101 protein-coding genes and 2 tRNA genes (2 of these 103 cut by a window edge) are annotated in these 115343 nt (G+C 32.8%); 25 read left to right on the forward strand and 78 right to left on the reverse strand.

What is annotated here, in order from left to right; all coding sequences use genetic code 11:
- The 6 genes in view from ACN0WI_RS03025 to ACN0WI_RS03050 are tightly spaced (at most 18 nt apart) and all read right to left on the reverse strand, a layout consistent with a single transcriptional unit that may run on beyond the window.
- Window positions 1-1017: the 5' portion of a hemolysin family protein gene (locus tag ACN0WI_RS03025; protein ID WP_417885144.1), read on the reverse strand. 273 nt of this gene lie to the left of the window's left edge; 1017 of the gene's 1290 nt are visible here — the first part of the coding sequence; it begins with the start codon at window positions 1015-1017; the stop codon falls past the left edge of the window.
- Window positions 1018-1215, reverse strand: coding sequence for a hypothetical protein (locus tag ACN0WI_RS03030; RefSeq protein ID WP_417885145.1), 198 nt, complete (start codon window positions 1213-1215; stop codon window positions 1018-1020).
- Window positions 1208-1777, reverse strand: coding sequence for an LPS export ABC transporter periplasmic protein LptC (lptC, locus tag ACN0WI_RS03035; protein ID WP_417885146.1), 570 nt, complete (start codon window positions 1775-1777; stop codon window positions 1208-1210). Before lptC ends, ACN0WI_RS03030 begins: the two co-directional genes overlap by 8 nt.
- 1 nt (window position 1778) lies before the next feature.
- The gene (locus ACN0WI_RS03040) at window positions 1779-3143 is read right to left on the reverse strand and encodes a hypothetical protein (protein WP_417885147.1); all 1365 of its coding nucleotides are present in this window, start codon (window positions 3141-3143) and stop codon (window positions 1779-1781) included.
- Between the two features lie 18 nt (window positions 3144-3161).
- Window positions 3162-4400, reverse strand: a complete 1239-nt coding sequence (locus ACN0WI_RS03045; protein ID WP_417885149.1) for a hypothetical protein — start codon at window positions 4398-4400, stop codon at window positions 3162-3164.
- Window positions 4397-5128 (reverse strand): type III pantothenate kinase, encoded by a 732-nt coding sequence (locus ACN0WI_RS03050; RefSeq protein WP_417885150.1) that lies wholly within the window; start codon window positions 5126-5128, stop codon window positions 4397-4399. Before ACN0WI_RS03050 ends, ACN0WI_RS03045 begins: the two co-directional genes overlap by 4 nt.
- A gap of 122 nt (window positions 5129-5250) precedes the next feature.
- Here ACN0WI_RS03050 and ACN0WI_RS03055 point away from each other — a divergent pair.
- Window positions 5251-5323 (forward strand) — tRNA-Phe (locus ACN0WI_RS03055).
- A gap of 503 nt (window positions 5324-5826) precedes the next feature.
- On the opposite strand, the gene ACN0WI_RS03060 is transcribed toward ACN0WI_RS03055, so the two are convergent.
- A tRNA-Leu gene (locus ACN0WI_RS03060) sits at window positions 5827-5908 on the reverse strand.
- Window positions 5909-6034: 126 nt separating this feature from the next.
- On the opposite strand from ACN0WI_RS03060, the gene ACN0WI_RS03065 reads away from it, so the two are divergent.
- Window positions 6035-7423, forward strand: coding sequence for a dipeptidase (locus ACN0WI_RS03065; RefSeq protein ID WP_417885151.1), 1389 nt, complete (start codon window positions 6035-6037; stop codon window positions 7421-7423).
- Between the two features lie 86 nt (window positions 7424-7509).
- Here ACN0WI_RS03065 and ACN0WI_RS03070 read toward each other — a convergent pair whose 3' ends face one another.
- The 9 genes from ACN0WI_RS03070 to ruvC are packed head-to-tail and all read right to left on the reverse strand — an operon-like array spanning window position 7510 to window position 15005.
- Window positions 7510-8079 carry a PhnA domain-containing protein gene (locus tag ACN0WI_RS03070; RefSeq protein WP_417885152.1) on the reverse strand — a complete coding sequence of 190 codons (570 nt, stop codon included), beginning with the start codon at window positions 8077-8079 and terminating at the stop codon, window positions 7510-7512.
- 49 nt (window positions 8080-8128) lie between these two features.
- Window positions 8129-9088: a peptidoglycan DD-metalloendopeptidase family protein gene (locus ACN0WI_RS03075; RefSeq protein ID WP_417885153.1), complete on the reverse strand. Its 960-nt coding sequence runs from the start codon at window positions 9086-9088 to the stop codon at window positions 8129-8131.
- Between the two features lie 23 nt (window positions 9089-9111).
- Entirely contained in the window at window positions 9112-10116 is a 1005-nt protein-coding gene (locus tag ACN0WI_RS03080; protein ID WP_417885154.1) for a metal-dependent hydrolase, read from the reverse strand.
- Between the two features lie 19 nt (window positions 10117-10135).
- The gene (locus ACN0WI_RS03085) at window positions 10136-11914 is read right to left on the reverse strand and encodes a MutS-related protein (protein WP_417885155.1); all 1779 of its coding nucleotides are present in this window, start codon (window positions 11912-11914) and stop codon (window positions 10136-10138) included.
- A complete protein-coding gene (locus ACN0WI_RS03090; protein ID WP_417885156.1) occupies window positions 11914-12273 on the reverse strand; it encodes an MmcQ/YjbR family DNA-binding protein in 360 nt (119 codons plus the stop codon). Before ACN0WI_RS03090 ends, ACN0WI_RS03085 begins: the two co-directional genes overlap by 1 nt.
- Window positions 12274-12279: 6 nt before the next feature.
- A complete protein-coding gene (locus ACN0WI_RS03095; RefSeq protein WP_417885157.1) occupies window positions 12280-12906 on the reverse strand; it encodes a DUF4230 domain-containing protein in 627 nt (208 codons plus the stop codon).
- Window positions 12907-12909: 3 nt separating this feature from the next.
- Window positions 12910-13260 carry a DUF4260 domain-containing protein gene (locus ACN0WI_RS03100; RefSeq protein ID WP_417885158.1) on the reverse strand — a complete coding sequence of 117 codons (351 nt, stop codon included), beginning with the start codon at window positions 13258-13260 and terminating at the stop codon, window positions 12910-12912.
- Window positions 13261-13296: 36 nt separating this feature from the next.
- A complete protein-coding gene (gene hemW, locus ACN0WI_RS03105; protein WP_417885159.1) occupies window positions 13297-14424 on the reverse strand; it encodes a radical SAM family heme chaperone HemW in 1128 nt (375 codons plus the stop codon).
- 29 nt (window positions 14425-14453) lie between these two features.
- Window positions 14454-15005: a crossover junction endodeoxyribonuclease RuvC gene (gene ruvC, locus ACN0WI_RS03110; protein ID WP_417885160.1), complete on the reverse strand. Its 552-nt coding sequence runs from the start codon at window positions 15003-15005 to the stop codon at window positions 14454-14456.
- Window positions 15006-15092: 87 nt separating this feature from the next.
- On the opposite strand from ruvC, the gene ACN0WI_RS03115 reads away from it, so the two are divergent.
- Window positions 15093-16220 carry a glycosyltransferase gene (locus tag ACN0WI_RS03115; RefSeq protein WP_417885161.1) on the forward strand — a complete coding sequence of 376 codons (1128 nt, stop codon included), beginning with the start codon at window positions 15093-15095 and terminating at the stop codon, window positions 16218-16220.
- 121 nt (window positions 16221-16341) lie between these two features.
- On the forward strand, window positions 16342-16623 hold the full coding sequence (locus ACN0WI_RS03120; RefSeq protein ID WP_417885162.1) for a YciI-like protein: 282 nt from the start codon (window positions 16342-16344) through the stop codon (window positions 16621-16623).
- Between the two features lie 4 nt (window positions 16624-16627).
- Here ACN0WI_RS03120 and ACN0WI_RS03125 read toward each other — a convergent pair whose 3' ends face one another.
- From ACN0WI_RS03125 to ACN0WI_RS03180, 12 genes are all read right to left on the reverse strand, one after another.
- Window positions 16628-17104, reverse strand: a complete 477-nt coding sequence (locus ACN0WI_RS03125) for a hypothetical protein (RefSeq protein WP_417885163.1) — start codon at window positions 17102-17104, stop codon at window positions 16628-16630.
- Window positions 17105-17263: 159 nt separating this feature from the next.
- The gene (gene lpdA / locus ACN0WI_RS03130; RefSeq protein WP_417885164.1) at window positions 17264-18679 is read right to left on the reverse strand and encodes a dihydrolipoyl dehydrogenase; all 1416 of its coding nucleotides are present in this window, start codon (window positions 18677-18679) and stop codon (window positions 17264-17266) included.
- An 11-nt stretch (window positions 18680-18690) separates the two neighbouring features.
- Window positions 18691-20094: a 2-oxo acid dehydrogenase subunit E2 gene (locus tag ACN0WI_RS03135; RefSeq protein ID WP_417885165.1), complete on the reverse strand. Its 1404-nt coding sequence runs from the start codon at window positions 20092-20094 to the stop codon at window positions 18691-18693.
- A gap of 19 nt (window positions 20095-20113) precedes the next feature.
- Window positions 20114-22777: a pyruvate dehydrogenase (acetyl-transferring), homodimeric type gene (gene aceE / locus ACN0WI_RS03140; RefSeq protein WP_417885166.1), complete on the reverse strand. Its 2664-nt coding sequence runs from the start codon at window positions 22775-22777 to the stop codon at window positions 20114-20116.
- A gap of 246 nt (window positions 22778-23023) precedes the next feature.
- On the reverse strand, window positions 23024-24256 hold the full coding sequence (clpX, locus tag ACN0WI_RS03145; RefSeq protein ID WP_417885167.1) for an ATP-dependent Clp protease ATP-binding subunit ClpX: 1233 nt from the start codon (window positions 24254-24256) through the stop codon (window positions 23024-23026).
- A gap of 69 nt (window positions 24257-24325) precedes the next feature.
- Window positions 24326-24997, reverse strand: coding sequence for an ATP-dependent Clp endopeptidase proteolytic subunit ClpP (gene clpP / locus ACN0WI_RS03150; protein WP_417885168.1), 672 nt, complete (start codon window positions 24995-24997; stop codon window positions 24326-24328).
- Between the two features lie 200 nt (window positions 24998-25197).
- On the reverse strand, window positions 25198-26520 hold the full coding sequence (gene tig / locus ACN0WI_RS03155) for a trigger factor (RefSeq protein ID WP_417885169.1): 1323 nt from the start codon (window positions 26518-26520) through the stop codon (window positions 25198-25200).
- Window positions 26521-26607: 87 nt separating this feature from the next.
- The gene (locus tag ACN0WI_RS03160) at window positions 26608-26949 is read right to left on the reverse strand and encodes a phage holin family protein (RefSeq protein ID WP_417885170.1); all 342 of its coding nucleotides are present in this window, start codon (window positions 26947-26949) and stop codon (window positions 26608-26610) included.
- Window positions 26950-27032: 83 nt separating this feature from the next.
- The gene (locus ACN0WI_RS03165; protein ID WP_417885501.1) at window positions 27033-28610 is read right to left on the reverse strand and encodes a G-D-S-L family lipolytic protein; all 1578 of its coding nucleotides are present in this window, start codon (window positions 28608-28610) and stop codon (window positions 27033-27035) included.
- Window positions 28611-28624: 14 nt separating this feature from the next.
- The gene (locus ACN0WI_RS03170) at window positions 28625-29878 is read right to left on the reverse strand and encodes an OmpP1/FadL family transporter (protein WP_417885502.1); all 1254 of its coding nucleotides are present in this window, start codon (window positions 29876-29878) and stop codon (window positions 28625-28627) included.
- A 122-nt stretch (window positions 29879-30000) separates the two neighbouring features.
- On the reverse strand, window positions 30001-30765 hold the full coding sequence (locus tag ACN0WI_RS03175) for an alpha/beta fold hydrolase (protein ID WP_417885171.1): 765 nt from the start codon (window positions 30763-30765) through the stop codon (window positions 30001-30003).
- Window positions 30766-30789: 24 nt separating this feature from the next.
- A complete protein-coding gene (locus tag ACN0WI_RS03180) occupies window positions 30790-31506 on the reverse strand; it encodes a pyridoxine 5'-phosphate synthase (RefSeq protein ID WP_417885172.1) in 717 nt (238 codons plus the stop codon).
- A 91-nt stretch (window positions 31507-31597) separates the two neighbouring features.
- Between ACN0WI_RS03180 and ACN0WI_RS03185 the strand changes: the two genes are divergently transcribed.
- From ACN0WI_RS03185 to murI, 8 genes are all read left to right on the forward strand, one after another.
- Window positions 31598-32254, forward strand: a complete 657-nt coding sequence (locus ACN0WI_RS03185; RefSeq protein WP_417885173.1) for a CBS domain-containing protein — start codon at window positions 31598-31600, stop codon at window positions 32252-32254.
- A gap of 1 nt (window position 32255) precedes the next feature.
- Window positions 32256-33140, forward strand: a complete 885-nt coding sequence (locus tag ACN0WI_RS03190; RefSeq protein ID WP_417885174.1) for an NAD kinase — start codon at window positions 32256-32258, stop codon at window positions 33138-33140.
- Window positions 33141-33237: 97 nt separating this feature from the next.
- Complete coding sequence (locus ACN0WI_RS03195; protein ID WP_417885175.1) at window positions 33238-33942, forward strand: DUF6089 family protein; 705 nt, start codon at window positions 33238-33240, stop codon at window positions 33940-33942.
- Window positions 33943-33944: 2 nt separating this feature from the next.
- Entirely contained in the window at window positions 33945-34685 is a 741-nt protein-coding gene (locus ACN0WI_RS03200; protein WP_417885176.1) for an isoprenyl transferase, read from the forward strand.
- Window positions 34686-34692: 7 nt separating this feature from the next.
- Window positions 34693-37332: an outer membrane protein assembly factor BamA gene (bamA, locus tag ACN0WI_RS03205; RefSeq protein ID WP_417885177.1), complete on the forward strand. Its 2640-nt coding sequence runs from the start codon at window positions 34693-34695 to the stop codon at window positions 37330-37332.
- A gap of 99 nt (window positions 37333-37431) precedes the next feature.
- Window positions 37432-38154, forward strand: coding sequence for an OmpH family outer membrane protein (locus ACN0WI_RS03210; protein ID WP_417885178.1), 723 nt, complete (start codon window positions 37432-37434; stop codon window positions 38152-38154).
- A 49-nt stretch (window positions 38155-38203) separates the two neighbouring features.
- Complete coding sequence (locus ACN0WI_RS03215) at window positions 38204-38716, forward strand: OmpH family outer membrane protein (protein WP_417885179.1); 513 nt, start codon at window positions 38204-38206, stop codon at window positions 38714-38716.
- Between the two features lie 75 nt (window positions 38717-38791).
- The gene (murI, locus tag ACN0WI_RS03220; RefSeq protein WP_417885180.1) at window positions 38792-39580 is read left to right on the forward strand and encodes a glutamate racemase; all 789 of its coding nucleotides are present in this window, start codon (window positions 38792-38794) and stop codon (window positions 39578-39580) included.
- Here the strand turns inward: murI and ACN0WI_RS03225 are convergent.
- Entirely contained in the window at window positions 39577-40593 is a 1017-nt protein-coding gene (locus ACN0WI_RS03225) for a type IX secretion system membrane protein PorP/SprF (protein ID WP_417885181.1), read from the reverse strand. The two genes, murI and ACN0WI_RS03225, sit on opposite strands and share 4 nt — an antisense overlap.
- Window positions 40594-40695: 102 nt before the next feature.
- Here ACN0WI_RS03225 and ACN0WI_RS03230 point away from each other — a divergent pair, with 102 nt between their 5' ends.
- On the forward strand, window positions 40696-41634 hold the full coding sequence (locus ACN0WI_RS03230; RefSeq protein WP_417885182.1) for a NifU family protein: 939 nt from the start codon (window positions 40696-40698) through the stop codon (window positions 41632-41634).
- Window positions 41635-41717: 83 nt separating this feature from the next.
- Here the strand turns inward: ACN0WI_RS03230 and ACN0WI_RS03235 are convergent, their stop codons facing one another.
- Window positions 41718-43982: an anion permease gene (locus ACN0WI_RS03235; RefSeq protein WP_417885503.1), complete on the reverse strand. Its 2265-nt coding sequence runs from the start codon at window positions 43980-43982 to the stop codon at window positions 41718-41720.
- Window positions 43983-44198: 216 nt separating this feature from the next.
- Between ACN0WI_RS03235 and ACN0WI_RS03240 the strand changes: the two genes are divergently transcribed.
- Entirely contained in the window at window positions 44199-46238 is a 2040-nt protein-coding gene (locus tag ACN0WI_RS03240) for a thioredoxin domain-containing protein (protein ID WP_417885183.1), read from the forward strand.
- 72 nt (window positions 46239-46310) lie between these two features.
- Window positions 46311-47201 carry a mechanosensitive ion channel family protein gene (locus ACN0WI_RS03245; protein WP_417885184.1) on the forward strand — a complete coding sequence of 297 codons (891 nt, stop codon included), beginning with the start codon at window positions 46311-46313 and terminating at the stop codon, window positions 47199-47201.
- 11 nt (window positions 47202-47212) lie between these two features.
- Here the strand turns inward: ACN0WI_RS03245 and tsaB are convergent, their stop codons facing one another.
- The 18 genes from tsaB to ACN0WI_RS03335 form a co-directional block, all read right to left on the reverse strand.
- Window positions 47213-47878 carry a tRNA (adenosine(37)-N6)-threonylcarbamoyltransferase complex dimerization subunit type 1 TsaB gene (tsaB, locus tag ACN0WI_RS03250; protein WP_417885185.1) on the reverse strand — a complete coding sequence of 222 codons (666 nt, stop codon included), beginning with the start codon at window positions 47876-47878 and terminating at the stop codon, window positions 47213-47215.
- Between the two features lie 16 nt (window positions 47879-47894).
- A complete protein-coding gene (locus ACN0WI_RS03255) occupies window positions 47895-49163 on the reverse strand; it encodes an efflux RND transporter periplasmic adaptor subunit (protein WP_417885186.1) in 1269 nt (422 codons plus the stop codon).
- Window positions 49164-49166: 3 nt separating this feature from the next.
- Window positions 49167-50612 carry a TolC family protein gene (locus ACN0WI_RS03260; RefSeq protein WP_417885187.1) on the reverse strand — a complete coding sequence of 482 codons (1446 nt, stop codon included), beginning with the start codon at window positions 50610-50612 and terminating at the stop codon, window positions 49167-49169.
- Between the two features lie 172 nt (window positions 50613-50784).
- Window positions 50785-51015: a hypothetical protein gene (locus ACN0WI_RS03265; protein WP_417885188.1), complete on the reverse strand. Its 231-nt coding sequence runs from the start codon at window positions 51013-51015 to the stop codon at window positions 50785-50787.
- 11 nt (window positions 51016-51026) lie between these two features.
- Entirely contained in the window at window positions 51027-51560 is a 534-nt protein-coding gene (locus tag ACN0WI_RS03270; RefSeq protein ID WP_417885189.1) for a DUF420 domain-containing protein, read from the reverse strand.
- Window positions 51557-52297 (reverse strand): SCO family protein, encoded by a 741-nt coding sequence (locus ACN0WI_RS03275; RefSeq protein WP_417885190.1) that lies wholly within the window; start codon window positions 52295-52297, stop codon window positions 51557-51559. The genes ACN0WI_RS03270 and ACN0WI_RS03275 overlap by 4 nt, the downstream gene beginning before the upstream one ends.
- Window positions 52294-52941 (reverse strand): hypothetical protein, encoded by a 648-nt coding sequence (locus ACN0WI_RS03280; RefSeq protein ID WP_417885191.1) that lies wholly within the window; start codon window positions 52939-52941, stop codon window positions 52294-52296. The genes ACN0WI_RS03275 and ACN0WI_RS03280 overlap by 4 nt, the downstream gene beginning before the upstream one ends.
- Window positions 52942-53020: 79 nt before the next feature.
- Window positions 53021-53392: a cytochrome C oxidase subunit IV family protein gene (locus tag ACN0WI_RS03285; protein ID WP_417885192.1), complete on the reverse strand. Its 372-nt coding sequence runs from the start codon at window positions 53390-53392 to the stop codon at window positions 53021-53023.
- Window positions 53393-53412: 20 nt separating this feature from the next.
- Complete coding sequence (locus ACN0WI_RS03290; RefSeq protein ID WP_417885193.1) at window positions 53413-54393, reverse strand: cytochrome c oxidase subunit 3; 981 nt, start codon at window positions 54391-54393, stop codon at window positions 53413-53415.
- Between the two features lie 49 nt (window positions 54394-54442).
- Window positions 54443-55024: a cytochrome c oxidase subunit 3 gene (locus ACN0WI_RS03295; protein WP_417885194.1), complete on the reverse strand. Its 582-nt coding sequence runs from the start codon at window positions 55022-55024 to the stop codon at window positions 54443-54445.
- On the reverse strand, window positions 55015-55917 hold the full coding sequence (gene cyoE, locus ACN0WI_RS03300) for a heme o synthase (RefSeq protein ID WP_417885195.1): 903 nt from the start codon (window positions 55915-55917) through the stop codon (window positions 55015-55017). Before cyoE ends, ACN0WI_RS03295 begins: the two co-directional genes overlap by 10 nt.
- Before the next feature lie 91 nt (window positions 55918-56008).
- On the reverse strand, window positions 56009-58126 hold the full coding sequence (locus ACN0WI_RS03305) for a gliding motility protein RemB (protein ID WP_417885196.1): 2118 nt from the start codon (window positions 58124-58126) through the stop codon (window positions 56009-56011).
- A 105-nt stretch (window positions 58127-58231) separates the two neighbouring features.
- Window positions 58232-58954 (reverse strand): energy transducer TonB, encoded by a 723-nt coding sequence (locus ACN0WI_RS03310; protein WP_417885197.1) that lies wholly within the window; start codon window positions 58952-58954, stop codon window positions 58232-58234.
- 60 nt (window positions 58955-59014) lie between these two features.
- Window positions 59015-59398, reverse strand: a complete 384-nt coding sequence (locus ACN0WI_RS03315) for a VanZ family protein (RefSeq protein WP_417885198.1) — start codon at window positions 59396-59398, stop codon at window positions 59015-59017.
- A complete protein-coding gene (gene gcvH / locus ACN0WI_RS03320; RefSeq protein ID WP_417885199.1) occupies window positions 59391-59771 on the reverse strand; it encodes a glycine cleavage system protein GcvH in 381 nt (126 codons plus the stop codon). The genes ACN0WI_RS03315 and gcvH overlap by 8 nt, the downstream gene beginning before the upstream one ends.
- A 61-nt stretch (window positions 59772-59832) precedes the next feature.
- Window positions 59833-66978, reverse strand: coding sequence for a cell surface protein SprA (gene sprA / locus ACN0WI_RS03325; RefSeq protein ID WP_417885200.1), 7146 nt, complete (start codon window positions 66976-66978; stop codon window positions 59833-59835).
- A 19-nt stretch (window positions 66979-66997) separates the two neighbouring features.
- A complete protein-coding gene (ruvA, locus tag ACN0WI_RS03330) occupies window positions 66998-67582 on the reverse strand; it encodes a Holliday junction branch migration protein RuvA (protein WP_417885201.1) in 585 nt (194 codons plus the stop codon).
- Between the two features lie 92 nt (window positions 67583-67674).
- A complete protein-coding gene (locus ACN0WI_RS03335; protein WP_417885202.1) occupies window positions 67675-69954 on the reverse strand; it encodes an NADP-dependent malic enzyme in 2280 nt (759 codons plus the stop codon).
- A 229-nt stretch (window positions 69955-70183) separates the two neighbouring features.
- Between ACN0WI_RS03335 and ACN0WI_RS03340 the strand changes: the two genes are divergently transcribed.
- The 6 genes from ACN0WI_RS03340 to ACN0WI_RS03365 all read left to right on the forward strand — a co-directional run bounded on the left by ACN0WI_RS03340 (window position 70184) and on the right by ACN0WI_RS03365 (window position 74742).
- The gene (locus ACN0WI_RS03340; protein WP_417885203.1) at window positions 70184-71284 is read left to right on the forward strand and encodes a LytR/AlgR family response regulator transcription factor; all 1101 of its coding nucleotides are present in this window, start codon (window positions 70184-70186) and stop codon (window positions 71282-71284) included.
- Between the two features lie 283 nt (window positions 71285-71567).
- Entirely contained in the window at window positions 71568-72437 is an 870-nt protein-coding gene (locus tag ACN0WI_RS03345; protein WP_417885204.1) for a hypothetical protein, read from the forward strand.
- Window positions 72438-72471: 34 nt separating this feature from the next.
- Complete coding sequence (locus ACN0WI_RS03350) at window positions 72472-72840, forward strand: hypothetical protein (protein ID WP_417885205.1); 369 nt, start codon at window positions 72472-72474, stop codon at window positions 72838-72840.
- A gap of 3 nt (window positions 72841-72843) precedes the next feature.
- Window positions 72844-73296 (forward strand): OB-fold protein, encoded by a 453-nt coding sequence (locus ACN0WI_RS03355; protein ID WP_417885206.1) that lies wholly within the window; start codon window positions 72844-72846, stop codon window positions 73294-73296.
- Entirely contained in the window at window positions 73286-73843 is a 558-nt protein-coding gene (locus tag ACN0WI_RS03360) for a YceI family protein (protein ID WP_417885207.1), read from the forward strand. Before ACN0WI_RS03355 ends, ACN0WI_RS03360 begins: the two co-directional genes overlap by 11 nt.
- Window positions 73844-73857: 14 nt before the next feature.
- The gene (locus ACN0WI_RS03365; protein ID WP_417885208.1) at window positions 73858-74742 is read left to right on the forward strand and encodes a DUF5777 family beta-barrel protein; all 885 of its coding nucleotides are present in this window, start codon (window positions 73858-73860) and stop codon (window positions 74740-74742) included.
- Window positions 74743-74796: 54 nt separating this feature from the next.
- Here the strand turns inward: ACN0WI_RS03365 and queG are convergent, their stop codons facing one another.
- From queG to ACN0WI_RS03420, 11 genes are all read right to left on the reverse strand, one after another.
- Complete coding sequence (gene queG / locus ACN0WI_RS03370) at window positions 74797-75726, reverse strand: tRNA epoxyqueuosine(34) reductase QueG (RefSeq protein ID WP_417885209.1); 930 nt, start codon at window positions 75724-75726, stop codon at window positions 74797-74799.
- Window positions 75726-77048 carry a cytochrome P450 gene (locus ACN0WI_RS03375; RefSeq protein ID WP_417885210.1) on the reverse strand — a complete coding sequence of 441 codons (1323 nt, stop codon included), beginning with the start codon at window positions 77046-77048 and terminating at the stop codon, window positions 75726-75728. Before ACN0WI_RS03375 ends, queG begins: the two co-directional genes overlap by 1 nt.
- A 41-nt stretch (window positions 77049-77089) precedes the next feature.
- Window positions 77090-78112, reverse strand: coding sequence for a Holliday junction branch migration DNA helicase RuvB (gene ruvB / locus ACN0WI_RS03380; RefSeq protein ID WP_417885211.1), 1023 nt, complete (start codon window positions 78110-78112; stop codon window positions 77090-77092).
- Window positions 78113-78215: 103 nt separating this feature from the next.
- A complete protein-coding gene (locus ACN0WI_RS03385) occupies window positions 78216-80033 on the reverse strand; it encodes a cytochrome c oxidase subunit I (RefSeq protein WP_417885212.1) in 1818 nt (605 codons plus the stop codon).
- 42 nt (window positions 80034-80075) lie between these two features.
- Window positions 80076-81110 (reverse strand): cytochrome c oxidase subunit II, encoded by a 1035-nt coding sequence (locus ACN0WI_RS03390; RefSeq protein ID WP_417885213.1) that lies wholly within the window; start codon window positions 81108-81110, stop codon window positions 80076-80078.
- 36 nt (window positions 81111-81146) lie between these two features.
- Window positions 81147-82532 carry a quinol:cytochrome C oxidoreductase gene (locus ACN0WI_RS03395; RefSeq protein ID WP_417885214.1) on the reverse strand — a complete coding sequence of 462 codons (1386 nt, stop codon included), beginning with the start codon at window positions 82530-82532 and terminating at the stop codon, window positions 81147-81149.
- A 33-nt stretch (window positions 82533-82565) separates the two neighbouring features.
- Window positions 82566-83258, reverse strand: coding sequence for a c-type cytochrome (locus ACN0WI_RS03400; RefSeq protein WP_417885215.1), 693 nt, complete (start codon window positions 83256-83258; stop codon window positions 82566-82568).
- Between the two features lie 5 nt (window positions 83259-83263).
- Window positions 83264-83791, reverse strand: a complete 528-nt coding sequence (locus ACN0WI_RS03405; RefSeq protein ID WP_417885216.1) for a DUF3341 domain-containing protein — start codon at window positions 83789-83791, stop codon at window positions 83264-83266.
- Window position 83792: 1 nt separating this feature from the next.
- Window positions 83793-85613 carry an NrfD/PsrC family molybdoenzyme membrane anchor subunit gene (gene nrfD / locus ACN0WI_RS03410; protein ID WP_417885217.1) on the reverse strand — a complete coding sequence of 607 codons (1821 nt, stop codon included), beginning with the start codon at window positions 85611-85613 and terminating at the stop codon, window positions 83793-83795.
- Window positions 85614-85645: 32 nt separating this feature from the next.
- A complete protein-coding gene (locus tag ACN0WI_RS03415) occupies window positions 85646-88714 on the reverse strand; it encodes a TAT-variant-translocated molybdopterin oxidoreductase (RefSeq protein WP_417885218.1) in 3069 nt (1022 codons plus the stop codon).
- 43 nt (window positions 88715-88757) lie between these two features.
- Complete coding sequence (locus ACN0WI_RS03420) at window positions 88758-90110, reverse strand: c-type cytochrome (protein ID WP_417885219.1); 1353 nt, start codon at window positions 90108-90110, stop codon at window positions 88758-88760.
- Window positions 90111-90325: 215 nt separating this feature from the next.
- On the opposite strand from ACN0WI_RS03420, the gene ACN0WI_RS03425 reads away from it, so the two are divergent.
- Window positions 90326-90715 carry an SPOR domain-containing protein gene (locus tag ACN0WI_RS03425; protein ID WP_417885220.1) on the forward strand — a complete coding sequence of 130 codons (390 nt, stop codon included), beginning with the start codon at window positions 90326-90328 and terminating at the stop codon, window positions 90713-90715.
- A 528-nt stretch (window positions 90716-91243) separates the two neighbouring features.
- Here ACN0WI_RS03425 and infB read toward each other — a convergent pair.
- From infB to rimP, 3 genes are read right to left on the reverse strand one after another with little or no spacing between them, the layout of a single operon-like run.
- Complete coding sequence (infB, locus tag ACN0WI_RS03430; RefSeq protein ID WP_417885221.1) at window positions 91244-94096, reverse strand: translation initiation factor IF-2; 2853 nt, start codon at window positions 94094-94096, stop codon at window positions 91244-91246.
- 53 nt (window positions 94097-94149) lie between these two features.
- Entirely contained in the window at window positions 94150-95382 is a 1233-nt protein-coding gene (gene nusA / locus ACN0WI_RS03435; protein ID WP_417885222.1) for a transcription termination factor NusA, read from the reverse strand.
- 13 nt (window positions 95383-95395) lie between these two features.
- On the reverse strand, window positions 95396-95860 hold the full coding sequence (gene rimP / locus ACN0WI_RS03440) for a ribosome assembly cofactor RimP (RefSeq protein WP_417885504.1): 465 nt from the start codon (window positions 95858-95860) through the stop codon (window positions 95396-95398).
- Between the two features lie 152 nt (window positions 95861-96012).
- Here rimP and ACN0WI_RS03445 point away from each other — a divergent pair, with 152 nt between their 5' ends.
- Window positions 96013-96843, forward strand: a complete 831-nt coding sequence (locus ACN0WI_RS03445; RefSeq protein ID WP_417885223.1) for a universal stress protein — start codon at window positions 96013-96015, stop codon at window positions 96841-96843.
- Here the strand turns inward: ACN0WI_RS03445 and ACN0WI_RS03450 are convergent.
- Window positions 96840-98339, reverse strand: a complete 1500-nt coding sequence (locus tag ACN0WI_RS03450) for a hypothetical protein (RefSeq protein ID WP_417885224.1) — start codon at window positions 98337-98339, stop codon at window positions 96840-96842. The genes ACN0WI_RS03445 and ACN0WI_RS03450 overlap by 4 nt on opposite strands.
- A gap of 182 nt (window positions 98340-98521) precedes the next feature.
- Here ACN0WI_RS03450 and ACN0WI_RS03455 point away from each other — a divergent pair, with 182 nt between their 5' ends.
- Window positions 98522-98749, forward strand: a complete 228-nt coding sequence (locus ACN0WI_RS03455; protein WP_417885225.1) for a hypothetical protein — start codon at window positions 98522-98524, stop codon at window positions 98747-98749.
- Between the two features lie 3 nt (window positions 98750-98752).
- On the forward strand, window positions 98753-99379 hold the full coding sequence (locus ACN0WI_RS03460) for a metallophosphatase domain-containing protein (protein WP_417885226.1): 627 nt from the start codon (window positions 98753-98755) through the stop codon (window positions 99377-99379).
- Window position 99380: 1 nt separating this feature from the next.
- Here the strand turns inward: ACN0WI_RS03460 and ACN0WI_RS03465 are convergent, their stop codons facing one another.
- The 15 genes from ACN0WI_RS03465 to ACN0WI_RS03535 all read right to left on the reverse strand — a co-directional run.
- On the reverse strand, window positions 99381-100790 hold the full coding sequence (locus ACN0WI_RS03465; RefSeq protein ID WP_417885227.1) for a capsule assembly Wzi family protein: 1410 nt from the start codon (window positions 100788-100790) through the stop codon (window positions 99381-99383).
- Window positions 100787-103168, reverse strand: coding sequence for a GumC family protein (locus ACN0WI_RS03470; protein WP_417885228.1), 2382 nt, complete (start codon window positions 103166-103168; stop codon window positions 100787-100789). The genes ACN0WI_RS03465 and ACN0WI_RS03470 overlap by 4 nt, the downstream gene beginning before the upstream one ends.
- Window positions 103169-103172: 4 nt before the next feature.
- The gene (locus ACN0WI_RS03475; RefSeq protein WP_417885229.1) at window positions 103173-103874 is read right to left on the reverse strand and encodes a polysaccharide biosynthesis/export family protein; all 702 of its coding nucleotides are present in this window, start codon (window positions 103872-103874) and stop codon (window positions 103173-103175) included.
- Between the two features lie 151 nt (window positions 103875-104025).
- Window positions 104026-105369 (reverse strand): undecaprenyl-phosphate glucose phosphotransferase, encoded by a 1344-nt coding sequence (locus ACN0WI_RS03480; protein WP_417885230.1) that lies wholly within the window; start codon window positions 105367-105369, stop codon window positions 104026-104028.
- 57 nt (window positions 105370-105426) lie between these two features.
- The gene (locus ACN0WI_RS03485) at window positions 105427-106197 is read right to left on the reverse strand and encodes a WecB/TagA/CpsF family glycosyltransferase (protein ID WP_417885232.1); all 771 of its coding nucleotides are present in this window, start codon (window positions 106195-106197) and stop codon (window positions 105427-105429) included.
- Window positions 106170-107270: a glycosyltransferase family 4 protein gene (locus ACN0WI_RS03490; RefSeq protein ID WP_417885233.1), complete on the reverse strand. Its 1101-nt coding sequence runs from the start codon at window positions 107268-107270 to the stop codon at window positions 106170-106172. Before ACN0WI_RS03490 ends, ACN0WI_RS03485 begins: the two co-directional genes overlap by 28 nt.
- The gene (locus ACN0WI_RS03495; protein WP_417885234.1) at window positions 107267-107620 is read right to left on the reverse strand and encodes a serine O-acetyltransferase; all 354 of its coding nucleotides are present in this window, start codon (window positions 107618-107620) and stop codon (window positions 107267-107269) included. The genes ACN0WI_RS03490 and ACN0WI_RS03495 overlap by 4 nt, the downstream gene beginning before the upstream one ends.
- 137 nt (window positions 107621-107757) lie before the next feature.
- Window positions 107758-108669 carry a sugar transferase gene (locus ACN0WI_RS03500; protein ID WP_417885235.1) on the reverse strand — a complete coding sequence of 304 codons (912 nt, stop codon included), beginning with the start codon at window positions 108667-108669 and terminating at the stop codon, window positions 107758-107760.
- A 74-nt stretch (window positions 108670-108743) separates the two neighbouring features.
- Window positions 108744-109901, reverse strand: a complete 1158-nt coding sequence (locus tag ACN0WI_RS03505) for a glycosyltransferase (RefSeq protein WP_417885236.1) — start codon at window positions 109899-109901, stop codon at window positions 108744-108746.
- A gap of 11 nt (window positions 109902-109912) precedes the next feature.
- Window positions 109913-110545 (reverse strand): acyltransferase, encoded by a 633-nt coding sequence (locus tag ACN0WI_RS03510; protein WP_417885237.1) that lies wholly within the window; start codon window positions 110543-110545, stop codon window positions 109913-109915.
- A gap of 85 nt (window positions 110546-110630) precedes the next feature.
- On the reverse strand, window positions 110631-111668 hold the full coding sequence (locus ACN0WI_RS03515; protein WP_417885238.1) for a glycosyltransferase: 1038 nt from the start codon (window positions 111666-111668) through the stop codon (window positions 110631-110633).
- Entirely contained in the window at window positions 111665-112882 is a 1218-nt protein-coding gene (locus ACN0WI_RS03520; RefSeq protein WP_417885239.1) for an O-antigen ligase family protein, read from the reverse strand. The genes ACN0WI_RS03515 and ACN0WI_RS03520 overlap by 4 nt, the downstream gene beginning before the upstream one ends.
- A 47-nt stretch (window positions 112883-112929) precedes the next feature.
- Window positions 112930-113490: an acyltransferase gene (locus ACN0WI_RS03525; protein ID WP_417885240.1), complete on the reverse strand. Its 561-nt coding sequence runs from the start codon at window positions 113488-113490 to the stop codon at window positions 112930-112932.
- Between the two features lie 18 nt (window positions 113491-113508).
- Window positions 113509-114156 carry an acyltransferase gene (locus ACN0WI_RS03530; protein WP_417885241.1) on the reverse strand — a complete coding sequence of 216 codons (648 nt, stop codon included), beginning with the start codon at window positions 114154-114156 and terminating at the stop codon, window positions 113509-113511.
- 1 nt (window position 114157) lies between these two features.
- Window positions 114158-115343, reverse strand: the 3' portion of a protein-coding gene (locus ACN0WI_RS03535; RefSeq protein ID WP_417885242.1) for a hypothetical protein. Its footprint extends 350 nt past the window's final position; 1186 of the gene's 1536 nt are visible here — the last part of the coding sequence; the start codon falls outside the window, past its right edge; it ends in the stop codon at window positions 114158-114160.

A 115343-nucleotide genomic window follows, 5' to 3' on the forward strand; every position in this document is an offset into this window, starting at 1 on the left:
TTCATCTTCTATTTCACCGAAAAGCTCTTCAACAATATCCTCTATCGTCATCATCCCACTTGTTCCTCCATATTCATCAATTACCACTGCAATACTTTTTCTTTTTTTGGTTAAGGTCTTTAAAACATCTTTTACCCACATTGTTTCGGGAACAAAAACAACAGGTAATAACATTGATTTTATAGAGTCTGGACGTTTAAATAATTCAAACGAGTGTACATAGCCAATAATATTATCTATCGAATCGTTATAAATTAATAATTTAGAAAGCCCGGTTTCTGTAAAAGTTTCGATTAATGCGGCTGGATCTTCATTTTGATCGACTGCAATAATTTCAGTACGCGGAATCATTACTTCCCGAGCTTTTATATCTGAAAACTGAAGTGCGTTTTGAAAAATTTGAATTTCGGTATCAACTGATTCATCTTCTTCAACAATTTCCATCTGCTCGCTTATAAAATTACCCAATTCAATTTTACTAAAGGCCAATTGCACTTCATCTCCATCGGTTTTAAAAAAACGTTTCAAAATGATATCTGAAATCCAGATAACAAAAGAAGAAATAAAACTAAACAGTAAATAAAAAGCATAAGCAGGTATTGCGAAAAATTTCAACATCAAATTTGCATAAATTTGAAAGAAAACTTTTGGTAAAAACTCAGCCGTTAATAAAATAAGTAAAGTCGATAAAACGGTTTGAGAGAAAAGACTTAAATCGGTAATTAAATAACTGAAAAATGGATTATTAAGAGGTTGCATACTATGAAACCAATCCATAATAATATCTCCCATAAAAAAACCATAAACCACCAAAGCTATATTATTCCCCACCAACATGGCAGCTATAAATTTAGAGGGCTTTTTGGTTAATTTCTTTAAAACATTGGCTAAAAAATCGTTTTGCCTTTTTTCGATTTCTATATAAATCTTGTTGGAAGAGACATAAGCAATCTCCATCCCAGAAAAAAAGGCTGAAAGTATGAGTGAACAGATAATAATAATGATTTCTGGACTCATTTACTTACCCGATTTTCGTTGTTCAATTTTTTTACGGAAACGTCTTTTAAAAAAATACATGAAAATAGCCAAAGCGGCCATAAATAAAAAAAGATAGGCTCTAGGCCGTTGAGTTGACCATACAGCAAAGGTTTCGTAAATAAAAACTACAGCTATTATTAGGTAAGCATATTCAAAATATCTAAAATATTTACTCATTTTTGGACTCCTTTATGATTTGAATTCCGTTATTAGAACGCGCATTGAAATTATCAAAATTTTGGTTAGAATCAAAACCTAAACTTTTAGCAAAAGATCCATCTGGAAATTTTATCTCATTTGGATGATCGGTAAAAACCCAATTTTGATTTTGATCCCAATATAGTTGTTCTGCTTCTAAAAGCGTACTATCGCTTGTAGTTATTACAACATTTCCTTGTAAGTCTATAAGCCCAGTTTCGTCGTATACAATTCCATAATCTGCAATAACAGTGCTTTTCTCGTTATGTTCATCAAAAAAAGCAACATTTACTCCTTCAGGAAATTCCCTATATGGAAAATCTTTATTCTGGTAATTAAGCATTTTATCACTTTTCAAAGTGGCTACTACACGACCAGAATCAGTATACTTTAAGTTTATCCCTTCTGCTATGCCTGCGGGTTCATCAGCAGCATTTCGAGAAGCTTTAATTTCTTCTAAATTTCCTTCACATGAAAAAAGCATTGCTACACCAAACAATGTAGCAATGCTTTTAGTTATTTTTCGGTATGTGGTGTTCATATTATAATTGGGGAATACGAACAGTCTCACCGATCCAACATCCAACACTAATAGCTTCTCCTGCTTTTTTTCCTTCTTGGAAAACATCAGCTTTTTGTGGAGCTCTACCATTATATGCGGCTACTGTTTTCCTAGCGTGTGTAGATAAAGATGGATCTACACGACCTGCTCTTGCAGCATAATCTGCAGCTAACCAATATACAGCTCTTTTCTCAAATGCAGTTGAACCACAGTTATTAGCACTTTTTGCATACATTTCAGCTATTTTTAAATAAGCTCTACCCATAGATGGTTTTGCTTTAAGCGCTTTTCTATAAAAACTACGTGCTTGAGAGAAGCTTCCTTTATTCTGATAATTAGATGCTATTCTGTAATAAATTTTAGCTTTTTCAGCTGGCTCTTTTTCTAATTGAGCTGCTTCATTATAATATTCCAATGCTTTAGCATTATTTCCATCAGCTTCAGATAACTGACCTAATGAATATGCTGATGCTGCAGATGGTTCTAATTTATGTAACGCCTCAGACACTTTTATGAAAAGTGGATCTTCAGTACAATCTTTACCAGAAAGTCTAGCATTTACATTTTTCAACCAACTTACATCCTCTTTTCTAGCGTCAAATTCTTTAGAATAGATAGGAATTAAGTTTTCACAATCTGCTCTTACACCTAATTTTGTATTAACTGCATTTTTAACAGCATTAAAGTTATTTAAGCGTTGTTCTGCAATTTTAATGGTTCTCTTTTCTTTAGAAGATAACTCTTCGCCTTTTTCTTGCTTTTCTAAAAGTGAGTTTAAAAGATTAGCTTCATTAATTTCTTCCTCTTCAATTTTAGACATTACGCGATCGTAAATATTGAAAACGTCTTGTAAATCTCGATCACCGGCATCTTGCATATTTACCATTAAATCAAAATAAGCATACAATCCTTTAGGACTAGTAAAGTTCTTTTTATCTTCTGTATATGCCTTATCAAAAGCTTCCCATTTTTCTTCAGTAGTTCCTAATTTATTATCAAACTTCAAAAGTGCGATATCACTATAAACATCCCCTTTTTTAGTTTTTGATGGATATAATTCTAAACGTTCTTTATAAACATCAATAAGTTCATTAATAAATTTTTCTTTTTCTCCTTCTGGAGCTTTATCAATTTTATATTTCAATATTCGCTCTAGATACTGAAAAGTTGCAAGACTGTAATCAGGGCAATCTTTTTTAACTTGCATTAAAGGCTCGTAAGCCGCATCATAATTTTTGGCTCTGGCATCATCATAAGCTAAAGCCGCAGTAGTTCGACAATCTTGGGCAAAAGCACCCGAAGCGTAAAGAACTGTAGTTAATAAGACAATTAATCTCACTTTCATCTTTCTTGTTTATTATGGTTAATTAAACTTTCTCTTTACAAACCAACGGTCATTCAATGATAAACCAATTGATAATTTAAAATAATCCTCTTGTATTAAACCCGAACTTGTGGTACCTCTTTGTCCGTACTCAAAACCAAGATTAAGATTAGAAAAATCTCTTCCAATCGGTAAGCCTAAACCAAAAGATATGCCAAACTCATCGATATCTTCTCCATTAAGCTTTAAACCAGACTGCTCATATCGCAATCCACCTCTAAAAACTATTCTTTTATAGTAACTTGTTATTGAATTAAATTCCGGCACAAAAAAACCTCCTAAGTGATAAGAGTTAGCATCACCATATTCAGTATCTAAAATTGGATTACTGTAAACTGATATATTTCCTATTTTAGTTGAATTGGTATACTGCCCTCCTACAAACCATTTATTGGGCTTACCTATACCTAATCCTATTGTAGATATAGCAGGAATAGTAACTTCGCGATCTCTTACCTCTGAATCTTTGGAATTAAACATTCGCCCATTACCTACAAATGAAACATTCCCAATTTCTCGGAAATTATCAATAGTAAAATCTGTTTCCGGAGTATAGGTTGCAGCGGCATGAAATTTTAATCCGTTATTCAATTTTGTTTGATAATCCAAACCTAAATTAAAATCGAAACCACTTACATCTGTACGTTGAATTTCTTTAGTTCCGTATTGAATATTCTCTCGTAATACTGTACGATCATGCTGAATATTTCCGAAATTATAGTCAGCAGTAACTCCAAAACTTAAATTTGATGTTATTGCATAAGCTGCTGAAAAATATACTTTATTTACTCCTCCTCTACCTTTTAATTGACTAGCAGAAGCTTCCCCTATATCTAAAATACGGTAGCCTACGGATTTATAAGGAATTAACCCTAAACCAAATCCAAATTTACCTATTGGAACTCCTAGCGATAAATAATCTAGAGAAACATTTTTTGCCTTGTCGCTATTTTGTGCATTATCCTGTGTAGTATATTCCGCACTTCCTCCTACAGAATAAACAGTTCTACCCAACCTGGCATACGCAGCAGGGTTCCTTAAGTTTAAGTGAATACTATCTGAAAACACACTAATACCTCCCATAGCGCGGTTTTCGACAGTTCCTTTAAAATTAGTAATCCCTAATCCGTAATACGAATAAGGCGATGACGTGTTTTCCTGAGCCGTGGCTACAATTCCTGAAAAAAAAGCTACGATTAAAACAAATCGTTTTATCATTGAAATTTATTATATTCTAAAATATGGTTTAAACCTTCTAAAAGAAAATTTGAGTTCGCAAATATGCTATTTTTTAGTCTCTTTGACAAAAATTGATTATCTCCTCCTGTCAAAATCACTGTTAAATCTTTAAATTCTGACTTATAATTGGAAATCATGCCATCAATTTCTGCAACAAAACCTAATTGAATACCACTTCGCAAACTTTCTTCAGTAGAAGTTCCCACTAATTTTAGATGATTATTATCTACTGTTATTAACGGCAATTTCTCTGTAAACTTATGTACAGAATCAAATCTTAACCGCAAACCTGGAGAAATTCCTCCGCCAAGGTACTCTTTATTCTGGTTTAACAAATCATAAGTAATACAAGTTCCTGCATCTATTACCAAACAATTTTGGTTAGGGTATTGATGTGCTGCTGCTGCTGCTAAAGCAATTCTATCATTTCCTAAAGATTCCGGTGTACTGTATTTATTACAAAAAGGCAACTTCGGATTCTCACTTACATCCAAAATTGGATAATTTTTAAGCTTTTTTTTGATAGGTTCAGTATCCCGAAGTACGCTACAAACCACTGCTTTTTTAATTTCAGGGTAATTCGATAAAATTTTTTCAATTTTTCTCGAAAAATCCATTCTTGGAATTTTGAACACTTCTAAAATCTTATCACCTTGAAAAAGAGCTGTTTTCGCAAAAGTATTACCAAGATCTATTACCAGATTCATATTTAATCTTTAAAAAAGGCTAAGGTACAAAACGATTTTTTTAAAAAAAGTTTTGTTAGTTCCTAAAAATGGATTTATATTTGCAACCGCTTACGACAAGCAATACGCTTAGAAAAGCAACTGGTGCCTTAGCTCAGTTGGTAGAGCAAAGGACTGAAAATCCTTGTGTCCCTGGTTCGATTCCTGGAGGCACCACCTTTAAAAGACCGCTACATTGTAGTGGTCTTTTTTATTTTACAACTTTTTATATTCTTATTAGGTGAAAAAAATGTTACGCTTGCTTTTGAGTTACAGTAAACTCTAAGTGATATTATGAATTTGGTACTCTAATTTACAACTCAACTATCTCAAATTAAAAGAAATTCTACTTCTTATAAATTACTAAATTCAAACAATCGATTCCAAAACACTACAATTTATCAAAAGAAACTAAAAGAATCATACGGATAAAGCTTAGATTATAGAGCTACGAATAAAAAAACAGTCAATTTAATTAAAAAAGTCATTCGGTAAACGATGGTTCCAGTATATTAGATTACAAAAACATACTTCAATTAGTCCTTTAAAAAGTAATACGGCATAACTCTCAAACAATTGTATTTTAATTTTTTATTGATTTTCTTTCTTTAAAAGAGTTAGAGTAGAAAGTACTGGAGCTATAAAATAAAAAAAGCCGACTTAAAAAGTCAGCTTTTTTGTGCGGGTGAAAGGACTCGAACCTTCACGCTGTGAGGCACTAGATCCTAAGTCTAGCGTGTCTACCAATTCCACCACACCCGCGTTTTCAATAAAATGCTTATCCTTTCGGTAAGCGGATGCAAATATAAATAAATATTTCAAATCAAACATAATTTTCTAAAAAAAAATTAAAAACTGTACCTTTGAATAACTTTCAAAAAGAAATCTATGCAAAATGTACAAGCTTATATTGATGAGCATAAACAACGATTTATAGATGAACTTATTGATATTCTGAAAATTCCATCAATAAGTGCCGATTCTGCCTATAAAAAGGACATGCTTACCACAGCTGAAGCTGTAAAAGAAGCCTTACAAAAAGCAGGATGCGATACTACCGAAATCTGCGAAACTCCTGGTCATCCAGTTGTATACGGGAAAAAAATTATCGATAAAAATCTACCTACGGTATTAGTTTACGGTCATTACGACGTACAACCACCAGACCCATTAGATCTTTGGAACTCTCCTCCATTTGAACCTGTAATTAAAGAAACAGAATTACATCCGGAAGGAGCTATTTTTGCCCGAGGTGCTTGTGATGATAAAGGTCAAATGTACATGCACATAAAAGCATTAGAATATATGACGGCTAATAACGAGCTTCCTTGTAATGTGAAATTTATGATTGAAGGTGAAGAGGAAGTTGGTAGCGAACATTTAGGTTGGTTTATCAAAAACAATAAAGAGAAATTAGCTAATGATGTTATTCTAATTTCCGATACCGGAATGATTAGTAAAGATGTACCAAGCATTACTACCGGACTTCGTGGACTTGCTTACATGGAAGTTGAAGTTACCGGTCCTAATCGTGATTTGCATTCTGGATTATACGGAGGAGCTGTAGGTAATCCTATAAATATTCTTTCTAAAATGATTGCTTCTCTAACCGATGAGAACAACCACATCACTATACCCGGCTTTTATGATAAGGTTGAAGAACTTTCTGCAGAAGAACGGACAAAAATGGCCGAAGCGCCTTATAATGAAGAAGAATATAAAAAGAAATTAAATATTAACGATGTATACGGAGAAGCCGGATATAGTACTACCGAACGTGGTTCTATCCGCCCTACTTTAGACGTTAATGGAATTTGGGGTGGTTATATTGGCGAAGGTGCAAAAACAGTTTTACCAGCTAAAGCTTTTGCTAAAATTTCAATGCGGTTAGTACCTGATCAAGATTGGAAAAAAATTTCTGAATTATTTAAAATGCATTTTGAGAGTATTGCCCCGGAAGCCGTTACGGTAAACGTAACCGCACACCATGGTGGATTCCCATATGTAACACCAATCGACACAGAAGAATATCAGGCTGCTAGCAAAGCTTATGAAGATACTTTCGGCAAAACACCAATACCACAACGTAGCGGAGGTAGTATTCCGATTGTTTCGTTATTTGAAAAAGAGTTAGAAAGCAAAATAATTTTAATGGGATTTGGTTTGGATACCGATGCTATACATTCTCCTAACGAACATTTTGGAGTTTGGAATTATTTAAAAGGAATCGAAACTATTCCTAATTTCTATAAACATTTCACTGAAGCTAAAAAGTAAAAATTACTATTTCCAATAGTATAGTTATTGAAAATCTTTTTTGAAATTAGATATAAAAAAAGCCGATTTTAGAATCGGCTTTTTTATTAATTCTTCTTTACAAATTTTGTCAAAATAACAATTTGTTGTCCTTCTACTTTTCCTTCTATTTGTTCCGGGTTATCGTGTACTAAACTTATTCTTCGAACAGCTGTACCTCGTTTTGCAGTAAGGCTACTTCCTTTTACATTTAAATCTTTTATCAATGTAACGGTATCTCCTGCCTCTAAAATTGCACCATTGGAATCTTTATGTATCACTTCTGTTTTCTCTTCGGTATTAATTCCTGCTTTTGCCCAAGCTTCTATTTCCGGCTCCATATACATCATATCCAATAAATCCTGTGGCCAACCTTCAGATTTTAATCGATAAAGCATTCTCCAAGCCATAACTTGTACAGCAGGAATGGTACTCCACATACTATCGTTTAAACATCTCCAATGGTTTGGATCTACTTTTTCCGGTTCTTCTATTTGTTCTTTACATGTAGTGCTAATTAATATATCAGCATCCATATTTTCAGGAGCTTCACTAACTTGATACACTACTAAATCTTCGGTAGCGCCAGATAATTCACATTGCGAATTACTTCTAGCTTCTAATTCTTTTATTTCCACATTAGTATTTTAAGAAACGCAAATATATAATTTAAGTATTGGAAAACTACTAAATAGCCTCTACAAGATCCCCTCGAACTGGTGCATAATTTTCGATATATTTACGGTCTACTTTTAAGCGTTTAAAAAATGCTTTTAAACCAGTAGCCTTTATACTTTCAAAACGGTCTTGAACATGCATATGCAAATGAGGTTCGGAAGAGTTTCCAGAATTACCACAAAGTCCCAGTAAATCTCCTTTTTTTACTATATCGCCTTCTTTTACTTTTAAAGTATGATTTTTTAAATGCGTAAGATAGAGGTATTCATTTTTTGCAATTTTTAGCACAATTGTATTTCCGAATGCATAATTGGAATTTGTATTTCCAGGTTTATTATCATAAACACCATCTACTGCCATTACAACTTCTCCGCTAGCTGGTGAAAAAATTTCTGCTCCAAATGCATAATATTGATTATTTATAGAACCATCTCCTCTATGTGTTTTTAAATCATCATCTATCCTCAAAAAATCGTAAGCTCCAGTTTGTGATTTGGTCTCAAAATGCCGATTATCTTCTTTATTATCACCTCCCCACACTACATACCATTCTTCTTTAAACGGTAAATCTAATAAAGTCTCTGCTTCATGTAGATTGGTTTTTTGCCCATAAGGAATTACTTTAAACCCAGTAATTTCAGATTGTTCTGATAAAGCAAGATTCAATAAAAAAGCCCCTTTTTCAAAGGTTACAGCATAGGTTGCAAAAGGATCTTGAAATATTAAAAATTCTGAATCGGTTATTTTTCCTGCTTTAGAATGAAGTTTCTCAAAAAACTTCTGGGTTTCAGGGAGTGGTAATGCCTTTTTCATTTCCGCAGAAAAACTATCAAAAATAGTATGGTATTGGGCTGCATTATAATGATCAACTAAATTTTCTGCTTGAGTATCATAATCGGTTGATGTTTGTGATATTGCAGTAATACTAAACATTCCGAATAGCAGTAAAAAACTAAAAATTTTATGCATTATTTTAATTTCGTATTTTATAATTAATTCCCGTGCATTCGTTTAAATAATCCTCTTAGCATTCGCTTGGCATCACCTCTGTCCTTTTCTACTTCAGTAACCTGTAAGGCTCCATTTTTTTCTTTTAATTGATACCGAAATACAAATTCTGAATCAGGATTTGTTGGATTTAAGGTTCCAAATCGTAAATCATTAAAATAAATATCATCCCCCTCTTTGGTAAGCGTGTACCAACCTTTAGATAATTCTTCTAAACGCCTAAAATCAGGATATCTTTTAAAACTCTTAGCAAGCTCTCGATTTTTAGGATACCGATTAAAGCTAATTGGTCTACCATCTAACACCGAATAATTTCCGATAAGATAAGCATCTTTAGTATCTACATTAGCTGACCATAAAATAGTATTAAATGGTGTTGGTTTGGCTATAATATCTCGATAATCAATTTTTTGAGCATCTAAGGTTTTCTGAAAAGCATTATCAGCATATAATTTAAGTGGCACACTTACACAAAACAAATAAAAACAACTTAACTGAAGACCCACAGTGTTTAATTTTCTACGGCTTAAAGATCCTTTAGGTCTGCATGCTGCCAAAATGGTGAAAATTAAAAAAGGAACCGTATAAAGCGGATCGACTACAAAAATAGTTTTAAAAGCTATGCGGTAATTAGCCGGCCAAAAAAGTTCGGTTCCCCAAGTAGTAAACATATCGAGCAACGGATGGGTAAACAATCCCCAAAACATCAGCTTTGTCCAATCTAACCAATCAATTGCTAATTTCTTTTCTATTTTTGAAATTATCCATCCAAAAATAGGTGCAAATATTACCGCAAAAAGTATAGAATGGGTAAAACCTCGATGAAACTCGTTAGCGGTTATTACATCTGTAAAATAATTGCTAAGAATATCTAAATCTGGTATAGTACCCGCAATAGCGCCATACAACATCGCCTTATTACCTGCTTTTTTTCCTAAAACAACTTCGCCAACCGAAGCACCTAACACTATTTGCGTTAATGAATCCATTTTATGTTTTTATTTATCTCTATTCATCTACAATTTCCATTTTTCGTAATAAAAAGGAAGCATTCATATTCTGGCAAATTCCAGTTTTAAATTGATAATCAAAATGAAGCTCATCATTACTAATTTCAGCATCAAAATAATGATTCTTGATTTGGGGTAATTCCGATGTAATTTCACACAAGCTTAAATCGTGTGTAGCAATAATTCCGGTAGCCTTTGCGCCTACTAATTTTCTTACAAACTTTTTAGATCCGCTAGCTTTATCGGTACTATTGGTTCCTTTTAAAATTTCATCTAAAATTATAAAATATCGATTATCTGTAATTTTAGTTACAATATATTTTAATCGTTTTAATTCTGAAAAGAAATACGATTCATCATCATTTAAGGAATCACTAGTTCGCATACTCGTAATCAATTTTATTGGTGAGTATTGGCAAGCGGTAGCACAAACAGGCAATCCAATATTACTCATTACAATTTGTAGTGAAACCGTTCGTAAAAATGTACTTTTTCCGGCCATATTAGCACCTGTAATAATAAAGAACTCATCTCTTCCTATCGTAAAATCATTAGCTACACGCTTTTCTGGATTTAATAACGGGTGCACTAATTGTTTAGCTGAAATACCTTTCGCTTCGGAAACTATTTCAGGAAATACATAATCTGGATGATTAAATGCAAAATTCCCTAACGAATTATAAGCATCTATAAATTCGATTACATCAAACCAATTCTCTACATGGTTTCTATAGGTGTCAATCCAACTCTCTAAACGTAAACATTGGCGTAAATCCCAAAGTAAAAATCCGTTTCCTAAAAAGCCGAATAAAAAATTGTTTCGCTGATCTAAAGCATCAATAGCTTTCGAAAATTCTTTAAATATTTGCGAAGCCTTTTTAATTTTGGTTCGTATAATTTGTTTTTTCACCTTCATCATTTCCGAAGAAAATTCTTCCTTTTCTAACATTGCCAATAATTTATGATACTGATGAAAGGTATCTTGAATTTTAGACACGCTACTGGAAAGCATATTTATGCGTTTCAGGAAAAAACCGGTTATCAATATTCCTACAATCAACCAAAGTACTAATTGCATTTGGGTAACTATTCCTGCTATATAACCTGAAATAATAGCTATTGAAGCTATCGAAAATACTGGTGAAAGCCATTTTATAAACTTTGGCACAAAAGGTTTATAATTTTTAAACCAGTTTACAATAGTATCTGAAGACTCTGATGTTTTTACTAAACTTGCCGTAGCGCTAAAATTTTGGCGCCATTTTGCTTTTTTGGCTAGTTCTTGAATGGCTTCTTGCTTATCCGGAATTCCATCTATATTATTTTCTAATAAAATAGCCGAAAGTTTTTTACTGCCTTCATAAAGTGCCGTTCGGTTTGTGTATTGAAAAAAAGAACCTTTTCCAAATAAATCGATATCCTGGGCGTATTCGTGATTCGGATTTTCAAATTCGCTCCCCTCTGGTAAGTCGTGAAATTGCCTAGATTCCATCACGTCAATCTCAGTCTGGTTTAATTGAATTAACGCATTTTCTTTATCACGCTTAAATTTTAGATTAGTATGTCGAGATACTAAAAACAAGAATAATACTACCGAAACAATTAGTATGGCAACCACTATTTGTGTGTTTCCCCAGAAAAAATAAATTAGAAAACAAGCCGCTAAAAATACAGCTAGTCGAACTAAACTAGAAACTAATAATTGTTTAGAAAGTCCGGAAGCTATTTTTTGATGATATTGAATTTGATCTCTATAAAATTGAAGATGCTTTGCCATTATAATTGATTGTATTCGGTTTTTTGTTTTTTGGTAAGTTTATCTACTACAAGATTATACGAAGAATCAATTAAATTATGAATCAATTTTGGTGAAAGTTTCCCTGAAAATATTACTGTATTCCAATGTTTTTTATTCATATGATATCCAGGGATTATTAATCCGTCGTATTCTTCTCGAAGAACAATTGCTTCTTCCGGATCGCATTTTAAATTTACGCGTAACGGCATTGTATCTAAAGAAACTAAGGCGAACATTTTCTCCATTACTTTAAAAACCAAAGCATCTGGACCAAAAGGTAATTCTTCGGTTACTGCTTTTTTAGATAAACAATATACTCTTAACGTATCAATATCCATTTTCGGTTATTTCTCGTTAGTTCTTTCTAATTTTTCTTGTGCTACCTCTTCTAAAACTAAAGCAGAATAATCTAATTTCCAGCCGATGGTTTGCACGATATTTTCCATTAATAAAACAGTATCTAAAGCTTCTTTTTTCGCTTTTTCAAACAATCCGCTTTCTGGAATTTTATCGACAATATGCTTTTTAGCATCACGATTAATATCGGTAAGATCTGAAGTTGTGAATGGATTGGCCCAACCTTCGCGTTTGTCGTAATACTTAAAATCGGTCTCTATAGTTAATAATTCAGGTTGCGGAAAATTGGTTAAATGAATTTTTTTGGCTTCATTATCACTCTCCATTTTAATCTTACTTAAATCGAATCCTACATATGCTTTTGCGGTGATAAGGACAATGGCTTTCTTTTTACCTAAAATTAAACTTATGTATTTTTCTTTTAAATTTTCGTAATGGTAAATTTCAGAGAAATCTCCTTCTATAGTTATAAATTTACAAACGCTTCGTATTTTATCCATCAATACAACAGATTGTTCTTTGTTTTTTAACTTAGAACGATCTTTATTAAACGCCATAAAAATAAAATAAGCTGCTATTGCTCCTGCGGCTAATCCAATAAAAAGTAACTCCATAGTTTATTTTCCGATTTCTCCCAAATGAGTAAATTTAAATCCTTTTTCGTATTTAAGTCCGTATCCTAAAATACGATCAAAAGCTGAATGAGAAAATAAAATTACACCCATTAATTGTAAAATATCAATTTCAAGATAAATTCCTACTACTCCTAAAACAATAGCCAGCGCTTTATGATGTAATACATTATATACAAAAGCTCCGGTTTTTGCTCCCCAAATATAACCGACCATTCCAATATCGGGGACAAAAAATAGAATAGCAAACCACCACCAAAAATAGGGTAACATACTAAATGCAAAAACACTTAAACCAAACATGGCTAATTCTTCCAGTTTTAATGTATTATTCATTGCGAAAATTGATTGCTTCCCATTATTATTGGAATTTTAGTCAATATAAAATAAATCGGCAGCAATTCCATCACTTAAAAAAGTTCCTTTTTCAGTAATATGCAGTGTGTTATTAGTAATTCTCATTAATTTTTTCTGAAGTAACACCGCCGACTCTTCTTGTAAATAATCTAGATATTTGTTACCGAATTTGGATTGCACCTCCTGTAAATCTACACCAAAATGCGTGCGCAAACGCGTCATAATATATTCATTATAACGGTCGGTTGTATTTAATTTCTCAATTTCTATGCTTAATTCTTCTTTTTCAAGTGCTTTTATATACAACGTATTGTTAGCAATGTTCCATTTTCTACAATTCCCATCATAAGAATGTGCTGAAGGCCCAATTCCTAAATAAGGCTTCCCCAACCAATAAGCGGTATTATTTTCAGAAAAATAACCTAGTTTCCCATAATTCGAAAACTCGTAATGCTGAAAACCAGCCTTTTTCAAAGTGCTTCTTAAGATTTCAAAATGTTCAGCTGCTAATGCATCGTCAACTGGCTTAATCAGTCCTTTTTCGATGAATTTTTTAAGCGCAGTACGCTCTTCTACAGTAAGCGCATAACTAGAAATATGCGGAATATCTAAATCGAGCACTATTTCAATATTTCTCTGCCAACGCTGCATCGACATTCCGGGAATACCATAAATTAAATCAACCGAGATATTATCGAATTTGGCTTTTGCTAATTGAATTGATTGTAGCGCTTCTTCAGCATTATGCGCACGGTTCATCAATTTTAAATCGTCTTCAAAAAAAGATTGCACACCAATGCTTAACCTATTTATTTTTGAATTTGCCAGCTCATTTATTTTTTCTTTGGAAAGATCATCTGGATTGGCTTCTAGGGTAATTTCAGGATTTTCTGAAATTACATAATTCGAATAAATAGTTTCAAAAATAGCTTTTAATTCATCAGAATTTAATAAACTGGGCGTTCCCCCTCCAAAATAAATAGTTTGTAATGGTTCTTTCGGTAATTCGTTTTTCCGAAGTAGTAACTCTTTTTGAAGCGCAGTGACCAGTTCCGATTTCTTCTTCAAAGAAGTTGAAAAATGAAAATCGCAATAATGGCACGCCTGCTTACAAAATGGGATATGAATATAAATTCCGCTCACTTCAATCAATTTACAATTACGATACTAAGTTATTTTTTAACTTTTTTCGGGTTTTGCTTTACAAAAGCTGCCCAACCGGTATAACTTTTTCCAATTTCAGTTCGTCCAGAATTATAAAAATGGCAAACAGCTGCAGCCAAACCATCGGTAGAATCTAAGTTTTTAGGTAAGGTTTTAAGTTTTAGCAAATTTTGTAGCATTTTAGCCACTTGTTCCTTACTGGCACTTCCGTTTCCGGTAATTGCCATTTTAATTTTTTTCGGAAGATATTCGGTAATGGGGATTTGTCGCGACAGCCCTGCAGCCATTGCCACACCTTGTGCACGCCCCAATTTTAGCATCGACTGTACATTCTTCCCAAAAAATGGTGCTTCTATAGCAATTTCGTCAGGATGATACGTATCAATCAATTCGATAGTTCGTTCAAAAATAAGCTTCAATTTCAAGTAATGATCATCATACTTTTTTAGTTGCAACTCGTTAAGCTGCAGAAACTCCATCTGCTTATTCTTCACTTTAATTAATCCAAACCCCATAATGGTAGTTCCGGGATCGATTCCTAAAATTATCTTCTCGTTCAAACGGCTATTTTTTATTTGGAATAATTTATACTACATCTGCAACTATGCAAAGTTACGGAAATCTATCTTTGCAGTAAATTCGAGTATATGCTGATATTAATTATTTTAATTGCACTTTCTTATGCTAGTTTAATGATTAGCTTTTTAATAGGTTGGAAAAAATTACCCGAAACTTCCAATAACTATGCAACTCCAAAAACTCGATTTTCAATTATAATTCCTTTTAGAAACGAAGCTGATAATCTACCCAAATTACTGGAAAGTTTATCGATTTTGAATTATCCGACTATGTATTTTGAAGTGATGCTGGTAAATGATGCATCGGAGGATGAATCAGAAAAAATTATTACTGAATTTATTAAAAAAAACTTAGCTATTAACTTGAGGTTACTGCAAAATAAACGACGCTCGCCTTCTCCTAAAAAAGATGCATTACAAACCGCTATAGAAATTTCAGAATTCGATTATATTGCTACTACCGATGCCGATTGTGAGCTCCCGGAATATTGGTTGCAAAGTCTCAATACGGAAATTATAAACCAAAATCCGGCAATGCTTGCTGCACCGGTTAAAATTGATGCTAAAAATTCAAGGTTTTTAACTGCTTTTGAAGCACTCGATTTTCTGAGTTTACAACTTTGTGGCGCCGGGGCTTTCGGCCTGCAAAAAGCTTTTATGGCAAACGGAGCTAATTTATGTTATAAGAAAGATACTTTTATTGCCCAAAATGGATTTACCGGAAATACTGCAATTGCTAGCGGCGACGATGTTTTTTTATTACAGAAATTTATAGCTAGTAATGAAAAGGTAAGTTTCTTAAAAGATGAAAATGCAATTGTGAGCACACCACCACAAGTTAGTTTTCAAGCCCTCAAACAACAACGTATCCGTTGGGCCTCAAAAACCTCAGCGTATACTAGCAATTTTGCAAAACTTACCGGAATTATAGTGTTCTTAATGAATTTCGCTTTTGCTGTAGGATTAGTTTCAGGCATATTTAAACTCTTTCCATTCTTCTATTTTATGATTCTTTTTTTGGTGAAATTTAATATCGATTTTGTAGTGCTACACCGAGCTGCTTCGTTCTTTAAATGCGAAAAACTGATGAAAAATTACCTAATAAGCTCCATTTTATACCCATTTTTCACCATCTATGTAGCTATTTTATCCCTATTTGGCGGATATCAATGGAAAGGGCGACAATTTTCTCGATAGTTAAAATGTAAGTTGATTCTGATACGATAAAAAAAGCTATTTATTTCTTATATTTTCAGGTATAAAACCAATTTAGAAATCTAAATTTAATCGTATTTTTATATAAAATATACTAACCAATATGAATTATTACATTTTAACTTACCATTTAGTTGACAGTTACTTAGAAGAACGCGGAAAATATCGTGCCGATCATTTAGCGCTTATTAAAAAAGCTCAAGAAAAAGGCGAAGTTATTATGGCCGGAGCTTTAGATAATCCGGCTGATAAAGCTGTTTTTATTTTTAAAGCTGAAGATGAAACTCCTGCAACTACTTTTGCAGAAAACGATCCGTACAATAAAAATGGACTTATTAAGGAATATTCTGTTAGAAAATGGAATGTAGTAATTGGAGGTGAATAGACATTTATTCTGCTTCAATTACAATTGGCATTTTAAAAGCTGTTGAAACCGGAATTCCTCGTTTACTAGCCGGATAAATTTTAGGTAATGAATTGATACTCTCGATTAACCAATTTTTAATTTTCGGTAATTGCTGAACTACCGTCGAATCTATTGCTGAAATAGAGTCTATTTCCGGAGTTCCGGTTTTCGTAATTTCTATATACAAGTAAATAGTATCGCTAATACTCTTATTTACAACAGGTTTTTGCTTGGCCAGATATGCATAAATGTTTTTAGCCACTTCGCGTTCAAAACATTTGCGAGCTTCCTGAAGCGCTGTTATTTGTTGGCAAATTTCAAAAGCAGGATATTCATCTACCTCCTTCCAATTAAGCGACTGCGACTCCTGTTCTAAAACATCTTCCGAAGAAATTTTTTTTGTCTCAAAATTACAGGATACCAACGCAATAAAAAGTAAAGAAAGTAATCTATTTCTCATGTAAACTTTGGCTTATAAACTTCAAAAGTAAGCAAAATAGCCGTAAACTCAAGAGTAACTGTTTATTGTATATAATAAGATTATACAATAATTAGAGTTTAAAAATAAAGCGAGATTTTTTTAGAATCTCACTTTATTACTAGCAGTTAATTTTCACATTTATTTCCCTACAATGTGAGTTGGACTTCCATAGAATAATTCGGCACTTTCCATAATAGTTTCAGAAAGCGTTGGGTGTGGATGAATGGTAAGCGCCAGATCTCTTGCTGTGGTACCCATCTCTATGGCTAAAGCAATTTCAGGAATTAAACTCCCCGCATTTTTACCGGCAACGCCTCCGCCAAGAATAATTTCAGATTCTTTATCTACAATTAGTTTTGTGAGACCATTATCGGTTCCTAAAGCTTTTGCTCTCCCTGAAGCTGACCATGAAAATTTCACCACCTTTGTATCGATATTCGATGAATTTAGATCCTGTTCTGTATGACCACACCAGGCAATTTCAGGATCGGTAAATACAATAGCAGGTATCACTTTTGCGTCGTAGCTAGAACCTTTCTCGCCTTTAATCACTTCCGCAGCAACACGCCCTTCGTGCGAGGCTTTATGCGCTAACATGGGCTGCCCGGTAATATCACCAATCGCGTAAATATTATTTGCTGAAGTTTTACGATTACTGAAAACTTTTATAAAACCATCCTCTCCAATTTCTACTCCCGCATTTTGTGGTTTACTGGCTTTTGTATTCGGCTGTCTTCCAATCGCCACTAAAACACGATCGAATTTCTTTTTTTGTTCTTTATCGCCTGACTTCAATACGACTTCAACTTTTTTCTTCTTAGGATCTACTTTTTCAACTTTAGTATCAAAATACAGATTTTTAAAAGGCTGTTCTTTCTCAAAAACTTTTACCAAATCTCGATCGGCTCCCGGCAAAAATCCGGAAGTCATTTCAGCAATAGAAACTTCACTTCCTAAATTTGCATAAACACTCCCCAGTTCTAATCCAATATAACCACCACCAATCACTAATAATTTCTTCGGAATTTCTTTAATATCGAGCGCATCTTTAGAATTCCAGATAAGTTTGTGATCTACTTCGATATTGGGTAATTCGGTTGGCGTAGATCCGGTTGCGATAATTGCATTTTCAAATTCTAACTCGTAGGACTCTCCTGAATTTTCTTCAACTTCCAGCGTTTTTTCATCTTTAAAAAAAGCTTTTCCCTGAATAAATTCTACTTTTCGAGCTTTACTAAGCTGCCCCAATCCACCGGTCAATTTTTTTACAACACTATCTTTCCATTTACCGATTTTCTTGACATCAATTTCAGGATCATTAAAACTCACCCCAAAATTCGATAATTCTACAGCTTCTTTTTTCACTTTCGCTACATGCAACAAGGCTTTCGACGGAATACATCCTCGGTATAAACATACGCCACCGGGATTCGCTTCCGGATCGATTAGAGTGGTTTTAATTCCTAAATCGGCCGCTCTAAATGCCGCTGCATAACCACCGGGGCCTGAACCAATAACTACTAATTCTTTTTTATCTTTCTTGCTATTTGCCATAATTTCTCATGTTATGCCCCAAGCAAAGCTTTGTAAGGGTCTTCAAGTGCCTGAGTGATCCAGTTTATAAATGCAGCACCATCGGCGCCATCAATCAAACGATGGTCGTAGGATAAACTAAGCGGTAAAATTTCTCGAGGTTTAAATTCATCTTCAATATAAACCGGCTTTTTAGCTGAGCGTGAAATTCCTAAAATCCCAGATTGTGGTGCAGGAACGATAGGTGTAAAATTAGTCCCGCCAATTCCGCCAAGATTAGAAATAGAGAAATTAGCGCCTTCCATATCCTCTTTACTCAATTTACCATCTCTTGCCTTTTCGGCGATATTGGTTAATTCCGCGGCAATTTCTATGATGCTTTTCTTATCGGCATTTTTAATAACCGGCACTAAAAGTCCTTTTTCTGTTGCTACTGCAATCCCAATATTTACATAGTTTTTCAGGATCATTTCCTGATTTTCCATATCTACGCTGGCGTTAAATTTTGGAAATCGAACCAATGCACTCGCCACAATTTTAGTCAGCAAAGCGGTAATCGTTAATTTCCCGCCGGCTTTTTCAGCTTTATCCTGATTCGCTTCTAAATATTGCTGAATATCGGTAATATCTGCTTCATCAAACTGAAAAACATGCGGTACAGATTGCCAAGAAGCTGTTACATTTTTAGCCGTTGCTTTTCGAATATTATTTAGTGGCTCACGCTCTACACTTCCCCATTTTTCAAAATCGGGTAAAGAGACCGAAGCTAATTTTGTAGATTTTTGATTTCCTCCTTTAGCGAATTCTTTGACGTCTTTTTCTGAAATCTTTCCTGAAATTTCTTCTGCCATCTCGCTAAGATCTACACCAAGTTCTCTCGCTAAACGACGCGTACCCGGCGAAGCCTGAATACCTGCTCCAGTAGATTTCCCGGAAGATTTACCTGATTTTTTCTTCTCCTTTTTATCTTCATCCTCAGATTCAGATTCGTCATTTTCTGACTCTTTTTCCTCCTCGCCTTCATCATCCTCATCAGAGTCTTCATCTTCGTCATCGGCAGAGTCTTTGCTATCTTCCGACTTTTCTTCTTCTACTTTTTTCTTTTTCTTATCGGATTGTTTTTCATCATCATCATCCGTATCTTCACTTTCTTCTTCTGAAGTTTCTTTGTTATCTTCAGCTTCCTCGTCACCATCATCAGAGTCTTCTAACAGAATAATTACCTGACCTACTTCTACCTCATCACCTTCACTGATCTTAATTTCTTTTATGGTCCCCGCTGCCGAACTTGGAACTTCTACTGAAGCTTTATCACTTTCTACAGCAATAACACTCTGATCTTTTTCAATTTTATCTCCTTCAGCAACTAATATCTCAGAAACTGTTGCAGATTCTACTCCGTCTCCTATTTGTGGAACTTTAATTTCTTTAGCCATTTTTCTTTTCTTTTATTGGTTAGGATGTTCTTGGGTTTGCTTTTTTAGCATCGATATCGAATTTCTTAGCTGCTTCTTTAAGCTGTTTGGCTTTAATTTTTCCTTCGTTCGCTAATTCGTAAAGCGTGGTAAATACAATATGTGCAGCATTTACTTCGAAGAAGTTACGCAACTCCGGTCTTGCATCACTACGTCCAAAACCATCGGTTCCCAAAGTTGCAAGATGTGCAGGAAACCATTTCGCAATAGATTCCGGCAAGGCTTTTACATAATCTGAAGCCGCTACAAACACACCATTTTCATCTTCTAAACACTCCTGAATATAATTTTTATCTTTATTCAGTTGCGATTTTAAGCGATTGTCTCGTTCGGTATCTATCGCATTATCATAAAGCGCTTTGTAGCTTGTAACACTCCAGATATCTACCGCAACATCATATTCTTTTTCTAAAATTTCAGCAGCTTCCAAAACCTCGGCCATAATCGAACCGCTACCAAAAAGATGTGCTTTTTTATCGGTTTTTCGTTTTCTGGTTTTCTGAAATTTATACATACCCTTCAAAATACCCTCTTCACTGTCTTTAGGCATTTTTGGCATTTTGTAGGTCGCATTTCCAAGCGTGATATAATATTGATATGTTTTTTTGTCGATATACATTTCCTGTATTCCGTTCTTTACAATAGTTGCCAGTTCGTATGCAAAAGCAGGATCGTAAGCTTTTACCGTTGGAAATGCTAAAGCAAATAAATGACTGTTCCCATCTTGGTGTTGCAAACCTTCACCTGGCAGACTTGTTCTTCCTGAAATACCTCCTACTAAGAATCCTTTTGCTCCAGCATCTGCTGCTGCCCAGATTAAATCTCCCGTTCTTTGAAAACCAAACATAGAATAAAAGAAGTAAAACGGGATCATAGGAATACCCTGATTTAAATAAGCGGTACCGGCTGCAATAAATTCAGCCATACAACCTGATTCGGTGATTCCTTCTTCCATGATTACACCATCTTCAGCTTCTTTATAAAACAACAAACTTTCTTTATCCACCGGTTCGTATAATTGACCACCGGGCGCATAAATACCAACTTGTCTAAAAAGCGATTCCATTCCAAAAGTTCTACTTTCATCAGGAATTATAGGCACAATATATTTTCCTATTTCTTTATCTTTAAATAAGCGGCTCAACGTTTGAATCATCACCATAGTTGTAGCTGCTTCATCGTCTCCAGAACCTTCTAAAAAGCTTTTAAATACTTTTCTATCTGGTTGCTTTACTGGCTCGCTAGTATCTTTTCGCTGTGGAAGAAAACCACCTAATTTTTTTCGTTTTTCATGTAGATATTTAAGCTCTTTACTATCTTTTTCTGGCTTTAAAAACGGAATATCTTTTATTTCTTTATCTGAAATCGGCAGACCAAAGAAATCCCTAAATGCTTTTAATTCATCTTCCTTAAAGCTTTTGGTTTTATGGGATACATTGCTAGCTTCCCCTGCTTTTCCCTGCCCGTAACCTTTAATAGTTTGAGCTAAAATTATAGTAGGCTGACCTTTATGTTCGGTTGCTTTCTTATAAGCATTATAAATTTTTTGCTGATCGTGCCCACCACGCTTTAAGCGTTTCAATTCGTCATCCGATAAATTCTTAACGATGTCAGTCAAGTTTTTATCTTTTCCGAAGAGATCTTCACGAATAAAATCACCTTCAGAAAATGCATATTTTTGAAGTTGCCCATCAGGTAATTCATCTAATAAACTCACAAGTTTACCTTCAGTATCTTTTTCAAAAACAGGATCCCAATCTTTTCCCCAAAGTAATTTAATCACATTCCAACCGGCACCTCTAAACAAACCTTCTAATTCCTGAATAATTTTTCCGTTTCCTCGTACAGGACCGTCCAAGCGTTGCAAATTACAATCTACAACAAAGGTTAGATTATCCAGTTTATCTCTGGCTGCCACGCTAATGGCTCCTCGAGCTTCAGGCTCATCCATTTCACCATCGCCTAAATATGCCCAAATTTGCTGATCGTTATTTTCTATTAATCCACGTTTTTCAAGATACTTATTAAAACGTGCCTGGTAAATTGCGTTTATGGGCCCTAATCCCATGGAAACGGTTGGGAAATTCCAGAATTCCGGCATCAAATGCGGGTGTGGATAAGACGTTAATCCTTTATCTGATTCAATTTCTCTACGGAAATTTTCTAAATGTTCTTCGGTTAATCTACCTTCTAAAAAAGCTCGTGAATACACTCCAGGTGACGCATGTCCCTGAAAATACACCATATCTGATCCCGCTTCACGATCCATTTTATAAAAATGATTGAAACCCACTTCCCACAAATGCGCTATAGAAGAATATGTTGAAATATGGCCGCCAATACCTTTACTTTTATTATTGGCTCTTACGACCATCGCCATTGCATTCCAACGAATATATCCCAGTATTTTTTCTTCAATTTCGATATCCCCGGGATATTGTTCTTCATCCTTAGGACTAATAGTGTTTATATATGGCGTCGTTAAAGGTAAGTCTGATTTTACACCATGCTTTTGAGCTTCTGCTCTTAATAATTTTAATATTTCTTCTACTCGTTCTTTCGATTCATTTTGCAAAACCCATTTAAGGGAATCCAGCCATTCTTGGTTTTCAATTTCGGCTGTTGCTGCTTTATCCTCTGCCATGTTCTGAAATTTATTAGTTGGTACTAGAGTGGTTATTCTTCTGAAGTTACCAATTAATAAAATCGACTTCAAATGATTAACAGAAGATTATAGTGCTATGCTAAAGCTTTCAAAAATGGAAAAATAAAATCTGTTAAGTTTTAAGATTAAAAAAAATCATGCTGAAAATTATCTAATTTCGAGAACTAAAAAAGCCTCATAAATTTTAAAATTCATGAGGCTTTTTAATAGCTATTAATTATCTAATTATGATGCAGCTTTCAATGCATTTATAGTTGATTTATTTAATTTCTCGTCTGCATACTTTTTAGTAAGCTCAAACTCCTTTGTGTCACTTTCCGGAAGATCGAACATCGCATCGGTTAAGATAGCTTCACAAAGCGAACGCAAACCACGTGCACCAAGTTTGTATTCTACCGCTTTTTCTACAATATAATCTAAAGCTTCATCGGTTACGCTAAACTCAATTTCATCCATTTCAAACAATTTTGTGTATTGCTTTATAATGGCATTTTTAGGTTCCGTTAAAATTGAACGAAGCGTATCTTTATCTAGCGGATTCATGTATGTAAGCGCCGGTAAACGACCAATAATTTCAGGAATAAGCCCAAAATCTTTTAAATCCTTAGGGATGATATATTTTAAAAGATTAGTTCTTTCAATATTATCATCACTTTTGGAAGCACTAAATCCTACTGCTTGCATATTTAGGCGCTTGCTGATGTTCCTCTCGATACCATCAAAAGCTCCACCAGCGATAAACAAAATATTCTCAGTATCTACCTCGATAAATTTTTGATCGGGATGTTTTCTTCCTCCTTTAGGCGGAACATTTACTGTAGTTCCTTCTAATAGTTTTAGTAAAGCCTGCTGAACACCTTCTCCAGAAACATCTCTGGTGATCGAAGGGTTATCGCTTTTACGAGCAATTTTATCGATCTCATCAATAAAAACAATACCTCGTTGTGCTTTCTCTAAATTATAATCGGCTGCCTGCAATAAACGAGTAAGAATCCCTTCTACATCTTCTCCAACATAACCAGCTTCAGTTAATACCGTTGCATCAACAATAGCCAAAGGCACATTAAGCATTTTAGCAATTGTTTTTGCCATAAGGGTTTTACCTGTACCAGTTTCCCCAACCATTACGATATTACTTTTTTGGATCTCGATATCATCATCGCTATCGGGTTGTAACAATCGTTTATAATGGTTATAAACGGCAACAGACATTACTTTTTTTGTGGCTTCCTGGCCAATAATATATTCATCTAAAAAAGCCTTTATTGTTTTAGGCTTACTTAGCACTAATTCCGAAGATAATTCGTCTGCTTCCCCTTGCTTCGATTCTTCTAAAACAATTCCGTGTGCTTGTTCGATACATCGATCACATATATGAGCATCTAAACCGGCAATCAATAAATTGGTTTCCGATTTTTTACGTCCACAAAAGGAACATTCTAATTCTTCTTTCGCCATTTTTCTAATTTTCTAATTCTGTTTTAGAATTAACTATCTAAAATTCTGTTTGATTAACCAGTTCTAATTCTATCTGGTAAGGATTTCATCAATCATTCCGTACTCTTTCGCTTTATCGGCTTTCATCCAATAATCACGATCACTATCATTATGCACTTTTTCGTATGATTGTCCTGAGTGTTTTGAAATTATTTGATACAATTCTTCTTTTAAAGTAAGAATCTCTCTTGCTGTAATTTCAATATCACTTGCTTGACCTTGCGCTCCTCCAAGTGGTTGATGAATCATTACTCTAGAATGTGGTAATCCACTTCTTTTTCCTGCTGCTCCTGCACAAAGTAATACAGCTCCCATAGAGGCTGCCATACCCGTACAAATAGTTGCAACATCAGGTTTAATAAACTGCATAGTATCGTAAATACCCAAACCTGCATACACACTACCCCCTGGAGAGTTTATATAAATTTGAATATCTTTTGAAGAATCAGTACTTTCTAAAAATAATAATTGCGCTTGGATAATATTGGCAACTTGATCGTTAATACCAGTTCCCATAAAAATAATTCTATCCATCATCAACCTAGAAAATACATCCATAGCAACCGCATTCATTTGGCGCTCTTCAATAATGTTAGGCGTCATTCCCGTAGGGGTCATGCTGCTAACGATCTTGTTATAATAATTGCTATTTATTCCGTGATGTTTAGTTGCGTACTTTTCAAATTCTTTTTCGTAGTCCATCAATTTTCCTTTTTAATTCCCAATTAGGGTTTTTATTACCCGAGGTATACCTCGAATTTATAAAATATTTTATTACTTATACTTATTTGATTTATAAGAAGATCATTTTTCATGTACTCCTTTAATATATAAAGCCAAAAAAGGCGTTATCCCGATATGGTTTAACGCCTCTAAAGATAAGTATAAATTATAAAAAAGGCTTACTTATAGATTTCTTTCACAAACTCATCGTAAGTAAGTTCCTTTTCGTCAAACTTCATATTCTCTTTGTAAAAATTTAATAGCTTTTCGCTTACTAGTTGATCAGAAAGGCGTTTTACCTCATCTTGATTCGATAAAATTCTAGCTGCAATATCATCCAATTCTTTATCAGATGGATTCAATTGACCAAATTGAGCCATTTGCTCTTTAATTTTATCTTTAGCAAAAGCTTTAAGTGCTTCAAAGTCTACTTGAATGTCTTTTTCCTTAACAATCTTTCCTTCGATTAATTGGTAACGAAGTCCTTTCTCACTTTTTTCGTATTCTTCTACAGCTTCTTCTTCTGTTAATGGCTTTTCACCTACAGTTCTAATCCATTTTTGAAGAAACTCTTTTGGAAGATCGAATTTTGTATTTTCAACTAATGTTTCCGTAACATCATTCATTAGTTGCTGATCGCTTTGCTGAACAAATTGCTTCTCAGCATCTTCTTTTATTTTGTCTTTAAGTTCAGTAACTGATGTTACCTTCCCTTCTCCGAAAAGTTTGTCGAATAATTCCTGATCTAAATCTGCAAGCTCTCTTTTATTGATTTCTGAAATAGTAAATTCTACTTCGATATCAAGATCATGAGCTTGATCATGATCTATTTTTAAATGCTGAATTAAATCGTGATCGTCTTCAAAAAGACTTTTGGTTTTTAAAGTAATAACATCTCCTACTTTAGCACCTACGAATTTATTAAGGTTTCTTTTTCCTTTAATTTTTTCTAACTCAACAGAAGTTTCATTCTCAATTCCTTCTTCTTCATTTTTGAAAGTTCCGGCAACAATATCACCTTCTTCAACCTCTTCTTTAGCTATTAACTTCCCGTATTGTTTTTGAATGCTTTCGATTTGGTTATCGACCATAGCATCATCAGCAACAATAGTATATTTAGTAACTGGTTTTTCTAAGTCAAGATTCACTTCAAATTCAGGAGCTAATCCTATTTCAAACTCAAAAGTGTAATCTTCTTTATCCCAATCAAAATTCTCTTGTTCTTTTGGAATTGGATTTCCTAGAACATCAAGTTTTTCTTCGGTAAGAAATTTATTTAGATTTTCTTGTAACAGTTTATTTACTTCATCAACTAAAACAGCTTGACCATATTGCTTCTTCACCATCCCCATAGGAACATGACCTTTTCTAAAGCCAGGAACATTAGCGTTTTTACGGTAATCTTTAAGGATTTTTTCTACTTTAGGAGCATAGTCGTCTTTTGCGATATCTACTTTTACTACCGCGTTTAATTCATCAATATTCTCTTTGGTAATATTCATCTTGACTTATTATAAAAAATTGGTCTGCAAAATTAAGCTTTTTTCAGCAGCCTACAAAGTTTCAAAATATTGAATTTCAGCTTGCTTCTAATCTTTATCTAGAAGTGAATATAAAATAGATTGAAATAAGGATAATAACAGGCTAAAAATTATTGCCATAAACAGACCACTAACTCCGAAACCGCCTATAAAGCTATCTGCCAATAAAATTATTATAGCATTTATAACTAATAAAAATAAGCCTAGTGTTAAAATAGTAACAGGTAATGTAAATACTATTAAAATAGGTTTTACTAAGATATTTAATATCCCTAAAACTGCTGCAACTATAATTGCTGTGAAATAACTATCTACCGTTACACCGGGTAAAAGTTTCGATAAAATTACAACTGCCAATGCAGTAAGTAAAAGTTTTGCTATAAGTCTCATATTTATTTTTAGTTTAGAACTCTAAATTGCAAAAAAAAGCCAACTTTTCAGCTGGCTTTCATCACTTTAATAAAAGTTTATTATTATTTAACCTCATCACTTAAAGCTGAAGATGTAGTGGTTCCGTATTGCCCTACATTTACTTTTGGAACAGTTGAATTATATTCCGCATTAATTGCATCTATTATTTTATTAGCTACAATAGCGTATCCACGAGGTGTTAAATGCACTCCATCCAGAGAAAATGCTCCACCAGTTACATAAGCAGCATTAACACTACCACCATCAAAAGATATGCCTCCATTAGCAAGTTGTTTAAGCATAGTATCAGTATCCACCATTGCAAGTCCATTTGCATTAGCCACTGCAGATATAGTTTCATTATATGCATCAGTAGCTGTCCGAACTTCAGAAATTTCTGTACTATCTAAAACATCAGCATCATCTAAACCATTCACTCCTCCAAATAATATATTAGCCTGCTCTGGAGTTGGTGTCCCTCCAGACATTAAAAGTCCTAATACTTGTTGTACCTCCGTGGTTAAATTAACAGAACCATACCCACCAGCCAAAGCTGATTGATCTACCTGAAGTTGAATTAATTCATCTGCCGTCATCTGTCTAAACCCAAGAGGATTGTCTTGGGTAACAGGGACATCGATTATGAATCTATTAGGACCTTCATTAAAAGTAATTGCATATTGTGCAGCTAAAGCCATTGCCTGTTCCTGCGAAACTCCCTGAGCCATTAAACCACCGGCAAAAACCTGAGAAACCGCCCCAAAATAAGAGGTTAAACTTGCTGCTGTCTGGGCATCTAACTGTAGAGCATTATTTGGTACAGTATTAAAAAATGCTATTGAAGTTACATCTGGAATATTTAATAAAACTCCTTTTGCTCCGTTTGAAACTAAAGTCTGTACCATATCGGAATATACATTTGCAAACACATCTGGATCGGTAATATCATTAGACCCGTAAGTATTAGGATCTAAATTTCCTGTTTGATTTACCCCTACACCTCCTGAGGTTGCATAACCCAACACATCGTTATTACCAATCCATAAGGAAAAAAACGTCGGATTTTGTGCCATTGCATCGGCCATAACATTTGTTTCCGACGAAGAAGCAAATCGAACAAAATACGGATTGGCCATGCCTGTAGTCACTCTAGCAATATTTCCATAACCAGGAAGCCCTAAATGATATGATTTTGCTCCGGGAACTCCCATATTACTAAAAGGTCCTTCTAAAACATTAGTTATGTCTGTAGTTGGTGCTTTACCGGTATAAACTTTAGGACTAGGAGAACCATTCTCGTTAGTTAATACTAATCGATTTTGTTGAATTTGAGTTCCATTTAATAACAACCCACCTGAATTATCATTCATATAAGGAATCGTAAACTCATCAGTTTTCTGAGTTAATGCCAATTGACCTGCTAGTATGTTTGGATACGATTTTTTTTGTCCTTCCATATACAATGCATTATCAGCATAACCTGCAGTTAACGAATTCCCCAATGCTACATAGTGGGTAAAATCGGCTTCACCATTAGTATATGCACTTCCAACTTCATCTATTGGATTATCTAAATCTGGCTCACAAGAAACTATTCCCAAAGCCAATAAGCTAATTGCTAAAAATTTATAATTTTTAATCATTTCCTGTAAGTTTAAATTTTGAATGTCACACCAAGCCCTGGAACAAAAGCAGAGGTTTTGTAGGTTCCTTCGAAAGAAACACTTTGGCCATTTTCAGAATAATAATCGTAAGAAGCATCAACTTCTTCAAATCTACTATATAAAACAGAAGCATCTATCGCAATATTTTTATTAATATTTACCGACAATCCTGCTGTAAATCCATGTGCATCATTACGAGGCGTTTCTGGAGCAAAATATCCCTCTTGAACCGGAGACTCATCAAAATAGTAACCTGCTCTTAGTGTAAACATATCATTAGCTACATACTGAGCCCCAAAACGATATACTGAAGAGTTTTTATAATTTCGTGGATTTTTAGAATCTGGTATACCTGCTTTTGCAAAATCGATATCTAAAGATTGGTATACATCCCAGTATGTTCGATTGTAATCGAAAGCTACTAACCATTTATCTGATATTTCATAAGAAAGACCCACAGAAAGTTCTGCAGGCAATGGTAAAGATGCATCAAATTTAGTATTTTCAAACGGAGGTGTTAAACTAGAATTAGGAACATTACTAAAAACTGCATCTCCACTTTCAGCTTCTACCATAATTTCTGAACGGTAGTTTATCCCTAAACGTAATTTATCAATTGGATTATACATTGCAGAAACTGACCATCCCCAAGAATGAACTCCCGAAGCCTTAACAGTAACATTAGCCCTATTTCCTTCTAAATTTGAAAGTGTTCTGTTTAAGTTTCTATTAAAATCTACACTTCCGTTTACATAAATTGGTCCACCTCCAACACTTAGTTTATCTGATATTTTTATGGAAGCTAGAGCTTGAACATAAATAGCTTGCAAATCAATATTATTTACTAAATGCGAACCACTCCAGTCGTTTGGCCATTCTACGGAACTACCGTAAGGCGTATAAGCAGCAAGACCTACACTTAACCAATCAGAAACTTTATAAGAAGCATATACATAAAATGGAGTTCCCACTGGACTATCGGTTCTAGCCATTTCTCCAAATTCGCTATTTTGCCACACCACATCAGAAAATACAGCACTTGCTCCGAAGGCAATATTTATTTTATCTTCTAAATAAACTAAGCCGGCTGGATTAAAAAATGCTAATTCTGCATTATCTACTACAGCAACACCCGCATGCCCCATAGCTAACCGGCGTTGACCTTGTAACCCTACTCGATAACCACCTGCAAATATTTGTAAACTCAGGAGGCCAAAAAGAATCAAACTTACTAGTTTTTTTATCATTCGCTATAAAATTAATTACTTTAAAATATTAGGTAAATTGTACAAAAATACACAAGAATAAGAATTATGCAACAAAATACATATATTTTTTAACTATAATTAATTTTACTGTATTTTTTTTAAATAAAACGCATTACTTGTTTAAAAAATTCTTTCTGATTTTCTGCATGAACCCAGTGTCCAGCACCATCTATTGGTACTATTTCACTATTTGGAAAATGTTTTTTTATTAAAGCTTCATCTTCAGGGAGTTTAATATAACCTGACTTACCTCCTTTTATAAATAGAGTTGCTCCATCATAGCTTTTTTCTTCTGATAAACCTTCACCTATATTATCAATATTCGATTTTAAAGCTGGTAAATTTATCTTCAGTTTAAAATTCTCTTTACCATCTCTCTGTAAATTTTTTAATAAAAATAGCTGTGTAGGTTTATCAGGCACATAGTCTGCCATTAAAGATTCTGCTTCTCTTCTTGAAGAAAGATCTGCTTCATCTAAAAGTGTTAATCCTTTTAAGATCTGTTGGTGATGAGGTTCATAATATTTTGGTGCTATATCTACAATAATCAATTTATCGATTAAATCTGGATATAATGTAGCTGCCAACATGGCTGTTTTACCACCCATTGAATGTCCTAATAGCACAATATGTTTCAAATTATTTTCTGAACAATATTCTTTTAAATCTTCAACTAGTAACTGATAATTAAACTCATCCGAATGCGGACTTTTACCATGATTTCGCTGATCTAAAAGGTGTACTTCATAACCTTCATCGGAAAACATTTTACCTAAGGTTTTCCAGTTATCCCCCATTCCTAAAAATCCGTGAAGTATAACAAATGGCCTGCCCTGCCCAATAGTATTAACATGTAATTTCATAGCTTCTTTTTAAAAATTGACTGATTATTTTAGAAAGTTAAGGTATCTTTTTATAGTTTCCTCCATACCTAAATAAAGAGACTCTGCAATTAAAGCATGGCCTATTGAAACTTCGGCTACATGTGGTACATTTTCTTTAAAATATTGAATATTATCCAAAGATAAATCGTGTCCTGCATTTATTTCTAATCCTATATTATGAGCTAAAGTTGCTGCTTTTGCGTAAGGTGCTGCTGCAGCTTCTCGATCTCCTGCTTCATATTTTCTTGCAAAATCTTCAGTATATAATTCAATCCGATCTGCTCCTGCTACTTTTGCACCTTCAATCATTTTTTCAACAGGATCAACAAATATAGAGGTTCGAATACCTTGAGATTTAAATTCAGAAATAATTTCTGTCAGCAATTCTTTATACGCAATAGTATCCCAGCCTGCATTGCTAGTTATTGCATCTTCTGCATCTGGGACTAAGGTTACTTGAGCTGGTTTTACCTCTAGAACCAAATTAATAAACTTAGTAATCGGGTTTCCTTCAATATTAAATTCTGTTTCCAGTACAGGACTTAGATCTTTTACATCTTGATATTTAATGTGCCGCTCATCTGGCCTTGGGTGTACTGTTATTCCTTGCCCACCAAAGCGTTCAATATCTCTAGCAGCTTGTACAATATTTGGGATATTTCCGCCTCTTGCATTTCGCAAAGTAGCAATTTTATTGATGTTTACGCTTAATTTAGTCATAATTCATTTTTTTGCATAACAAAAATACAAAGATCAAGGTGCGGATTTGAATATTATTTTAATTAATTTGCAATGAAATGACGTAAGATTTATGAGTACTGAAGACTATATACTTAACGATGTAACTATCCGTGATATTTCTGATAAAATTGGGGATTTGCAGAATGATTTTAATCAATTAACCTATTCGCATTTACCCGTGGAAAAAGATGGAGTGTACATGGGTTGTATTTCTGAAAATGACATTCGTTGTTTTGACGCAAAAAAAAGCATAGTAGATTACCAATATGCATTAGAAGGTTTTTTTGTAAGACAAACCGATTATTGGCTAGATATTCTAGAAGCATTTGCTCAAAATAACACTAATATTTTACCGGTTTTAAATACCGATAATGAATATCTAGGATATGTAGAGCTTTCTGAAATAATCAGTTTATTTAATGAAACTCCTTTTTTAAATGAACCGGGTAATATTTTGGTTATTGAAAAAGGATTTCAAGATTATTCATTAAGTGAAATAAGCCAAATTGTCGAATCTAGTAATCTACATTTGCTGGGATTATTTGTATCGAAAGTTGAGAATGATTTAGCTCAAATAACAATTAAAATAAGTCCTAGTAGTATAAATGAACTTATTCAGACATTAAGAAGATATGGCTATCATGTTCTTTCTAAACATGAGGAAGACAGCTATAATAAAAATTTAAAAGACCGATCTAAGTATCTGGATAAATACTTAAATATTTAATATGAAAATAGGCATTTACGGCCAGTTTTATCACGAAAACGCAGAACAGTATATTAATCAGCTTTTAGAACTTCTAAAAGAAGAACAGGTTGATATTGTTATTGAAGAAGATTTTTTAGGTCTCATTAATCGAAACAAAAGTATAAAGGGAGAATATGAAGATCTCGATACTTTTAAATGTTTGGACCCAACTTTCGATTTATTTTTCACCATTGGTGGAGATGGAACCATATTAAAATCTATAAATTATGCAAAGAATTTAGATATACCTATTATAGGCATTAATACCGGCCGTTTGGGATTTCTGTCTACAATTCAGAAAGAACAAATTGGCGATACTATACATACTATTTTAAAAAAAGATTTCAGCATATCGCCTAGAGCGGTTTTACAAGTAGAAACAAAACCGCATTTTGATAATGAAATATTTGATAACGTAGCCCTTAATGAAATTGCTGTAAGTCGAAAAAATACCACGTCGATGATTACGGTAGACACTTGGCTGAATGATAAATATTTAACTTCATATTGGGCAGATGGATTGATAATTTCTACACCAACAGGGTCCACAGGCTACTCGCTTAGCAGTGGTGGCCCTGTAATAACGCCAGATGCAGATTCTTTAGTAATAACACCTATAGCTCCACATAACTTAAATGCAAGACCGCTAGTTATTAAAGACGATACAAAAATTACGTTAAAAGTGAGTGGACGAGAAGATTCCCACCTATTATCGATGGATTCTCGATTAGCAAGTTTACCAAACGATACCGAAATTATTATTACAAAAGCTCCTTACGCTATTAATTTAGTAGAACTCAACGATAATAGTTTTTTACAAACTTTACGAAAAAAATTGCTTTGGGGTGAAGACAAACGTAATTAGGAAATATTTATAAATTATAATTGTTAAAGTAATACTAATGTACTCAAATTATTGCAAGCCAAACATAATTGTTATATTTGCAAACTTTTAAGAACCTATGCGCTATCTAATAGCTTTTATTTCAATGTTAATAACGTGTGCCAATTTACATTCCCAAACCTACGAGGTAGGGCCTTTTATTGGCGGCGCTAACTACATAGGCGATGTGGGTAAAACTAATTATATAAACCCTAACTCGTTAGTTGCAGGTGGTGTTTTTAAATGGAACCGCAGCACTAGACATGCATTTAGATTCTCCCTATTAGTCGGGAAAATAAAAGCTAATGATTTAGATAGCGATGATAATCGTAGGAAAGAAAGAGGGTATTCTTTCTCAAATACTATTGCTGAAGCATCTTTAGGACTGGAATTTAATTTTTGGGATTTCGATTTAAATAAACAAAGCCCACAAAATACACCATACCTTTACACTGGTGTTACGTATTTTATGGCAGACCATATTAGCTTAGGAAATACGCGAACAGGTCCGTTACAAAAAGCTAATGAAAAAAATTGGAATTTCGCAATTCCTTTAGTTATCGGATGGAAAACGAGCCTTAGTAAACATTTAATCGGAGGGCTTGAAATTGGTGCTCGATATACTTTTACTGATAATTTAGACGGAAGTAATCCCGAAGAATTTACTGGTAAATTAGACTCTGTAACAACATTTGGTAACTCAGGTAGAAACGATTGGTATGTATTTACCGGGCTTACATTTACGGTAACCTTTGGTAGAAAACCTTGTTATTTTAGATTTTAAGAATGAATTTTGAAAACCAAATAAACTTAAAAAAACTACCGTCCCATATTGCGATTATTATGGATGGTAATGGTCGTTGGGCAAAATCGAAAGGTTTTTTAAGAACCATGGGGCATAATGAAGGCGTAAAATCAGTAAAAGAAACAGTAGAATCTGCCGCTAAAATTGGTGTTTCTTACTTAACGCTTTACGCTTTTTCTACTGAAAATTGGAACCGTCCTAAATTAGAAGTAGACACTTTAATGAAAATATTAGTGTCGTCTTTAAAGAAAGAAATTAAAACACTACAAAATAATAATATCCGATTAACAGCTATCGGAAATATTGAAACATTACCCAATAAAGCCAAAAGAGAATTATTAGATGTTATTGAAAAAACTAAAAATAATACTCGAATGACGTTAATATTGGCGCTAAACTACGGAGCAAGGGAAGAATTAACGTCTGCATTTAAAAAAATAGCCAATAATATTGAAAATGGCACGTTAAAGGCTAATGAGATTAATGAAGAATCTATAAATCAGGCATTATACACAAATTCGATGCCGGATGTAGATTTAGTAATTAGAACAAGTGGCGAACAAAGAATAAGTAATTTTTTGCTATGGCAAATCGCTTATGCGGAATTATATTTTACTAAAGTACTTTGGCCGGATTTCAGAAAAAATGACTTATTTGAAGCTATTTACAATTATCAAAACAGAGAACGAAGATTTGGAAAAACAAGCGAACAACTTAGTTAGTTCATATATGACGAAAAAACTATTTACATTCATTATTTTAAGTTTTGCTTTTAGCATTTCTGCACTGGCACAACAAGATATTGCTATCGGAAATGGAAAAAAGTACACCATTGGTGATATAAAAGTAACCGGCACTACTAGTTTTAACGAACAAACAGTAATATCGTTCACTCGATTAAAAAAAGGAGATGAACTTTATATTCCCGGAGAACGACTAAGTAACGTAATCAAAAAATTATGGGATTTAGATTTATTTAGCGATATCAATTTTTATATTACTAACGTAAATGGTAATGTAGCGGATCTTGAATTAGAAATAAAAGAAGTTCCACAATTAGCTGAAATTCGTATCAAAGGGGTTAAGAAAAAACGGAAAAAGGAAGAGCTTATTGAAGAGAATAAGTTGAAACCAGGTTTAAAAGTGACAGAAAACGTCATCACTACTACCAAAAATTATATTGAAAATAAATATAAAAAAGATGGCTATTTTAATACTAAAGTAGCTATAAACACTATTCCTGTTAAAGATACTGCTAAAGCCAACCAAGTAAATATGGTGGTGAATGTTGATAAAGGTGATCGTGTTAAAATTAAAGACATTGAGTTTATTGGGAATGAAAAACTTTCTGACGGTAAATTGCGAAAAGCTTTAAAAAACACTAAAGAAAAGCGCTTTTATCGATTCTGGAAACGCTCTAAATTCAATAGAGAAGATTATGCAGAAGACAAAGAAAAATTAGTAAACAAGTATAAAGAAAAAGGGTATAGAGATGCTCGTCTTCTATCTGATACTTTAATTAAAATAGATAAAAAAAATATTGCTCTAAAATTAGAAATAGCTGAAGGAGATAAATATTATATCGGAGATATTGATTTTGTAGGAAATTCAGTATATACTGATGATTATTTACACCGTGTACTTGGGATAAAAAAAGGAGATACTTACAACGGAGTTCTTTTAAACGAGCGTATTGAAGATCCTCAAGATCCTAATGCATTTAATGTTTCTTCTATATATAAAAATAATGGATATTTATTCTCTATGTTTAACTTAGTAGAGACAAATGTATACAACGATACAATCGATTTTGAATTACGAATTACTGAAGGTAAAGAGGCTTATTTTGACGAAATTCGAATAGTAGGGAATAACAGAACGAAGGATCATGTTATTTACCGACAATTACTAACAAAACCGGGCCAAAAATACAACCAACAAGATGTAGTTTCTACTGTTCGTGAATTAGGCGCTTTAGGATTTTTTGATGCAGAGCAACTTAGTCCTGAGTTTGTAGATCCAGATCCGCAAACAGGAACCTTATCTTTAGAATATAATGTAGTTGAGTCTGGTGCCAGTCAAATAGAACTGCAAGGTGGTTACGGTGGTGGTGGCTTCATCGGTACGTTAGGATTATCTTTTAACAACTTCTCTATAGAAGGATTATTTGATAAAGATGCATATAAACCGGTACCAATGGGAGACGGACAGCGTTTATCGTTACGTGCTCAGGCTAGTACCTATTATCAAACCTACAGTCTTTCTTTTATGGAACCTTGGCTAGGAGGTAAAAAACCGGTACAATTTTCTACTTCATTCTCATACACTAGACAATTTCTATATGATTATAGAAGAAGAAAAGCTAATAAAGACAAGAGTTTCGATATCCTTGGAATTTCAGTAGGTCTTGCTAAACGATTAACAACTCCAGATCCTTATTTAACCGTTTCTCACACTGTTGGTTTCCAACGTTACGATTTAAATAACTATAACACCGGATTGTTTACTTATGGGAATGGATTCTCTAACAACTTCTCATATACATTTGGTATAACACGTGATAATCGTGGAGTTAACCAGATTTTCCCAACAGTTGGTTCGCTATTTAGTTTAACAGCAAAATTAACTCCTCCATATTCACTATGGAATGGTACAGATTATAATAGTTTAGCCAACAAACGAGAGTTTCAGTTAGAGAATGAAGACGGAAAACTTATCGATAGAAACGGTAATCGAGTACTCCCTCAGAATGCAGTTGGTGATCAATCCAAAATAGATCAAGAAAAATACAAATGGTTAGAATTTTATAAAGTTAAGTTTAACGGAGACTGGTACACTACACTAGCAAACTTCGGACAAAGTAAAAATTTAGTACTTCGAACAAATGCTGAATTTGGATATTTAGGAGCATATAATAACGATCGTGGTATTCCTCCTTTCGAACGTTTTTACTTAGGTGGAGATGGTTTAGGATCCTATAGTTTAGATGGTCGTGAAACCATTCGACTAAGAGGTTATCCAAATAACTCACTTACACCTTTAGATAGAACTTCATTAAGCCAAGCTTCTAATGATGATGGTGCTACTATTTATAATAAATTTTCATTAGAACTTCGTTTCCCAATAACATTAAAACCATCTGCCTCGATATATGCGTTAACATTTATAGAAGGTGGTGCTACTTACGATGATTTTAAAGATTATAATCCTTTCCAATTAAATCGTTCTGCCGGTGCAGGTCTACGTATTTTTATGCCAGCCTTTGGTTTATTAGGTATCGATTTTGGATACGGATTCGATCCTATCCCAGGAGAATCTGGTGGAGCTCACGGATGGGAAACACACTTTATTATTGGACAACAATTTTAATAATATTGGGATAATTTCTATATTCGATGCCAAATGAAAAATTATAAACTGATTGTATTACTTTTTATAATCCCACTGCAAAGTTGGGCTCAACGTGGTATGAATATCGCTTATATTGATATGGATTACATTCTTAAAAATGTACCAGAATATCAACAAGCATCAGGTCAATTAGAAAATAAAGTTCAAACTTGGCGTTCAGAAATAAACGAGAAACAAAATAAAATCGACCAACTTAAGCAGGAACTTGAAAATGAGCGACCTTTATTAACAAAAGAATTAATTGAGGAACGAGAAGATGATATTACTTACCTGCAAGACCAGTTATTAGATTATCAACAAAAACGATTTGGACCTGATGGTGATTACATTATTCAGAAAAAACAATTAGTCCGTCCAGTACAAGATCAAGTATATAATGCTGTAGAAGAAATTGCTGAAAATCGTAAAATTGATATTATTTTTGATCGAACTTCAGAAATTGGTATGGTTTATGCCAAATCTAATTTTGATGTGAGCGAACAAGTATTACGAATTATAAAACGTACTGCTAATAGAAAACAAATTGAGGAACGCAAAGATTTAATTGAATTAAGAAAAGAAGAAAATAGAACAGCAGAACAAGATAAGGTTATCGATGAAAGATACCAACGTGCCGATTCTTTAAAAACTGAACGCCAACTATACATTGAAGAAAGACGTAGAAAAATTGATTCTGTTAGAGAAGCTCGAAAAGCTGAATTTGAAGTAAGAAGAGCACGTATTTTAGAAGAAAGACAACAAAGAAAAGATAGTATAAATGCTGCTCGGAATAACCAATAGCAGAAAATAATAATAAATAATACTTTAACACTTAATAACTAAGAAAAAAATGAAACAATTTAGATCACTATTTATAGCGTTAATGCTAACTTTAGGAGTTACCACGCTAACAAATGCACAAAACAGTAAAGTTGCTCATATCGCAACACAAGAACTAATTGAAACGATGCCTGCTTATAAAGATGCTATGGCTCAATTAGATAAGCTACGTAATACATACGATGCTGAGATTAAAGATATGATGAACGAAGCACAACAAACTCTTAAACGTTACGAAGCTGAAGCTGAAACAGTAACTGATGAAGAAAACGCAAAACGTTCTCAAGAATTACAAGGTGCACAAAGAAGAATTCAAGAGCATAGCCAAAAGGCAAGCCAAGATATCCAGAAAAAACAACAAGACTTAATTCGTCCTATTTTAGAAAAAGCTCGTAATGCTATTCAAAAAGTAGCTCGTGCAAAAGGATATGACTATGTATTAGATTCTACTACAGGAGCTGGTGTAATAATGGCTGATGGGTACGATTTAATGCCTGACGTTAAAAAAGAATTAGGTATTTAATATCGAAAGAATTATTTAGTTAAAGCTATTTAAAAAACTGCGCAATATTGTGCAGTTTTTTAATTTTAGACTATTATGAATAACACAGGCTCAATAGGAATTTTTGATTCAGGCATTGGCGGGACTTCCATCTGGAGAGAAGTAAAAACACTACTTCCGTCTGAAGATACCATCTACCTAGCAGATAGTAAAAATGCTCCGTATGGTATAAAAAGTAAAAATGAAATAATTGCATTAAGTCGTAAAAACACTGAAAAGTTACTTGAGCTTGGAGCCAAACTAATTATAGTTGCCTGCAACACAGCAACCACTAATGCTATTACCGAACTGCGTAATGAATACAATGTACCTTTTATTGGTATAGAACCAGCAATAAAACCGGCTGCACTACTTTCAAAAACAAAAAACATTGGAATCTTAGCTACAAAAGGGACACTCAGTAGCGCTTTATTTAGCAAAACTTCTAAAGATTACACAATTGGATTACAAGTTACAGAAGTGGAAGGAAATGGACTCGTAGAACTTATTGAAAGCGGAAGAATTGAAAGTCAAGAACTATACAATTTACTTCAAAAGTTAATTTCACAATTCGACAAAAAAAATATTGATTATTTAGTACTTGGTTGTAGCCACTACCCTTACCTAATTCCAATACTTCAAAAATTACTTCCCAATACAACGATTATCGATTCAGGAGAAGCTGTAGCTAGACAAACAAAAACTATTCTTCAAAAGAAAAAATTATTCAGTACGAATACTGAACTGCAACAAACGTCTCATTTATTCTTCAGCAATAAATCCCCAGAAGTATTAGAATATTTTATAAAAGCTAAAAAAGCTTCGATTGATTATTTAGATTTTTAATTAATTGCTGGGCATTCACAATCATAACGTTGTCGATTTTTACCGAAGTTGTATCCTAAAGTTATTTGATGAAAACCGCTATTGCTAATAACCATTGAGTTTAATTGATTGCTATACGTATATCCTACTAAAAATTGCTTATAAGTAATTCCTACAAAAGGTGTTAAATACTGAAGATTTCTAGAAGATTCTGACACACCCGATATTGAATTTTTTAGAGAGTCGAAGCTATATCGATAAGAAAAACCTCCCCAAATTTTACCAAAATCGAGTTTCTTATACGTTTTTAAATTAACATCTAAAGTTGATTGTGATAAAAAATCTAAATACTGAAACAACGTTGAAGGCTCTAATGACCAATCGTTTTCTAAGCTAAACACATAACCCAAACTAGCTAAATATTTACGTTGATTAGTTGGTAATGCTAACGGACTAGATATATCTTCATACACATTTAATAGATTTTTAGCAGCTATATGCGCATAAAAATCTAAATAATAATACGATAAACCTACATCGATATTTGCAAAAACCTCATTATTTTTTTGGTTACCAAAAATAGGATCGAATTCAACAAACTCACTTTCATCTAACCGTTTTTGAATAAGCCCTACATTAATTCCAAATGACAACTGGTTTAAATCTATATTATCACGAGAAAACATTAAATGATAAGCAAAAGTACCATAAACTGCCAGTTTTGAGGTATATCCATTTTCATCTCTAAAAAATATTCCACCTATCCCTACTCGGTCTCCAATTTTACCATTAGCGCTTATAGTTTGTAAGTTTGGCGCATCGGCAACGTCTAACCATTGGCGTCTAGCTGTTAATCGAACCTGATTATAATTAGCTGCACCAGCCATGGAGGGGTATAATAAATACAGATTATCAGTTAGATAATCCGAATAATTGGGCATTAATTCTTGTGCACTAATAGTATACACATTATACATAGAAAATAGCACTATTAAAATAATGTGGTATTTCGATTTTGCTTTTTTTAAAGTCAATTGAAACGAGAATTATCCTGTAATGGAATTAAACATAATATTCAATCATTAAATATATGAATTAGCTAACTTAGTTTAGTATTTTTGACCAAAAATTAGAAAATGGAACGATATACAATTAATATACAACATACTACACAGCCTGAAATTGTAAAATTTGAAGCAAATAAATTTCTCACTAAACATGAAAATTTTGAATTTAAAAATATCGATGAGGCTTCAAAATCTCCAATTGCTCAACAATTATTTTACTTACCATTTGTAAAAACTGTCTATATCTCACAGAATTTTATTGCTGTTGAGAAATATGATATTGTAGAATGGGCAGATATAGAAAACGAAGTTGCAGAGCAAGTTGAAAGCTACCTTAACAAAGGTGGTGTGGTCATTAAAGAAGAAGTAAAAGAAAATCAGAAAGTACCAGTAACGGTTTATGCTGAAAGCACTCCAAATCCTTCGGTTATGAAATTTGTTGCTAATAGAAAATTAGTACTTAATCCTGCTGAATTTAAAAATATTGATGAAGCTAAAGACTCTCCTTTGGCACAACAATTATTTCATTTTCCTTTTGTAAAAGAAGTCTTTTTTACAGAAAATTATGTTAGCATCAATAAATATGATATTGCTGAATGGCAAGAAATTGTATTAGAACTTAGAGAGTTTATCAGAACGTATTTAGAAGATGGTAAAACTGTACTTACTGATGATGCAATAACTACATCTGTAGATAGCAATTCTAAAAACGCTACTCTTAAAGAAAGTACTAATCCAGCATCTAAAGTGAAAATAGAAGATTTAGACGATACTTCTCAACAAGTTGTAGCAATCCTAGAAGAATATATTAAACCGGCTGTTGCAAGCGATGGTGGTAACATTTTATTTGATTCTTATAACGAAGAAAATAAAACTGTAAAAGTAATATTACAAGGAGCTTGTAGCGGATGTCCATCTTCTACAATGACACTTAAAAATGGTATTGAAACTATGCTCCGTGACATGCTTCGCGATAAAGTACAATATGTAGAAGCTATTAATGGCTAGTATATAAACTGCCTTATACATAGATAAAAAGAAACCCGAAATGTAATTATTTCGGGTTTCTTTTTATTTACTAAACTGTAATACTATAAAGTTCGTTTTGCTTCTTGATAGAATTCCTGAAACAATTGTAATAAATTCATCGAAGAAGTAATTAAATCTCTCGTCTCTAGTAATAACCCGAAATACAATTTGCTGTTTTTCGGACTGGTTTCTGAAGTTCGAATTCGGTTAATCTGTTTCTGAATTAAATCTGAAACATAATCTAGCAACTCTTGCTTATCATTTAATATTTGCTCTATTTTTCCAAACTCATGTTGATTAAAAGTATATTCAATTTCATCAAAAAGCACTTGCATTTTATCATCTACTTTCTTTAAGTCCCGAATTTGATTAAACTTTAAATTCTTATGATTGTTATGAACATGATTGTAGCTATTTCGAGTTATATAACCAATAGATTGAACCATATCTTGTAAGTAATCTAGAATAAGTATATAGAATTTACTGGCTTCTACAGAGTTTTCATCTAACGATTTAATAAAGTAAAATATATTCCCTTTTAACTCATCTACCTCAACTTCTAACTTACCAATAGATTTGTTAGATTTCTTTAATTTACCTAGATCATGATAACCTAAATTTACTACAGTTTTAGTGTATAACTTATTTATACCTTTAATTACACTAGAGATATTTTCTGAAGTTTCAGTAGTTATCTCGTTAATAGTAATAATATCTGTACGGTTATAACGTTTACTTTGTTTTTCTTCTTTAGATTTTTTGGAATGTATCATTCCACTTCTTACTACCAATACTACAGCTAGAATAATTAATAGCACTAATGCGATTGTTCCTCCATAATAAATGATAGCTCCAAAAATTGCGGCTGCACTAAATGCTACTAATGCAGTTACAAACCATCCACCTATTACATTTAACACTCCAGCCACACGATATACAGCACTTTCTCTATCCCAAGCACGATCGGCCAAAGAAGAACCCATTGCCACCATAAATGTTACATAAGTAGTAGATAATGGTAATTTCAAATTAGTACCTACTGATATCAAAATACTAGCTACAACTAGGTTTACAGAAGCTCTAACCATATCAAAAGCAGGCGCATCTAAACGCTTTGTGCGAACATGATGCTCTGGCTTTTCAAATTTAGAATCAATTTTTCGCTTTACGGCTCTTGGCACCAATGTAGAAAATGAGCTACTTACTATTAAAGAATATCGTACAATTTTTCTAGAAAGCCAATTTGGTTCAAATCGTTCTGCCCCGTCGCCTTGACGTGCCAAATTAACACTAGTATCTACTACAGATTTTGCTTTACTACTAAACCACAAAGTAATAATCATAACTCCTCCTGCAATAATCAATAAAAACTCAGGTGTAGCTACACTTCCACTCAAACCTGACATTGAAAATTCCGAAGGTAATATACCGGTTGCCGCGTAAGCATCTTGCCAAAGTGTAAAAGATTGCCAAGCAGCAATAGGTACACCTATAAAGTTCACTAAATCATTTCCTGCAAAGGCTAAAGCTAATGCAAATGTTCCGATTACTATTATTATTCGTAAAATGTTAGCTTTAAATACGCTAATTAATAACTGACTAATAATTGTAAACAGCACAAAACATCCTATAATAATTAGTACAGTATGGGTATTAATATATTCAATAATTCCATCTGAAAAATAAGGAATACTTTTAATTCCTTTTATCAAAATAAAATATAGAATTGCTGTAAGAGAAAGTCCTCCAAAAACACCACCTGCATATTTAATTTTTTTCTCAAACTGAAAAGAAAAAATTAACCTAGCAAAATATTGTACAATTAAACCTACTAGAAAAGCTATTACTACAGCCATTAAAATACCTATAATAATTTCGGTTGCTTTACTGGTATTTATATATTCAGTAAGAATAGACAGATTATTACCATCATTATAGATTTTAATTACAGCAATACTAACCGCCGCTCCTAATAATTCAAAAACAATAGAAACAGTTGTTGAAGTTGGTAATCCAATAGAATTGAAGAAGTCTAGCAGCAGTACATCTGTAATCATGACTGCCATGAAAATAATCATGATCTCTTCAAAATAAAATTGTTGTGGTAGAAAAATCCCTTTTCGAGCAACTTCCATCAGCCCACTAGAAAATATAGCTCCAATACCAACACCTATACTCGCAACAATAAGTATTGTTCGCATAGATACTGCCTTAGAACCGATGGCAGAATTCAAAAAGTTAATGGCATCATTGCTTACTCCTACCACCAAATCAGTAATAGCTAAAGCCAATAAAGCTACTAGCATTACCACATAAACATCTTCCATAAGTGCAGTATTTTGAACCAGCAAAAATCTGGAATTTTAATTACATATTATTTCCCCGAAGGTTACCAAAACTTTAAATTATCACTTTTCACATGTAGTTTTAAAGTTGCGCAAATATAGAAATATCAAGGATTTTAAAACCAAGCTGTATATTAAGCTTATGTAATTTGAATATTAAACTCATTCTTTTATTGTATATTTTAAAAAAACGCCTATATGAAAGAGAATAAAGCTACTAATGAGTTAGCTCTAGAAAGCAGCCCCTACTTATTACAACATGCTAAAAATCCTGTTAATTGGAGAATTTGGAGTGATGCTGCCTTAAATGATGCCAAAGAGCAAAATAAACTATTAGTAATTAGTGTGGGATATGCAGCTTGCCATTGGTGCCATGTAATGGAGCATGAAAGTTTTGAAGATATAGAGGTAGCAAAAATAATGAACGATAATTATATCGCCATAAAAGTAGATCGAGAAGAGCGTCCTGACATAGACCAAGTTTACATGCAAGCTGTACAAGTAATGACTGGCATGGGAGGTTGGCCAATGAATATTGTTGCTTTGCCTGACGGACGACCAATTTGGGGCGGAACTTATTTTAAAAAGCACCAATGGATAAGTGCGCTTCAACAAATTAAGTATTTATATAAATCTGAACCTGAACAATTATATAACTATGCCGAGAAATTAGAAAATGGTCTGGAACAAATGAACATTATTGACATCCCTACCAACTCAGATTTTTCTAGTTTCAATCTAAATAATTGCATCAGCACATGGCAAAAAAAATTCGATTTTAAATATGGAGGCATAGGTAATGCCCCAAAGTTTATGATGCCTAATAATTTAGCTTTTTTATTGCGCTATAGCAATCAAAATCGAGATACAGGAATCGCTAATTTTGTATGGACTACGCTAGATAAAATAGCTTCAGGAGGAATTTTTGATCCTATTGATGGTGGATTTAGCAGGTATAGCGTTGATGAAAAATGGCATATTCCCCATTTTGAAAAAATGCTTTACGATAATGCACAATTACTATCCCTATACAGCGATGCATATAAACTTAGCCAGAAAGAAGAATATAAGGAGGTTATTAAAAAAACAGCTGATTTTATAGAAACTGAATTTACAGATGCTAGCGGCGCATTTTATACAGCCTTAGATGCAGACTCTATCAATTCCGTTGGCAAGAAAGAAGAAGGTGTTTTTTATAGTTGGACAAAAGAAGAATTGAAAACTACAATTTCTGAAGAGTTTGAATTGTTTTGCGAATATTTCAATATTAATTCAACTGGTTATTGGGAAAATGGACAATACGTTTTATATAAAACAACCAATGATGCTACATTTACAAAAAAACATACTATATCTGCTAAAGAATTTTCAGCAATAAAAAAAACTTGGATTTCTGATCTAAGAAAAACTCGCGAAAAACGCCAAAAACCCTTATTAGATGATAAAAGCTTAACTTCTTGGAATGCACTAACCATAATTGGTTTATTAGATGCTTACACTGCATTACAAGATCAAACTTATTTCGATCTCGCTAATAAAAACGCATACTTCTTAAAAGAACACCAAATTAATGATGACTTTAGTATGTTCCACTCCTACAAATCAGAAAAAAGTAAAATTGAGGGATATTTGGAGGATTATGCATTTAGTATAGCAGCATTTTTAAGACTTTATGAAGTTTCTTTCAAGGAATCCTGGCTTCATTTAGCTAATAATTTAACTGAATACACTCTAGTTAATTTCTATGATCATAGCCAGAACTTATTTAATTTTATAAATGAAAGCCAAAATCGACTTATAAGCAACCCAAAGGAATATCTAGATAATGTGATTCCTTCTTCAAATTCTGTAATGGCCAAAAACCTATTTGCACTTTCTAAACACTTCCCAACTTCCAATTTTGGAGACATTGCCAAAAATATGTTTTTGACTATTGCTTCTGAAATTCATAAACACCCTACTGGTTATTCAAATTGGTTACAATTATATTTAAACTTCAGCAATCCCTATTTTGAAATTGTTATTAGTGGAGAAAAAGCAAAACAAATCAACCAAAATATTCAGAAAGACTACCTTCCTAACTGTATATTTTCAGGAAGTACTACAAAATCAGAACTACCACTACTTACTAAACGTTTTGAAAAAGGAAAAACACTAATTTATTCCTGTAAAGAAGGGCAATGCCTACAACCTACGGAAAATTCAGAAGAGGTTTTACAAAAAATTAAAGCTGTTTAACAAAATTTAAACGTAAAGCATTCTTTAAATGTTAAAAAAAATGACTCTATTTGTTGAAAATCAATACTTCTTATGGATATATTAAACGATTGGAGCCACATCGCTCAAAAATATGCTGAAAAATTTTTTAGCTATTTACCTACTCTTATCGGAACAATTATTCTACTAATTGTAGGCTTATGGGTTATCAAATTAATCATTAAATATGTAGACAAGTTTTTTCAGAAAAAAGACTACGATCCTACACTAGAAAAATTCACACTCAATTTATTGAGTTGGGGATTAAAAATCTTACTTTTTGTACTGGTAATAACCAATTTAGGAGTAGAAACTACTTCTTTAGTAGCTGCAATTGGTGCTGCCGGTTTAGCTATTGGGCTAGCTTTACAGGGCTCGTTAGCCAACTTTGCAGGAGGAGTTTTACTTATTGTTTTAAAACCGTTTAAAGTTGGAGATTGGATTGAAGCCCAAGGTGTTTCTGGTAGTGTGGTAGAGATTACACTTTTCTATACTAAAATAGATACTTTTGGAAACCAACGTGTTGTAGTTCCAAATGGACAACTTAGTAATGATAATATTACGAATTATAGCTATAACAATTTACGTAGAGAAAACTTAACCTTCGGTATTTCTTATGATGACGATATTAAAGCTGCAAAAGAAGTACTTACAAAACTAATCGACGAACAGAAAGATATTGTTAGAGATCCAGCTCCACAGGTTCTTGTTGGAGAATTGGGAGATAGTTCTGTGAATTTCTATGTGCGTTATTTTGCTCCTAACAGTGTTTTCTGGGATTTACATTGGAATGTTATTGAAGAAGGAAAAATACGCTTAGAGGCTGCAGGTATGACAATTCCTTACCCACAACGTGATGTTTATTTGTACGATCAAACTAAAATGAGCGGAACTCAATTAAAAGAACAGAAGAAAAATTCTGAAGACAAACCAGCTGAAAAGTAGTTAAACTACTTTTAACCTGCTACAAAATCTTTTAAATAATAAGGTTCAAAATAAGCGACATCCTCGATGTCGCTTATTTTATATTTAGCTTCTGCTAATGCTATCATTTCTTTTGAAGATGGCAAAGTCTCTATTATAAACTCTGTATTAGAAGCATCACAAATCTCACTAAACTTTGCAACACCATTGCCAATAAACGTAACTTTATTATAGTTGTCTAAATATTCCTTAAAAGAATTTTCAGTTAATACTACTGCCTTAGTTTTATCAAGCTGTTTCCAATTAGCATCAAAAATAGCAGCATATACTTCCATTCTTCTAGCATCTAACATCGAAATAATCAAATCTCCTTGCTCAGGCTGAATTTGTTTAGCTAAAGCTGTTAGTGTAGGAATCGAAATTAACGGAATATCAGCAGCAAAACACAATCCTTTAGCTGCGGAAACTCCTATTCTTAACCCTGTATAAGAGCCTGGTCCTTTGCTTACCGCTATAGCATCTAGATCTTCAACTTTTAATTGATTTTCTTTTAGAATATCTTGAATAAATAAATGCAACTTTTCAGCATGAGAATATCCTTTACTATTATCCTCTTTAACAGCAATTAATTTACCGTCGAATGCCAAAGCTACCGAGCAATTAGTGGTAGCTGTTTCTAAACAAAGAATTTTAGCCAATTTATTTTTATTTTTACTATTCCTCGGGAGAAGCTACTTCTACTTTATCTCCAGATTTTAAAAGTTTAGTTACTGTATTGTAAGGCCCCGTAATTATATTATCTCCAGATTTTAAACCTTCTGTAATCTGAATATTTTTATCATCTTGTATTCCAGTTTTTACAACACGCAATTTAGCTTCTTCTCCTTGTTTTACAAACACACATTCAAATATTTTTGAATCTTGATCAATTGTAGATTTTTCAGGTGCCATTTTTTTAGTTGAAGTCGTATCATTTTTTATCACAATAGCACTAATCGGAATTCCTAAAACATCTTCTTTTCGATTTGTAATTATCTCTACAGTAGCCGTCATACCTGGTCGGAATGGAGAAAAATTATCAGGCTTTCCTTTAAGTAAAGATTCGTAAGACTCTTTTAAAACGCGAACTTTTACTTTAAAATTAGTTACTTGGTCGGTAGCTAATTCACTATCAGCAGAGTTTGATATTTCGGTAACAACACCTTTAAATTCTTTACGCAAATAAGCATCTACTTCTACAATTGTTGAATCACCAACAGCTACTTTAACAATATCATTTTCATTTACATCTACAACAACTTCCATATTGTCGAGATTGGCTACTCTTAAAATTTCGGTACCGGCCATTTGCTGGGTTCCTACTACTCGTTCACCTAGTTCTGCATCTAGTTTTGAAATAGTCCCCGTCATAGGAGAATAAATGGTTGTTCTTGCTAAGTTATCTTGTGCTTCGGTAACCGATGCTGAGGCACTTTGCATGTTATAATATGCTGATTCTTTACCTGCTTGAGCTACTTCATAATTAGAAACTATACCATCCCATTCCGATTTTGAAATAATACCTTTTTCGAAAAGCGTTTTATTACGTTGGTAATCTGCGGTAGCCTGTTTTAGGGTTGCATTAGATTGTGCATAATTAGCACGAGCATTTTCCATACTCGCTTTGCTTCTTTTTAAGCTAGATTGGTAAATATCCGGATTTATTTTTACTAATAAATCTCCTTTTTCTACCGATTGCCCTTCTACAATTGGAAGCTCTATAATTTCTCCTGAAACTTCAGATGAAAGTTTCACTTCTACTTCTGGTTGTATTTTACCAGTTGCCGAAACTGTTTCTACAATATCTATTGGTTTAATTTCAGTAACTTCTACCTGTTTATAATTTCCGGTTTTTCCAAACCATCCGGCTTTTTTACCCACAATTAATAAAATGATAAGTAGTACAATACATCCTAAGATGATAAAAAGAGTCTTTTTCTTCATGAGTTAAAATTTAAGATCTGGAACCGGAACTCCGAAATAAAGTTCCAAAACCTTTAATTTGAATATATAATCGTATTTAGCTCTCACGGCTTCACGCTGTGAATTTTCGTATTTTATTTTAGATTGACTAAAGTCGAATGCATTAGTTAGTCCAACATCAAATCTTTCATTGGCATAACTATAAGCTAATTCTTGAGCTTCAGCGGCAACTTTAGCTGCTTCATAGGCTTCATAAGATCCTTTAGCATCTAAATAAGCTTGATATACGTTAGATTCTAAATCTAATTCAGCCTGCTCTAATTGATATTCGGCTCTACGAACTTCAACTTTATTTCTGTTTACTTGATTTCTAATTGAAAAACCATTAAAAATAGGCACACTTAATTGGAATCCGTACGATATACCATCATTTCTCCATAGCTGCTCAACAAATGGTCTCGGCCCTACAATTCTAGTTACACTCTGAGGTTGAGATTGAGTAACAACAGCTTCTCCTGTAGATTCTACATATCCAATTTGCGTGGTTTCTTGTGATGGAGGAGTTTCTATATACTCTATTCCATTAGAGCCAGACTCACGAGTATTATAGTTTATAAAAGCACCAAGAGTAGGTAAATAAGCACCTCTAGATATTTCTACATTTTTCTCTGCTAACTTTTTATTTGCTTCTGCAACTTTTATTTCAGATCTATTTTCCTTGGCTTTATTTATTATTTCATAAACAGAATGATCTAAAACATCTGTTCCGAAAATTTCGTAATCTCGATTAACGATATCAAAAGTCTTATAATCTTTTATAAGTAAAGTTTGTGCAAGATTAACTAAAGATATTTTAATATTATTTTCGGCAACAATTATGCGTTGGCGTTCATCGGCATTGGTTGCTTTAATTTCTAAAAGATCTCCTTTTGGCAAGGAACCTGCTTCTACTAAATCTTTAGTACGATCTAATTGTTCTTTAGTAATTTCATTTTGAGATTTTATGACATCTAGATCTTGTTTGTTAGATAGCACCTTTAAATAAGCATCTACTACATACAAAATGATATCATCTTTCATTTTTTGTAGTGAATATTGCGCCGCTAATTTGCTTATTTTTGCTTGTTGTAATTGCCTTATATTTCGTAAACCATCAAATATGGTATAACTAGCAGTTGCTCCAGCAGAAAAATTTCGGGTAGTTTGATTCTCTAAAATCCCAGTAGTTACATTTTGTGTTAAACCAGTATTCCAGGAGTTACTTGCTGATGCTTGAATGTTTGGTAATAAATTACCAATTGCTCCACGCTTTTCGATTTCAGCTCCTTCTACATCAAGCTCAGATTGCTTGATAGAAATATTATGCTCTAACGCATAATTGATACATTCTTGTAATGTCCACTTTTTTTCTTGAGCATTTGCAAAAACGCTTATAAAAAGTAGTGTTACTAACAAACTATATTTCCTCATACTATATATTCTAAAAACATATGTCTTTTAAAAGGAAAACTTGTTACACTACAATAGGTTATTTTATAAGAAAAAGAATGTTTTTTTAGATTTAAACGATATTACTACAGAAAATATAAAGATTTACTCTTTACTTTATTGCTTTAAATCTAAGTATATAGCTTATGATATTTTAAGACTTTTTTGCTTTGTAACTTCGGTAAATATAGTACCCCAAACCACCTATTAATAAGTATGGAAAAACCATCAGGTAAACAATACCATCATTAACTCCTTTTGCCGCATCTTGAGAACCTTCACTTTCCAGCACAGCACGACACATTGCACATTGTGCATTAGAAACGATAGGGATCAAATACACCATTACAAAAAATAGTATCGATTTTTGCCATTTCTTACTCATAATTAATCTTTTTAGTAATAAGGATACATAAATAAATAAACCAAAACTCCTGTTACTGCAACATAAGACCATATTGGGAAAGTCCATCTTGCTATTTTAGCATGTTTTGTATATTCTGCACTTAAGCCACGATACATGGTAAATAGTACTAAAGGCAGGATTATGGCTGAAAGTACAATGTGAGTTATTAAGATAAAATAATATACATATTTAAAATCTCCCCCATAATGCGCAGGTTCATTACTTATTTTAGATAATACATAACTTACTAAAAACACTGCTGAAAGTATAAAAGCAGTAATCATTACATTACGATGCTTTTTATAATCTTTAATTCGCATAAAATAATAGCCAATAGCTAATAAAATAGCCGTTGAACCATTTAAAACAGCATGGAATAAAGGATAAGCTCCGGCTTGAATTCCTAATATATTATACCGTTCTGGTAAGTTCATTAATACCAGAACAACAATAGGGACCAAAATAGAGATAACAACAATTATAGGTACCGCAACTTTATCGGTTATAGATAGGGACTTTTTCACAGCAGTTTTTTAATATCTTGAATTAATATATCGATTTGTGGTTCTTCTTCATCTTCAGCAATAGATTTATTACGTTCAACAAAACCTCTGTAATAAATTATTGGATTTCCAAAATTGTCTTTTCTAGAACGTAAATAACCATCTTTATCTACTAAAGCAAACATTCCAGAATGCACAAAACCACCTTTTGCTTTAGGGTCTACTCCTGCATAAGTTTGAAACCCTACATTAGCTAGATTATAAATTGCATCTCTATCCCCAGTCATTAAATGCCAATTTGGATTTGTTATTCCCTTATTTTCGGCATATTCTGCTAAAACTTCAGGAGTATCGTGCGTTGGATCTATAGTAAATGAAGCTACGCCGAAATTTTCTTCTCCCTTTAATTCATTTTGAACTTCAACCAAATTGTCATTCATGATTGGACAAATAGTTGGACAAGTTGTAAAGAAAAATTCTACCACGTACACTTTACCTAAATAATCTTTGTTAGTTATCGTATCGCCATGCTGATCTACAAATTTAAAATATGGAGCCTTCTTTTTTTTACCATCTAATTTGATATAAGCTAAATCTTCCCCGGTAGATTTTTTTGAAGTTTCAGATCCTTTAATATTTAAACGATCTGCAGTAACCACAGTTCCATCAGAGATTCTTTCAATTATCTTTGGAATAAAAATAATTCCAAATACTAAAATGATAAAAGCAATTCCTATGTATGAATATTTCTTTTTCATTTGTCTATAGAATTTTCAGCATTATTTTTTTTAAGAGCTAAACGATATTCTGCCAAAATAATTTTAACATCATCATTCATCTTATTTGTTAATTCTGCAATATCTCGAGAATCGTACCCATAAACCTCTAACTCATCACTATCATCACGACCTCGTAAATTTCTATCTTTATCAACAATAAAAACATATGGTGTATAACCGGTTTCAGATAGTTTGTAGGGAGCCTTAAAACTTTGGTAAAGCATTTCAATATCCTCTACATCACCAAAAACAAATTTCCACTTATCGGCGTTTGTAATTTTATCGAAAGCATTTTTAAAATCCTTTGCATTACTACGTGCTTTTTCTGGAAGCACAATTACAAATTGAAAATCTTTAAATCCGTAGTATTTTTCTAAAATTTTCTTATCAAGATTAAATGTATTTCCTTTTAAGTTATCGAGATTATCTCCAAAAAAAGCAACAACACTTATATGATTTGCAAAACTAATAGAATCGTCTTTAAAGCTATGTAAAGAAGAAATTTCACTAACCTTTTTAGTAAGTATTGGAAGCTTTGCAAAATTATTTTTACCAGATGCAAAGAACAAATAAGTTACAATAGGTAAAGCGAAAAGGATAGTTAATACAAAAAATTTTTTCATTGTATTTAAATAGAATTGGTGCAAAAATAAAAAGACGGTTTAAAAAAACCGCCTTTTCATTTACTTTTAACTTTAGATCTTAGAAATTCCAATCTATAAAGCCATTTTTATAAACTTCGTATACATAATTACCTTCAGTAAGTAAAATAAAAATTATATATATACCAAGAAATATTCCTGTCCAAACTACAGCTCTACGTAAGCTTTTCTTTTCATGCTCTAAGTGCATAAATGCCCAAGCAATATAATATGCTTTGTAAAGTGTTAATAAAATAAATATCCAATTTAAAAGATGCATACTTACAATACTAGTCTCAACCAAAAAAGTAGGGCGTACAATACCTAAAATTACCTCTACAATAGTTACTACTGAAAGTATTCCGAATACTTGCCAAATTCTCTTAGAATTCGATTTATGTTCGTTATGTGTTGCTATATTTTCTTGTGCCATAATATAAGTTTCTTTTGAAATTAAACTAGATAGAAGAAAGTAAATACAAACACCCAAACTAAATCTACAAAGTGCCAGTATAATCCAACTTTCTCTACCATTTCATAATTTCCACGACGTTTGTATGTTCCTAAAACAACATTAAAAAATATTATAGTATTGATTATAACACCTGAAAGTACGTGAAAACCGTGAAATCCAGTAATGAAAAAGAAAAAGTCCGCAAATAAAGGTGGACCATATTCGTTTTCAGTCAAATTAGCTCCTTCAACTACTCCTACTGCTTGATTATCTAACCATTTAATAGACTCCGCTCTCGATAAGATAGTTTTCCCACCATCGGCATTATTATCTAGCATTCTAATTTGCAAGCTTTCATCAGCTTTAAATCCTGCTTTTACATCTTCTAAGGTATAGTTAGGGATAGAACTTTCACCCTCAAACCACAAGCCTTTACTAGCTTCGTGAGTAGTACGTTCTGAACCTTGAACAATTGCAATATCTGCTAAACCTACACGTTCTCCTTCGCTATTAACAAATTGTAATATCTTATCTCCTTTTGTTTTAACAGCTCCATATTCTCCTTGAATAAAATTGGTCCACTCCCAAGCTTGAGAGCCTAAGAATATGATCCCACCTATTAGCGTTAAAAACATATAAGTAGCAACTTTCCCTTGTTTTAACTGGTGCCCTGCATCTACAGCTAACACCATTGTAACAGAAGAAAAAATCAAAATAAACGTCATAAACGCTACATAATACATAGGAGCATCTACTCCATGTAAAAAAGGAAAGTGATTAAATACCTCATCGGCAATTGGCCAAGAATCTGCAAACTTAAATCGTGAAAAACCATATGCTGATAAAAAGCCTGTAAAGGTAAGTGCATCTGACAGGATAAAAAACCACATCATTATTTTACCATAGCTGGCCCCAAGTGGCTGATTACCACCACCCCAAGTTTTACCTTCGGTGCCTGTTCTAACAACAGTCGCGTCCATAAAAAGAAGTCATTTAATTTTTAGTGATGAGCAAAAATACGTATTTTTCTTATCTAAAGAAATATAAAAATAAAAACAGGTAAACCCAAACCACATCTAAAAAGTGCCAGAACGTTGCACCTAGCTCTAATCCAAGTGTTTGTCCATTTTCGTACCGTAGTTTAAAATGATTATAAATTACAACCAAAAGCACTATTAATCCGACAGATAGGTGTGCTAAATGTACCAAAACAAGTATATAAATAAAACTAGTTGTAATAGTACTTTCGCTCCCTGTAAAATAATAACCAGCCTTAATAATAGTTGAAAAACCCTGAAATTGAAAAACTATAAATAAAATAGCTAGAACTAATGTACCTATTAAAAAAGCAGAACCATTTTTTTGTTTCCCCTTAATAATATTCTTTTTAGCGAACCAAAAGGTCACACTACTTAAAAAAATAATTATTGTACTCCAAATAAAAGCTTGTGGTAATTCAAAATCGGAAAGCCAATCTGGCCTTGTTTTACTTACAACATAGGCACTTGTTAAACCAGCAAACATCATCACCATACTAATAATACCAAATAAAAGCATCATTTTTTTGGCTCTGATTGTTCTTTCTTGCTCAGTTCCTTGAGTTAAATCCATTCTCTAAAAATTTTATCTAATACATAGATTATCTGTACTAATGTAATATAAGAAACGCTTGCTAACATTAAACGCTTTGCCGCTAAGGTACTCCGTTTTTTAAAAAGATTGAAAGCAAAATACAACATTCCTAACCCTAAAATAAAAATAATTACACCTGAAAAAGGCGTTAAGTATAACCTCCCCGTAACTCCAAAAACAGGAATTATCGAAGTCAGTATTGTCCAAACTGTATACAAAACTATTTGAATAGCTGTTCCTTTATCGCGCTTTCCGGTAGGAAGCATAAAAAAACCACCTTTTTTATAGTCGTCATACAACCACCAACCAATAGCCCAGAAATGCGGGAATTGCCAAAAGAACTGTATCATAAATAATGTACCTGGTTCAATACTAAAATCTCCAGATGCGGCAACCCAACCCAACATAAATGGGATAGCTCCCGGAAAGGCTCCTACAAAAACAGATAATGGGGTTTTGGTTTTTAAAGGCGTATAAATACTCACATACAAGAAAATACTTATAGCACCAAACATAGCGGTTTTTGGATTTATAATATATAATACAACTAAGCCCAAAACAGTAAAAACCGTAGCTATAATAAAAGCTGTAGTAACAGACATTCTTCCGGCAGGAATAGGCCGGTTTCGGGTTCGATCCATTAAAATATCTAAATCCTTTTCTATTATCTGATTATAGACATTAGACGCACCTACCATAAGATACCCTCCTATAGCCAGTAAAATTAATGTAGTAAAATTAATTGTTTCAGCTCCTAAAAAATATCCAGCTATAGATGAAAAAACAACACTAATAGCTAAGCGAAATTTAGTAATCTTTTTTAAGTCTGATAAATTAGAAGAGTAAGAACTATGTAAACCTGCGCTTCTCAAAAATACATTTTTTATAATTGGCGCAAAGATACTTTTAAAATGTATTCTAGCAAGTATGCAAGATTGTTAATTTTTCAAGCCTATTTTTTTCTTAATAATCATAATACCAATTAAATATATCGGTACGTATACCAAAGCTCAACCAAGGTGTTGTTTGATCTGAATTTAGAGCTGTATTAGTATCCACCTTAAAATCACGATATATAAAGCTACCAAAAAATTTCAAATTTGTTTCTGGATTAACTATATATCCAGCTTCTAACCTACCAAAAAATGAATTTGCTGTATTACCCTGCCCAATTTTTACACCTTCATCAAAAGGTCGATCTTGATAGGTTCGATAAATATTACCGCCGTAAGAAACACTATTTTCAGAATCACTAAAATCAAATCCTCTTTTTCCAATTATAAATTTAGCCGATCCATACCAACGATCCTTTTTATATCTTGCTATCGCAATAAATTCTCTGAAATTAGCACCCCAAAGATGCGCCATAGACTGATTATTATGACCATAGTTTAGTACTTCTAATCTATGCGAATAGGTATACGGCCTCACTTGGTTATATTCCAATCTTAAAAATAGATTAGGCACATTAAAAGCATTATAATATTTAAGACCTAATTGGTACCCTAATTTATTTTTCCAACTTTTAGTTCCTCCAAAAATATCACTTGTCGAAAACTCATCAATAATTAACTGAGAATATACGTTCAACTTGTCGTTAACTTTATATTTTCCACTCAATCCAATTATTGCATTCCCTCCTTTAGAGCCGGTTGAAAACTCTATAGCTCGATAAAAAATAACTGGATTTAAATAATTAACATCGAATCCTCTGTCGTTATCATTTTGCCAAATAACCGATTCAAATAAACCAATATTTAAACGCTTGGTTACATTTAAACTCAAATAATGATTTGCCATATATTTAGTTCGAAAACTTCCATTCTCTGTAACTTCAGGCCTTACATCTCGAAGCGACATCCAAGTATTAGTATATTTCATTTTCCAAAAAGTTGTATTTATTTTAAAGTACGGAGAAGGAGAAGCCACATCACTTAAAAACAAAGAACGGTAGCCATCACCAATAAAATTTTTTCCGTGTCCAAATTGGAAATTAAAATATTTTGAAGGGGAATACGATAAATAAGCTTCTGCTACAGGATAATCATAAGCATCGCCACTAAACTCTTTTGCAACACCCCTACCAGGGATAATAGCCGGGTCTCCTCCAAAAGGTTTTAAAGAATTTGCCCATTCATTATAATAACCAGCAAACCTACCTTGATTTTCATAGACCACAGTATAAAAATTTAAGTGCTTACCTAATCCTCCTTGAAAAATAAGTGAACGCGAATTATTATAAGTATAATCTTGGGAATCATCTTTAAAATCTTTTCCTATTTGTAAGCCTAGCCCAAAATCTACAGTAAACCAATAATCGTTATTTTGAAAACGTAATAAATGTTCATTCCAAAGTTTACGCCCTAATAACGATTTTTTACTTTTATATAATTGTTTAGATGCTTGTTCTAGATTATAATATTTAGACACTTCACTAAATAAGAATGGTTTTGTAGCGGTATGATTATTTACACCTAATCTATTCATGGCTTCATCAAACCGAGAATAATATTCGTGGGATAATGGAATATTTAATTGGCTAGAATAACGAGGATTTGTAAAAGTAGAAGATTTTATACTATCGTATTCTTCGGAAGCTTTAATTAAAGGATTTGTAAAAGACTTTTTTACAACCTTCTCTTGTTTCGGCAAATCAATAATTCGAGTTTCTGCAATTGAATATTCTGGAGATTTAATAGACAAGTCTATTGGTAATCGAAATTGCATAGAAATAGCTCTTCCTTGATAAGTAGCTGGTTTAATTTTAGGCAACAATTTAAAAATTCGTTCAATCTCATTCTTCACATTAGCACTATTTGCTGAAATATATAAGGTTTGAAATTGTCCGGCTGTATCAACCTCAAAAATTGCTGTAATATTTTTACTTTCTTCTGAAGAGAATTTTGGTTTGTTATCGCTGTAGTTATCTGCTATAAAGTTTAGTAATTGCTGACTAAAACATTTCTCTTGTTCTGTAGCTGAAACACTTTCACATTTAGAAAATTGCGGATAGTTTTCTCTCTCTTGCGCAAATGCACTAACCCCTAAAAGAAAAGCGAAAAGTAAAAAAATGAACTTCATATTAGAACCAAAATTATTGCGACAAGATACATTTTTTTTAAAATTATCTTAAAAATAAAAAATCCCGATATTTTATCGGGATTTAATACTTATATAAGTAGTTTTTTAGTCTTGTATTTGGAATACGATAGGTAAGGAATAAACCACCCCTACTGGCTTACCACGTTGTTTACCTGGCTGCATTTTAGGTAATTTATTTACCACTCTAGCCGCCTCTTCTTGTAATCTTGGGTGAGGGGCACGAGATTTAATATCGGTTACTTTTCCGGTTTTATCAATTTTAAACTGAACAATTACACGAGTAACACCAGAAAGACCTAATTCTGAACCTAAATCTGTATCAAATTCTTTTTGTACAAATTTCATTACTTTTTGGCTCATACATTGCTTACGCTCTTCGTTATTTTTTAGATTTTCACAACCAGGATAGATTGGCACATCTTCAATAACAGCGAAAGGTACATCAGCTACCTCTTCTTCAACAGGAGCTTCAACAACTTCCTCTACTTCAACTACATCTTCAAGACTAGTTTCTGTAGATTCTATTTCGTCTTCCTCCACTTCTGCATCGTCTTCAACAACCTCAATTACTTCTGGTGCTGGTGGCGGTGGCGGTGGCGGTGGTGGCGTGTTTTGCATTTCAGTAATAGGCACATCCTCTTCTTCTAGTTGGTCCATTTGTACTTGCCCCGTTTCGATTTGTTTCTTGTCATAAGTTTTCCATTCGATGGCCTGCCAAGTAACAAAAAGAACCAGAATAAGTCCTATTTGAAGAAAAAGGATACTCCTTTTCGATAAATCTGCTTTTGGATTTTTCTTAGGTTCCATAGGTTATTGATTAATAAGGTTCGCTAAATTAAATATTTTTTCTAAAAAATTAAATAAAACTTACTTTTTAACCTTTAATTTTTGCTTAAAGATTAAAAATATAAGAGCCGCTAATAAAACACCGGTTGTATTTGCAATAACATCAAAAAAATCTGGCTGCCTATATGATGTTAATACACCCTGCATAACTTCAATAAATATACCAAAAGCTATGTTAAAAAAAATAATTAATAATAAATTTTTATTTTTTTGTAACCAACCTTCTTTTTGTAACAATATTGAGATGCTCCACGATGCCATTAATACAAAATAAGCTCCGGTATGTAACATTTTATCAGTTATAGTAAATTCTCCTAACTGAAAGCCGGGAGAGATTTTATATAACGAAAAAAATGTTAATACTAACGTATATAAGATAGCCCAGGCTAGGGCTATTTTAGCCACCTATAATTTCTTTATATTCCTCTGCAGATAATAATTCATCTAGCTCAGAAGAATCAGAAAATTTAATTACAACCATCCATCCTTCTTCGTAAGGTGAATTATTTACTTTCTCAGGCTCATCCTCTAGGCTTTCATTAACCTCGATAATCTCTCCTGAAAGTGGTAAATACAAATCAGAAACAGTTTTCACAGCTTCTACAGTACCAAATACATCTTCTTTATCTAAGGTCTCATCAAGAGTTTCAACCTCAACATAAACAATATCTCCTAGTTCTGCTTGAGCAAAATCAGTAATACCAACTGTTGCGGTATCACCATCCACTTTAACCCATTCGTGGTCTCTAGTGTACTTTAAATCTTCTGGAATATTCATAGTCTTATTTTAAATATCAACAAAGTTAAATTTTTAAGTTAATTGTTCAAATAGCATTCTATTAATTTCCAAAATTATATTGCAAACTAAATCCGGTTCGGATTGTAGTTTGCGGAAAGGCTGTTGAAACAGCATATTCCGAAAATGTATGTTCATAATAAAATTTAGCTATTAAATTTCTTGTTATTGCATAATCGGTCACAAAATTTATAGACCAAATATCTTGTCCTGCTATTACTTGGGTATTACTCAGATCTAAATACCTAACTATTGTTTTGTTTCTCCGGTATGATACATCTGCTTTAAAATTGAGATCACTACTCAAAATTCTATTTCGGCCGGATAAACGTGTTGCAATTTTTAAATCTTTTAAACGATATCCCAGACCTACGGTATATTCGTTACCTGATATTTCTGTTAAAATATTATTATCAAAACTAAAGGATAACTGACGATCTTTTTCTACTCTTCCTAAAAACTGAATATTATAATTACTTTCTAAATCTACCTGAATTAACGGTGTAAATAATTCGGAAAGTACAATATTAGAATACAAGGTCGGGTTTTTAAAATTATTGGCCTGATTTACTTCATTAGGATTATTTTCATCGTAATCTAAATTACTTTGAAATTGATTAATGGTATAAGTAGACTGATAACCATGACTTAAAGAAAATCTTCTAAAATTATTTTTAAACCACTTAATACGCATTAATCCCGTATATTTTAAATTCCAATTTGGTAAAGGAATATTACGAAAGGCACCTAATTTGGTATCTTTTGCATCGCTACCGGTATAAGCCGCTAAGAATGCTGGTAATAACACTGCTTGATTACTTTTCCCTAACCCTCTAGGATATCCATCTTCACCAACATCGTCCGGATTTAAGCCTCGCTCTTCAGCTAATCGTTTTGCTACAACTAATCTATTCTCTCTAAATTGCTCAAAGTTTTTAGAAGACTCCTCATCACTTTGGCTAAATGCTGTTTTAAGCATAATTGTTGAAACGCTAAAGTTACCAAATGTATACGGCGTTAGTGGCTTGTATTCTAAAGAAACAGGATCTACTCTAAAGTTCTCTGAATTGGTTTCTGAATATAATTTCTCCCCATTAAAATCTAACGTTAAATCGGGTAATAGTGCTATAGAACCTTGAAAAGAAAATTGTTCATTCTCTACAGTTGTATATTGCTGATTAAAATTTTGATAGGTTGTTAACCATCCTCTTTTAGCAGCTTCATAACGTATATCATCCTGCAAACCAAATGTAAAACCAGCTGAGGGACGTAAAGTACCCATAAAGCCAATGCTTTGGGTATAACCAGGTAAAAATGTTCCTTTATTATTTCTATAATTTAATTGCAAACGTTTTACGGCTGTAACAATATCTATAGCAGTATTAAACACCTTATTTCCTTTAACTTTTTTGGTAGGCTTACTTTTTGTCGCAGACTGTTCTGCCGGACTACCCGGAGGACGTAACGAAGGCATACTTTTGCTTCGCTCTGCAATAGAAGTTTTATTTTCGTTACTTTTCTTTTTTAAACCTACATAATTATAAAGTTTCTGTAAATCGAAATTTGCCGTAATCTGATGCGAATTTGAATTTTGTACCGAATTTCCTATTGCAGGAACATCTTCTAAATTATCATAAACATACGATCCGCGCTGCCACTGAAAATCTCCCGTATACGAATATTTTGCTTTTACAAACTCAAATACCGGTAATTTATTTAATGGGATTTGATAATTTACCTGAAGGGTTTGATAGTGGAAGTTTGGCTCCCCAGTATTAAAAAATCCATCCCAAACATCTATTGTATTATCGGTATTCCCTTGCTGATCGATATAATTTCGAACAATACGATTGTTAGAGGCGCTGAACGAAAAATTTAAAGACTTTGTTAGGTTATAGTTAAGGCCATACTCCCAATCAAATAAAAAATTACGCTGATATAAGGTAGGAATTTCAATATCACTTTCACTTAACTCTATAGAACGAAAAATTTGTGAATTATACTGCCTATTAATTGAAGAACTTACATTGATGTTTGATGGCAATAAATTAATATTAAAATCTCTAAATAATGAATAATAAGCACCACTATCTATAGCCTTTATGTTTTTAAAAGGTTCTACTGTTTTTGGTGAAAAATTAAACTCGTAAGTTGCAGCAAGACCTACATCTTGATCTAAGGATTTTTCTATTTCAAAATCTCTGTAATCTTGTTGCACATAAGTTGCCGAAACCGACAAATTTTCTATATCGTAAGGCTGTGGCTTTTTTTCTCCTACTCGTTCTTTACGAAGCCCAATTAAATTAATACTTTGCCTTTTTGTATACGTTTGTGATTGCTTTTCAACTCGATCTCTCTCTTTAGAATCTACAATACCATCTAATCGCGAATCTAATTCAATATCTAAATATTCCTGATCATACAAGGGCGTAATTAATTCTTCACCTCTACTATAATTTACAGGTATCTTAAGCCCCCATTTCTGCGGAAGTAATTGCCCCATATTAATATTTGTTACTAAATCGTAGCTTTGTACATCTTCTAAACTACGCTGTGTTGGTCCTTGATCTAAAGATCCAAAACCTACGGTACTTTTTGAACCAGTTGCTGAAATAGTTGCAAAATCCGCTAAATTAGTATCCATATTTAATACACCTGCCCAGCCTCCTTCGTTACGCATATCAGCCAAGCGTAGTTCGTCAAACCAAACTTCTCCACAAATATCTTTCATATCTTGCGGATCAGTTCCATTTTTAATACCCAACATAATTAAGCGAACATTTCCAAAACTTGGATTTCCTTTAATTCCTACTCGTATACGCCCAACTTCATATTCATCATCAGCAGCAACAGGCATCATACCTTCATCGAAAAAATTTAAATCCGTAGCTTTAAATGATGGATCTCCTAGCACTGCACTTTTTACATCTTGAAGTAATTTCAGTTTAATATTTAGCTCGTTATTTTCAGGCCAGATTTCTTCTGCTCTTACACTTCCATCAGCGGTGATTGTTAATGGAACTTCTATCTGATAAAAATTGTTTGTAAAATCGGTCCCTATTCGTATAAATGCAACTAAATCTCCATCTTTTGGTTTTTGTTGACCAACAAGACCTTCGCCATGTAAAAACATTTTTAGGCTTTTATACTGACGCATATCTACTTGAAAGTTTTTATAAACTGCTCGAGCATCTTGAGGTTGCAATCCGCAAACTTGCATAGATAACGACTGCTCGTTTTGCCTTACATTAGAGTTATTTTGATAAAGTTGCTCTCGCCTAACCCCAGGAGGCAATACATACGGAATTGGCTCTCTATTTTCATTTTCTTCAATATTAACAGCTGTTACTTCAAAACCAGCATCGTAATCTTGTTGATTAGGGTTATTATCTTCATCCAAAATTCCGTTATATCGACGATAATCTCCTCTAATCATTTCCATAGAAGCAAACCGAAATATTGTAGGATCATTAAAACCGGTAAGGAACATTCTCATAAATCGGATAGACCGAAAATCTGCAATTCCACCAATTGCTTTTGTTGGTTCGTAAATAGGAATTTTAAATTGTAACCAGCGTACAGGAAGCTGTTTCCCATTAGCCATAGTAACATTAAGCTCTTTAACATCTGCTATATAGTCGTTATTTTCGTTATTCATCCCTGAAAAAAACGGAACTTCATATTGATAATAACTATCTATGGTGTTCATGGTATTATCGCGATTTATATCTTCTGTAGTAGGCAAGGTTGTATTTCCCTGCTTACTACTGGAGGTTCCAGGAGAATTTCCGTCGATACCATTATAATTCTTATATCTTTCTAAGATATCTCCATCTTTATCTAAAAAATATTGATAGTTATCGGCAGCGGGGTCATCTAGATTTGCAAAATCTGGAAACCTCTGAGCTTCTTCAGCATCCGACAAACCATCATACCCAATATCTTGATTAAAACGTTCTTGCCCATCAGTATCAAAAGCGTAAACTAGAGATTGATCTGAAGGCACTTTCCCTAAATTTGTTTGTTCTGTATTTAAAGAAGATCCATCAGGAGGTAATCCATTTTCATATTGTTTTTTACCATCCTTAAGTACATCTTCACTTATATTCCCTAAATTGAAAACAACTTTACCATCACCCGTGTTAGTATTATCATAAATAAAAGGATCCATTACCCAAAATTGAATGTATTCTACATTATACTGTTCAAAATTTGTACTATTTATACCTTTCATTATTCCTCCGAAATTAGCTTCGGGCTGTGGCACAACATCTGTTAAAGCTTGTTGATTATAATTATAAGGACCTCTTTCGCTAGGATAGTACGCTAAATCCATTGTATAAATAGCTTGAGATTGTCCTTGAGAGATATCGGTATTTGGAAAAATTTCATTTAGAGCTACTCGCCTTGTAGCATAAGTACTTAAATCTGCATCAGAAATTCCGCTTGGTCTTCTATTGTTATAAAAACTAGGATCTATTGTATACCAAGCTAATTTAGCTCGTTTATCACCTACTTTAATATCTCCATTTGCTAATTCTCCTCCAAAACCAATGGGCACACTAGACAGCTCCCAACTTAATGGCGAACTAATATCTATAGAAGTCTGTGCAGTTTCAAAATCATCTAGATAAGTTGTAGATTCTCCATTAAAATCACTTGCATTTGGAGATCCAGGCAGCAAATAAGCAAACTCACCACGAACCGATACATTAGATTTCACATCTGTATCAATATTAGGTAATTTATTCACCAATCTTGTTAGAAAGGGAACTTCTTGAGAATAGTTAAAATTAAAGCCTAATATCGTATTATTGATAGGCTCGTATCCGTAATTGGATTTTTGAGTTAGTGGCTTTTCTCTTAAATTTAAAAAAGTACCGCTTACCAATAAATTTTGATTGAATTGATGCTCTACATTAATACCGGTAAAGCGTTTTGATTGTTGCCCAAATAACGAATTACTCTCTGTAGTTACCTGAATTGGTGTATCTGAAGCTAATAATGCATCATTAATAACCTTTACTAAACCAAGCTCATAATTAACAACATAATCTACACCTTCTTGCAATATTCTTCCGCCTGAAGTTACCGTTACAGAACCTCTAGGTACATTATATCCAATAGAAATACCATCGATATTTGCCGATTTATAACGTCCTTTTAGCTGAAATTTATTTTTTTCAGCTTGCTCTTGTTCTGCTTGTGTTTTTGTAGTTCGGTATAAAGACCGAAATACATATTTCTTTTGGTTACTATTCCAAGTATTAGGATTATCGTAACGTTCTGAATTGTTATTTGGCGTATTATCTAATTTATTAAATAAATACTCTCCAAATGGTTCTACACTAGTAAAAATAACCAAACCATTTTTAGGATCTATAGTATATCCCGGAACAAAATCGAAAAAACCATCGCCTTCATTTATAGGATCGTTATTAGAGTTTAAATTATCTAAATTAAAAACTCTCAGCAATGATGTTTCTTTAACATCATCTGGAAGAGGAGTTCCATCTTCAGCAGGCTTTATATAATTTAATGGTTGCGGATCGGTATATAGTATATTTAATTTGAAATTATCAGGATCTAAATCATAAGCTCCTAAGTTATAAATATTTTTCATCATTAAATCCCAAATAGGTTCTTGTACATTAGTAACAGAGCTTTTTAGCATTTTTACTACTAAATTTTTACTTACTCTGGCTCCAATATTACCTTGTTGAACTTGACTTTCGTCTCCGGTAGCAGCTACCCCGTCATTAGCAAACTCCCCTACCTGATACACACTTCCGTTTACTGTGTATTGAAATGCAACGGCTAAAACCTCATCGTTACTTAAACGTTGATTTAGTGATATATATCCTAGTTCCGAATTTAAAGTATATTCATTAGCATTTAATTGACGTGCATTCTCTAGTTTTGCATAATCTAAGCCTTCAGAAACGCGCACTGTTCCAAAACCATTCTCAACCGTAGAAATATCTCTAATTGCTGAAGTTAAAACAGATGGCACACTACCTTCAATACCCAATGGATTAAACTTGTTACTCCCATTATCTGGATAAGATCCTGATGGCTGCGTTAAAAATCCTGCCGGGATTTGGCTTAAACCTATATTTTTTGTTGTTGCTTCTCCTAAATCCTGAATAGCAATTACATTACGAGTATCGGTCAAATTCTGAACATTATTAGTTCGATTAGTTACCCAAACTTGAATACGTTTAATTTGTATGGCAGAATTTACAAATGGATAGTTAGCAACAAATTTTGTGTAATTATCTCTAAAATAATGAGCTAAAAAAAAGTGTCGATTTTCATCGTAACCTAATGAAAAAGTCTCAAAATCCTGAACTGCTGCACCACCTTCTACATTTACGGTTCGTTGCTCCGATTTTTGTTCCGAAAAAACGCCTGTTATTCTAGTTTTCCCAAATTGCAATTCGGTTTTAAAACCAAATAAACTTTGAGCCCCTTGTATAAGGCTATTGTTTAAAGGCATACTAATATTTCCTACTTCAATATTCTGGATAATATCATCTTCGGTAGGTGTATATTCTAATTTTAATTGATTTTGAAAATCGAATGTAGATTCTGTATCGTAATTAGCCGTTATTCCTAAGCGTTTCCCTACTCGACCTAATAACGATAACTGAATACGTTGATCAAAATCGAATGTTAAGTTAGAACGATTTGTGGGAGAATAAGCCGGATTATCTTGTTCAGTATATAACAAGCCTAAATCTAACCCAACAGATCCTTGGGGTATAATATCTATATTAGTCCCCCCAAAAATACTTTCAAAAAACCTTGAATTTACGTAAAAATTAGGCAGTAAATCTTGCTGTGCTTCTTCCACATTATCTGTCCGACCAGATACCGCTAAATTTTTCTGTTTAAAATAGTCTCGTATATCTTTAGAAAGAATTAAATTTTGATATTCTTTAGTGGAAAGTACTAATGGTAACCCTATATTAGTTTCGCCTAAACTTTTTTTATAAAAATAAAGATCTAAAACAGGGTCGTATTCATATTTTGTTGAAATACCCGATGCATCCGGCAAAATAATTTCACCTTCTTTATAAGTTTCAGTGGTATCTTGTTCAGTCTCTTCTTCCTGCGCCACCCCATTAAAAGAAATTAAAAACAACAGTATAAAAACAAGAATCTTTGCTGTTGCAGATAACCTCAAACACCTATTCTTCAATTCTCTACAATTTTTTTAAGGCCAATTTAATCAATATCTCTACAGTAGGGTCTTCTGTGTCTTTAAGAATTTTATCTAAAACTTTACCAGACTGTTTCCTTGCATAACCAAGCGTTTCTAAAGCTGCTAAGGTTTCTTCTTTCACCGTATTATCTTGGGTAATTGAAGAAACATCATCAATATCAAAAATCTTAATTATCTTATCCTTTAGGTCTAAAATTACACGCTGTGCTGTTTTAGCACCAATTCCTTTTATACTCTGAATTGTTTGTACATCTGAAGTTGCTATAGCATCTCTAATTTGAATAGGGTCCAGAGATGACAACATAGTTCTAGCTATACTCGCCCCTATACCATTTACGGAAATAAGCAGCCTAAATATTTCGCGTTCCGATTTTTCTTTAAAGCCAAAAAGTGTTTGCGCATCTTCCCGAACTTGCAAATGTGTATAAACAAAAACCGCTTCTTCATCTTTTATTTGTGAAAAAGTATGTAAAGAAATATGAACAAAATATCCTACTCCATTACATTCTACTACAATAAAAGTAGGCTTTTTCTCTACTAGTTTACCTTTTAAGTGATGAATCATTGGTAACAAAAAGTTAAAGTCCAAATGTACTAAAATAAACTAAGGAGGAAAACATTCGCTCCCCTCCTTAGTCTTCAAAAATGTTAAATAATTTATTCTTCTTTTTTTTCTTGCTGTTGTGCATCTACAACAGCTACTGCCGTCATATTCACCATTTCTTCAACACTTGCGCCTAGTTGTAATACGTGTACTGGTTTTCGCATTCCTACCATAATAGGCCCTATAGAACCTGTGTCATTTAATTCTTTAACTAATTTATAAGCACTATTAGCTGAATCTAAATTTGGATAAATTAATGTATTCACCTTTTCACCTGCTAATTTTGAAAAAGGGAACTTTTTGGTTAGCATCTCTTTATTCAAAGCAAAATCACTTTGCAATTCACCATCTACTAACAAATCTGGGTGATTTTCATGCAAATAAGCTACAGCCTCTTTCACTTTTTTTGCTTGAGGATGATTAGAAGATCCGAAATTAGCATATGATAACATAGCCATTACAGGTTTCAACCCAAATAGTTTAACCACTCGTGCTGTTAATAAAGAAATTTTAGCCAAATCGGTAGCAGAAGGGTCGATGTTAATAGAAGTATCTCCAATAAACAATGGACCTCTACTAGAATTCATCACATTTACAGCTGCTACTTTACTTACTCCTTTTGCAGTCCCTATAAGCTGAAGCATTGGTTTTACTACCGAAGGATAGGCTCTAGAATACCCAGACACTAATGCATCTGCATCTCCTTCGTTCACCATCATCGCAGCAAAATAATTACGTTCTCTCATTAATCGCTCTGCATCGTAAAGAGTAATACCTTTTCGTTTTCGAGATTGCCAATAAGCCTTCGCATATTTTCCTAATTTGTCTTCCTCATCATCAGATTTTGGATCTATAATTTCAACATCTCCTGTAAACCCAATTTCCTGCATCAATTCCTGTATAATTGTTTTATTTCCTAAAAGAATAGGAATAGCTATACCTTCTTCAAAAACAATTTGTGCTGTTTTCAAAACATCTAATTGATCGGCTTCTGTATAGACAACACGTTTTGGGTTATTTTTAGCTCGCTCTATTAATAAGCGAACTATTTTATTATCGTTACCCATTCGCTCTAGCAATGCATCTTCGTAAGCATCCCAATCGGTAATACCTTCCCTAGCAACTCCACTATCCATAGCAGCTTTAGCAACAGCAGGCGGAACTTTAGAAATTAACCGAGGATCAAAAGGTTTGGGTATAATATATTCTGGACCGAAATTAAGTTTAGTTTCTTCGTAAACTACATTTACTTGTTCAGGTACCGGTTCTTTAGCTAGTTCGGCTAATGCTTTTACCGCTGCCATTTTCATCTCCTCATTTATTTTGGTAGCTCTTACATCCAGAGCTCCTCTAAAAATAAATGGAAATCCTAATACATTGTTTACCTGATTAGGATGGTCACTCCGGCCAGTTGCCATAATTACATCGTCTCTTGTTTTCATTGCCAAATCGTATTCCATCTCCGGATCTGGATTTGCCATTGCAAAAACAATAGGCCGATCAGCCATAGATTTTAGCATTTTTGGAGTTAAAATATTAGCTATTGATAGTCCTATAAAAACATCTGCATTTTCAAGTGCATCTTCTAAAGTATCTAAATCTCTACTTGTAGCAAACTCTAGTTTTTGTTCTGTAAGATTAGTACGATCTTTTCTAATAACTCCCTTACTATCGCACATTACTATATTTTCAGATTTTACTCCAAAAGCTTTATAAAGTTTTGTACACGAAACTGCTGCTGCTCCCGCCCCACTCACTACAATTTTTACGTCTTCCATTTTTTTATCAGACAGTTCAACTGCATTTAATAATGCCGCTGCCGAAATAATCGCTGTACCGTGCTGATCATCGTGCATTACCGGAATATCGAGCTCTTCTTTTAAGCGTTTCTCAATTTCAAAGGCTTCAGGGGCTTTTATATCTTCCAAGTTAATACCTCCAAAGGTCGGTGCTATATTTTTTACGGTATCGATAAATTTATCAACATCCTTGGTATCTACCTCTATATCGAAAACATCAATATCAGCAAAGATTTTAAAAAGCAAGCCCTTCCCTTCCATTACAGGTTTAGAAGCTTCCGGACCGATATCTCCAAGACCTAAAACTGCTGTACCATTACTAATTACACCTACTAAATTTCCTTTAGCTGTATACTTATATGCATTCTCTTTATCCTTTTCTATTTCAAGACAAGGTACCGCTACTCCTGGAGAGTAGGCTAAAGACAAATCTCGTTGTGACGAATATTTTTTAGTAGGAACTACCGCAATTTTACCCGGAGTAGGCTCGGAATGATAGGCTAAAGCCTCCTGCCGCTTATTTTCTTTACTCATTATTGTATAGGTTTCTCAATTAAAATTAGTGCAACTAGTTGAAAAGGTAACTGAATTTTTTCCCTTTTCATACGATTATAAAGCTATAAAAGATAAATATACTTATTATGTGAGTATTTGTGAATAAAATAAACTTATAATACCATCTATTTTTAGTATTTCTGAATAGGATTACTAAACGGCTTCTTCTTTAAGTTTGAACACGCTAAAATTAATTTCAAACATACAGATGAAGAAAGACAAAGTCTACATTTTCACTTTCTTGAGCTTAACGACTATAACTTTTGTGATGAGTTATTTCAGTATTTATTATTTAATCGAATATACTTCTGAAAATTTTTTAAAAAATCAGGTTGAGGCAAGTAAACGGGAAGCTCAAGAAATATCTTCTCTATTAAAATTTCAGTTAGAGAATGGTATTGAGCATGATATTGTTATTCAAAATCTGCAAAAAACCATCGAGCGTAGCAATTCACAGTCAGGCTATATCTGTATGATTGATTGGTCTGGTAAAGAAATCTGTCATCCTGACCCGCACAAAATTGGAGAAAAGATTTATACTGAAAAATCACTAATTCAACCTATAAATAAAGAGCCCAAAATTTATGAGCTTTACAGCCTTCTTACCAAAGATCAAAATGTGTTAGAAAATGATTATTCTGAAATTATCTACCTATACCCCATTAAAGGCACTGATTGGATTATTGCGGCTCATGCCAACCTCGATAAATTAAAAGCACAAATTGGTAATTTGAAGTTGAATTTTACCATAATTTGTAGTATTTCGGGTAATCTCATTGTCACTATATCGCTATTTATGGTACGTCTAATTAATGGAAGTTATGAGAAAAAAATTGAGAAAGAAAACAAAGGACTTTCTAAAAAACTTTTAAGCCTATCTGAACTTAATCAAAATTTAATTTTGCAACAGCAAAAACAAAAAGAGATTGAGAAAAAGAGTAAAGACAGTAAACCCGCCTCTAGAAAGCGAATTCTAACCTATATAAAAGACCAGATTGTTTCGATTGATCCTAAAGAAATTGCTTTTATTTATATGGAAAATACCATTACTTACATTTGCTGTAACAATGGGAAAGTATATAACAGCAACAATAGTTTAGAAGAAATCTATTCCGACTTAAGCAGCCAACACTTCTTTAGAGCAAACCGAAGATTTATATTGAATATTAACGCGATTGATAAAATATATAAATACGGAAACAACCAACTAAAAATAGAAATGCAGCCCAAATCTCCTGTTGATATACTCATTAGCAAACATAAAGCTTCGCTATTTAAAAAATGGCTTAGAGGAGAACCAATAGCATAGACAACTTTATTATAATTGAATATGTGTATTCAAAAACACCTCACATTTTTTATTGAAATTGTGAGGTGTTTTTTTGTGAAATTTCAGGAATTAGCAATTTCCAAAATCGAAAAAAATTGATCTTCTTTTCTAAGAAAATACCCTGCTCTCACTAAACACCTCATTTCATTCAAGCTAAAAAATTCCCTTTTAAAGCTTATTTCTTCCCACTAACAAACTTTAATAACCTAAAAAACAGAAAACTAAATTTTATTTGTGGCTCAATACTAAAAAATTGTAAACAATGAAAAAATCGATTTTTATTTTGGCTTTCGCAGCTTTATTCATCCAATCTTGTAGTAGCGACGATAATGCTTCTGAAACTATTACCAACTCTGAAACAGAACAAAAAACTTCAGCAAATGTCACCTTAACCAACACTGGTACATTTGGAGATATTTTAACCGATGAATCGGGAAAAACGCTTTATTTCTTTTCGAATGACGCAAAAGACAATTCTACCTGTACCTCGGGTTGTTTATCTGCATGGCCGGTTTTTTATCAAGAAACTATAAAAACAGATGATGATTTAGACACAAGTGATTTCGCTACGATTACGCGTCCCGACGGTAAAAAACAAACTACCTATAAAGGATGGCCTTTGTACTATTATGTCAACGATACCCAAACCGGCGATATAAAAGGTGATGGTGTAGGAGAAATTTGGTATGTAGCAAAACCAGATTATTCACTAATGTTTGTTAATTCTCAATTGGTGGGTGCAGATGGTAAAAATTACATCATTAATAGTGATAATGAATATGTAGAAGGAGAAGGACTTACAAAGTACCTTACCGATAATGCTGGAAATACACTTTATGCTTTTTCCCCAGATAAAAAAGACACAAACACGTACACCTCTGAAGATTTATCCAACGATGCCGCTTGGCCAATCTTCAACATAAACCCAGAAAATGTTCCTAGTATTTTAAACCGTTCCGATTTTAATACCATATCGGTACACAACAAAAGTGAACAACTTACTTATAAAGGATGGCCTTTATACTACTTCGGAGGAGATTCAACAAAAGGAGATAATAAGGGTGTAAGTGTTCCGGTTCCTGGCATATGGCCTATTGTAAACAATAATAGTATAGAAGCTCCCAAAAACTAAATAACTGTTTTATTTCACATTAAATAATTCCACCATGAAATTAGCTAGTAAAATAGGTTGTAAAGAAATTCTTTATCTAAGTTTCTTAGCTGTTTTGTTTTTTCTAAATGCTTGTGAAACCAACGTTATTGATGATGATACAGCAATTATAGATTCTCCGGATTGTAATCCGGAGATCTCCTTTCAAGAAAGCATACAGCCCATTATTACCAATTCTTGCATAAAATGCCATAATGGAACAGTACACCCACTAAATTTTGAAAATTTAACTGTATTACAAAACAATGCTGGGACTATAAAAGCCGTAACTCAAAACAGAACGATGCCGTTAAACGGAAGACTTACCGATGAGCAAATTAAAACCATTGCCTGCTGGGTAGACAATGGCGCTAAAATAAACTAAAGCATGAGTCTAAAAAAAAGAAAAAAAATAGGGTATTCTATTGCAATCATCTTAGGTATTTTATTGCTATTGGTAGTAACCATAGGTATCCAAATGTTTAATAAACCGCATAGAAATGTAATACTTGAAAAACCAAATATTTCTATAAGTGCCAAGGAATTAATAGATGATTTCACCAACAATGAAGACCAAGCTAACACAAATTATTTAGATAAATTAATAGCCGTAGAAGGAATTTTGCAGAAGATAGATTCTTCTAATGGCGTTCAAATATTGTCGGTTGGATATCCCGACTCTTCTGCCAGCGTAACCTGTAATTTAAACCCTAGCAGTAACAAAGCAAGCCTACAATTAAAAATAGGGCAAAAAATTAAAATTAAAGGAATTTGTACCGGTTTTTTATTAGACGTCGTACTAATAGACTCCTCTATTATCCCCTCAAATCATGATAAATAAAACAACAGCATTCACATTACTACTATTCTTTTGTTTAATGAATACTACTTCATTTTTCGGACAAAAGTTTCTTACCAAGAACGGAAAAGTATCCTTTTTCTCACACACGTTTGTTGAAGATATTAAAGCAGAGAACAATCAGGTTTTAAGCATTATAGATTTAGAATCTGGAGAAATAGCTATTAATGTGCTTATGAAATCTTTCGTTTTTGAAAAAGCACTTATGCAAGAACATTTCAATGAAAATTATGTAGAATCAGACAAATACCCAAAAGCCAAATTCTCAGGTACTATTAAAAATTTAAAAGAACTTCTTTCAGGAGAAGAAAGTCTTGCTAAAATAACCGGAGAAATGACTATTCATGGAGTTAAAAAAACCATGACTATAGAAAGCATCTTTACTAAAAGTGAAAAAGAAGTCAGTTTAAAAGGCAAATTCATTATCAATATTAAAGACTACGATATAAAAGTTCCTGCTGTGGTTCGAAATAATATTTCAGATGAAGTTGAAACTTCTTTCCAATTCATTCATCAGCCTTATAATTAAATGTACTTATAATCATGAAGAAAATACTTTACATTCTTCCTTTCTTAATTTTTCCGATAACTGCATCTGCTCAAAACTTGATGTCGATATTAGAAGATGAAACTCCTGTAGAAACTACACCAGTTAGTTCTACATTCAAAGGCACTCGAATAATTAATGGCCATTCTATAGAAAATAGAAAACAAGGCGTTCTAGAATTCTTAATCTCGCATCGATTCGGGCGTATTAACGATGGCGTAGACCAGCTATTTGGTCTAGATGAATCTAACATTAGGTTTGCTTTAGAATATGCACTAATTGATGATTTAACCTTAGGTTTGGGTAGAAGTTCTTTTGAAAAAACCTTAGATGGTTTTGTCAAATATCGATTATTAAAACAAACTACCGGATTGCAACCTACACCGATAAGTATTTCTTTGTTTGGGAGCATTGCTCGAAAAACCATAAAAAATTATGCGCCCGATAAAAAACCTGATTTTAGTGACAGACTCTATTATACCTCACAGGTATTAATTGCCAGAAAGTTTAGTGATGAATTCTCGTTGCAACTCACCCCAACTTATATTCATAAAAACAGCGTTCAGAAAAGTCAAGACCCACATGATATTTTTGCAATAGGAACAGGAGCGCGTATGAAGTTAAGTAACCGCGTATCTTTTAATGCAGAATATTTTTACACCATGAATCCGTTAAAGTCTATCAATACTAAAAATTCATTTGCGGTAAGTGTAGATATAGAAACTGGTGGGCATGTTTTCCAGATTATGCTCTCGAATGCCATTACTATGGTTGAAAATTCTTTTATTACTGAAACTACCGATAGTTTTTTTAAAGGCGATATTCATTTAGGTTTTAATATTTCAAGAGCTTTTCAGGTAAGTCACAAAAACCGAAAATAGCTCTTTACATTTCAAACAGGGCTTTTATAATCAAAGGGTAAAAGTCCTGTTTATCTATTGTGAAACAGCTTTAATATTCCGCAGCAAACCTGAATATTTTGTTCGTTTAACTGCCGATTTTCTAAATATTTCAGAAAAAACATCTTGAGTTAATTCTTTCCAATCTTTCTTTGAATAAGAAAGAATTTCTGGATTCGGATTAAAGAGTGGTTCGTTGTGTGGTTTAGAAAACCGATTCCAAGGGCAAACATCCTGGCAAATATCACAACCAAACATCCAGTCGTCCAAATTTTCTTGCGCAGCCAACGGAATTTCATTCTTAAGCTCGATGGTATAATAACTAATACATTTACTCCCATCTACCTTATAGGGCTCTACAATGGCCTGTGTTGGACATGCATCTATGCAAGCAGTGCAGGAACCACAATGATCGGTTACCGGAGTATCATAATCTAACTCTAGATCTATAATTAATTCAGCTATAAAATAAAACGATCCTACTTGCTTAGTGAGTAAATTACTGTGCTTTCCTATCCAACCCAAACCACTTTTAGCTGCCCAGGCTTTATCTAAAACCGGAGCCGAATCTACAAAAGCACGCCCATCTACTTCACCTATATGTTCCCGAATAAAAGCTAACAAGTCTTTTAGCTTTTCTTTAATCACAAAGTGATAATCTCTTCCGTAAGCATACTTAGAAATTTTATAAGAATCGTCTCGCTGCGTTTCCTTCGGATAGTAATTCAATAACATCGAAACCACACTTTTTGCACCAGGCACCAATAAAGTAGGGTCTAAACGTTTATCGAAATGGTTTTCCATATAGCGCATTTCCCCATTTCTATTTTTGTTTAACCAATCTTCTAAACGTGGTGCTTCTTCTTCTAAAAACTCAGCTTTGCTAATCCCGCAGGACATAAAGCCAAGGCGCTTCGCTTCCTCTTTAATAAGATTAGTGTAACTTGCTTTGTTTCCTGCAACCATTAAGTTCTTTTCTTAAATTCCACGTAAGCATTTTTGGGTTTTAGAGTGATCAGTGGTAAGATCTCAATCTCTTTTTTTACCGGTAGAATTTTATAGTTTAAAATTAATTCAGAAACTGCCAAGATCATCTCATACATTGCAAAATTACTTCCAATACATTTTCTTGGTCCGGCACCAAAAGGAAAATAGGCCGGAGGATTCTTTTCTGAAGCAAAACGATCGGGATTAAATTCATCCGGATTTTCCCAATGCTTTTCACTGCGATGAATTTCATAGAATGAAAATAAAAGATCTGATTTTTTATCGAATTTGAATCCTTTAAATTCATCTTCTTCCAAATTCACTCGATCCATAAAATAAGCCGGAGGATACAATCGCATACTTTCCAAAATCACATTTTGGGTGAGAGGACATTGCTGAAGAAATTCCATTAAACCTTCAGAATTATCTGAAGCAGTCTTCACCTCTTTATAAATTTTATCTTGAATTTGTGGATGGTGAGCTAATAGTTGCGTGGTAAAACTAAGTGAGTTTGATGTAGTCTCATGTCCTGCGACAAAAAGAATCAAAATTTCATCGATTAGCTGCTCCTCTCCCATTGGTTCACCATCATCATACCTTGCACCTAATAACATATCCAGAAGATCATCAAAACGCTTAGGATTAGCTTTTCGCTGATGAACGATTTTCCTTAAAATTTCTCTAGATTCCTCACTCAATTTTAAATGATGCTTCAATTCTCCGCTTATCTTAAACCATAAGCTTTTATAAGGCTGCCGTAGTTCTTTAACCAGCATTTTTTGATTAGCTTCAGTGACATATTGCAAGCGATTAATTTCTTCTTGATTTGCAGCTGAACTAAATAAAGATTTCACTACGGTTTGAAAAGCAAGATCATTAAAAACAGGAAAAATATCTATACGTTGGCCAATTGGAAGTTTGGAATACTCCACTCGAATTGCTTCTAAAACCGTATCTAGTAAATTAGCTATATGTTTTTTATGAAATGCAGGCTGGATTAGTTTACGTTGTTTTTGCCAATGTTCTCCGTTTGAAGTTAACAATCCGTGCCCTACATATTTTACAAGATCTTTGGTCTGAATTTCAGATTTGATGTAATTCTTTTGATTCTTCTGAAGTACATATTGTGCAAAATCAGCATCGCGGCAAAAAATAACCGACTTTTTCGGTCCGACATTTAACCTAAAAATATCACCATGCTTTTGAAAATTTTCATGATGAAATGGCAGTGGATTTTTTAAAATCCTTGTGGCGTTTTTTAAAAACGTTAAGGTTGAAACCTGTGGAATCTCTTTCTTCATAAATCAAAATCATCAAAAATAATACAGAATTTTATCGAAACTTAAAATAAACCACCTTGTTTAGTACCTCGTGTTTTTCCTAAATGTTTATAAGCCGCATCAGTCACTTCTCTTCCTCGTGGAGTTCTATAAATAAAACCTTGTTGTATTAAAAAAGGTTCATAAACTTCTTCAATGGTCTCCGCATTTTCACTTACTGCAGTAGCTAGAGTAGTAATACCAACCGGCCCACCTTTAAACTTATCGATAATAGTTTCTAAAATCTTATTATCCATCTCATCTAACCCGTGTTCATCTACATTTAAAGCTTTTAAAGCATAAGTAGAAATTGCCATATCTATTTTGCCATTACCTTTTATTTGTGCAAAATCTCGAACTCTACGCAGAAGAGCATTAGCTATACGGGGTGTTCCCCTACTTCTACCTGCAATTTCAATTGCTGCTTCCATACTAATTGCAACGTTTAAAATTTTTGCACTACGCTGTACAATATCAGATAATAGTTCAGTTGAATAATATTGAAGCCTACTGGAAATACCAAAACGAGCACGCATAGGCGCTGTTAGCAAACCAGAGCGAGTTGTAGCTCCAATAAGTGTAAACGGATTCAAATTTAATTGAACGGTACGGGCATTAGGCCCTGATTCAATCATAATATCAATTCGATAATCTTCCATTGCGGAATAAAGATATTCTTCTACAATAGGGCTTAATCGATGGATTTCATCTATAAAAAGTATATCTCGTTCTTCAAGGTTAGTTAAAAGTCCTGCTAAATCTCCAGGCTTATCTAGTACAGGACCTGAAGTCACTTTTAATCCTACCTGAAGTTCGTTAGCAAGAATATGAGCTAAAGTAGTTTTCCCTAAACCAGGAGGACCATGTAATAAGGTATGATCTAAAGCTTCTCCTCTTAAATTAGCTGCCTTTACAAAAATCATCAAGTTATCTAAAACCTGTTCTTGACCTGTAAAATCTTCAAAACTTAAGGGTCTTAAAGCCCTTTCAATATCAAACTCTTCCGAAGAAAAGTTATCACCATTAGCATCCAAATTCTCGTTCATACTGCAAATAAATTAGCTCCTTTAATTCAGGCTTCAACAAATATAAAATAAAAAAGCCTCTTCTATAAAGAAAAGGCTTTTATGAAAAATAGAATCTATTTTATTAATGCTGTAAATCTTCTTCACCATCTTGGACAGGAACAGTCTGCGGAACAAAATCTTGCCCCTTAATAACATATTCACCATCTTGATTAGTTTTACTATAATCGTAAGGCCAACGATAAACTACAGGAAGTTCTCCTGGCCAGTTACCATGGACATGCTCTACTGGTGTAGTCCACTCTAAAGTATTAGATTTCCAAGGGTTTTGTTTTGCTTTCTTACCATAAAACATTGAATGGAAAAAGTTGTAAATAAATACTAATTGAACTGCTGCAGTAATGATAGCACAAATAGTAACTAAAACATTTATATCAGCTAAATCATCAAAATAAGGAAAAGCTGTGTTTGTATAGTAACGTCTAGGTAGACCTGCCATACCCAAGAAGTGCATTGGGAAGAAAACTCCGTATGCTCCAACTGCAGTTACCCAAAAGTGTACATAACCCAATTTCTTACTCATCATACGTCCAAACATTTTTGGATACCAGTGATATACACCCGCAAATAATCCGTACAATGCAGATATACCCATTACTAAGTGAAAGTGGGCAATTACGAAATAAGTATCATGTACGTTAATATCTAAAGTTGAATCCCCTAAAATAATACCAGTTAATCCACCTGTAATGAAGGTTGATACTAAACCTATAGAAAATAACATTCCAGGATTCATTTGAAGATTACCCTTCCATAAAGTGGTAATATAGTTAAATGCTTTTACTGCAGATGGAATTGCAATAAGTAATGTTGTAAATGTAAATACAGATCCTAAGAAAGGATTCATACCAGATACAAACATATGGTGCCCCCAAACAATAGTTGATAAAAATCCAATTGCAAGAATTGAAGCAATCATTGCACGATATCCAAAAATTGGTTTTCTTGAATTTGTTGCTACAATTTCTGAAGTAATACCTAAAGCAGGTAAAATTACAATATAAACCTCAGGGTGACCTAAGAACCAAAATAAGTGTTCAAAAAGTACTGGTGAACCACCGTGGTGGCTAAGTACTTCTCCATTAATGAATATATCGCTTAAATAAAATGAAGTTCCGAAACTTCTATCCATTATTAATAATAATGCTGCTGCTAGTAAAACTGGGAAAGATACTAATCCTAAAATAGCAGTTACAAAAAATGCCCAGATAGTTAGTGGAAGTCTGGTCATAGACATTCCTTTAGTTCTAAGGTTAATTACTGTAACAATATAATTTATACCTCCTAAAAGCTGAGAAGCAATAAATAATGCCATAGATACTAACCAAAGCGTCATCCCTGTTCCAGAACCTCCAATAGCTTGCGGTAATGCACTTAATGGTGGATAAATTGTCCAACCAGAAGATGCGGGACCTGCTTCTACAAAAAGAGAGCTTAACATGATTATACATGCAACAAAAAACAGCCAGTAAGACAACATATTCATCAAACCAGAAGCCATATCTCTAGCTCCAATTTGAAGTGGTATTAGTAAGTTACTAAATGTACCGCTTAATCCTGCTGTAAGCACAAAGAATACCATAATGGTACCATGTATAGTAACCAAAGCAAGATAAATATTAGGTGTCATTACACCATCAGGAGCCCATTTACCTAAGAAAATTTCGAATACTTTAAATGATTCTTCTGGCCAAGCCAATTGTAATCTAAAAAGTATAGACATCCCAATACCAATAATACCCATTAATAAACCGGTAATAAGGTATTGCTTGGCTATCATTTTATGATCGAAGCTAAATACATACTTCGATATAAAATTTTGCTTGTGATGATGCCCGTGATCTACGTGATCGTGAGTTGACGCGTTTACTACTGCTGACATATCTTACTTAATACTTTTATTTAAATTCTGTACGTTAAATTCTTAGTTCTGAGCTAGCGATTCACCAAATGTTTGCTGTTCAGCTAACCATTTTTCATAATCCTCTTGAGATTCCACTATAACCTTCATTTGCATATTGTAGTGTGCTTGTCCACATATTTTATTACAAAGTAAGAAGTAATCGAATTGATATTCATCATCTCCATTTTCTTTTCTTAATTCATTTATATGGCTTACTTTATCCACAATATCATCTTCGTTTCTCATTTCAGCGGTAGTTACAGTTGGTGTAAAACCAAATTGAGTAATCATACCAGGAACAACATTCATCTGAGCTCTAAAGTGAGGAAAATATGCTGAGTGAAGCACATCTTGAGATCTCAATTTAAATAATACCGGTTTATTAACTGGCAAGTGAAGTTCTCTAACAATTTTATCATCTTGTGCATATGAATCTTCCTCTTTAACACCCAGTACATTTGTTCCTTCTATAAAACGAACATTTGCTTTACCTAATGTGTTATCTTCTCCCGCATAGCGTGCAGTCCAACTAAACTGTTGTGCATAAAGTTCAATTACGATAGGATCTTCATCTTCATTTATGCTCATAATATCAGTCCATGTAAATAGACCGTAAATTATTAAACCAGCAAGAGTAATTACGGGAATAATTGTCCAAATAAATTCTAGCTTATCATTATCTGCGTAAAATAAAGCCTTCTTTCCTTTAGCTCCACGATACTTATATGCAAAATAATGCAATAATGCTTGAGTGACTATCTGAACGAACATAATTAAAAGGATAGATATAAGCATTAAATTATCATACTTAGATCCATGTTCTGAAGCTGCCTCTGGTAAAAGTACACCACTATACTCCCAGAAACAATATATCATTAAAAGATATATGAAAGCAGCAAAACCAAGCATTAATTTACCTTGATTTTGGTTATCTTGGTTATTAGCTACCTGTGAAGTATCTGCATCTGGTGTATTGGATAGGTGAAAAATTTTGGAGATTTGCCAACCCGTTACAGCAAGAAGTGCTAATACTATAATTACTAAAAATACGGTCATTTTATAAAGTCTTCTTTAAACAATCAATCTTTTATATTAGTAATGGTAATTTTCGCTTTCTTTAAGGAATGGGTTTCCTTTTGGATGTAAAGGTGCTTTTGCTAGCCCAGTACCTACAAAGAAAATAAACAATCCTAAGAAAAATAATATACTACAAATTTCTGTTATTCCAAAAGACCAATGTGGTCCTACGGTGGAAGGCATTACTAATAAGAATATATCTACATAATGTCCTACTAAAATCATTACACCAGCCATAACTACAAACCAAGGAATACGTTTATAATCACTATTAATTAACATTAGAATAGGGAATATAAAGTTTAATAATAGCATTCCAAAGAAAAGTAGTTTGTATTCTCCAATTCTCATTACAAAATATGCAGCTTCTTCCGGGATATTAGCATACCAAATCAATAGGAATTGACTAAACCATAAGTAAGTCCAGAAAATACTAAATGCAAACATAAATTTCGACAAGTCGTGTAAGTGACTATCATTTACAAATTCTAAATGGCCTAATTTCTTTAAGAAAATAGTTACTAGTGAAATCACAGTAATTGCTGATACAAATAAACTAGCAAAAATATACCATGAGAATAATGTACTATACCAGTGCGGTGTCATACTCATAAACCAGTCCCATCCCATCATAGCCTCTGTTAATACAAAAAACACAAGGAAAACGATAGAACCTTTATAAAGTTTTCTATAAGACCCGATTCCTGTGTCTGAATCTTGATCTAAAGATGTTTTTCTCATAAAAAATCTATAAACATTCCAACCTATTAGATATATAATAGCTCTAATTAAAAAGAAAGGAAAGTTTAAATATCCAGATTTAGCTTGTAGAATTTTATCTTCAGCGACTAATTCATGATTTTGCCATGGATAGAAATGAGTTCCTGCAAGCAAAACAATTAATACTACAATTATGGATCCAGGAAGTAAGTAAGCAGTTATACCTTCAATTACTCTAAACAATACTGGAGACCATCCTGCTTGAGCAACATTCTGAATTGCATAAAAAACCATAGCCCCTAACGCTATCATGAAAAAGAAAAATGCTGATACAAATAGTGCAGACCAAGGTTTTGTTTGAAATTGATGCAACACATGCTCCATATGGGATTCGTGATGTCCTTCTTCTGAATGCACTGATTCAGGATGCTCGCTATTAGATTCATGAGAAACCTCACTATGTTGAATAGCTTCATGAGAATCTGCCTCATGATTTTCTGACTGCATCACTGCGGCATCTTCATGACTTTCATCATGAGAACCATGAGCTTCTGCGGCTAATATTTCTTTAAGTTCTTCTTGGTTAGAAGGAACAGAAATAAATCCGTATATCAAGCCAACGGCACCAACAATTATAAGAATAATTGCAGTTAATTTTAATTTGCTGGAAAACGTATACATATTACTAGTTCTAAAAGCTTTATCTTAAATTATTTATTCTTCTGATGAATTATGGTTATCTCCATTTACTGTTTGATCATGTGATGGAGTTTCAGAAGGTTCCGCAGGATTTAGATTTTCACTAATTTCCTGTGTTTCAGTTGGTGTTTCAAAAGGTCTTTCAGGATTACCTTCCAATTTATCTTTTAAACTCATTACATAATGATCTATCTGCCAACGTTCTTTAATACTAGTTTGAACAGCATAAGATCCCATGTTATTTAAACCATAATACATTGCGTGATAAGCACTACCTTCAGTAATTCCTCGTCCCATATCATCATAAGCAGGAACACCTAATATTTTTTCACGTTCTACCAATTTTCCTTTTCCATCTCCTTTATCTCCATGGCAAACGGCACAATACAACGTATATAATTCTTTACCCTTTGTTAGGTTCTTTTCAGTATAAGGCAGTGGATTTTTAAGATTAGATTTTGCTAATTCTCTTCCTTCTGGTGTGTTTTCGTATTCGTATGGCATCCATCCTCTTGGAATAGTTCCTTCTACAGGTAATTGAGCTTCTTGATCCTTTGCAAAAACATCATACTCTCCATAAGCCTCATAAGGAACAGGGCGATACATATCCGGAAAATATTGATAATTACGATGGTTATCGTCTGCACAGGAAGAAAAAACTGTGACAATTATACTGAATACTAAAGATTTGTATAATAAACTTTTCATCAGGCCTACTTGTTATCTATTAATTTAATTTCAGAAGCTCCAGTATCATATAAAAACTTAGAAAGATCTTCTGTATCATGATTAGTTGCATCTATCTCCACAAGAAACATATCATCCGTAGTTCTGGGATCCGGATTTTCTGCTTTTTTAAATGGAGCTAATCGACTTCTCATATAAAATGTAATTACCATTAAGTGAGCTGCAAAAAACACTGTTAACTCAAACATAATTGGTATAAACGATGGCATGTTTGTCAAAAAAGAAAAACTAGGCTTACCTCCAATATCTTGAGGCCAATCTTGTATCATCATGAAATTCATCATAAGCATAGCCACAGAAAGACCTGTAATTCCATATAAGAAAGAGGCAATTGCAATACGCGTTGGTGCTTCCCCAACTGCTTTATCCAATCCATGAACCGGGAATGGAGTATAAACCTCTAAAATTTGATAGCGCGCTTCTCTAACCTGTTTTACAGCATGTAATAACAGATCGTCATCATTATAAATAGCGTGTATTGTCTTCGATGCCATCTTATTTATTATTTTTTAATTCTTTTGCTTGAACATTCCAACCCTCAACTTGATCTGCGGGAGGGAAACCTTCTATTACATCTCTTAGTAATTGATAATCTTGTGGTGTTAACTTTTCAATTTGATTATACATATAAAGACCTACTTGATGTAAACGTTGCTCTAAATTAGGTCCAACACCACTTAATTTCTGAAGATCATCTGAAGACTCTGATTTTGGGTTATAGGAACCAACTCTTACAAGCATTTGATCAATCTGATCTTTTTTAGCTTCGGAAGAAATTAATCCATCTACTTCAACAGTCTCGTTATGTTTACTATTTGGTTCTGACTCTGGCGTTGTATTTCCAAAGAAATCACCTTTATTTTCAATATTTGATGAAGGCTCTTTAGCTGTAGGATCGTTATCTACATGATGAGCTACATCATCACCATGCTTTGCTCTTAAGTTTTTATAATACTCTCCTGAAGATTTCAGGATAGTCTTTACTTCGGCTTGTGCAATTACTGGGAAAGTCCTAGCGTATAATAAAAATAACACAAAGAAAAAACCGATTGTTCCTATAAACATACCTATATCTACAAAAGTTGGAGAGAACATTGCCCAAGAAGAAGGAGTTCTACCTTTACTCAAGTCAATTACAATAATATCAAAACGTTCAAACCACATTCCAATATTAATAACTAAAGCAACTATAAATGTCCAAAGTATATTTCGACGTAATTTTTTAACCCATAATGACAATGGCACAATAAAGTTACAGAAAATAAGCGCCCAAAAAGCCCAAGCATATGGACCAGTAGCTGCACCAAAAGAAAGGTAGGTATAATTCTCATAACTTGTTCCTGAATACCATCCTATAAAAAATTCGGTTACATAAGCAACAGTTACAATACCACCTGTAAGAATAATTACTTTATTCATATACTCTATATGAAGTACCGTAATGTAGTCTTGTAAGTTAACTACTTTTCTCATTATTATTAATAGTGTCTGTACCATTGCAAAACCTGAGAAAATTGCACCAGCTACAAAATAAGGAGGGAAAATTGTACTATGCCATCCCGGAACAACAGATGTTGCAAAATCGAAAGATACAATAGTGTGTACAGAAAGTACTAAAGGAGTTGCTAAACCAGCAAGTACTAAAGATACTTCTTCAAAACGTTGCCAATCTTTAACTCTACCACTCCAACCAAAAGAAAGTATACCATATATTTTCTTTTGAAATTCGTTTGGAGTTCTATCCCTTAACATTGCAAAATCAGGTAATAAACCAGTCCACCAGAAAACTAATGAAACTGATAAATATGTTGATATTGCAAAAACATCCCAAAGCAAGGGAGAGTTAAAGTTAACCCATAATGATCCGAACTGGTTTGGAATTGGTAATACCCAATAAGCCAACCAAGGTCTCCCCATATGTATAACTGGAAAAAGCCCGGCTTGTACTACAGCAAAAATTGTCATAGCCTCCGCAGAACGGTTAACCGCCATTCTCCATTTTTGTCTAAATAATAATAATACAGCTGAAATAAGGGTACCAGCGTGACCAATACCTACCCACCAAACAAAGTTAGTGATATCCCAAGCCCAACCAATAGTTTTGTTTAGACCCCAAACACCAATTCCTGTGGACACTGTATAGATTATACAACCTAATCCCCACAAAAAGGCTATCAAAGCTAATGTGAATACAAAATACCAGGTTTTATTTGCCCTACCTAGTACAGGAGCTCCTACTTCTACACTTATATCGTGATAGGACTTCTTCCCGGTAACGAGAGCTTCTCTAATAGGTGCTTCGTAATGTGACGACATATTCTCTTAAATTGATTCTTAGTTACTTATTTTTAAGCTTCAGTAGTGTTAGTGATTTTCGCTTGATACATAACGTTTGGTTTTGTACCTATACTCTCCATCATACGATAAGTTCTATCATCTTTTTCTAATTCAGAAACTTTAGAATCTTTATCGTTTACATCTCCAAAAACCATAGCCCCGGTATCACAAGCAGCAGAACATGCTGTTTTAAACTCACCATCTTTAATTGGTCTACCATCGCGTTTTGCATCAAGAATTGTTTTCTGTGTCATTTGAATGCACATAGAACATTTTTCCATAACACCTCTTGATCTAACTACTACATCTGGGTTTAATACCATTCTACCCAAATCGTTATTCATGTTGTAATCAAACTCTTCGTTCTGAGCATAATTAAACCAGTTAAATCTTCTTACTTTATAAGGGCAGTTGTTAGCACAATACCTTGTACCAACACAACGGTTATAAATCATTTGGTTTTGTCCTTGACGGCCGTGTGAAGTTGCCGCTACTGGACAAACAGTTTCACAAGGCGCATGATTACAATGCTGACACATTACTGGTTGAAATGCTACTTCCGGATTATCGTAAGCAGGATTTTCAATAACGTCATACGTCTCGAACGCACCTAAATTCTCTAATTTTTCTTGCTCCTCTTTAAAAGTATCTCCAGCTGAATAATAACGATCTATTCGTAACCAGTGCATATCTCTAAACTTACGAACTTCATCTTTACCTACAACAGGAACATTATTTTCAGAGTGACAAGCAATAACACAAGCACCACAACCTGTACATGCATTAAGATCTATCGATAAATTAAAATGATGCCCAATACTTCTATCAAAAGCGGTCCAAACATCAGCTTTATCACTTGTCACTGGAACTTCTTGGTGATTATAAGAAACTTCAGGAACTTTATTCCAAGCTTCTTTACCTTTACCTAAAACAGATAAAGTAGTTTCTTTAATAATATCATCTCTACCTGCTAATGTACTCTGCATTTGCACACTGGCAAATTCATGAACACCTTCAGACTTAGTTATCGAAACATTCTGATTAACATCGAAATTTTCATATAAAGGAAATGCATTAACACCAACCTGCATTTCTTTTTGCATACCCTCTTTTTTACCAAAACCTAGAGCTAAACCTACAGAACCTCTAGCTTGTCCTGGTTGAATAATAACAGGTACATTTTTTACAACTTTTTGTCCTAATTTTATATCTACGTAACTACCGTTAAGGGCTCCATTAGATACTATATAATTTTCTAAACCTAACTTATCTGCATCAGTTTTAGAAACTGTTAAATAGTTATCCCAAGTAGTTCGGGTAATAGGATCTGGAAGTTCTTGAAGCCATGGATTATTAGCTTGCTCACCATTACCTAACGACACTTTAGTATATAAACTTAATTCAAAACCATTTGCTTTTTTAGAAGAGGCTAATAAATTTTTAGCTGCACTATTTAAATCTACTGATGTATAATTAGAATCATCAGCCACTACAGTTTCTAAAGGATAATTACTCTCAAAGAAACCATCATGCAAAGCCTGATTCCAGTCTTTATTACTTAATACTCCTTGCCACGTTTGTTTAATATAATCGTGATAAGAAATAGTATTACCAGACCATTTTAAAAGACAATCTTGAAATTGTCTAGTATCAAATAATGGTCGAATAGTTGGCTGCATCAAGCTAAACTTACTATCCGTAAATTGAACATCTCCCCAACTTTCTAAATAATGAGGAGCAGCAGCTATATATTTACACAATTTAGCAGTTTCATCTTCCCTCATTGTAAAAGAGAGTGAAACTCCTGTATTCTTTAATCCTGAAATAAATTCTTTTGAATTTGGAAGACTATAGGCTGGATTTACTCCTGCTATTAAAATAGCTCCTACTTTTCCATTATTCATATCTTCAACTAAACGCTCCACAGTTTTTTGATCTCCCTGACGAGTTAGTCTAGCATCTTTTACATTAATTATAGTGCTACCTAATGCTTCATTAATGGCTAACACTAAGCTTTGTGCATTTACATCTGTAATACCAGAAACAACAACTCCCTTACTACCAGCTTTTTTAAGTTGGCTTGCAGCCTTAACGACAGCATCATTTATTTTAGAAGGCAAATTACTAGTTGAATTCCCACCAACAATCTGATTATAAAGTGCTACTAAAACGGCTTTTTGCTGAGAAGGTTTTGCAGGAACACGTTTATCAGCTTTAGCACCAGATAGAGTTAAATTTGACTCGAATTGAACATGACGAGACATTTTTCCATTTTTAGGAACACGACTCTTAGCATAAGAAGCTTCATATCCTCCACCTTGCCAATCTCCCAAAATATTAGCTCCAACAGACACTATTGCTTCCGCTTCGCTAAAGTCATAATTTGGCAATGCTCTTTTTCCATATCTAGATTGAAAAGCAGTTAAAACAGCATCTTCAGAGATAGCATCATAAACAACATGCTTGGCATTTGGATATTTTGAATAGAACTCTTTTATTAATTTCGTTGTACTAGGACTTGCAAAAGTCTGCGTCAACAAGACAATATCTCCCGATACTCCATTAAGTGCTTTTCCAAAATCTTTATCAAATTCTTCCCAAGAAACGTTTTTCCCATCAATCATTGGACGTTTTACTCGGTTTTTATCATAAAGACCTAAAACGGATGCATTAACACGTGCACCTCCGCCAGCTTTAATAGTAGCTAAATCATTATTCTCAATCTTAATCGGCCGACCTTCTCTTGTTTTAACTAACACACTAGCAAAGTCGAAACCATCTGCAATCGTAGAAGCATAATAATTTGCCACACCAGGAACTAAACGCTCCGGTTGTACTACGTATGGAATTGTTTTCACCACAGGACCTTCACAGGCTGCTAAAGATGCTGCTGCTGTACTAAACCCAACATATTTCAAGAAATCCCTTCTTGAAGTCTTTGAACTTTTAAGACTATCTTCATCTCCTAAAAACTCATCAACCGGAATTTCTTCAGCGAATTCTTTGTCCTTTAGCGCCTCAACAACAGAACTATCTTTTAGCTCTTCAACACTTTTCCAGTATTTTTTGCTTGATGACATATATCTAGATATTAACTTCTGTAAATTTTGCTTTCAATAATTATTAATAGTGACACTTACCACATTCTAACCCGCCCATTTCAGCGATAGTAAGTTCTTCTACACCATACTTTTTAGAAAGTTGTTCGTGTATTTTTTCGTAATACTCGTTACCTTTCATTTTAACATTTGTCTCCCTATGGCAGTTAACACACCAACCCATTGTTAATGGTGCTTCTTGATGCACTATCTCCATTTCTTGAATAGGACCGTGACAATGCTGACACTGAACTCCAGCAACACTTACGTGCTGAGAGTGATTAAAGTATACAAAATCCGGAAGATTATGTATTCTAACCCATTTCACAGGCTTAGTTTCTCCTGAATATGTTCTTGTTGATGGATCCCATCCAGTTGCTTCATACAACTTAGCGATTTCTCCATCGTAAAATTCTTTAGAGTGCTCTTCTGTAGCAGTTTCAGGTGCTACTTCTGAAATTGCTTTATGACAATTCATACATACATTAAGCGATGGAATACCTGATGTTTTTGAAACTCTTGCTGAAGAGTGACAATACTTACATTCTATACCATTATCTCCTGCATGAATTCTATGCGAATAATGAATTGGCTGAATTGGCTGATATCCTTGATCGACTCCAACCTGCATCATATATCCATACATAAAATAGCCCACTCCTAACAACACAATTATAGAAGTAACCAATACTAAAAATTGATTTTCTACGAATGCTTTCCAGATTGGCTTACCTTTTGGCTTTTCTTGTAAAACAACACCACTAGCTGCTGCAAAGTTTTTAAGAGTTTTATTCACCAAGAATAAAACAACTAATAACATTAGCAGTACAAATATCAATACAGAAAGAATTATATTTAAAGAAACCCCTCCTCCTGAATTTGCTTGCTGCCCTTCTCCTGCTGCCGCAGTAGTCGCAGCTTTTGGTTCAGGCTTTGGCTGCTCTACATAAGCTAAAATATTATCAATATCTCCTTCAGACAACTGAGGGAAAACAGGCATTGCTGTTTGATTATATTCATTATAAATTGCAATTGCATCTGGATCTCCTGATTCCCTAAACGCAGGGTTATTTTGAATCCATTTATACAGCCAATCTTTCCCATGTCTCAATGTAACACCATTAAGCGCAGGACCGATACTTTCAGAATATGGCTTGTGACATGCTGCACAAAGTGAATTAAAAAGATCTTTTCCGGCTGCTGGATCTCCCAGTTCAGATGCTGAAGAAACATTATCTTTTCCGGCTTCTGTTTCTGGCTCTCCCGCTGTTGGCTTAGCTGCTTCTTGAGCAAAACCAGAAACTGCAAAAAACAATAAAAAAGCTACACTTAGTAGCAATAATCGCGAAGTTGAGTGGCGGTATCTCACCTTTTTCATATTAAAGTTGAATTAACATCTAATTTAGATACAAATTTTAAAAAATATTAACATCAATAAAAAATGCATCATTAAATTCAGCAACAAAAGTAATATTTAAAGTGGAGTTAGGGAATGTTGTTCCATCGTTAATACATAATTTATACTTGTTCTAAATAATAAAAAAAGAGATTTTAAGTTATATAATCTTATTTTTGCCCCTAAAGTTGTTTACAATGAATATTAAATATAAAAAAAGGCTTCTTATAATCAGTATTTTAGGATTAACTTATTCACTGAAAGCCCAAGTAAATTCTGGTAGTTTTAACAATTCAGAGAGTAAAATTATTTATAAATTAATTGAAACTAAAAAGAATCTTAATAAAAGTCATAAAATAGAAGATCGGTATATTATTCAATTATATAGCGGAAATATGTCTGAAGCAAATTCTAAAATAAGGGATTTTAACGTACATTTTGATATAAAAACACGCTTAAAATACGAATCTCCAGACTATAAAGTATGGATAGGAAGCTTTAGAAATAGAATTGAAGCCGATAGAGCTTTATTGAAAATAAAAGAAGTATACCCTGCTGCTTTTATTCCTAAACCAACTCGAAAATAACTGTAAATTAACTGATTATTAATTCTCAAGTTAAATTGATAAAAAGAATTATTGGTAACGAATTGAGGAAATGTTAAAATTAAATGATTTTTATCATAGTAATTAACAATCAGTAAAAAACACCACCAGATTACTACTAATTTTTCAAAATAGCAGTCCAATGGAAGATTTTCAATAAATATATTATCAAAAATAGGGATTTAAAATCCCTATTTTTGATTTGGCAAAAAGATTCCATAGTTTTTAATAGATATTTACTACCAGTACACTCATTATTAGACTTACTAAATTAAATATGAGCTTTAAGATTACCCAAAACCTCTCATTAATACTTAAAAGGGGCTATTAGAACCTAACTAATAACATATTTAAGGTTACTATTTTCAGAAATCAACAGAACTTTTTTTTGTTTTTTATGGAGGATTTTCAGAGCTATTCCAAAATAGCTATAATTGAAATAAATTCATTGTATAAAAAAAGGGATAGTAAAAACTATCCCTTTTCAATTTTTATTTATGAAGCTAACTATTACTTCAATTTCTTTTTAACCTCTACCTCTCTAAAGGTTTCTATAACATCTCCTACACGGATGTCGTTATAGTTTTTAACCTGCATACCACAATCGTATCCTTTAGCTACTTCCTTAACATCATCTTTGAAACGTTTCAGTGATGATAATTCTCCTGTGAAGACCACAACACCATCTCGTATTAAACGAATACCAGCATTACGATAAACTTTACCAGAAGTTACCATACAACCTGCAATAGTTCCAATTTTAGAAATTTTGAAAGTTTCTCTAATTTCAGCAGTACCAGTTATTTCTTCTTTAAGTTCTGGAGATAACATTCCCTCCATTGCATCTTTAATATCATTAATTGCATCGTAAATAATAGAGTATGTTCTGATATCTATTTCTTCTCTATCTGCAACCTGTCTAGCATTACCTGCTGGCCTAACATTAAAGCCGATAATAACAGCATCTGAAGCTGATGCTAATAACACATCACTTTCTGTAATAGCTCCAACACCTTTATGAATTATATTTACTTGAATTTCTTCAGTAGACAATTTTTGGAAACTATCTGTTAAAGCTTCTACAGAACCATCCACATCACCTTTAAGGATAATATTCAATTCTTTAAAGTCTCCTAAAGCAATACGTCTACCAATTTCATCAAGCGTTATGTGACGTTGCGTTCTTACATTTTGCTCACGTTGTAACTGAGTTCGTTTAGAAGCGATGTCTTTAGCTTCACGCTCATCTTCCATCACTTTAAACTTATCACCAGCTTGAGGAGCTCCGTCTAGCCCCAATATTGAAACTGGACTAGATGGACCAGCTTCGTAAATTTGGTTACCACGTTCATCATGCATAGCCTTGATTTTACCACTATGACGACCTGCTAATACGTAGTCTCCAATTTTAAGTGTACCTGCTTGTACTAATATAGTTGCTATATAACCTCGACCTTTATCTAAGTAAGCTTCTACAACAGTACCATTAGCATGTTTATCTGGATTTGCCGTTAATTCTAAAATTTCAGCTTCTAATAAAACTTTTTCTAATAGTTCTTTAACACCTTCTCCTTTTTTAGCTGAGATATCATGAGATTGAATTTTCCCACCCCAATCTTCAACAAGTAAATTCATACTTGCTAATTTCTCTTTTATTTTCTCAGGGTTAGCTGTTGGTAAATCCACTTTATTGATAGCAAATACTATTGGCACACCTGCTGCCTGAGCATGAGATATTGCTTCTTTTGTTTGCGGCATCACATCATCATCAGCTGCAATAACAATAATAGCTATATCTGTAACTTGAGCCCCTCTGGCACGCATTGCTGTAAAGGCTTCGTGACCAGGAGTATCAAGGAAAGTTATTTTTCTTCCGTTATCTAATTTAACTCCGTATGCACCAATATGCTGAGTAATACCTCCACTTTCTCCAGCAATTACATTCTCTTTACGAACATAATCTAGTAAAGATGTTTTACCGTGATCAACATGTCCCATTACAGTTACAATTGGAGCGCGTTCTTTAAGATCTTCGGGAGCATCTACTTCTTCTTCAACTGTTTCCTCTAGATCCGCAGTTATAAACTCAACTTCATAACCAAATTCATCCGCAACAATAGATAATGTTTCAGCATCTAAACGCTGATTCATGGTTACCATCATCCCTAAAGACATACAAGCTGAAATAACTTTAGTTACCGAAACATCCATCATGGTTGCTACTTCACTAACAGTTACAAACTCGGTAACTTTTAATACTTTAGACTCAGATTGTTGTTTTGCAATATCGTCTTCAGAACGTTGACGGTGCTGATCTCTTTTATCTCTACGGTATTTAGCACCTTTACCTTTATTAGACTTACCTTGAAGTTTTTCTAGTGTTTCACGTACTTGTTTTTGCACTTCTTCTTCACTAGGTTCCTCCTTAGTTATTGGTTTTCTAACCGGTCTTTTACTGTTGTTATTACGTCCCCTAGCATTATTTCTAGCACCGCTATTACTGCGATCTCCAGGTTTCGCATCCTTACTAATTCTACGACGACGCTTTTTACGTTTATCCTTTTTATCGTCGGATGCTTTTTTATCATCCTTCTTCTTAGGCTTATTAAATTTTGAAAGGTCTATTTTTTGACCAGTAAAATTAGGACCGTTTAATTTAGTATAATTAGTTTTTATCGTATTAGATTCTGGATTTTCTGGAGTTTCACCTTCTTTTTCCGAATCCTGTTTTTTAGAAGATTCTATTTTCTCTTCTTTTATGTCTTTTGAAGTAGGCTGTTTCGTAGTAGGTTTTTCTTCTTTCTTCGGAGGCTTCGGAGTACTTTGCTCCTGTTGCTTTGGCTGGGCTGCTTTTTGCGACTGTTCTTTAGACTTTTCGTGATATTTTTTAGATTCTTGCTTTTTCTTCGGCCTATCTTGCTTACTTAAATCTATTTTACCTACTGTTTTAGGCCCAGACAAACGAGTCCTCCCGTCTTTAGCCTTTTGAGCTTCTTCCTCTTCTTTCTTTTTCTGCTCCTGCTCTTTTCGCATAGCTTCACGCTCTTCATCTTGTTTTTGCTTACGCAAAAGCTCTTTCTCTTCGTCCTCTTTACGTTTTACTGCTTGCTCTCGCTCTCTAGCTAAACGGAGTTCCTCTTTTTCTTTCCTTTTCTCTTCCCCTACTTCCTTAGAAGCTACCTTTTTACTTTTATCTGTTTGAAATTCATCAAAAAGCACCTGGTAGGTCTCCTGGGAAATTTTAGTAGTAGGACGCGCCTCAATATCGTACCCGTTAGAGTTCAAAAACTCCACAGCCCGGTCGAGTGAAATATTGAATTCACGTAATACTTTGTTTAATCGCATTGTTTTTGCTTCAGCCATAAATTGCCTCTAAATTAACCTCTTTTAATTATTAAGTGTTTCGACACAACTACTTATTCTTCAAATTCTTCTCTAAGAACTCGAACTACTCCTAGCACAGTTTCTTCTTCTAGATCGGTACGTTTAACAAGTTCATTTACATCATGTTCTAAAATACTTTTTGCTGTATCTAAACCAATTTTTGCAAATTCCTTAATTACCCAATCTTCAATCTCATCATTAAATTCAGATAACTCTACATCCTCTTCTACACCTTCTCTAAACACATCAATCTCGTAACCTGTAAGCTGGCCTGCTAATCTTATATTATGGCCACCTCTACCTATTGCTTTCGAAACTTCTTCAGGACGAAGCATTACTTCTGCCCTTTTGTTCTCTTCATCTAGTTTAATAGATGTGATTTTAGCAGGACTTAATGCCCTGGTTATAAATAGTTGATCGTTAGTTGTAAAATTAATTACATCTATATTTTCGTTGCCTAATTCACGTACAATACTGTGAATTCTAGATCCTTTCATACCTACACATGCTCCTACAGGATCAATTCGGTCATCGTAAGAATCTACGGCTACTTTTGCTTTTTCTCCTGGAACCCTAACTACATTTTTAATAGTTATTAAACCATCAAAAACTTCCGGAATTTCCTGTTCAAATAATCGCTCCAAAAACGCTGGTGCTGTTCTAGACATCACAATGCTTGGCTTATTTCCTTTAAGCTCTACACTTTCAATAACACCGCGAACATTCTCACCTTTTCTAAAGAAATCGGATGGAATTTGGCGATCTTTCGGCAATACAATTTCGTTACCTTCATCATCCAAAAGGATAATAGCACGATGACGAATATGGTGAACTTCTGCCGTATATATTTCACCTTCTAATTCTTTAAACTGCTTGTAGATATTAGTATTATCGTGCTCGTGTATTTTAGATATCAGGTTTTGACGTAATGCTAAAATAGCACGTCTACCTAAATCTATCAATTTCACTTCTTCAGAAACATCTTCACCAACCTCAAAATCAGGTTCTATACGACGAGCTTCAGTTAATGAAATTTCTTGATTTGAATCTTCAACCTCTCCATCTGCTACAACTACACGATTTCTCCAAATCTCCAAATCTCCTTTATCTGGGTTTACAATAATGTCAAAATTATCATCCTCACCATATTTTTTCTTCAAAGCATTTCTAAACACCTCTTCTAAGATCGCCATTAATGTTACACGATCTATCAATTTATCATCCTTAAACTCTGAAAACGACTCTATTAAGGCGAGATTCTCCATACCTACTAAACAATTAAAATGTTATCATAACTTTTGCTTCCACAATCGCTGAATATTCTAATACAGCTTCCTTACTAACCGTTACTTTGCCTTTACCTTTAGGTTTTGGCTCACGAGCTTTCCACTGTAACACAATTCCAGAATCTGAAACATCAGTTAAATTTCCTTCAAATTTTTCACTTTCCGTTTTAACTTGCAACTTTCTACCAACATTTTTTTTATACTGCCGCATTTTTTGCAGTGGCTCTGTTACACCTGCCGAAGTAACTTCTAACGAAAAATCTTCTTCTTCCCGATCTAAATTATGTTCAACTTTACGGCTTACAGCAATACAATCGTTTACCGATACACCTTTATCTCCATCGATAATCACTTTAATCTGATTATCAGGAGTAATTGTAAAATCGATTAAAAATAATGACTTATTTTCTTCGAATGCTTCTGCTAGTAATTTTTCTACTTGCTCCTTCAACTCCATAAGGTTATAAAAAGAGGGGACTTTTCCGTCCCCTCGCTGTACTTTTAGTTTCAACAGTGCAAATATAATAATAATTCTTGAGAAAGAAAACCAAGCTATTACTCAAAAAACTTTGTATTTTTAATCTAACCCGTTCATTAAAATGATTTTAAATGAAAAAAATACTAGTTCCTACCGATTTTTCGCAAGAAGCCCAGTATGCACTTGAGGCCGCAGCCTCTTTAGCGAGAAAATTTAAAGCCGAAATTTTTTTACTTCATATGCTAGATATGCCTTTTAGTTTAATTGATCCTGTTGGGGGCGAAGCAAAAAACAAGTTTCCTGAATCTATTTTTTACATGAAACTAGCACATAAAAAATTTACAGAACTAAAACAGCAAGAATTTTTAAAAGACATTCAAATTACCGAAGCCGTACAATTTAACTATGCTTTTAAAGGAATTACAGCTTTTGCAAACGAAAATAATTGTGATTTAATAGTAATGGGGTCTCACGGCACTAGTGGATTTAAAGATGTTTTTGTAGGTTCTAATTCTGAAAAAGTTGTCCGAAGTTCTGAAAAACCAGTGCTAGTTATAAAAAAACAACCCACTAATTTTACAATTAAAAAAATACTTCTGGCTATTGATAAAGAAATTGATAATCAGAATTCGTTAAATAAAGCGATAAATTTTGCTAAATTGATGAATGCAGAGCTTCATTTAGTTTTTGTAAATACTCCTAATAACTTTGTTACTTCTAAAGAAGCCTATACTGAAATAGAAAAATTAGTAAAAAAAGAAGATTTAGAAAGTTTGAAAACTCATATTTATAACGATGTAAATATTGAAGAAGGAATATTAAACTTTGCTGAAGATTTAAATGCCGATGTTATCGCTTTAAGCACACATGGAAGGAAAGGACTTGCACACTTTTTTAATGGAAGTATTTCGGAAGATGTAGCAAACCATGCTAATAAACCTGTATTAACTTTTAAGATTTAAGTAAAAGATTTTACAGCTCCTTTTTTTATAAAAGACCAGAGATAATTCCAAAAACTTTTGGTTTTATCTCTTTCTATCTTGATATCGGTTATAGATGTTTCGTTGTTTTTAGAATCATTTTTCATAAATAAATTTGCTAAAGAAGAAAAGAATCCACTTTTTTTAGTTCCATCTTTTCGAAGCATTTCCACCTTAAAGTTTTGAAACTTCAAATCTTCTGCTCCACCAGCTGTATTCTTATTTCCTTTAAAAATAAAATTCATAGAACTTATTGTCCCTTCCGCTGTCATATTCATACTTGGTTTTAAAAATGTTTTCATTTCTGACCCGTTTAAATTAGATAAAGATCCATTCATTGTAAACCAATCACTTCTATTAGCTACATTAAACCCCCAATTTACATGCAAAGGTGCAGCTCCCATAAATTTAGTCTGTACTGATATTTCTGTTTGCGATAACTCATTTTCATCAGAATAATTGCTCAAATTAAAAATAGTAGCATTTAAATCTTGAAAGCTAACTTCTGTAGGTTTTCTATTTTTTTTGACTTTCTCTTGATAGACAATTGAAGCATTCTGCAATGAAACTGTATCCATAGTTATATAAAATGGCACATCTCGAAGCATTTGGCTATACATTGGCTTATAACTTAAATCATCTGGTAGACTTTTATCTCGATATACTAAAAATTTTGTTCCATCAATACTTAGTTTGGAATTTTGGAAAAGCAATGTATCATTAACAAAATTATAGCTATAGTTTGATAGTTTAATAGTATCAACTTTCAAGTCGTACCGATCTTTTTCTTTATCAATATGCTTTTGAAATTCTTCTTTTGAATATTTAGGCAATAAATGGAGCTTAGTAATTAGAGCCGAATTTTCTGTAATATTAATATTCGAAATTGATAAATCTTGCCGAGGATCTAACTCTAAATTTACATTCTCAGCATTAATATTTATATTTTTATAAGTGAAAGGGATGTTGCTTTTTACTGAAGATTTATCCACTACTATATTGCCAATTTTAATATTGAAATTAGGAATCTCTATTTGTTTTTTCTGTAAAGAATCTAACTTTGAAAAGTATCCATTCTCAACTTCAATTTCTTTTATTAAAATTTCTTGATTGAATTTGCTTTTAGATTTAGTTGAATCCTCAGTTTTAGTTTTGGACTTACTTACTATTACTTTGGGATTAATTAAAGTTATTCTATCAATATTCAATTTATCTTTTATCAACAACCTCCAATACCCTAAACCTTCAACTTTAATTTCTTTTAACTCTAATTGAATCTCATTTTTATCCCAGTTTGCATTTTTCAAAAATGCCTGATTCCTTATTAAGTCAACATCTAACTTTTCAAAGGTGACTTTTTGTTTTCTGAGTAAGTTTTTAGCTTTATTTTCGACAAAATAATTAGCGACAACTATTCCTAGAATTAGGAGTACAAATCCAACTAACAATCCAATAAATATTGACGAAAATCTTTTCAAAGTCTAAATTTTAAGTTGAAAAGTACGTTTATAACTTGGTTTTGAATTTAGAATTAAGAAAGTTTAACGCAGATTAAGTAAAGCTAATATTAGAGGCGTTAAATTTTAGTCAAACTTTGATTATTTATCTAAGAATAAAGGAAATGCTAACTATATTTGCCAAAAAACACCTATATTAACTAATGATCCTTAAACTAACCATAAAAATTATATTTATAGCTGTTGAGCTATTCTTAGCTTTTTACAGTTTTGTTATGAGTGATAGTCTTTTGGTTAAGTTTATTTTCTTTGCATTTACTGCAGTTATTATTGCTTTCGTATTAACTAAAATCACAAACAAGTTTCTTCCTGTAGATAAAGATTATATTCCTGAAGAAGAGAAAGAGTCTGAATATTTAGAAAGAAATTAATGCATGCGTTTAGTCATACTATCAGACACTCATGGTAAACATCATGAATTGCAATTACCGGAAGGAGATATTTTAATACATTGTGGTGATATTACTGAAGGAGGAAGCAAACGAGAAATTATAGATTTTCTTAATTGGTTTTCTTCATTACCACATACTCATAAAATATTTATTGGTGGAAATCACGATTTTGAATTAGAAAAATTACCAAATAAAAAAATTCAAGATTTAATTCCTGAAAATATAACTTACCTACAAGACTCAGGAATTACAATTAAAAGCTATCGTTTTTGGGGATCAGCCTATACACCTGGAGAAGCAAATTGGGCATTTCATAAAGATAGAGGAAAACAAATAAAAAAAACGTGGGATAAGATTCCCAATAGCACTGATGTTTTAATTACTCATACCCCACCTTACAGCATATTAGATGAAATTAATAATAACATACATATTGGCTGTGAAGAGTTATTAAAAAACGTAATAAATATCAAACCTAAAATTCATTGTTTCGGGCATTCTCATAATGAATATGGACAAGTTAAATTAGGTGACACAAATTACATCAATAGCGCCATTTTAGATAACCGAATGCGAGTAATGAACCCTGTTTTTAGTATTGAAATCTAATTTAGAAAAAAGACTTCGAAACTGATAATCCAGCTGCAAAATTTGAATTATCCGAAGTAAAATCGGCAGCTACATTTAAATTCAAACTAATAAACGTATTAAGCAATTGAACATCTAGATAAGTTGAAATAACTTCTGACGCTATTTTATAGGAGGAGCGCTCATCATCTGGATCATAATGCTTATATTTTAGATAAGCTGTATTTTGATTGAATCCATAATTTCGTCGATAACTCAATTTCATGGTATATGGAAAAAACAGTTTTCCCATCACGCCTAAATGATGTGCTATTAAACGATTATTACCTATTGTTATAAAACCCTTAGCAAAATCTGATAAATAAGTAGGAGTAATAAATGGAATTCCTATTGTCGATTGTTGATAGGTCCATCCGCTTTGATAAATCCCATGTCTAAAATAGCTATCCCATAAATGAGGTGCTGTTTGACTTTGATTTTTGGTATAAATAAATTCATATACAAAAGAACTAACTAATTGGTCTTTTTTATGATTATCATAGAACACTCCATAGCGACCATCAGGAAAATTTCGCATAGCACTTCCTGAACCATCCTCAAAAATACTATTATAAAAAACTTCTAATTCTGTTTCTCCTATAAACCTATTATAAGAAAGTTCATAACTTCCTATATGATTTCCTATTGCATTAAGCTGATCGGTTTCTAATGCATTATCCCCTCCTGCTCTTCCAAAAAACACTTTAACATAATCAGATAAACCAGTTGGCTGATCTCCTATTGCTGGATCATTCGACTTACCACCATATTCAGCAATATGGCGTACACCTACTTTAAAATGAGAATTTTTGGAAAATTTATATACAAGCGCCAAATATTTATGATGTACTCTAGTATTTTCAACAAGCCTTTCATCATTTAGCAAATATTCGCTAAAGCGACCTTCAAAACCTAAATGTTTATTAAAAAACAAATATAAAGGTTTAGTAGTTTTAATTGATATTCCAGGAACAGAGCGTGCATTATTAGACCAAAGTATACTTCGATTGGAACTACTAAGCCCATTATAAAATAAATCATCATGTTTAACGCCAACATTAACTTCTAAAAAAGAATTACTCCAACTAGCATACAACTCATCTATAAAAATATTCGAATCATCTTTGTCTCTGAAAAAAGCAGCTCCTTTAAATTTTATTGAAGAACTATCAGCTATTGCAAATCTATATGAAGAAGACACTAAACCATAAGCTGCTGTATTTCGAGTTATACGTCCGTAAGTATTAGCAGATTGCCAAAACGGAAGAGCATCTTCACCATTACTAAGTGCTCCAAACTTTAAATCTAAATTAAACTCAGCCTCATTTTGAGAAAAACAAGTTTCAAATGTTATAAATAAAATAGTAATTACTAGTAATAGAAATTTTCTCAAAATTTTGATTTTATATTCGCCCAAAAACTTTTTTTATCTTCACCATACGAATATCCATACTTATTACCATATCCAAAGTTAGCCTGATCAACATCATTTAATACAAAACTAACATCTTGTAGTTTTCCAGATTTTTTGGAGTCTATTGGAAATTGCAACAAGCCTTTTTCAGTATAACCTGCTCTTACTACATATAAAGAAATATCGGCATATTGACTAATTAGAAAAGTATCAGCAACTAACATACATGGAGCAGTATCTAAAATAATATAATCATAACGCTTTTCCAATTCAATCATCATAACGCCAAAGCGATCATGTCGCAATAATTCAGCTGGATTTGGTGGAATACTACCTGATGTTAGAAAATCAAGATTCTTATTATATTTAGTTTGTTCAATCAAATCATTTACTTTCAAAACCTCATTTACCAAATAGTCACTTACTCCTAAGTGTTTTCGAGTACCTACATCATATCGTTGCAATTGAGGATTACGTAAATCAGCTCCTACCACTACTACTTTTTTCCCCATATTAGCTAAGGATAGTGCTAAATTAATCGAAACGAAAGTTTTACCTTCTCCTTTAACAGTAGAGGTTACTAATAATTTAATCCCTTGCTCTTTATTAGTTTTATTAATTAATAAATACTGTAAATTAGTAATTGCAATACGAAACGATTCTGCTAAAACAGAACGATCTGAATCTGTTATTAATTCACTCTGCTTTTTATCTATCTTAGGAATTTCACCAACAATTGGAACACTAACAGCTCTCTTCTCTAAATCATTTCTACTATTAATCTTATTATTTAATAATCCTTTCAAATAAATAATCCCAAAAGGTAACAATAATCCAATCATTAATCCTCCTAAAAGTATAACTTTTGATTTAGGTGCTACTGGAGCTACTTGAGTATAGGCATTGTCAACAATTTTAGCTTTCGGTGCAGTCACAGCTAATGATAAAGAGTTTTCTTCTCTTTTTTGAAGCAAAAATAAATATAAAGCCTCTTTAATTTGTTGCTGACGATCTATCCCACGGTAGGTTCGCTCCATGGATGGGACGTCAGATATTCTAGATTGTATTAATTCAGACTCATTTTCTAGTTCATTCAACGATATATCTAAATTAGATTTTAATCGCTGTAAACTTTGTGTAACTACAGAACGTGTTTGATTAATTTGACGATCTAAATTTTGAATAACCGGATTCTTTTTTGTGGACGATTCCAAAATCCGATTACGTTGTAAAACCAATTCGTTATAATTAGAAATTTGTTGGTTAACTCCTTCCCCTTCTATTCCTAAGTTCATAGGCAATAAATCTGAATTATCACCCTTTTCTAAAAAATCTAGCATAGCCTTAGCCAATTGCGACTGAGTAGTAACTTTTTGGCGTTCTTTTTTAAAATCACTTGCATTAGATAAGAAGATCTCAGATTCAGCTTTAATATCCGTAAGCTGTTTATCTTCTTTAAATTCCTCTTTATCAACCTCAACAGAATCCAACTCTGAATTAATAACTTTTAAACGCTCATCAATAAATTCAGCTGTATTAGAAGCTACTAAATTTTTATCGATTATAGCTTCTTTATTATATTCTACTATTAATTGATCTAATATGTCTTGAGCTTTTGCTGGAATTGGATCTTCTAAACTTATCTCTATCAATGTCGAATTATCATCTACTAACGCAACATTTAATTTTGATTTATAGGCTGCGACTATACTCTCAAGTTTAGAAATCTGAAAGCCAAATTTTCCTTCATCTTCTTCATTTGCAACATAATCAGGATTTTCACGAATCACAATATCCGCGAAACCTATGTTAATCGGATCTCCAAATTTACCATTTAATCGTTTATCATTATTTTCTGAATAAATTTCAAAACCTTCTTTATTCTCATTAAGAGTAAAAAAATTAACTTCATCTTCAACAGCTTCATTTAAACCTTTATCATTAAGACTTAAAATACTAACTTTGAAAGGATTATTTTTATATAATTCTTTAGTCACCAAGAAATCGGAGTACAAATATTGAATATTTAAATCTAAAGATTTGATGGTTTTAGTCATCATCCGTTTAGATTCCAATAATCCTATCTCATTTTCTATGCTACTAGTTTTCAATCCATCAAGCACACCCAAATCAGCAAAAGAAGACAAACCAGAAGTTGCCGGAGATTTGGTATCCTCATCTTTTATAATAATACTAGCCGTTGTTGAATAAATAGGTGTTGATAATTTTAAATAGAAAAAAGCTAAAATTAACGCCACACCAGCAGATAATACAAACCAAGGCCAGTATTTTAAATATTTATCGAGTTCTTCTCGAATGTTAATTTCTTCTTCTTGGAAATTAGTATTCTCGTTCATAAAATTATCGGGTTATTAATACTGCAAGTGAAACTAAAACCGAAGCTATAGATATATATACAGAGGCATTTCGGTTATAATTGGCAGACTGTCGCTGCGGTCCATTGGGTTCAATATATACCACATCGTTTTGTTGTAAATAATAGTAGGGAGAATTGATTACATTGGCATCTGTTAAGTCTAAATACGCATGAGTCTTATTTCCATCTTCTTTTTCTCGAACTACCAAAACATTTTTACGCTTTCCATAAATACTCATATCCCCTGCTAAGCCCAATGCTTTAGGTAAACTGACATATTCATCGGTAATGATAAATGTTCCGGGACGATTAACTTCTCCTAATACACTAATTTGAAAATTGGTAATTTGAACATTTACAATCGGATTTTGCACATATTCTGATATTTTGTTTTTTAATTTCCTAGAAACTTCTTTCCGATCTAAACCAGCTACTTTTAAAGAACCTAATACTGGAAATTGGATTTCACCATCACTGTTTACCAAATACGTTTGTAATGAAGGTGTACCGTTAATTCTAATAGGCCCCTCTTGGGAACTCATATTACTACCTACAAAAGGAAGATTAAATGGCATTGCTGCTTCAACTTCTTCTGCCGAAACAGTTATCGCTAATCGATCGTTCGGTTTAATTTGTAAATTATTAAACGATTTTTTGGTATCGGTCTGCATTTGTAAATTTTCCATATTTTGGAAATAAACAACCTCTTCCCTAGGCACACAAGAGGTGACAAGAACACCTATTAATAAAAAATAAAATAAATTTAATTTCAAAATCAGTACTATTTTTTTAGCTAATATAATTTTTTAATTCAGTAAAAATAAATTTTGCTCTTTTTTAATATGCTTTTTCTTCTCCTCTAACCGCATTAAGAACTGTCTTTATAATAATTTTCAAATCTAATAATAAAGACCACTTTTCGACATAAAAAATATCTAAACGTGTCCGATTTATAATGTCCGATTGTTGTACAATTTCACCACGATATCCTTTCACCTGTGCTAATCCGGTAATACCTGGTTTGGCAAAATGACGCACTAAGTATTTATCAACGGAATGTTGGTACTCTTTAGTATGCGCTTCCATATGAGGTCTAGGGCCGACTACACTCATATCCCCTTTAAACACATTTAAAAATTGAGGTAATTCGTCGATACTCGTTTTTCGAATAAACTTACCAATTTTAGTTAAGCGAGTATCGTTTTTTGTCATCATCTTTGTATTCGCTTCTTTATTAACGGCCATTGACCTAAATTTATAACAAAAAAAGGACTCTTTATTAAAACCATGTCTTTTCTGCTTGAAAAAAATTGGTCCTTTAGATTCTAGCTTAATTAAAAGTCCTATAAAAGGAACTAGCCAAGACAATAAAAACAGGATTACTAAAAAGGAAAACAAAAAATCAAAACTTCGCTTAGTATATCTCGCGACATCTGTATCTAACGGCAATTTTCTCAGATTAAAAATTGGCACACTTCCAAATAACTCTACATCCATCGCTCTGGTGTAAATTTCTTTATTATCCGGAATCAATTTTATTTTTACCAAATTATTATCACAGAATCGTATCAAATCATGTAACTCATCAGCTGTTAATCGGGAAACCATGCAATATACTTCGTCTACAGTATTATTTTGGATATACTCAAAAGCTGCTTTTGTTTTTCCCAAATACGTAATACTTTTTGAAGGTATATTGTCAAAATATCCTTTGTAACGATATCCGAGTGAAGGCTGATCAAAAATTTGTCTTATTTTTTTTAATTTTCGATCTCTTCCCACAACAATGACATTGACAAAATTTCCACCTTCAATTCTATAGATATCTCTTAAATAATAAAATATCCATCGATAAATAGTCAATGTGGAAAAAATAACCAATAATACTTTTATCTGATAAACAGGTGAAAATTCTGTTCTACGAAAAGCTAAATTGGTAAAATAGGCTAAACTATAAATTAAAAATAGCCACAACAGTTTATGAAAATTGGTAAAAAAACGTTCTTGACGCTTCGTAGGATAAAAATCTATAGCAAATGTAATTAATAACCAAGAAAGGTTGTAGTAAACACCTGCCACGAAAGTATTATAGGTATGGGGTGTTAGATAAAATAGACTAAAATTTATTACCAATAAATGAACAAAAACAGATACAGGTATGATTAAGGAGGACCTTTTCATGATTTAATAGCTATATGGTGAAGCTGCTGAATAATTAAATATTTTGTATAAATTAATTTATTTTTTCATTAGTTCTTTACACATCAAATATATAAATAATGAATTTGTATACGCATATCTTTTAAATAAACGCTTTGGTTCTTGACTTAATCTAAACAACCATTCCATTGAAATTTTTTGCATCCATTTAGGGGCACGCCTTTGCATACCAACCATAACCGGAAGCGCTCCACCAATACCGATCATACACGCATTGATCTCACCTTTCATTTCAGCCATCCATTTTTCTTGTTTTGGGCACCCTAAAGCAACAAAAACAAAACCAGCTTCGCTGTTATTGATTTGGGATATATAAGTCTTTTTTTCTTCATCAAGCAACTCTCTAAAAGGTGGACTAATTAAGCCTACAACATTTAAATTCGGATAATTTGTAGCACAATATTCTTTTGTTTTCTTTAGCATTGTCTGAGTTCCTCCATAGAAAAAAACATTGATTTTTTCTTTTTCGAAAATTTTTAATAAATCTGGTAGTAGATCCATCCCCGCAACGCGACCCTGCTTTATACCATAAAGCATATTTAGACCTTTAGCGAGTGGCATTCCATCTGGTGTGACCATATCTGCATTATTAACAACTTTTGCAAAACCTTTATTTTTATAAGCTTCAATACACATATGTACATTTGCCACACAAACATATGAGGAAATCCTAGATTTTGCTAGATTTAAAATATTCTTTAAAAACTCGGAATAATTTCCTATACTCAGATCAATGCTAATAATGCGTTTTTTTTTCAAGATTAATCTTCTATTATATTTTGCAAACAATTCAATAATTTTTTTTCAAACTTTTCTATAGTAAATTCAGCGAGTAACTTTTTCCTTCCATTTAAACCCATTTGATGAGCAATATCCTTGTTACAATATAAATAATAAATTTTTTCTGCTAATATTTCAGAATTTTGCTTTTCAATAAGAAATCCATTATAACCATTCTCTATTAAATCAGAAATTGCACCTTCATCTGTTGAAATAATTGGTATACCAGCATTCATTGCTTCCAGATTAACTATACCAAAAGTTTCGTTTTTATAGAAAGTTGGAAACACAAATAAACTCGAACTCAAAAAAATCTTTTCTTTATCACTACCATATCTCTTTCCTAAAAATTCTACATTATCTTTTAAATTTAAATTCATCTTTATATTCTCAAAGTCTATCGCAGAAATATCTCCTTCCCCACCAACAAACCAACATTTAAACTTAACATTTTTATCACTTAATATTTTACACGCTTCCAATAATTCAATAACCCCCTTTGTTTTAATTAAATTTGAAAGAAACAATATAATGAAATTGTCCTTTACTTCACTTTTATAAAAATTTTGATATTGGATTCCATTTGGAACAACGAAAATTTTGTCTCTTGAAAAAAAATCAGAAATATCCTCATATAGCTTTTCAGATAAAATAATAGCATTAGTGTTACTAAATGCTAAATGATACAGTCGCTTTAAATGATTTTTTTTATTTTCTTTAATACCTTTATTATGAAAATGATAAACTATTTTCGCTTTAGAAAAAAATTTTATCAACATAATTAAAAAAAAATCTTTATAGAATGCCGGAGGATTAACTGCTATTGTGAAGTAGCATAATTTAGGACGAAAAGTAATAAGAGTGTACATTACTCTAATTATAATCTTAATATATCTAAAAAACTTTTTTATGCTTCCTCCACCAATCTCTTTTATAGATTTAGATGTACTTAAATTCACATACCTAGTCGATAACACACTATTTATAAATTCACTATCATGAATATATTTTCCCATCATTCCAGAACCATGTACAGGAGGGGGCATATGCAAAATAAATAAAACTCTCGAATGACTTTTCATAAAATATTTTTCTTTATTACTTTAGCAGGATTTCCAACCACAATACAATTATCAGGAATATCTTTTACCACAACACTACCTGCACCTATCTTTACGTTATTCCCAACATGTATTGGCCCTATAATACAAACATTACTTCCTATGTCTACAAGATTGCCAATTTTAGGAGAAGATGAAAAACTACCATCAGATTTTTCTTTATTGCCTATAGTTGTACAATGTCTCAATGTACAATCATCACCAATAATAGCTCCATCATTAATCACGAGTGAATGTCCATGATATATAATTAATCCTTTACCAACTTTAGTTTTATAAGGCAACTCTACTCCTAAAACCCACTCTATCAAAACCCTATAAAATATTAAATATGGGATAAATAATATAAATATAATTTTATTAGTTGAAGCCAAATGACTTATTCTATAAAGTATCAAAATAAGTCTTGCCTTCGGGTTACTTTTATTTCTATTCCAATCGACAAAAATCATATATTATTCACTTTGTTTCGTATTTTCGAGTATATTCTCATTAAAATACTATTAATTCCCCTAAAGCTTTTCAGTATTCTCTTATTAAGAACGACCTCATCACTAAATTTAAAATTAACTTTAAGCTCTGTATCCAATTCCACATCAAATCGATTATATTTTTGAAAGGTGTGTGTAGCTTCAGAAGAAAAGCCTATATTTCGTACTTTGGAAAGTATAGGAAAAACACTATAAAGATTATTTTTATATTGGTGATAACAATATCGAATTGCCCAAGAATTATTTAAACCTAATTGTTGATCTTTAAGCATTTTAAACATATCACTCCCCATTTGGTTAAAATCCTTGATAGCTTTTCTATCCTTAAAGGTGTCTTTAAAATCATTTATTTCCCAATCTATCCCATTCCATTTATCTGACCAAGTGGCCCAACCCCAAGAGGCAGATCTTTTAGCAAAAAAGATATCATATGGATAATCATCCCCCCTAACATCTTTAATTTTCATATTATATCCACAAATAGATATAATATGAACATTAAATCTATAAAAATCTAATCCCTCATTCATAAAATTTAAAAAATTAGGTGATGTCAACAAATCGTCTTCTATGACTATTACTTTGCCAAATTTCTCAATAATTTTAGTCACACCTTCAATAATAGAATCAGCTAGTCCTTTATTATTTTGTGATTCAAAAATAGAAATAGAATTGAAGCCTGAAATTGTTTTGAGGTACTCTCTTACTTGATTAACTTTTACTTGAGTTACATCATTTTTGGCTCCATCAGAGAAAACAAACAAATCGCTTTTAACAGCAAGATAATTATTTTTAAGAGCATCAACTGTTTGTTTAGTCTCTTCCAAGCGATTATAAGTAAATAAACAAATTGGCGCTAAATTATTCATAATAATAGTACACTAATGATTAGATTTTATTTTTCATTTAAACCATCGAAAGCTAATTTTTAAAATACAAATAGCTATTGACAAACTGATTTAATAATAGTATTTACAAACTCTTCGTCAGAATTCAATTGTAAATATTTTTTAGCTAACTCAACATCTATAATAAAATCGGAAGTTTTCAAAAATCTAATTACTTTTGCAATATCCTTAGCTGTCGGTTTAATAGGTATTCCAACTTTATAATTAACCAAAATATCACCTATAGCGCCATTATCACAACTTATGATTGGTGTATTATAATTAACTGAGTGACCAATTATACCGCTTGACATTTCAGAAAATTTATAAGGCAGTAAAACATAACTACATTTTGTTAATAAATAATCAATTTCTGTATATGATAAGAATCCGCTATAAAAACTAATATAATTACTTATATTAAATTCCTCAATTAATGTTTTTATTTGATTTTCAAAATCTCTACTTGCTTTACCTGCTAGAATAATATGAATATTAGATAAAATTTCTGGTGATAAATAATTTAATGATTTAATGATTTCTAAAGTTCCTTTTCTATCGGCTAAGGATCCAAAATGCAGAAAACTAATTTTATTTTTAAAATTGATTTTAAACACTTCACTATCCTCTTTGATGGTTTTTAATTTTTTAAGATCTAAAATTGGATCTGAAAGTGATTTAAAAATAGAAACTCCATACTCTTTATTCAAAATGCTTGCAGTTGTAGGATTATTTAATACAAAAATATTATTCCATTTATTTTTAGCTATAACACACTTTAAAACACTACGCTTAAGCTTACTGGAAAAATCTTTTGTATTCTTAAAAATGGGAATAAAATATATACCAGCCAACGAGCAAGGTAATCTTGAAAAAGAGAGAAAAAAAGAAATGGGGTATATATCCATAATAAAACAAGAATCATATTCCCCCAATTTCAAAATACTTCTAAGCTTCTTATATTGAAAATAATAGTTTTTAAAACCACTTTTACTAGAGAAGATTTGGCTTTCCTCTTCTGTGAGTGTATTAATTTTAATTCCCTTATTTACCGATCTACCAAATTTATCTTCATAAATTGAGACGAAATCATGATTTACAGCAAATGTGATATCTGCGTGTTTAAACAAACTGTAATTTTCACTTATATGATAAAGATACTCAAGATGGTGACCCGTTGAAATTAAGTCAAAAAACACAAGTTTTTTTCTCATTTCTTTATTATTTATTCAATATTTTTAATAAAAGTAATTGGATTTCCTCCCCATATTTGATTTGGCGGTATACTTTTAGAAATTACGCTTCCAGCAGCAATAATAGAGTTTTCACCTATTCGTACACCTTTTAAAATAATGCAATGCCCTCCAATCCATACTCCTTTTGAAATATGGATATCTTTAGAAATCGCATCCTTGTCTATTTCTTTATCAATAAAATATTTAATACGCTTTTCACCATGTATGGTATGAAAATCTGTATCATAAAATATACATCCACCCCCAACCAAAACATTATCTTCTATTGTAATTGATTTTCTACATACAAACGTTGAATTAGATATACCTATATTATCTCCAAAAATAAGTGACGCGCCTTCTCCTACTAAAATATTTAATCTAATGTCTCCACCAATAACATTAAAATTCTTACCACTTGTAAATGTTACATTATCTCCAAAAAAAACCTTAGAAGTCTGTGCTATTCTAAAAAAAGGTTTACCATAAACAGTGAATTTTTTATAATTTATATTATACAAATAAAAAATAACCTTACAATAAAACTTAGAGTAGATATTGAGTATTCTTCTATAAATCTTATCAAAAAAATTGATTAAAAAACGTAATAAAAATTTCATCATTAAATTATTAAATCCTAAAAATCTAGTTTAAACCTAAAATTTACTCTAACCGTAAACATTTACCATATTATCCTTCACAATAAAATCAATCTATTAAATCTAGCCACCTATTAACTATTTTAGACTTTTCCAGATGAGTTCTAATATTTACTGCATTTTCTTGTATGTTTCTTCTTAAAACATCATTATTAGTGAGTAAGTTTAAAGCATCGATTAAAGGTTGCTCCTGATTCATCGGTATAATAACACCATTCTTACCGTCTTTTATTAAGTCTAACGCTGCACCAGATGGAAAATCAGTACTAATACAAGCTAACCCCATAGCCATACCCTCTATTAAAGCATTTGGCATTCCTTCAACTCCATTTGAATTTAAAACCAATATTTCAGCATCAGCAATGTGATTTACTATATTATCAACACGCCCTTCAAAATGTACTCTATCTGAAATTTGTAAATCATTAGCTTGTTTTACGAGGTATTCTTTTAAGTAGCCTTCTCCATAAATATGTAAATGGTAAGATAAATCGTTCATTTTAGAAAATGCATTAAGTAAACCTTCATGACATTTTTCCTGAGCTAATCTAGCCACGATTACTATCTTTCTTTCTCTATTTTCATGTATAGAAGGTAATGTATCTAAAATTGGATTAGGTATTACTATACTTTTTTTCTTAATAATTCCTGGAAACGAATTTCTAATTTTCTCTGTTTGAAAAACTATTTTATTAGCTAATAAAAAAAGACTATTAACAATAAGCCTGTTCTTTATTTTATTCATAAAACCTAAATCAATTCTAAGAGAATATATAGATCTTATTCCCATACATCTTGCAGCATGATAAAACACAATATCATAATCAAACGCAATAAAAACATCTATTTCACTCTCACGAAATACCTTTTTTATTTCATTTAATCTTCTTCTATATTTGATCAATTTGCTGTCATTATTATTGGTTCTAAAATAAACAACATTTGATGAAAGCCCTTTATTTACTTCTTTACTCCATGTTATACATAGTATATTATGCCCTCTATTCTCTAACTCTTTCATTAGAGTTAAAAGAACGCGCTCCCCACCTCCATATCTGAATCTATGTAAAGTAAATGCTATATTCATATTTGATTTTTTTTTAAAAATACATTGCTGCTAGAACTAAGAAAAGCAACAATAAGCCCATACATCGGAAAAAATTGATTATATGCAAATTCTCTAGCTGTAATTCCGATAAATAATATTACTATAAATAATATTAGTAATTGCCAATATAATGGATTTGATCTATCCTTATACTTTCTAAATTTCTTTATAAAATAACCAATAAAAATTAAGTACAATGTAAAGCCAATAAACCCTCCTTCTGCCAAATGAACCATATATTCAGAATGTAGCGGAAATTCAAAATCATTATAACTACTAAAGTTCCATAATCCTATACCATTAATTGGATGATCAACAAAATTTCCGAAGCCTAAAACATAATATATTACGCGTTCACCTAATAAAGAATCAAATATGGTATTTGTTTCGTAAGTTTTACTCACATGCATAATCTCTCCACTCAATGCTGCAGTAAAACGTGATCCAGCACTAGTATAATTTAAAATGTAAGGTATCAGAATTGAAAACATAACTGCGATACTTATTAAATAAATTTTATTTCCTACTTTCCTGCTATTCAATACATATTTAACCTGAAAAGCAACCAAGGCAATACCCAATATCATAAGTGCATTTCTAGATTCTGTAAGCAACGTAAAAACTAAGAAAAACACGAACAATACTAAAAAGTATTTAGTAGCATTTCTATAAACACTTGATAAAAAAACAGCCAAAAAGGTACCAAAACCGGCATACTGCCCTATCATATTAGCGTGAAATAAAGATTCTTCATCTGACAATCTCTCTGTAGCCTTAAAATTAATAGACGAAACGCCAAAATAAGAAAGTACAATTAATTGGTAAGTTATATACGCAATCAGTAAGACTAACACAGTTCTTTTAAAATTTTGACTAGCCAAAAATACCGTTAAACCAAAAACGATTGTTGTATTTAGTACATTCCCAAAAAACACATTAATATTTGTATTTGGAACATCTTTTAGTAATGCATTTATAAAATGATATAACATTAAAATTCCCCATAATATTACAGGAGTTGAATAAAAACTTTTATTAAAATTTTTATTTCTAGCTAACATAATCAAACAAACACCACCAAGAAGCCCAGGTACTTTTACCCCCCCCCCCATTCCAGAAAGTTTAACAAAATGGGGCAAAATCATCATTATGAGCAATACGAATGCTATTAAATAATAAATTTTTATTTTCATAGATGTTCAATTACTCTATATTTTTTATATGATAAATGATATTCGGCTTATAATGCTTCTACCGATGTAAGAACTTTACCGTATAACAACTGTTCGTGTTCTATAATTTGCTCTTTTGTAAATCTATATTTCAGCACCTTTCCAGGTACTCCTCCAAATACAGCATAAGCAGGCACATCATTTATCACTAAGGCTCCTGCTGCAATAACAGCTCCCCTACCAATTGTCACACCTTTTAAAATAGTAACGTTCGTTCCTATCCAAGTATCACCCACAAAAACTACATCTTTGTCATTTTCCGGTAATTTCTCTTCATCAGTTACAGTGTCAATATATCTTCCCATAATATCTATTCTATGATCCCCTCCACGAATAGTTACATTAGGTGCGAACATAACGTGATCGCCTATATAGATTTTAGCTATACTTGCAATAAAATTTGCATTATACCCAATACTTACATGATTTCCTATATGTATGTTCTCACATATAAAATGGCTACCTTTAGGATTAAATGTAAAATCATCTCCAATGGAAGAAAATTGTTTTAAAAGTTTTCTTCGCTTTAATTTGTAATAAATTTTTATTAAAACATCTATTAATAACATTATTTTTTTATATTTTGATTATCCTGTAGTACTGTATTCCTTATAAAAATTCTTTAAAGCTTCTTGTGCTAAAGATGAAAGAGGTTCTTTATCTATGTTTTTCTTTACTATTTTTGCAGGATTACCCGCAGCTATTGAATTAGCCGGTACATCCTTAGTCACCACTGAATTTGCTGCAATTACTGCGTTATCACCTATTGTCACACCCTTAAGAACTGTGACATACCTTCCTAGCCACACATTTTCTCCTATTATAATTGGGGCACTATCAGAATACTTCCAATTTCTCATCTCACTCCCATGTGGAGTTTTCCTCATAGCCAATCTATACTCAGGATTAACAGGGTGGTTATTATTATCTATTATGATACATCCCTCTGCAGTTGTTGAATATTTACCAATAACAATTTTATTGACACTAGATACACGGGTATTAGCACCTATCTTAGAGTAATCTTCCATGATTATTTTACCATGGTTATGAGAAGATAAAGATCCCCAAATGGATACACGATCGCCAATTATGATATCTTTTTTATCCGAATTATCAACAAGAATAACATTGGAAGACACATGAAAAGAATATGGTTCCCCTTTGAACGTAACATTGTTCAGTATTCGTTTTCGAGCCCTTATCATTTTAATTTTTTTTATCAATTTAAACATTTTACCATATTTTTTTATAGATTGATTCAAATTGCTCTCTCTCCTCTTTAGTAAAAACTAACAAATAGAATTGTAAAGCTAATAATATGGATGTACATAAAATAACAAATAGTATTCTCATTATCCCACTGTCTATAAAGCTTTTTAAAACATAAACAAATGCAAAGGTTCCTACAAAAATTATGATTGGTTTTAAAACAGATGATACATAAAAATGCTTTGCATCTAATCCTACTTTAACTTTCGCAAATTGTATAGTAGAAATTAAAGCTATTATTTGTCCAACAATCATTAAATAAAGGATTACCTGAGGTTCAAAGTCGTACAACTCAAATAGACCATAACCGATTAAAACCGGAATAATAAGTAATACTGATACAGTTATTTGATACAATTTAATATTCCCTTCAGCATATAAAGCTCTTACAAGTCCGGGATAAAATTGTGAAATAATAAACAATATAATAACAAGTTTACATAAAATTGAGGCATATTCTGGAACCTCGTTTAACCACAATACTAAGACTGTTCGACTTTCAAGCAAAAATGGGAAACCTAATAAAGTAGACATAAGCAACGTTATTTTTGAAGAAAAAATAGTAAGCCGTAACATCCTCTCTCTATTTTCTGACCCATAGCTTTGTATAATCTGCGGAGCAAATACGGTCGATAATGTAGTAGAAAAGTTTGCAACTAATGAATTAATTTGATTTGCTAACCCATAAGCCGCATTAATCACTGGCCCGAAAAAGACATTTAAGACCACAGCGATACCTTGATTTCTGAATAAAACAGCGATCGTTACTAAAGTATTCCAACCCGTAAAACCAAGTTGATCTTTCATTTGTTTCCAATTCCATAACATTGAACCTACTAACTGACATTCAAAATATCTCTTATTACTCCAAACTGCCTTTATAACTAGTACTATTAATGTTGACAGCATTATTCCTCCTGTATATATTACCAATAAATCACCTGAATTATCATTAATAAACATTATTAAAATTGCCGATCCTAATTTCATAAGCGACATTAAAACATCGGTAATCGCAAAAAACCACATCTCTTCACGCGCATTTATAGCTGCATTATAAGGAATTGTAAAAAAAGTAATACTTGTTGTAGCTATAACCAAATAGTAAGTGTTAATAGCCGCATTTATTCTATCAGGAGGAATTTTAAGA

The sequence above is a fragment of the Zunongwangia sp. genome, from assembly GCF_048269745.1.
Taxonomy (GTDB): domain Bacteria; phylum Bacteroidota; class Bacteroidia; order Flavobacteriales; family Flavobacteriaceae; genus Zunongwangia.

What these genes read in the sequence shown, in the direction of transcription:
- ACN0WI_RS03030 (WP_417885145.1), bottom strand. Translation starts at nt 1,215, where the DNA reads ATGAGTAAATATTTTAGATATTTTGAATATGCTTACCTAATAATAGCT.
- lptC (WP_417885146.1), bottom strand. Translation starts at nt 1,777, where the DNA reads ATGAACACCACATACCGAAAAATAACTAAAAGCATTGCTACATTGTTT.
- ACN0WI_RS03040 (WP_417885147.1), bottom strand. Translation starts at nt 3,143, where the DNA reads ATGAAAGTGAGATTAATTGTCTTATTAACTACAGTTCTTTACGCTTCG.
- ACN0WI_RS03045 (WP_417885149.1), bottom strand. Translation starts at nt 4,400, where the DNA reads ATGATAAAACGATTTGTTTTAATCGTAGCTTTTTTTTCAGGAATTGTA.
- ACN0WI_RS03050 (WP_417885150.1), bottom strand. Translation starts at nt 5,128, where the DNA reads ATGAATCTGGTAATAGATCTTGGTAATACTTTTGCGAAAACAGCTCTT.
- ACN0WI_RS03065 (WP_417885151.1), top strand. Translation starts at nt 6,035, where the DNA reads ATGCAAAATGTACAAGCTTATATTGATGAGCATAAACAACGATTTATA.
- ACN0WI_RS03075 (WP_417885153.1), bottom strand. Translation starts at nt 9,088, where the DNA reads ATGCATAAAATTTTTAGTTTTTTACTGCTATTCGGAATGTTTAGTATT.
- ACN0WI_RS03080 (WP_417885154.1), bottom strand. Translation starts at nt 10,116, where the DNA reads ATGGATTCATTAACGCAAATAGTGTTAGGTGCTTCGGTTGGCGAAGTT.
- ACN0WI_RS03085 (WP_417885155.1), bottom strand. Translation starts at nt 11,914, where the DNA reads ATGGCAAAGCATCTTCAATTTTATAGAGATCAAATTCAATATCATCAA.
- ACN0WI_RS03090 (WP_417885156.1), bottom strand. Translation starts at nt 12,273, where the DNA reads ATGGATATTGATACGTTAAGAGTATATTGTTTATCTAAAAAAGCAGTA.
- ACN0WI_RS03095 (WP_417885157.1), bottom strand. Translation starts at nt 12,906, where the DNA reads ATGGAGTTACTTTTTATTGGATTAGCCGCAGGAGCAATAGCAGCTTAT.
- ACN0WI_RS03100 (WP_417885158.1), bottom strand. Translation starts at nt 13,260, where the DNA reads ATGAATAATACATTAAAACTGGAAGAATTAGCCATGTTTGGTTTAAGT.
- ACN0WI_RS03115 (WP_417885161.1), top strand. Translation starts at nt 15,093, where the DNA reads ATGCTGATATTAATTATTTTAATTGCACTTTCTTATGCTAGTTTAATG.
- ACN0WI_RS03120 (WP_417885162.1), top strand. Translation starts at nt 16,342, where the DNA reads ATGAATTATTACATTTTAACTTACCATTTAGTTGACAGTTACTTAGAA.
- ACN0WI_RS03125 (WP_417885163.1), bottom strand. Translation starts at nt 17,104, where the DNA reads ATGAGAAATAGATTACTTTCTTTACTTTTTATTGCGTTGGTATCCTGT.
- lpdA (WP_417885164.1), bottom strand. Translation starts at nt 18,679, where the DNA reads ATGGCAAATAGCAAGAAAGATAAAAAAGAATTAGTAGTTATTGGTTCA.
- ACN0WI_RS03135 (WP_417885165.1), bottom strand. Translation starts at nt 20,094, where the DNA reads ATGGCTAAAGAAATTAAAGTTCCACAAATAGGAGACGGAGTAGAATCT.
- aceE (WP_417885166.1), bottom strand. Translation starts at nt 22,777, where the DNA reads ATGGCAGAGGATAAAGCAGCAACAGCCGAAATTGAAAACCAAGAATGG.
- clpX (WP_417885167.1), bottom strand. Translation starts at nt 24,256, where the DNA reads ATGGCGAAAGAAGAATTAGAATGTTCCTTTTGTGGACGTAAAAAATCG.
- clpP (WP_417885168.1), bottom strand. Translation starts at nt 24,997, where the DNA reads ATGGACTACGAAAAAGAATTTGAAAAGTACGCAACTAAACATCACGGA.
- tig (WP_417885169.1), bottom strand. Translation starts at nt 26,520, where the DNA reads ATGAATATTACCAAAGAGAATATTGATGAATTAAACGCGGTAGTAAAA.
- ACN0WI_RS03160 (WP_417885170.1), bottom strand. Translation starts at nt 26,949, where the DNA reads ATGAGACTTATAGCAAAACTTTTACTTACTGCATTGGCAGTTGTAATT.
- ACN0WI_RS03175 (WP_417885171.1), bottom strand. Translation starts at nt 30,765, where the DNA reads ATGAAATTACATGTTAATACTATTGGGCAGGGCAGGCCATTTGTTATA.
- ACN0WI_RS03180 (WP_417885172.1), bottom strand. Translation starts at nt 31,506, where the DNA reads ATGACTAAATTAAGCGTAAACATCAATAAAATTGCTACTTTGCGAAAT.
- ACN0WI_RS03185 (WP_417885173.1), top strand. Translation starts at nt 31,598, where the DNA reads ATGAGTACTGAAGACTATATACTTAACGATGTAACTATCCGTGATATT.
- ACN0WI_RS03190 (WP_417885174.1), top strand. Translation starts at nt 32,256, where the DNA reads ATGAAAATAGGCATTTACGGCCAGTTTTATCACGAAAACGCAGAACAG.
- ACN0WI_RS03195 (WP_417885175.1), top strand. Translation starts at nt 33,238, where the DNA reads ATGCGCTATCTAATAGCTTTTATTTCAATGTTAATAACGTGTGCCAAT.
- ACN0WI_RS03200 (WP_417885176.1), top strand. Translation starts at nt 33,945, where the DNA reads ATGAATTTTGAAAACCAAATAAACTTAAAAAAACTACCGTCCCATATT.
- bamA (WP_417885177.1), top strand. Translation starts at nt 34,693, where the DNA reads ATGACGAAAAAACTATTTACATTCATTATTTTAAGTTTTGCTTTTAGC.
- ACN0WI_RS03210 (WP_417885178.1), top strand. Translation starts at nt 37,432, where the DNA reads ATGAATATCGCTTATATTGATATGGATTACATTCTTAAAAATGTACCA.
- ACN0WI_RS03215 (WP_417885179.1), top strand. Translation starts at nt 38,204, where the DNA reads ATGAAACAATTTAGATCACTATTTATAGCGTTAATGCTAACTTTAGGA.
- murI (WP_417885180.1), top strand. Translation starts at nt 38,792, where the DNA reads ATGAATAACACAGGCTCAATAGGAATTTTTGATTCAGGCATTGGCGGG.
- ACN0WI_RS03230 (WP_417885182.1), top strand. Translation starts at nt 40,696, where the DNA reads ATGGAACGATATACAATTAATATACAACATACTACACAGCCTGAAATT.
- ACN0WI_RS03235 (WP_417885503.1), bottom strand. Translation starts at nt 43,982, where the DNA reads ATGGAAGATGTTTATGTGGTAATGCTAGTAGCTTTATTGGCTTTAGCT.
- ACN0WI_RS03240 (WP_417885183.1), top strand. Translation starts at nt 44,199, where the DNA reads ATGAAAGAGAATAAAGCTACTAATGAGTTAGCTCTAGAAAGCAGCCCC.
- ACN0WI_RS03245 (WP_417885184.1), top strand. Translation starts at nt 46,311, where the DNA reads ATGGATATATTAAACGATTGGAGCCACATCGCTCAAAAATATGCTGAA.
- ACN0WI_RS03255 (WP_417885186.1), bottom strand. Translation starts at nt 49,163, where the DNA reads ATGAAGAAAAAGACTCTTTTTATCATCTTAGGATGTATTGTACTACTT.
- ACN0WI_RS03260 (WP_417885187.1), bottom strand. Translation starts at nt 50,612, where the DNA reads ATGAGGAAATATAGTTTGTTAGTAACACTACTTTTTATAAGCGTTTTT.
- ACN0WI_RS03265 (WP_417885188.1), bottom strand. Translation starts at nt 51,015, where the DNA reads ATGAGTAAGAAATGGCAAAAATCGATACTATTTTTTGTAATGGTGTAT.
- ACN0WI_RS03275 (WP_417885190.1), bottom strand. Translation starts at nt 52,297, where the DNA reads ATGAAAAAGAAATATTCATACATAGGAATTGCTTTTATCATTTTAGTA.
- ACN0WI_RS03280 (WP_417885191.1), bottom strand. Translation starts at nt 52,941, where the DNA reads ATGAAAAAATTTTTTGTATTAACTATCCTTTTCGCTTTACCTATTGTA.
- ACN0WI_RS03285 (WP_417885192.1), bottom strand. Translation starts at nt 53,392, where the DNA reads ATGGCACAAGAAAATATAGCAACACATAACGAACATAAATCGAATTCT.
- ACN0WI_RS03290 (WP_417885193.1), bottom strand. Translation starts at nt 54,393, where the DNA reads ATGGACGCGACTGTTGTTAGAACAGGCACCGAAGGTAAAACTTGGGGT.
- ACN0WI_RS03295 (WP_417885194.1), bottom strand. Translation starts at nt 55,024, where the DNA reads ATGGATTTAACTCAAGGAACTGAGCAAGAAAGAACAATCAGAGCCAAA.
- ACN0WI_RS03305 (WP_417885196.1), bottom strand. Translation starts at nt 58,126, where the DNA reads ATGAAGTTCATTTTTTTACTTTTCGCTTTTCTTTTAGGGGTTAGTGCA.
- ACN0WI_RS03310 (WP_417885197.1), bottom strand. Translation starts at nt 58,954, where the DNA reads ATGGAACCTAAGAAAAATCCAAAAGCAGATTTATCGAAAAGGAGTATC.
- gcvH (WP_417885199.1), bottom strand. Translation starts at nt 59,771, where the DNA reads ATGAATATTCCAGAAGATTTAAAGTACACTAGAGACCACGAATGGGTT.
- ruvA (WP_417885201.1), bottom strand. Translation starts at nt 67,582, where the DNA reads ATGATTCATCACTTAAAAGGTAAACTAGTAGAGAAAAAGCCTACTTTT.
- ACN0WI_RS03335 (WP_417885202.1), bottom strand. Translation starts at nt 69,954, where the DNA reads ATGAGTAAAGAAAATAAGCGGCAGGAGGCTTTAGCCTATCATTCCGAG.
- ACN0WI_RS03340 (WP_417885203.1), top strand. Translation starts at nt 70,184, where the DNA reads ATGAAGAAAGACAAAGTCTACATTTTCACTTTCTTGAGCTTAACGACT.
- ACN0WI_RS03345 (WP_417885204.1), top strand. Translation starts at nt 71,568, where the DNA reads ATGAAAAAATCGATTTTTATTTTGGCTTTCGCAGCTTTATTCATCCAA.
- ACN0WI_RS03350 (WP_417885205.1), top strand. Translation starts at nt 72,472, where the DNA reads ATGAAATTAGCTAGTAAAATAGGTTGTAAAGAAATTCTTTATCTAAGT.
- ACN0WI_RS03355 (WP_417885206.1), top strand. Translation starts at nt 72,844, where the DNA reads ATGAGTCTAAAAAAAAGAAAAAAAATAGGGTATTCTATTGCAATCATC.
- ACN0WI_RS03360 (WP_417885207.1), top strand. Translation starts at nt 73,286, where the DNA reads ATGATAAATAAAACAACAGCATTCACATTACTACTATTCTTTTGTTTA.
- ACN0WI_RS03365 (WP_417885208.1), top strand. Translation starts at nt 73,858, where the DNA reads ATGAAGAAAATACTTTACATTCTTCCTTTCTTAATTTTTCCGATAACT.
- queG (WP_417885209.1), bottom strand. Translation starts at nt 75,726, where the DNA reads ATGGTTGCAGGAAACAAAGCAAGTTACACTAATCTTATTAAAGAGGAA.
- ACN0WI_RS03375 (WP_417885210.1), bottom strand. Translation starts at nt 77,048, where the DNA reads ATGAAGAAAGAGATTCCACAGGTTTCAACCTTAACGTTTTTAAAAAAC.
- ruvB (WP_417885211.1), bottom strand. Translation starts at nt 78,112, where the DNA reads ATGAACGAGAATTTGGATGCTAATGGTGATAACTTTTCTTCGGAAGAG.
- ACN0WI_RS03385 (WP_417885212.1), bottom strand. Translation starts at nt 80,033, where the DNA reads ATGTCAGCAGTAGTAAACGCGTCAACTCACGATCACGTAGATCACGGG.
- ACN0WI_RS03390 (WP_417885213.1), bottom strand. Translation starts at nt 81,110, where the DNA reads ATGACCGTATTTTTAGTAATTATAGTATTAGCACTTCTTGCTGTAACG.
- ACN0WI_RS03395 (WP_417885214.1), bottom strand. Translation starts at nt 82,532, where the DNA reads ATGTATACGTTTTCCAGCAAATTAAAATTAACTGCAATTATTCTTATA.
- ACN0WI_RS03400 (WP_417885215.1), bottom strand. Translation starts at nt 83,258, where the DNA reads ATGAAAAGTTTATTATACAAATCTTTAGTATTCAGTATAATTGTCACA.
- ACN0WI_RS03405 (WP_417885216.1), bottom strand. Translation starts at nt 83,791, where the DNA reads ATGGCATCGAAGACAATACACGCTATTTATAATGATGACGATCTGTTA.
- nrfD (WP_417885217.1), bottom strand. Translation starts at nt 85,613, where the DNA reads ATGTCGTCACATTACGAAGCACCTATTAGAGAAGCTCTCGTTACCGGG.
- ACN0WI_RS03415 (WP_417885218.1), bottom strand. Translation starts at nt 88,714, where the DNA reads ATGTCATCAAGCAAAAAATACTGGAAAAGTGTTGAAGAGCTAAAAGAT.
- ACN0WI_RS03420 (WP_417885219.1), bottom strand. Translation starts at nt 90,110, where the DNA reads ATGAAAAAGGTGAGATACCGCCACTCAACTTCGCGATTATTGCTACTA.
- ACN0WI_RS03425 (WP_417885220.1), top strand. Translation starts at nt 90,326, where the DNA reads ATGAATATTAAATATAAAAAAAGGCTTCTTATAATCAGTATTTTAGGA.
- infB (WP_417885221.1), bottom strand. Translation starts at nt 94,096, where the DNA reads ATGGCTGAAGCAAAAACAATGCGATTAAACAAAGTATTACGTGAATTC.
- nusA (WP_417885222.1), bottom strand. Translation starts at nt 95,382, where the DNA reads ATGGAGAATCTCGCCTTAATAGAGTCGTTTTCAGAGTTTAAGGATGAT.
- rimP (WP_417885504.1), bottom strand. Translation starts at nt 95,860, where the DNA reads ATGGAGTTGAAGGAGCAAGTAGAAAAATTACTAGCAGAAGCATTCGAA.
- ACN0WI_RS03445 (WP_417885223.1), top strand. Translation starts at nt 96,013, where the DNA reads ATGAAAAAAATACTAGTTCCTACCGATTTTTCGCAAGAAGCCCAGTAT.
- ACN0WI_RS03455 (WP_417885225.1), top strand. Translation starts at nt 98,522, where the DNA reads ATGATCCTTAAACTAACCATAAAAATTATATTTATAGCTGTTGAGCTA.
- ACN0WI_RS03460 (WP_417885226.1), top strand. Translation starts at nt 98,753, where the DNA reads ATGCGTTTAGTCATACTATCAGACACTCATGGTAAACATCATGAATTG.
- ACN0WI_RS03470 (WP_417885228.1), bottom strand. Translation starts at nt 103,168, where the DNA reads ATGAACGAGAATACTAATTTCCAAGAAGAAGAAATTAACATTCGAGAA.
- ACN0WI_RS03475 (WP_417885229.1), bottom strand. Translation starts at nt 103,874, where the DNA reads ATGGAAAATTTACAAATGCAGACCGATACCAAAAAATCGTTTAATAAT.
- ACN0WI_RS03480 (WP_417885230.1), bottom strand. Translation starts at nt 105,369, where the DNA reads ATGAAAAGGTCCTCCTTAATCATACCTGTATCTGTTTTTGTTCATTTA.
- ACN0WI_RS03490 (WP_417885233.1), bottom strand. Translation starts at nt 107,270, where the DNA reads ATGAAAAGTCATTCGAGAGTTTTATTTATTTTGCATATGCCCCCTCCT.
- ACN0WI_RS03500 (WP_417885235.1), bottom strand. Translation starts at nt 108,669, where the DNA reads ATGAATAATTTAGCGCCAATTTGTTTATTTACTTATAATCGCTTGGAA.
- ACN0WI_RS03505 (WP_417885236.1), bottom strand. Translation starts at nt 109,901, where the DNA reads ATGAGAAAAAAACTTGTGTTTTTTGACTTAATTTCAACGGGTCACCAT.
- ACN0WI_RS03510 (WP_417885237.1), bottom strand. Translation starts at nt 110,545, where the DNA reads ATGATGAAATTTTTATTACGTTTTTTAATCAATTTTTTTGATAAGATT.
- ACN0WI_RS03515 (WP_417885238.1), bottom strand. Translation starts at nt 111,668, where the DNA reads ATGAATATAGCATTTACTTTACATAGATTCAGATATGGAGGTGGGGAG.
- ACN0WI_RS03520 (WP_417885239.1), bottom strand. Translation starts at nt 112,882, where the DNA reads ATGAAAATAAAAATTTATTATTTAATAGCATTCGTATTGCTCATAATG.
- ACN0WI_RS03525 (WP_417885240.1), bottom strand. Translation starts at nt 113,490, where the DNA reads ATGTTATTAATAGATGTTTTAATAAAAATTTATTACAAATTAAAGCGA.
- ACN0WI_RS03530 (WP_417885241.1), bottom strand. Translation starts at nt 114,156, where the DNA reads ATGTTTAAATTGATAAAAAAAATTAAAATGATAAGGGCTCGAAAACGA.